The sequence below is a fragment of the Rothia santali genome (genome assembly GCF_024199905.1).
Lineage (GTDB): Bacteria > Actinomycetota > Actinomycetes > Actinomycetales > Micrococcaceae > Rothia > Rothia santali.
The window spans coordinates 115,344-220,631 of record NZ_JANAFB010000001.1; the positions used below are offsets into that span (position 1 = coordinate 115,344).

General features: G+C 72.2%; 95 protein-coding genes and 1 pseudogene. 50 read left to right on the forward strand and 46 right to left on the reverse strand.

Annotated elements, in window-relative coordinates:
* Positions 1 to 406: 406 nt before the first annotated feature.
* From NBM05_RS00495 to NBM05_RS00565, 15 genes are all read left to right on the forward strand, one after another.
* Entirely contained in the window at positions 407 to 3,052 is a 2,646-nt protein-coding gene (locus NBM05_RS00495; RefSeq protein ID WP_302183570.1) for an amino acid adenylation domain-containing protein, read from the forward strand.
* Positions 3,033 to 3,350, forward strand: coding sequence for an isochorismatase family protein (locus NBM05_RS00500; RefSeq protein ID WP_309248081.1), 318 nt, complete (start codon positions 3,033 to 3,035; stop codon positions 3,348 to 3,350). Before NBM05_RS00495 ends, NBM05_RS00500 begins: the two co-directional genes overlap by 20 nt.
* Positions 3,351 to 3,563: 213 nt before the next feature.
* A complete protein-coding gene (locus NBM05_RS00505; protein WP_254164198.1) occupies positions 3,564 to 4,529 on the forward strand; it encodes an L-lactate dehydrogenase in 966 nt (321 codons plus the stop codon).
* Positions 4,530 to 4,645: 116 nt separating this feature from the next.
* A complete protein-coding gene (locus NBM05_RS00510) occupies positions 4,646 to 4,987 on the forward strand; it encodes a hypothetical protein (RefSeq protein ID WP_254164200.1) in 342 nt (113 codons plus the stop codon).
* A gap of 68 nt (positions 4,988 to 5,055) precedes the next feature.
* On the forward strand, positions 5,056 to 5,886 hold the full coding sequence (locus tag NBM05_RS00515) for an undecaprenyl-diphosphate phosphatase (protein WP_254164202.1): 831 nt from the start codon (positions 5,056 to 5,058) through the stop codon (positions 5,884 to 5,886).
* Positions 5,887 to 5,911: 25 nt separating this feature from the next.
* The gene (mshC, locus tag NBM05_RS00520) at positions 5,912 to 7,225 is read left to right on the forward strand and encodes a cysteine--1-D-myo-inosityl 2-amino-2-deoxy-alpha-D-glucopyranoside ligase (RefSeq protein WP_254164204.1); all 1,314 of its coding nucleotides are present in this window, start codon (positions 5,912 to 5,914) and stop codon (positions 7,223 to 7,225) included.
* Between the two features lie 9 nt (positions 7,226 to 7,234).
* Positions 7,235 to 8,335, forward strand: coding sequence for a site-2 protease family protein (locus NBM05_RS00525; protein ID WP_254164205.1), 1,101 nt, complete (start codon positions 7,235 to 7,237; stop codon positions 8,333 to 8,335).
* A gap of 139 nt (positions 8,336 to 8,474) precedes the next feature.
* Entirely contained in the window at positions 8,475 to 9,506 is a 1,032-nt protein-coding gene (locus tag NBM05_RS00530) for a tRNA (adenine-N1)-methyltransferase (RefSeq protein ID WP_254164206.1), read from the forward strand.
* A gap of 37 nt (positions 9,507 to 9,543) precedes the next feature.
* Entirely contained in the window at positions 9,544 to 11,295 is a 1,752-nt protein-coding gene (gene arc / locus NBM05_RS00535) for a proteasome ATPase (protein WP_254164208.1), read from the forward strand.
* Positions 11,292 to 12,896 carry a depupylase/deamidase Dop gene (gene dop, locus NBM05_RS00540; protein WP_254164210.1) on the forward strand — a complete coding sequence of 535 codons (1,605 nt, stop codon included), beginning with the start codon at positions 11,292 to 11,294 and terminating at the stop codon, positions 12,894 to 12,896. The genes arc and dop overlap by 4 nt, the downstream gene beginning before the upstream one ends.
* Positions 12,897 to 12,972: 76 nt before the next feature.
* Complete coding sequence (locus NBM05_RS00545; protein WP_254164212.1) at positions 12,973 to 13,173, forward strand: ubiquitin-like protein Pup; 201 nt, start codon at positions 12,973 to 12,975, stop codon at positions 13,171 to 13,173.
* Positions 13,174 to 13,178: 5 nt separating this feature from the next.
* A complete protein-coding gene (pafA, locus tag NBM05_RS00550; protein ID WP_254164214.1) occupies positions 13,179 to 14,609 on the forward strand; it encodes a Pup--protein ligase in 1,431 nt (476 codons plus the stop codon).
* A gap of 106 nt (positions 14,610 to 14,715) precedes the next feature.
* Complete coding sequence (locus tag NBM05_RS00555; protein ID WP_254164216.1) at positions 14,716 to 15,729, forward strand: FKBP-type peptidyl-prolyl cis-trans isomerase; 1,014 nt, start codon at positions 14,716 to 14,718, stop codon at positions 15,727 to 15,729.
* Between the two features lie 42 nt (positions 15,730 to 15,771).
* Positions 15,772 to 16,167 (forward strand): FKBP-type peptidyl-prolyl cis-trans isomerase, encoded by a 396-nt coding sequence (locus NBM05_RS00560; RefSeq protein WP_254164218.1) that lies wholly within the window; start codon positions 15,772 to 15,774, stop codon positions 16,165 to 16,167.
* A 61-nt stretch (positions 16,168 to 16,228) separates the two neighbouring features.
* Positions 16,229 to 18,301, forward strand: coding sequence for a helix-turn-helix transcriptional regulator (locus NBM05_RS00565; RefSeq protein ID WP_254164220.1), 2,073 nt, complete (start codon positions 16,229 to 16,231; stop codon positions 18,299 to 18,301).
* Positions 18,302 to 18,459: 158 nt separating this feature from the next.
* Here the strand turns inward: NBM05_RS00565 and NBM05_RS00570 are convergent, their stop codons facing one another.
* From NBM05_RS00570 to NBM05_RS00595, 6 genes are all read right to left on the reverse strand, one after another.
* Positions 18,460 to 19,182, reverse strand: coding sequence for a GntR family transcriptional regulator (locus NBM05_RS00570; RefSeq protein WP_254164221.1), 723 nt, complete (start codon positions 19,180 to 19,182; stop codon positions 18,460 to 18,462).
* 92 nt (positions 19,183 to 19,274) lie between these two features.
* A complete protein-coding gene (locus NBM05_RS00575; protein ID WP_254164223.1) occupies positions 19,275 to 20,495 on the reverse strand; it encodes an ABC transporter substrate-binding protein in 1,221 nt (406 codons plus the stop codon).
* Entirely contained in the window at positions 20,492 to 21,310 is an 819-nt protein-coding gene (locus NBM05_RS00580) for an inositol monophosphatase family protein (protein WP_254164225.1), read from the reverse strand. Before NBM05_RS00580 ends, NBM05_RS00575 begins: the two co-directional genes overlap by 4 nt.
* Positions 21,307 to 22,407 (reverse strand): ABC transporter ATP-binding protein, encoded by a 1,101-nt coding sequence (locus tag NBM05_RS00585; protein ID WP_254164228.1) that lies wholly within the window; start codon positions 22,405 to 22,407, stop codon positions 21,307 to 21,309. The genes NBM05_RS00580 and NBM05_RS00585 overlap by 4 nt, the downstream gene beginning before the upstream one ends.
* Position 22,408: 1 nt before the next feature.
* Positions 22,409 to 24,271, reverse strand: a complete 1,863-nt coding sequence (locus NBM05_RS00590; protein WP_254164230.1) for an ABC transporter permease — start codon at positions 24,269 to 24,271, stop codon at positions 22,409 to 22,411.
* A 263-nt stretch (positions 24,272 to 24,534) separates the two neighbouring features.
* Complete coding sequence (locus tag NBM05_RS00595) at positions 24,535 to 24,705, reverse strand: DUF2188 domain-containing protein (RefSeq protein ID WP_254164232.1); 171 nt, start codon at positions 24,703 to 24,705, stop codon at positions 24,535 to 24,537.
* 127 nt (positions 24,706 to 24,832) lie between these two features.
* Between NBM05_RS00595 and NBM05_RS00600 the strand changes: the two genes are divergently transcribed.
* The 6 genes from NBM05_RS00600 to moaA all read left to right on the forward strand — a co-directional run bounded on the left by NBM05_RS00600 (position 24,833) and on the right by moaA (position 28,636).
* Positions 24,833 to 25,201, forward strand: coding sequence for a hypothetical protein (locus tag NBM05_RS00600; RefSeq protein ID WP_254164234.1), 369 nt, complete (start codon positions 24,833 to 24,835; stop codon positions 25,199 to 25,201).
* A gap of 19 nt (positions 25,202 to 25,220) precedes the next feature.
* Positions 25,221 to 25,478, forward strand: a complete 258-nt coding sequence (gene tatA / locus NBM05_RS00605) for a Sec-independent protein translocase subunit TatA (RefSeq protein ID WP_254164236.1) — start codon at positions 25,221 to 25,223, stop codon at positions 25,476 to 25,478.
* A gap of 105 nt (positions 25,479 to 25,583) precedes the next feature.
* Positions 25,584 to 26,435 carry a twin-arginine translocase subunit TatC gene (gene tatC / locus NBM05_RS00610; protein WP_254164238.1) on the forward strand — a complete coding sequence of 284 codons (852 nt, stop codon included), beginning with the start codon at positions 25,584 to 25,586 and terminating at the stop codon, positions 26,433 to 26,435.
* 181 nt (positions 26,436 to 26,616) lie between these two features.
* A complete protein-coding gene (locus tag NBM05_RS00615; RefSeq protein WP_254164240.1) occupies positions 26,617 to 27,102 on the forward strand; it encodes a MogA/MoaB family molybdenum cofactor biosynthesis protein in 486 nt (161 codons plus the stop codon).
* A complete protein-coding gene (locus tag NBM05_RS00620; RefSeq protein ID WP_254164242.1) occupies positions 27,099 to 27,554 on the forward strand; it encodes a molybdenum cofactor biosynthesis protein MoaE in 456 nt (151 codons plus the stop codon). Before NBM05_RS00615 ends, NBM05_RS00620 begins: the two co-directional genes overlap by 4 nt.
* A gap of 20 nt (positions 27,555 to 27,574) precedes the next feature.
* Entirely contained in the window at positions 27,575 to 28,636 is a 1,062-nt protein-coding gene (moaA, locus tag NBM05_RS00625; RefSeq protein WP_302183576.1) for a GTP 3',8-cyclase MoaA, read from the forward strand.
* A 48-nt stretch (positions 28,637 to 28,684) separates the two neighbouring features.
* On the opposite strand, the gene NBM05_RS00630 is transcribed toward moaA, so the two are convergent.
* The 5 genes from NBM05_RS00630 to NBM05_RS15530 all read right to left on the reverse strand — a co-directional run bounded on the left by NBM05_RS00630 (position 28,685) and on the right by NBM05_RS15530 (position 32,853).
* Positions 28,685 to 28,924: a MoaD/ThiS family protein gene (locus NBM05_RS00630; RefSeq protein ID WP_254164246.1), complete on the reverse strand. Its 240-nt coding sequence runs from the start codon at positions 28,922 to 28,924 to the stop codon at positions 28,685 to 28,687.
* Complete coding sequence (locus NBM05_RS00635) at positions 28,921 to 29,274, reverse strand: DUF6457 domain-containing protein (protein ID WP_254164248.1); 354 nt, start codon at positions 29,272 to 29,274, stop codon at positions 28,921 to 28,923. The genes NBM05_RS00630 and NBM05_RS00635 overlap by 4 nt, the downstream gene beginning before the upstream one ends.
* A gap of 62 nt (positions 29,275 to 29,336) precedes the next feature.
* A complete protein-coding gene (gene mobA / locus NBM05_RS00640; protein ID WP_254164250.1) occupies positions 29,337 to 30,014 on the reverse strand; it encodes a molybdenum cofactor guanylyltransferase in 678 nt (225 codons plus the stop codon).
* Positions 30,011 to 30,484, reverse strand: coding sequence for a cyclic pyranopterin monophosphate synthase MoaC (gene moaC / locus NBM05_RS00645; protein WP_254164253.1), 474 nt, complete (start codon positions 30,482 to 30,484; stop codon positions 30,011 to 30,013). Before moaC ends, mobA begins: the two co-directional genes overlap by 4 nt.
* Positions 30,481 to 32,853, reverse strand: coding sequence for a ThiF family adenylyltransferase (locus NBM05_RS15530; protein WP_309248082.1), 2,373 nt, complete (start codon positions 32,851 to 32,853; stop codon positions 30,481 to 30,483). Before NBM05_RS15530 ends, moaC begins: the two co-directional genes overlap by 4 nt.
* Before the next feature lie 78 nt (positions 32,854 to 32,931).
* On the opposite strand from NBM05_RS15530, the gene fdhD reads away from it, so the two are divergent.
* The 5 genes from fdhD to NBM05_RS00680 all read left to right on the forward strand — a co-directional run bounded on the left by fdhD (position 32,932) and on the right by NBM05_RS00680 (position 41,113).
* Positions 32,932 to 33,789 (forward strand): formate dehydrogenase accessory sulfurtransferase FdhD, encoded by an 858-nt coding sequence (fdhD, locus tag NBM05_RS00660; protein ID WP_254164255.1) that lies wholly within the window; start codon positions 32,932 to 32,934, stop codon positions 33,787 to 33,789.
* Between the two features lie 187 nt (positions 33,790 to 33,976).
* Positions 33,977 to 36,334, forward strand: a complete 2,358-nt coding sequence (locus tag NBM05_RS00665) for an FdhF/YdeP family oxidoreductase (RefSeq protein WP_254164257.1) — start codon at positions 33,977 to 33,979, stop codon at positions 36,332 to 36,334.
* A gap of 72 nt (positions 36,335 to 36,406) precedes the next feature.
* Positions 36,407 to 39,343: a DEAD/DEAH box helicase gene (locus tag NBM05_RS00670; protein WP_254164259.1), complete on the forward strand. Its 2,937-nt coding sequence runs from the start codon at positions 36,407 to 36,409 to the stop codon at positions 39,341 to 39,343.
* The gene (locus NBM05_RS15535) at positions 39,340 to 40,254 is read left to right on the forward strand and encodes a hypothetical protein (RefSeq protein WP_309248083.1); all 915 of its coding nucleotides are present in this window, start codon (positions 39,340 to 39,342) and stop codon (positions 40,252 to 40,254) included. Before NBM05_RS00670 ends, NBM05_RS15535 begins: the two co-directional genes overlap by 4 nt.
* A 109-nt stretch (positions 40,255 to 40,363) precedes the next feature.
* Positions 40,364 to 41,113: a polyprenol monophosphomannose synthase gene (locus NBM05_RS00680; RefSeq protein ID WP_254164261.1), complete on the forward strand. Its 750-nt coding sequence runs from the start codon at positions 40,364 to 40,366 to the stop codon at positions 41,111 to 41,113.
* Positions 41,114 to 41,320: 207 nt separating this feature from the next.
* Here NBM05_RS00680 and NBM05_RS00685 read toward each other — a convergent pair whose 3' ends face one another.
* The 4 genes from NBM05_RS00685 to NBM05_RS00700 all read right to left on the reverse strand — a co-directional run bounded on the left by NBM05_RS00685 (position 41,321) and on the right by NBM05_RS00700 (position 45,112).
* On the reverse strand, positions 41,321 to 41,656 hold the full coding sequence (locus tag NBM05_RS00685; RefSeq protein ID WP_254164263.1) for an RNA polymerase-binding protein RbpA: 336 nt from the start codon (positions 41,654 to 41,656) through the stop codon (positions 41,321 to 41,323).
* Between the two features lie 151 nt (positions 41,657 to 41,807).
* Positions 41,808 to 43,082 carry an SPFH domain-containing protein gene (locus tag NBM05_RS00690; RefSeq protein WP_254164265.1) on the reverse strand — a complete coding sequence of 425 codons (1,275 nt, stop codon included), beginning with the start codon at positions 43,080 to 43,082 and terminating at the stop codon, positions 41,808 to 41,810.
* 35 nt (positions 43,083 to 43,117) lie between these two features.
* Positions 43,118 to 43,564 carry an NfeD family protein gene (locus tag NBM05_RS00695; RefSeq protein WP_254164267.1) on the reverse strand — a complete coding sequence of 149 codons (447 nt, stop codon included), beginning with the start codon at positions 43,562 to 43,564 and terminating at the stop codon, positions 43,118 to 43,120.
* Between the two features lie 177 nt (positions 43,565 to 43,741).
* Positions 43,742 to 45,112: a CitMHS family transporter gene (locus tag NBM05_RS00700; protein ID WP_254164269.1), complete on the reverse strand. Its 1,371-nt coding sequence runs from the start codon at positions 45,110 to 45,112 to the stop codon at positions 43,742 to 43,744.
* Between the two features lie 533 nt (positions 45,113 to 45,645).
* Between NBM05_RS00700 and NBM05_RS00705 the strand changes: the two genes are divergently transcribed.
* Both NBM05_RS00705 and NBM05_RS00710 read left to right on the forward strand, forming a co-directional pair.
* Entirely contained in the window at positions 45,646 to 46,851 is a 1,206-nt protein-coding gene (locus tag NBM05_RS00705) for an MFS transporter (protein WP_254164271.1), read from the forward strand.
* A gap of 87 nt (positions 46,852 to 46,938) precedes the next feature.
* On the forward strand, positions 46,939 to 47,580 hold the full coding sequence (locus NBM05_RS00710; RefSeq protein ID WP_254164272.1) for a DUF1345 domain-containing protein: 642 nt from the start codon (positions 46,939 to 46,941) through the stop codon (positions 47,578 to 47,580).
* A 125-nt stretch (positions 47,581 to 47,705) separates the two neighbouring features.
* Here NBM05_RS00710 and NBM05_RS00715 read toward each other — a convergent pair whose 3' ends face one another.
* The gene (locus NBM05_RS00715) at positions 47,706 to 49,067 is read right to left on the reverse strand and encodes an MFS transporter (protein ID WP_254164274.1); all 1,362 of its coding nucleotides are present in this window, start codon (positions 49,065 to 49,067) and stop codon (positions 47,706 to 47,708) included.
* Positions 49,068 to 49,390: 323 nt separating this feature from the next.
* Here NBM05_RS00715 and NBM05_RS00720 point away from each other — a divergent pair, with 323 nt between their 5' ends.
* From NBM05_RS00720 to NBM05_RS00735, 4 genes are all read left to right on the forward strand, one after another.
* Positions 49,391 to 50,068 carry a hypothetical protein gene (locus NBM05_RS00720; protein ID WP_254164276.1) on the forward strand — a complete coding sequence of 226 codons (678 nt, stop codon included), beginning with the start codon at positions 49,391 to 49,393 and terminating at the stop codon, positions 50,066 to 50,068.
* Positions 50,058 to 50,459 carry an RES domain-containing protein gene (locus tag NBM05_RS00725; protein WP_254164277.1) on the forward strand — a complete coding sequence of 134 codons (402 nt, stop codon included), beginning with the start codon at positions 50,058 to 50,060 and terminating at the stop codon, positions 50,457 to 50,459. Before NBM05_RS00720 ends, NBM05_RS00725 begins: the two co-directional genes overlap by 11 nt.
* On the forward strand, positions 50,426 to 50,689 hold the full coding sequence (locus NBM05_RS00730; protein WP_254164279.1) for a hypothetical protein: 264 nt from the start codon (positions 50,426 to 50,428) through the stop codon (positions 50,687 to 50,689). The genes NBM05_RS00725 and NBM05_RS00730 overlap by 34 nt, the downstream gene beginning before the upstream one ends.
* 199 nt (positions 50,690 to 50,888) lie before the next feature.
* The gene (locus NBM05_RS00735) at positions 50,889 to 51,278 is read left to right on the forward strand and encodes a DUF3054 domain-containing protein (RefSeq protein ID WP_254164281.1); all 390 of its coding nucleotides are present in this window, start codon (positions 50,889 to 50,891) and stop codon (positions 51,276 to 51,278) included.
* A 149-nt stretch (positions 51,279 to 51,427) separates the two neighbouring features.
* On the opposite strand, the gene trpD is transcribed toward NBM05_RS00735, so the two are convergent.
* Positions 51,428 to 52,480, reverse strand: a complete 1,053-nt coding sequence (trpD, locus tag NBM05_RS00740; RefSeq protein ID WP_254164283.1) for an anthranilate phosphoribosyltransferase — start codon at positions 52,478 to 52,480, stop codon at positions 51,428 to 51,430.
* Between the two features lie 264 nt (positions 52,481 to 52,744).
* On the opposite strand from trpD, the gene ctaE reads away from it, so the two are divergent.
* The 5 genes from ctaE (at position 52,745) to NBM05_RS00765 (ending at position 57,728) form a co-directional block, all read left to right on the forward strand.
* Entirely contained in the window at positions 52,745 to 53,383 is a 639-nt protein-coding gene (gene ctaE / locus NBM05_RS00745; RefSeq protein WP_254164285.1) for an aa3-type cytochrome oxidase subunit III, read from the forward strand.
* A gap of 51 nt (positions 53,384 to 53,434) precedes the next feature.
* Positions 53,435 to 54,232 (forward strand): cytochrome bc1 complex diheme cytochrome c subunit, encoded by a 798-nt coding sequence (gene qcrC, locus NBM05_RS00750; RefSeq protein WP_254164287.1) that lies wholly within the window; start codon positions 53,435 to 53,437, stop codon positions 54,230 to 54,232.
* A gap of 52 nt (positions 54,233 to 54,284) precedes the next feature.
* Positions 54,285 to 55,376 carry a cytochrome bc1 complex Rieske iron-sulfur subunit gene (qcrA, locus tag NBM05_RS00755; RefSeq protein WP_254164289.1) on the forward strand — a complete coding sequence of 364 codons (1,092 nt, stop codon included), beginning with the start codon at positions 54,285 to 54,287 and terminating at the stop codon, positions 55,374 to 55,376.
* Positions 55,377 to 55,378: 2 nt separating this feature from the next.
* A complete protein-coding gene (gene qcrB, locus NBM05_RS00760; protein WP_254164291.1) occupies positions 55,379 to 57,007 on the forward strand; it encodes a cytochrome bc1 complex cytochrome b subunit in 1,629 nt (542 codons plus the stop codon).
* Between the two features lie 166 nt (positions 57,008 to 57,173).
* Complete coding sequence (locus NBM05_RS00765; protein ID WP_254164293.1) at positions 57,174 to 57,728, forward strand: methylated-DNA--[protein]-cysteine S-methyltransferase; 555 nt, start codon at positions 57,174 to 57,176, stop codon at positions 57,726 to 57,728.
* 793 nt (positions 57,729 to 58,521) lie between these two features.
* Here the strand turns inward: NBM05_RS00765 and NBM05_RS00770 are convergent.
* The 5 genes from NBM05_RS00770 to NBM05_RS00790 form a co-directional block, all read right to left on the reverse strand.
* The gene (locus NBM05_RS00770; protein ID WP_254164295.1) at positions 58,522 to 58,923 is read right to left on the reverse strand and encodes a cytochrome c oxidase subunit 4; all 402 of its coding nucleotides are present in this window, start codon (positions 58,921 to 58,923) and stop codon (positions 58,522 to 58,524) included.
* A 10-nt stretch (positions 58,924 to 58,933) separates the two neighbouring features.
* Complete coding sequence (gene ctaD / locus NBM05_RS00775) at positions 58,934 to 60,640, reverse strand: aa3-type cytochrome oxidase subunit I (RefSeq protein ID WP_254164297.1); 1,707 nt, start codon at positions 60,638 to 60,640, stop codon at positions 58,934 to 58,936.
* Between the two features lie 10 nt (positions 60,641 to 60,650).
* Entirely contained in the window at positions 60,651 to 61,508 is an 858-nt protein-coding gene (gene ctaC / locus NBM05_RS00780; protein ID WP_254164305.1) for an aa3-type cytochrome oxidase subunit II, read from the reverse strand.
* A 286-nt stretch (positions 61,509 to 61,794) separates the two neighbouring features.
* A complete protein-coding gene (locus tag NBM05_RS00785) occupies positions 61,795 to 62,160 on the reverse strand; it encodes a HesB/IscA family protein (RefSeq protein ID WP_254164307.1) in 366 nt (121 codons plus the stop codon).
* A 149-nt stretch (positions 62,161 to 62,309) separates the two neighbouring features.
* Positions 62,310 to 63,740 (reverse strand): dipeptidase, encoded by a 1,431-nt coding sequence (locus tag NBM05_RS00790; RefSeq protein ID WP_254164309.1) that lies wholly within the window; start codon positions 63,738 to 63,740, stop codon positions 62,310 to 62,312.
* A 68-nt stretch (positions 63,741 to 63,808) separates the two neighbouring features.
* Between NBM05_RS00790 and NBM05_RS00795 the strand changes: the two genes are divergently transcribed.
* A complete protein-coding gene (locus NBM05_RS00795; RefSeq protein WP_254164311.1) occupies positions 63,809 to 64,387 on the forward strand; it encodes a DUF3043 domain-containing protein in 579 nt (192 codons plus the stop codon).
* A 115-nt stretch (positions 64,388 to 64,502) separates the two neighbouring features.
* Here NBM05_RS00795 and NBM05_RS00800 read toward each other — a convergent pair whose 3' ends face one another.
* From NBM05_RS00800 to NBM05_RS00840, 9 genes are all read right to left on the reverse strand, one after another.
* The gene (locus tag NBM05_RS00800; RefSeq protein WP_254164393.1) at positions 64,503 to 65,543 is read right to left on the reverse strand and encodes a quinone-dependent dihydroorotate dehydrogenase; all 1,041 of its coding nucleotides are present in this window, start codon (positions 65,541 to 65,543) and stop codon (positions 64,503 to 64,505) included.
* Positions 65,544 to 65,665: 122 nt separating this feature from the next.
* Positions 65,666 to 66,448 (reverse strand): isoprenyl transferase, encoded by a 783-nt coding sequence (locus NBM05_RS00805; RefSeq protein WP_254164313.1) that lies wholly within the window; start codon positions 66,446 to 66,448, stop codon positions 65,666 to 65,668.
* Positions 66,445 to 67,203 carry a DNA repair protein RecO gene (gene recO / locus NBM05_RS00810; RefSeq protein ID WP_254164315.1) on the reverse strand — a complete coding sequence of 253 codons (759 nt, stop codon included), beginning with the start codon at positions 67,201 to 67,203 and terminating at the stop codon, positions 66,445 to 66,447. The genes NBM05_RS00805 and recO overlap by 4 nt, the downstream gene beginning before the upstream one ends.
* Positions 67,204 to 67,276: 73 nt before the next feature.
* The gene (gene leuA, locus NBM05_RS00815; RefSeq protein ID WP_254164317.1) at positions 67,277 to 69,010 is read right to left on the reverse strand and encodes a 2-isopropylmalate synthase; all 1,734 of its coding nucleotides are present in this window, start codon (positions 69,008 to 69,010) and stop codon (positions 67,277 to 67,279) included.
* 308 nt (positions 69,011 to 69,318) lie between these two features.
* A complete protein-coding gene (locus tag NBM05_RS00820; RefSeq protein ID WP_254164319.1) occupies positions 69,319 to 70,833 on the reverse strand; it encodes an LCP family protein in 1,515 nt (504 codons plus the stop codon).
* Positions 70,834 to 70,924: 91 nt separating this feature from the next.
* Complete coding sequence (locus NBM05_RS00825; protein WP_254164321.1) at positions 70,925 to 72,007, reverse strand: GTPase Era; 1,083 nt, start codon at positions 72,005 to 72,007, stop codon at positions 70,925 to 70,927.
* Positions 72,008 to 72,009: 2 nt separating this feature from the next.
* On the reverse strand, positions 72,010 to 73,299 hold the full coding sequence (locus NBM05_RS00830; protein ID WP_254164323.1) for a hemolysin family protein: 1,290 nt from the start codon (positions 73,297 to 73,299) through the stop codon (positions 72,010 to 72,012).
* A 6-nt stretch (positions 73,300 to 73,305) separates the two neighbouring features.
* Positions 73,306 to 73,803, reverse strand: coding sequence for an rRNA maturation RNase YbeY (gene ybeY / locus NBM05_RS00835; protein WP_309248085.1), 498 nt, complete (start codon positions 73,801 to 73,803; stop codon positions 73,306 to 73,308).
* The gene (locus NBM05_RS00840; protein ID WP_254164325.1) at positions 73,800 to 74,894 is read right to left on the reverse strand and encodes a PhoH family protein; all 1,095 of its coding nucleotides are present in this window, start codon (positions 74,892 to 74,894) and stop codon (positions 73,800 to 73,802) included. Before NBM05_RS00840 ends, ybeY begins: the two co-directional genes overlap by 4 nt.
* Before the next feature lie 157 nt (positions 74,895 to 75,051).
* On the opposite strand from NBM05_RS00840, the gene NBM05_RS00845 reads away from it, so the two are divergent.
* Positions 75,052 to 75,972: a GerMN domain-containing protein gene (locus NBM05_RS00845; protein WP_254164327.1), complete on the forward strand. Its 921-nt coding sequence runs from the start codon at positions 75,052 to 75,054 to the stop codon at positions 75,970 to 75,972.
* Between the two features lie 60 nt (positions 75,973 to 76,032).
* Here NBM05_RS00845 and NBM05_RS00850 read toward each other — a convergent pair whose 3' ends face one another.
* The 3 genes from NBM05_RS00850 to hrcA all read right to left on the reverse strand — a co-directional run bounded on the left by NBM05_RS00850 (position 76,033) and on the right by hrcA (position 79,056).
* Positions 76,033 to 76,797, reverse strand: a complete 765-nt coding sequence (locus NBM05_RS00850; RefSeq protein WP_254164329.1) for a 16S rRNA (uracil(1498)-N(3))-methyltransferase — start codon at positions 76,795 to 76,797, stop codon at positions 76,033 to 76,035.
* A 13-nt stretch (positions 76,798 to 76,810) separates the two neighbouring features.
* On the reverse strand, positions 76,811 to 77,941 hold the full coding sequence (dnaJ, locus tag NBM05_RS00855) for a molecular chaperone DnaJ (RefSeq protein ID WP_254164331.1): 1,131 nt from the start codon (positions 77,939 to 77,941) through the stop codon (positions 76,811 to 76,813).
* 101 nt (positions 77,942 to 78,042) lie between these two features.
* Positions 78,043 to 79,056: a heat-inducible transcriptional repressor HrcA gene (gene hrcA / locus NBM05_RS00860; protein ID WP_254164333.1), complete on the reverse strand. Its 1,014-nt coding sequence runs from the start codon at positions 79,054 to 79,056 to the stop codon at positions 78,043 to 78,045.
* A 331-nt stretch (positions 79,057 to 79,387) separates the two neighbouring features.
* Here hrcA and NBM05_RS15745 point away from each other — a divergent pair, with 331 nt between their 5' ends.
* Both NBM05_RS15745 and NBM05_RS00875 read left to right on the forward strand, forming a co-directional pair.
* Positions 79,388 to 80,059 (forward strand): DUF3097 family protein, encoded by a 672-nt coding sequence (locus NBM05_RS15745; protein WP_373689254.1) that lies wholly within the window; start codon positions 79,388 to 79,390, stop codon positions 80,057 to 80,059.
* Positions 80,060 to 80,110: 51 nt separating this feature from the next.
* Entirely contained in the window at positions 80,111 to 80,536 is a 426-nt protein-coding gene (locus NBM05_RS00875) for a DUF805 domain-containing protein (RefSeq protein ID WP_254164335.1), read from the forward strand.
* A gap of 16 nt (positions 80,537 to 80,552) precedes the next feature.
* Here NBM05_RS00875 and NBM05_RS00880 read toward each other — a convergent pair whose 3' ends face one another.
* The 3 genes from NBM05_RS00880 to NBM05_RS00890 all read right to left on the reverse strand — a co-directional run bounded on the left by NBM05_RS00880 (position 80,553) and on the right by NBM05_RS00890 (position 82,131).
* Entirely contained in the window at positions 80,553 to 81,101 is a 549-nt protein-coding gene (locus tag NBM05_RS00880; RefSeq protein ID WP_254164337.1) for a YbaK/EbsC family protein, read from the reverse strand.
* A 122-nt stretch (positions 81,102 to 81,223) separates the two neighbouring features.
* Positions 81,224 to 81,511, reverse strand: coding sequence for a hypothetical protein (locus tag NBM05_RS00885; protein ID WP_254164339.1), 288 nt, complete (start codon positions 81,509 to 81,511; stop codon positions 81,224 to 81,226).
* Positions 81,512 to 81,639: 128 nt separating this feature from the next.
* On the reverse strand, positions 81,640 to 82,131 hold the full coding sequence (locus NBM05_RS00890) for a MarR family winged helix-turn-helix transcriptional regulator (RefSeq protein WP_254164341.1): 492 nt from the start codon (positions 82,129 to 82,131) through the stop codon (positions 81,640 to 81,642).
* Positions 82,132 to 82,170: 39 nt separating this feature from the next.
* Here NBM05_RS00890 and NBM05_RS00895 point away from each other — a divergent pair, with 39 nt between their 5' ends.
* On the forward strand, positions 82,171 to 83,163 hold the full coding sequence (locus NBM05_RS00895) for a DMT family transporter (protein ID WP_254164343.1): 993 nt from the start codon (positions 82,171 to 82,173) through the stop codon (positions 83,161 to 83,163).
* 48 nt (positions 83,164 to 83,211) lie between these two features.
* Positions 83,212 to 83,991 carry a LysE family translocator gene (locus tag NBM05_RS00900; protein ID WP_254164345.1) on the forward strand — a complete coding sequence of 260 codons (780 nt, stop codon included), beginning with the start codon at positions 83,212 to 83,214 and terminating at the stop codon, positions 83,989 to 83,991.
* Here NBM05_RS00900 and NBM05_RS00905 read toward each other — a convergent pair.
* Entirely contained in the window at positions 83,969 to 84,649 is a 681-nt protein-coding gene (locus NBM05_RS00905) for a PTS sugar transporter subunit IIA (protein ID WP_254164346.1), read from the reverse strand. The genes NBM05_RS00900 and NBM05_RS00905 overlap by 23 nt on opposite strands.
* 125 nt (positions 84,650 to 84,774) lie before the next feature.
* On the opposite strand from NBM05_RS00905, the gene NBM05_RS00910 reads away from it, so the two are divergent.
* Positions 84,775 to 85,539, forward strand: a complete 765-nt coding sequence (locus NBM05_RS00910; RefSeq protein ID WP_254164348.1) for a DeoR/GlpR family DNA-binding transcription regulator — start codon at positions 84,775 to 84,777, stop codon at positions 85,537 to 85,539.
* A 191-nt stretch (positions 85,540 to 85,730) separates the two neighbouring features.
* Positions 85,731 to 86,909, forward strand: a complete 1,179-nt coding sequence (locus NBM05_RS00915) for a serine hydrolase domain-containing protein (RefSeq protein ID WP_254164350.1) — start codon at positions 85,731 to 85,733, stop codon at positions 86,907 to 86,909.
* Between the two features lie 12 nt (positions 86,910 to 86,921).
* Here NBM05_RS00915 and NBM05_RS00920 read toward each other — a convergent pair whose 3' ends face one another.
* From NBM05_RS00920 to NBM05_RS00940, 5 genes are all read right to left on the reverse strand, one after another.
* A complete protein-coding gene (locus NBM05_RS00920; protein ID WP_254164352.1) occupies positions 86,922 to 87,737 on the reverse strand; it encodes a CE1759 family FMN reductase in 816 nt (271 codons plus the stop codon).
* Positions 87,734 to 88,891: an LLM class flavin-dependent oxidoreductase gene (locus tag NBM05_RS00925; protein WP_254164354.1), complete on the reverse strand. Its 1,158-nt coding sequence runs from the start codon at positions 88,889 to 88,891 to the stop codon at positions 87,734 to 87,736. Before NBM05_RS00925 ends, NBM05_RS00920 begins: the two co-directional genes overlap by 4 nt.
* Before the next feature lie 99 nt (positions 88,892 to 88,990).
* Entirely contained in the window at positions 88,991 to 89,848 is an 858-nt protein-coding gene (locus NBM05_RS00930) for a glutamine amidotransferase (RefSeq protein WP_254164356.1), read from the reverse strand.
* Positions 89,849 to 90,020: 172 nt separating this feature from the next.
* Positions 90,021 to 90,431 (reverse strand): hypothetical protein, encoded by a 411-nt coding sequence (locus NBM05_RS00935; RefSeq protein WP_254164358.1) that lies wholly within the window; start codon positions 90,429 to 90,431, stop codon positions 90,021 to 90,023.
* 9 nt (positions 90,432 to 90,440) lie between these two features.
* The gene (locus tag NBM05_RS00940) at positions 90,441 to 91,493 is read right to left on the reverse strand and encodes an EamA family transporter (protein ID WP_254164360.1); all 1,053 of its coding nucleotides are present in this window, start codon (positions 91,491 to 91,493) and stop codon (positions 90,441 to 90,443) included.
* Positions 91,494 to 91,649: 156 nt separating this feature from the next.
* Here NBM05_RS00940 and NBM05_RS00945 point away from each other — a divergent pair.
* Positions 91,650 to 92,447: pseudogene (locus NBM05_RS00945) on the forward strand (LysR substrate-binding domain-containing protein); the annotation flags it as partial.
* A 685-nt stretch (positions 92,448 to 93,132) separates the two neighbouring features.
* On the opposite strand, the gene NBM05_RS00950 reads toward NBM05_RS00945, so the two are convergent.
* Positions 93,133 to 94,065, reverse strand: coding sequence for a sulfite exporter TauE/SafE family protein (locus tag NBM05_RS00950; protein WP_254164362.1), 933 nt, complete (start codon positions 94,063 to 94,065; stop codon positions 93,133 to 93,135).
* Positions 94,066 to 94,214: 149 nt separating this feature from the next.
* The gene (locus tag NBM05_RS00955) at positions 94,215 to 95,735 is read right to left on the reverse strand and encodes an MFS transporter (RefSeq protein WP_254164364.1); all 1,521 of its coding nucleotides are present in this window, start codon (positions 95,733 to 95,735) and stop codon (positions 94,215 to 94,217) included.
* A 99-nt stretch (positions 95,736 to 95,834) separates the two neighbouring features.
* On the opposite strand from NBM05_RS00955, the gene NBM05_RS00960 reads away from it, so the two are divergent.
* Positions 95,835 to 96,377, forward strand: a complete 543-nt coding sequence (locus NBM05_RS00960; protein WP_254164366.1) for a TetR/AcrR family transcriptional regulator — start codon at positions 95,835 to 95,837, stop codon at positions 96,375 to 96,377.
* A 105-nt stretch (positions 96,378 to 96,482) separates the two neighbouring features.
* Here NBM05_RS00960 and NBM05_RS00965 read toward each other — a convergent pair whose 3' ends face one another.
* Positions 96,483 to 96,845 (reverse strand): hypothetical protein, encoded by a 363-nt coding sequence (locus NBM05_RS00965; protein ID WP_254164368.1) that lies wholly within the window; start codon positions 96,843 to 96,845, stop codon positions 96,483 to 96,485.
* Positions 96,846 to 96,999: 154 nt separating this feature from the next.
* Between NBM05_RS00965 and NBM05_RS00970 the strand changes: the two genes are divergently transcribed.
* The 3 genes from NBM05_RS00970 to NBM05_RS00980 all read left to right on the forward strand — a co-directional run.
* Complete coding sequence (locus NBM05_RS00970; protein WP_254164370.1) at positions 97,000 to 97,494, forward strand: MarR family winged helix-turn-helix transcriptional regulator; 495 nt, start codon at positions 97,000 to 97,002, stop codon at positions 97,492 to 97,494.
* Positions 97,495 to 97,523: 29 nt separating this feature from the next.
* Entirely contained in the window at positions 97,524 to 98,306 is a 783-nt protein-coding gene (locus tag NBM05_RS00975; protein WP_254164372.1) for a copper chaperone PCu(A)C, read from the forward strand.
* Between the two features lie 273 nt (positions 98,307 to 98,579).
* Positions 98,580 to 105,288 (forward strand): Ig-like domain-containing protein (locus NBM05_RS00980; RefSeq protein WP_254164374.1); only part of this gene is annotated, 6,709 nt, incomplete at its 3' end.

Here is a 105,288-nt window from a genome sequence, read left to right on the forward strand (position 1 = left end):
CCCTTCGACGCCGCGCTACCCTTCGGCGCGCTCTCCGGCCGCGTCCTCAACGTCACGGCCGGCCCCGTCCCCGACCTCACCGTCGGCGTGCGCGGCATGCCGGGCCGCGGCGCCGTCGAGCTCCAGGTGGACGCGAACCCCGCCCTGTACTCGTGCCGCCAGACCGAGCAGCACGCCCGGCGCCTGCGCCGGTGGCTCGGGGAGTGGTCGCGGGCCGCGGACGAGGGGACCGAGACCGCCTCCCTGGACCAGGCGCTGCCCGCCGAGCTCGACGCCGTCCGCGCCTTCACCGCCACCGAGCAGCCCCTGGACGCGGCCACCCTGCTGCGACGCTTCGAGGAGCGGGCCGAGCGGGACCCCGCCCTCGTGGCCCTCCGCGAGGGGCCGGGCTACCGGCCGGCTCGGCCTGGGGCGGCCGCGAGCTCACCTACGGGAGGCTGCGACGGACGGCCCGCGCGGCCGCCCGCCGGCTCCTGGAGGCGGGGCGGCCCCGGGCGGCGTCGTCGCCCTGAGGGTCGAGCGCGGCATCGAGCAGTACCAGCTCCTACACGCCCTGCTCTACGCCGGCGCGGCCTACCTGCCGGTGGACCCGGAGCTTCCCGCCGCGCGCGTGGCCGCCATGCTCGAGGACGCCGGGTGCCGCCTCCTGGTGGACGGGCCGGGGATCGCGCCGCTGGGGGGCGATGGGCCCGTCGTCGAGATCGCGGCCGAGGACGTCCTGGCCCGGCAGGCCGCGACCGGGCAGACCGCGGCCGGCCAGGACCCGGCCGACGACGCGCCGGTCCCGGACGACACGGCGCAGGGCCTGCCGGGCCACCGCACCGGCCTGGCGGACGTGGCCTACGTCCAGTTCACCTCCGGCTCGACCGGCCGCCCCAAGGGCGTGCCCATCACCCACGCCGCGCTGGACAACCGCCTGCGCTGGCAGCAGCACCTCGCCCCGGTCGGGCCCGGGGACCGCGTCGCGCACAAGACCGCCATCTCCTTCGACGTCCACGTCTGGGAGCTGTACTGGCCCCTCCAGGAGGGCGCCACGGTGGTCATCGCCGCACCGGGCGGGCACCGGGACCCGGAGTACCTCGCCCGGCTCCTCGCCGAGGAGCGCGTCACCTGCCTGCACTTCGTCCCCACCATGCTCTCCGCGCTGATCGCCAGCCCCTCGGCGCGCCGCGTCCTCGGCGGTGGGCGCACCGCCCTGCGGCACCTCGTGTGCAGCGGCGAGGCCCTCACCCGGGACCAGGTCCGCGGCGCCCACGACCTGCTCGGCGTGCACCCCCTCAACCTCTACGGCCCCACGGAGGCCGCCATCGACGTCACCTCCTGGCACACCGGCCGCGACCCGGAGGCCGCCCTCGTCCCCATCGGCACGCCGGCCTGGAACACCGGCTGCCACGTCGTCGACCCCTGCGGGCGCCTCTGCCCGCCCGGCGTCCCCGGGGAGCTGCGCCTGTCCGGGGTGCAGGTCATGTCCGGCTACCTCAACCGCCCCGAGGCCGACGCCACCGCGCTCACCCGCCTGGACCTCCCCGGGCGGGAGGAGCCGCTCCCGGCCTACCGGACCGGGGACCTGGCCGTGTGGCGCGAGGACGGCGTGCTTGAGTACCGGGGGCGCCGGGACCACCAGGTCAAGATCGGCGGCCAGCGCCTCGAGCTCGGCGAGGTCGAGGCCGTCCTCGCCGACGCCCCGGGCGTGAACGCCGCGACCGTCATGGTCCGTACCGTCGCCGGACAGGACGTCCTCGCGGCCTTCCTCGAGCTGCGCGCCCAGGTCCCGCACAACTCCCCGGACCCGCAGGACACGCGAGTCCCGCAGAACTCGCAAGACTCCCCGGACCCGCAGAGGCTACAGACCCCCCAGGACCCGCAACCCGCGCTCGACGCCGTCCGCGACCACGCCGCCCGCCGCCTCCCCGCCTACATGGTCCCCACCCTGTGGAAGGCGCTGGACTCGATGCCCGCGACCGTCAACGGCAAGGCCGACCGGCGCGCCCTCGAGTCCCTCGACCTGTCCGCCGCGGGCGGGGAAGAGCTGCCCCGCGGCCTGCGCGAGCAGCTCATGTGCGAGCTGTTCGGCGACGTCCTGGGCGAGCCCGCCGGCCCCGAGACCGACTTCTTCGCCGCCGGCGGCGCCTCCCTGAGCGCGCTCGAGCTCGGCAGCCGCGTCGAGACCCGCTTCGGCCGCCCGTGCAGCCTCGCCGCGATCTTCGCCCACCCCACCCCGCGGGGCCTGGCCGAGGCGCTCGACGACGGCGCCGCCGGAGACCTCGAGCCCGCCCTGCTCCTGCGCCGCGGCACCGACCCGAGCGCGACCCCGATCGCCTTCCTCCCTCCCGCCGGCGGCCTCGGCTGGTGCTACGCCGCCCTGCTCCGGCACCTCGACCCCCGCCGCACCGTCTGGGCCCTCCAGGCCCCGCAGTTCACCGACCCCTCGGTCCCGTGGCCCGCCGACCTCGCCGCGCTCGCCGAGGACTACCTCGGCCTCCTGCGCGAGGTCGCCCCGGGGCCGGTCACCCTCGCCGGGTGGTCCGTGGGCGGCATGGCGGCGGCCGAGACCGCGGCCCGGGCACCGGGCTCCGGCGTCGAGGTCGAGCGCGTGGTGCTCCTGGACGCCTACCCGCCCTCCTACTGGCGCTCGCGGCCAGCGCCGGAGGAGTCGGACCTGTGGGTCGCGCTGCTGAGGATGGGCGGCGTCGAGCCCGACGGCGTCCCGGACGGGCTGGAGGAGACCGTGGCGGCCCTGCGGGAGCGCGGCTCGGCGCTCGCGACCCTCGACGACGACGCCCTGCGCACCTCCGTCACCTCGGTGTGGCACGCGATGGGATACACCCGGGGGGCGGCGCCCCGACCCCTGGACGGGCACCTGGTGCACTGCGGCGCGGAGAAGACGCTCGCGGACGGGGCCGACGCCGCCCTGTGGGAGGCCCACTGCGGCTCGGTCGACTACGTGCGGCTGGAGGGGGACCACGTGGCGGTGCTCGCACCGGCCAACGGGCCGCGGGTCGCCGAGGCCCTCCAATCGGCCCGAGGGGAGGGTGAGATCGGCGCACCGTGAGGCATCTCGCTGCTACCTTGGGTCGCGTGACGGCCGCCTGCGGGGAAGCACGGAGCACCGCATCCGCCAGATCGTGCTCGCGGGCATCCAGACCAACATGTGCGTGGAGACCACGGCGAGGGTGGGCGGGAACCTCGGGTACGACGTCGTGGTCCCCCTCGACGCCACGCGCACCTTCGAGTTGCGATCGGGTGGACGAACGTTCAGCGCGGACGAGCTGTCCGCCGTGACGGCGGCCAACCTGTCGGAAGGAGGCTTCGCGCGGGTGACGGACACCGAGTCGGTCTTGAAGGCCTGATGCGGGGTGGGCCGGAGGCGCGGCGCGGGCGTGGATGCGTAGGGTGGCGGACCCCTGACCCGAAGTGCGCGGAGTGGTCCGCAGCGCACCGCCCCACCGTCATCTTCGCGAATAAAACAACATAAACCCACACAAAGCCTCATGGATGTGCGATGATGGAGCCATCGATCGGCCCCGACAGCGTGGCCGGCACCGATGAGAGGGGCAGTCTCCATGACCACCGCAGCGGATCGTCCATCCACCAAACTCGGCATCGTCGGCGCGGGCGGCGTCGGAAGCGCCATGGCCTACGCCGCCCTGATCAGGGGATCCGCGCGGGAGGTCGTGCTCTACGACATCGCGGCCCAGCGGGCCGAGGCCGAGGCCCTCGACATCGCCCACGGGTCGATGTTCGCCAGCGGGACGCGCGTGACCGGCGGGGGAGACCTCGAGATGCTCCGCGGCTCCGACATGATCGTCATCACCGCCGGCGCCAAACAGCGCCCCGGCCAGCCGCGTCTCGAGCTCGCGGAGGCCAACGTCAGGATCCTCGAGGCCATGCTCCCGGGACTGATGGAGCAGGCGCCCGACGCCGTCTACATGCTCGTCACCAACCCCTGCGACGTCCTGACCGTGGTGGCCCAGAAGATCTCCGGCCTCCCGTCCTCCAGGATCCTGTCCTCCGGCACGGTGCTGGACAGCTCGCGCCTGCGCTGGCTGATCTCGCGCGAGGCCGACGTCGCACCCTCCAGCGTGCACTCGATGATCATCGGCGAGCACGGCGACTCGGAGTTCCCCCTGTGGTCCCAGGCCAACATCGGGCAGGTGCCCGTGGACCGCTGGACCGGCCCCGGGGGAGAGGCGCTGTTCACCGAGGAGCGCAAGGCCGAGCTGGCCGAGCGGGCCATGCGCGCGGCCTACCAGGTCATCGAGGGCAAGGGCTCGACCAACTACGCGATCGGCCTCTCCGGCGCCAGGATCGCCGAGGCGGTCCTGCACGGCCAGGACGCGGTCCTGCCGGTCTCGACCGTGCTGGACGGGTACCACGGGATCTCCGGCATCGCCCTCTCGGTCCCCTCCGTGGTCGGCTTCGGCGGCATCCGCACCGTCCTGGAGGTGCCCATGGACGAGCGCGAGGAGCGGCTGCTGCACGCCTCGGCCGAGGCCCTGAGCGCCTCGCTGAGCACCCTAGGCCACTGATCCCGACGCCGCCCGGCCCCGCGCCCGCGGGCCGGGACCGGGCGGCGTCGTGCGTCCGCCACCGCGCGCGGCGCGGGCTATTCCCACCCCACCGAAAGTTGGATAGCTTTAACACCATGACTACCGATCCGCGCGTGGCCCTGAACATGCTGGTCCAGACCCTCGAAGAGCACCTCAATGCGGTCGCCTCGAAGAGAGGCGAGGAGGACAGCACCGTCGAGGCTGCCTACTACGGCATCGCGGACGCCTTCGAGGCCTACGAGGACGCCCTCTACGCCACCTACGACGAGGTGACCCCCCTGGAGGTGTTCGTCGAGGACGACGGCGAGGAGGACGAGGACCTGCTCGAGGCGGACGAGCCCGAGGAGGACCGCGCGGACGAGGACTACGACGAGGATTTCGAGGACGAGTCCGAGCAGGGCGCCGACGCCGCGAGCGAGGGCCGCCGCGGCCGCTGAGCTGTTAGCTCACCCACACGCTCACCCGCTTGCACCGGCCCGGGCCGGGCTTTATGTAGAGTCATCGTGTGGCATGGTTTCAAGCATTCATCCTCGGGCTCGTCCAGGGTCTGACGGAGTTCCTCCCGATCTCCTCGTCGGGGCACGTCAGCATCGTCGGGCAGCTGCTCCCCAACACGAGCGACCCCGGGGCCGCCTTCACGGCCATCACGCAGCTGGGCACCGAGACCGCCGTCCTGCTGTTCTTCTGGCGGGACATCGTGCGGATCATCACCCGCTGGTTCGGCTCGCTGCGCGGCACCGTGGACCGGAGGGACCCGGACGCCCGCATGGGCTGGTTCATCATCCTCGGGTCCATCCCCATCGGCGTTTTGGGCCTGCTGCTGCAGGACTACATCGACGCCGAGTTCCGCAGCCTGTGGATCACGGCGACCATGCTGATCGTCTTCGGCGTCTTCCTGGGCATCGCCGACCGCATCGGCCGGGAGCAGCTCGAGCTGAAGGACCTGACGCTCAAGCACGGCATCCTCTACGGCTTCGCCCAGGCGCTGGCCCTGATCCCCGGCGTCTCCCGCTCCGGCGGCACCATCACGGCCGGCCTGCTCATGGGGTACTCCCGCCAGGCGGCGGCCCGGTACTCCTTCCTGCTGGCCATCCCCGCCGTCTTCCTGTCCGGGCTGTACAAGCTCGCGACCTCCATCTCCGACGGCTTCGACCCCTACTACTCGGTGGGCCCCACGATCCTCGCGACGATCGTCGCCTTCGTGGTCGGCTACCTGATGATCGGGTGGTTCCTGAAGTTCGTCTCGACCCACAGCTACGGCCTGTTCGTCTGGTACCGCATCGGGCTGGGCGCCCTCGTGTTCGTCCTGCTCGGCACCGGCGTCCTCGTCCCGTAGCCTCCCGCCGTCCCGAAAGGCTCCCATGCGCACCTGGTCCTCACCGGCCCTGAACCGCCTCGGCTCCCTCGCCCCGGTCCCGTCCGTCTTCGACTCCCGCCTGGGCGAGATCGCCCAGCTGCCCGAGGCCGAGGAGACGGCCGGGCTCTACGTCTGCGGCATCACCCCCTACGACGCGACGCACATGGGCCACGCCGCCACCTACATCACCTTCGACCTGCTGGTCCGCGCGTGGGTCGACGCCGGCAAGTCCGTGACCTACGTCCAGAACGTCACCGACGTGGACGACCCGCTGCTGGACCGGGCCCGGGACACCGACGTCGACTGGCGCGACCTCGCCCAGGACCAGACCGACCTGTTCCGCGCGGACATGGAGGCCCTCTCGGTCGTCCCGCCGGACCACTACATCCCCGCGACGGAGGCGATCGACTGGCTCGTGCCCTGGGTCGAGCGGATGATCGAGGACGGCCTCGCCTACCGGGTCCCGGCGGGGACGGACGACGCCGGCGTCGAGCACCCCGAGGGGGACGTCTACTTCGACGTCCGCGCGGCGGCGGACACCCGCAACGACCCCGCCCGCTGGTACCTCGGCTACGTCTCCGCCTACTCCGAGGAGCACATGGCCGAGCTGTTCCCCGAGCGCGGCGGCGACCCGGGGCGCCCCGGCAAGCGGGACCCCTTCGACGCCCTGCTGTGGCGGGCCCGCCGCGACGGCGAGCCGCACTGGGACGGCGGGAGCCTCGGCGAGGGCCGGCCCGGCTGGCACATCGAGTGCACCGTGATCGCCCAGCGCTTCCTCGGCATGCCGTACACCGTGCAGGGCGGCGGCTCCGACCTGCGCTTCCCGCACCACGAGATGGGCGCGGGCCACGCCTTCGCCATGACCGGCGAGCGGATGGCCGAGCACTACGTCCACGCCGGCATGGTGGGCCTCGACGGCGAGAAGATGAGCAAGTCCCGCGGCAACCTCGTGCTCGTCTCCGCGCTGCGGCGGCAGGGGTGGGACCCGCGGGCCATCCGGCTGGCGGTCCTGGCCAACCACTACCGGAGCGACTGGTTCTGGACCGAGGACCTGCTGACCCGCGCCGAGGAGCGCCTGGCCACGTGGCGACGGGCCCTCGCGGCGGTGGCCGGGGACACCGGGGCGGGCACGTCCTCCGAGGCCGGCGACCGCCTCGTCGAGGAGGTCCGGGCCGCCCTGGGCCGGGACCTCGACTCCCCGCTGGCGCTCGAGGCCGTCGACGCCTGGGCCGCCGGCGCCCTCGCCGAGCCCTCCCGGGCCGGGAGCGCGGACGACGTCGCCGCGCTGATCTCGCTGCGCCTGGGCGTCGAGCTCTAGGAGGCCGTGATGCTGAGGCGAGGTCTCTACTGCGGCAGGATCGCCGGCGTGCCGATCTACCTGGCCCGCTCGTGGTTCGTGCTGACGCTGCTGATCGTGGTGCTCTACGGCGGGTTCCTCTCCCGCCGGTTCGCGGAGCTGGCGGTCAACGGATACGTCCTCGCGCTGATCTTCGCCCTCTTCATGGCCCTGTCGGTGTTCGTCCACGAGCTGTGCCACGCCCTGACGGCGCGATCTTTCGGGTGGCGCGTGGGCAGCATCAACCTCACCCTGTGGGGCGGGCACACGAGCTTCACCGCGGGCCGCGACGCCCCCGGCCGCTCGGCGCTGGTCTCGCTCGCGGGGCCTGCCGCCAACCTGGTGATCGCGGGCCTCGGCTGGGCGCTGACCGGCGTCGTCGAGCCCGGGACCGTCGGCTCGGTGCTGCTGTACCTGGTGACGATCACCAACGGGCTGGTGGGCGTCTTCAACCTCCTGCCCGGGATCCCGCTGGACGGCGGGCACGCCGTGGCGGCGCTGGTGTGGAAGGCCACCGGCTCGCGCGACGCCGGGCTGCGGACGGCCGCGTGGCTCGGGCTGGTCCTCTCCCTCGGGGTCGTGGCATGGGTCGCCGCGACGGGGATCTGGCGGTCGCCGCTCACGCTGGTCGTGACCCTGCTGGTGGTGTTCTTCCTCGCCTCGGGGGCGGTGCAGACGCTGCGCGCCGTCACGTTCCGGAAGGCGGTCGGCGGGCTCACCGTCGGCGCGCTGGCCCGGCCCACCGTCCCGGTGCGCGCCCACCAGCGCCTGGCGGACCTCCCGCCGCTCGGGGACGCCCGGGGCGTCTACCTCGTGACCGACGAGCGGGACCGGGGGATCGGCGTCGTGGACCGCGCCGCCCTGGCCGCGGCGGGGCTGGCCGGCGACGACGAGGCCCCGGCCGAGTCGCTCATGGTCCAGGTGACCTGGGACCGGCCGCTCTCGCCCGCCCTCGGCGGGGACGCGCTGGCCGCCCGGATCGCGCAGCTGCCCGGCCGCATCTGGCCCGTCTACGGGCCGAGCGGCACGCCCGGGCTGTTGTTCGAGGCGGACGTGATCGAGGAGATCCGGCGCCGCCAGTCGGGTCGCTGAGCCACCGGTCCCGCCCCGCGCCGGGACGGGCGGGCCGGCCCGGCGGGAGCTCCCGCCGTCCCGTGCGACAATGGACCCGGCCCGGGGCGCTCCCGGGCCCGTCCGCAGCACACCGCGCACCGATCAGGAGTACCCCCACATGCCCACAGATTCCTCCGCGACCCCCGAGCAGACCGCCACGGGAGCTCAGAATCGCCGAGGACCGTTCCGCGAGGGGGAACGGGTCCAGCTCACCGACGAGCGCCGCCGGATGAACACCATCACCCTGGCCGCGGACGGCGAGTTCCACACCCACCGCGGGGTGCTGCAGCACAACGACCTGATCGGCCACCCGGAGGGCACGGTCGTCGCCAACTCGGTCGGGTACCAGTACCAGGCCCTGCGCCCGCTGCTCAAGGACTTCGTCCTCTCGATGCCCCGCGGCGCGGCCGTGGTCTACCCGAAGGACGCCGGGCAGATCATCACGATGGCCGACGTCTTCCCCGGCGCCCGCGTCATCGAGGCCGGCGTCGGCTCCGGGGCGCTCAGCATCTCCCTGCTGCGCGCGATCGGCGACACCGGGCACCTGCGCTCCTTCGAGCGCCGCGAGGAGTTCGCGCAGATCGCCCAGGGCAACGTGGAGACCATGTTCGGCGGACCGCACCCCGCCTGGGAGCTGACCCTCGGCGACCTCGCCGAGCAGCTCGGCGAGTACGAGCGCCCCGGCACCGTGGACCGGGCCGTGCTGGACATGCTCGCGCCCTGGGAGTGCGTCGACGCCGTCGGCACCGCGCTGGTCCCGGGCGGCGTCGTGATGTGCTACGTGGCGACCGTGACCCAGCTGTCCCGGACCGCCGAGGCCCTGCGCGCCGACGGTCGCTTCACCGAGCCCGAGTCCTTCGAGACGATGGTCCGCGGCTGGCACGTCGAGGGCCTGGCCGTGCGCCCGGACCACCGCATGGTCGCCCACACCGGGTTCCTGATCTCCGCGCGCCGGCTGGCCGACGGCGCCGAGCGGCTCGCCCCCAAGCGCCGCGCGTCCAAGACCGACTTCTCGGAAGAGGACATGAACGCCTGGACCCCCAACGCGCTGGGGGAGCGGAACGTCTCCGACCGCAAGCTGCGCCGGGCCGCCCGCGACGCCCAGTCCCTGGCCGACCGCGCGGCGCGCCAGGGTCAGGATGCGGAATAGGTTGGTCGCGCGGCGCCGCGGGTGACAAGCTGGGGGCATGGCAGAGTCCCAGACACCCATCGACCCTCGTGAGCACCAGACCGCCCTGCGGCAGCTGAGCCTGCTGCGGGACCAGCGCGTCAACCTCGACAAGCAGCTCAAGGTCGCGGCCACGCGCAACGACAAGCTCGTCCAGGCGCTCGAGTCGGCCCGGGGGGACATCCTCCGGCTCAAGCAGGCGATCTCGCAGGACCTCGAGGCGCCGATGAACCAGGCGCAGGTGCTGCGCGTGAACCGCCCGGTGCGCTCCGGCGCGTCGCTGACCGGCGACGCCCGGGCCGTCGCGGAGACCCAGGCGAGCCTCGACGTCGCGATGGGCGGGCGCACGGTGCGCGTGCCCGTGAGCCCGGTGCTGGACATCGACGACGTCCGGATCGGCATGTCGGTGCTGCTGACCGAGACCATGGGCGCCTGCGCGGTGGTCGGCTACCGGCCCACCGGGGAGATCGCCACCGTGCGCGAGCTGCTCGACGGGGACCGCGTGGTCCTGGGCACCGGCTCCACCACGCAGACCGTGGCCCTGCGCTCGGGCCTGCTGGACGACGTCGAGCTCAGCGTGGGCGACGCCGTGGCCTACGACTCCGCGAGCGGGGTCGCCCTGGAGGTCGTGCCCAAGACCGAGGCCGAGGAGCTGGTCCTGGAGGAGATCCCCACGACCTCCTACGCCGACGTCGGCGGCCTGGGCGAGCAGATCGAGCAGATCCGCGACGCCGTGGAGCTGCCGTTCCTGCACCCGGACCTGTACCGCGAGCACGAGCTCTCCGCGCCCAAGGGCATCCTGCTCTACGGCCCTCCCGGCAACGGCAAGACCCTGATCGCCAAGGCCGTGGCCAAGTCGCTGGCCGACCGCGTCGAGGAGGCCTCCGGCTCGGCGCAGAACCTGCGCGGCTACTTCCTGAACATCAAGGGCCCGGAGCTGCTGGACAAGTTCGTCGGCGAGACCGAGCGGCAGATCCGCGCGATCTTCTCCCGCGCCCGCGAGAAGGCCAGCGCCGGCAACCCCGTGGTCATCTTCTTCGACGAGATGGAGTCGCTGTTCCGCACCCGCGGGGCGGGGAAGTCCTCCGACGTCGAGACCACGATCGTCCCGCAGCTGCTGGCGGAGATCGACGGCGTCGAGTCGCTGAACAACGTGATCGTGATCGGCGCGACCAACCGCGAGGACATGATCGACCCGGCCGTCCTGCGCCCCGGACGCCTCGACGTCAAGGTGCGCATCGACCGCCCCGACCGCGCCGGCACCGCCCAGATCTTCGGCCTCTACATCCGCGAGGACCTGCCGCTGGACGCCGCGAGCGTGGCCGGGCACGACGGCGACCGCGCGGCCACCGTCGCGGCCATGATCGACGCCGTGGTCGAGGACATCTTCCGCCGCGACGACCAGCGCCGCTACCTCGACGCGGTGCTGGCCGACGGCCGCCGCATCCCCACCTACTGGAACGACTTCCTCTCCGGCGCGCTGATCCGCAACATCGTGGACCGGGCCAAGAAGCTCGCGATCAAGTCCTTCCTGCAGACCGGCGTCAAGGGCATCGCCGGCGAGCACCTGATCCGCAGCGCCCGGGACGAGTTCGACCAGCAGCGCGACGCCGCCTCCCGGGCCGACGTCGAGGACTGGCTGAAGTTCCTCGGCTACTCGGTGGCCCTGGCCTCGCTCGAACGGCCCCTGACCGGGGACGGGGCGCCGCAGGGCCTGGCCGTGGAGCCGACGCGGCGGGGTGCCGCCGCGGGCCGGGGGACGGCGTCGTGATCTTCGACCGCATCATCGGCGCCGAGACCGAGTTCGGTGTCACCTGCCCCGCGCGCCCGGGCGCCAACGACACGGTCCTGTCCACCCTGGTCGTGGACAGCTTCGCCGCGGCCGGCGGGCCGGGCGGCGGCGGCGAGTCGGGGTGGGACTACGAAACGGAGACCCCGCTGCGCGACGCCCGCGGCTTCGAGATGCCGGAGCGCGAGGCGCACGCGAGCCAGATGACCCACCGCGGCCACGTGCTGACCAGCGAGGACATCGCCCGGGAGCTCATCGAGGAGACGCCGGACACCGTCAACCCGGCCTTCTGGGAGACCGCGGTCATGAACCGGGTGCTGCCCAACGGCGCCCGGCTGTACGTGGACCACGCGCATCCCGAGTACTCGGCCCCCGAGGCGACCAACCCGTGGGACGCGGCGGCCTGGGACCTCGCCGGGGACCGGATCGCCGCGGCCGCCGCCGCCGCGATCCCGCGGCGCTACGCCTCGACGTGGCCGGAGCCGGTCCTGCTGTACAAGAACAACACGGACAACAAGTCCGTCTCCTACGGCGCCCACGAGAACTACCTCGTCCCGCGGGGCCTGGACTTCCAGCGGCTGGCCGCCGGGCTGCTCCCGTTCCTCGCGACCCGCCAGGTCGTCACCGGCGCGGGCCGCGCGGGCATCGGCGCGAGCGAGGTCCGCCCCGGCTTTCAGATCAGCCAGCGCGCCGACTTCTTCGAGCGCCTGATCGGGCTCGAGACTACCGTGCGGCGGCCCATCGTCAACACCCGCGACGAGCCCCACGCGGACCCGGACCGGTACCGCCGGCTGCACGTCATCACGGGCGACTCCAACCTCGCCCACACCTCGGCCGTGCTGAAGTACGCGACGGCCGCCGCCGTGCTGACCCTGATCGAGCACGACGCCGCCCCGCGCCTGGACCTGGCCGACCCGGTCGCGGCCATGCGCGCCACGAGCCACGACCCGACCCTGCGCGTCCGCCTCGAGCTGACCGACGGCCGCCGCCTCACGGCCCTGGAGATCCAGCGCGAGTACGCCGAGGCCGCCCGCGCGTGGGCCGAGGAGCACGACGCCGCCCCCTCGCCCACGGACGCCCGCCTCTTCGACCTCTGGTTCGAGGTCCTGGACGACCTCGCGGAGGACCCGCTGCTGCTGGCCGACCGGCTCGACTGGGCCGCCAAGTACGCGCTGGTGAAGGGATACGAGCAGCGGGGCATCGGGCCGGCGGACCCCAAGATCCAGGCCCTGGACCTGCAGTACGCCGACCTGCGCCCCGAGCGCAGCCTGTATTCTAAGCTCGTGTCGCTCGGCCGGATGAGGACCCTCCTCGAGGAGGATCGGATCCGGGCGGCGGTCGCCGAGCCGCCGGGGGACACCCGGGCCTATCTGCGCGGCCGCATGATCGCGCGCTGGCCCGAGCAGATCCACAGCGCGGGCTGGGAGGTGCTCGCGGTGCGGGACCTCGCGACCGACCGGGTGCACCGGTGGCTCATGGACGACCCGCGCCGGCTGACCCGCGCCGAGGTGGAGGACGTGCTCGCGGGCGCGGCGTCGGCCCACGCGGCGGCGACGGCGCTGGGGCTCGAGACGGTCGCGTAGCGCGAGGGGCGGCGTCGTCCGCCCGTACGGTGAACGATCCGGCGCCAGGCGCCGGCACGAAAGGAAGGTGGAGACCATGGCCCAGTTCCGGGACTCTTCGCAGGAGTCGGAGCGCGCGAGGGAGCGCGAGCAGGAGCAGGAGTTGGTCGGCGAGGCGCGGCCCGTGGACCAGTCCCTGGTCTCGGAGACCGACGACATCCTCGACGAGATCGACAGCATCCTCGAGGAGAACGCCGAGGAGTACGTCCGCGGCTTCGTGCAGAAGGGCGGCCAGTAGGCCTCATGCAGCGCAGGATCTTCGGGATCGAGACCGAGTTCGGCATCCGCTTCGCGCCCCGCGGGCTGGGGCAGCTCTCCCCTGAGGAGGCGGCGCGGGTGCTGTTCCGCCCCGTCGTGGCGTGGGGGCGGTCCTCCAACGTGTTCCTGAACAACGGGGCGCGGCTCTACCTCGACGTCGGCTCGCACCCCGAGTACGCGACCGCCGAGTGCGCGAGCCTGACCGACCTGGTGCGCCAGGACAAGGCCGGGGAGCGCCTGTTCGAGGACCTGGCCGAGCAGGCCGAGGACCACCTCGCGCTGCGGGGCACCGAGGGCCGGATGCACCTGTTCAAGAACAACGTCGACTCCGCGGGGCACTCCTTCGGCTCGCACGAGAACTACCTGCTCTCGCGCCGGGCGGAGTTCTCCCGCCTGGTGCGCTTCCTCGTGCCGTTCCTGGTCAGCCGCCAGCTGGTCGTGGGCGCCGGGCGCGTCCACCCGGCCGGCTGCCCGACCGCCGAGGCCATGACGCTCGAGGGCGGCTCCTACTCCTTCTCGCAGCGGGCCGACTACGTGTGGGAGGCCGCCTCCGCCGCCACGACCCGCTCGCGCCCGCTGATCAACACGCGCGACGAGCCGCACGCCGACGCCTCGCAGTACCGCCGGCTGCACGTCATCGTCGGGGACTCGAACATGTCGGAGACGACGCTGCTGGCGCGGGCCGGGATGACCGACGTCGTGCTGCGGATGATCGAGGACCGGGTGCGGCTGCCCGACCTGGAGCTGAAGAACCCGGGCATGGCGCTGCGCGCGATCTCCCACGATTCCTCCGGCCGCGGCGCCGTGGAGCTGGCGGACGGACGCAGCATCGGCGCGCTGGACCTGCAGCGGGAGTTCCTCGCCTCGGCCCGGGCCCACCTGGAGAAGGAGGGCTCCCCGCGGCCGGAGATGCCCTACGTGATGGACCTGTGGGAGCGGACCCTGGACGCGGTCGAGTCCGGGGACGCCTCCGGGATCGACACCGAGATCGACTGGGCGATCAAGAAGAAGCTGCTGGACGGGGCCATCGCCCGCGGCCGCACCGACTTCTCGGACCCCAAGATCGCGCAGCTGGACCTCGCCTACCACGACATCAACCAGCACCGCGGGCTGTTCTACCTGCTGCAGCGCAAGGGCCGGGCGCGGCAGTGGGTCCAGGAGTCGGAGATCCGGACGGCCACCGAGCAGGCGCCGCCGACCCGGGCCGCGCTGCGCGGCGGGTTCGTCGACGCCGCGCGCCGGGCCGGTCTCGACCACACGGTGGACTGGGTGCATCTGAAGGTCAACCAGCACCCGGGCCTGTCCCACACCTGCCAGGATCCGTTCGCGGCGCAGGACCCGGCGGTCGAGGAGAGCATCCGGCAGATGCTGGCCTCCGCGCCCTCGGTGCCCGGTTCGGCGATGCCCCCCGTCTGACGCCCCGCCCGGCCCCGGCGTGAAGCGGGCGTCCAGCCGGGTGTACTACAGTCGACTCCGTGCGCCCGGCGAGGGCGCACGGGACTCCAACCTCAAGGACATGACAGTGCGCAATTCCCTCAAGCTCTCCGCCGCGGCCGTGGCGCTGACCCTGCTCCTCGCCGGATGCGGTGGGGGAGGGGACCTCGACTCGATCGACTACGAGGACCAGGGCGAGGGCCGCGCGCCCTCGATCTCCTTCGAGACCCCGCTGACCGTCGACGAGCCGCAGACGCGCGTCCTGAAGGAGGGCGACGGCGCGGACATCGAGGAGGGCGACACGGTCGAGGTCAACGCCTCGCTGTTCAACGCCGAGGACCAGTCGAGCCTGGGGGACAGCTACTCCCAGCAGCCCATCACCATCACGGTCGACGACACCCTGAAGGACCAGCTCCCGGAGATCCACGACCTCCTCCTGGACAACAAGGTGGGCGTCACGTTCGCCTACGCCCAGCCCGCGAGCGACGACGCGGCCTCGCAAGGCGCGGACGGCGCGGGCCAGGACGGGGGAGCCGGCGGCGCCGTCGAGGTCTACTCGGTCGACGGCAAGATCCTCTCCGAGGCCGAGGGCACCGAGGTCACCCCGCCGGAGGACCTGCCGAAGGTCTCCCTGACCGACGGCGACCCCGAGATCACCATCCCCGAGGGGCAGGACGAGCCGACCGAACTCGTGGCCCAGGACCTCATCGAGGGCGACGGCGAGGAGGTCGGCCCGCAGGACGGCGTCTTCGTCCACTACGCCGGCGTGCGCTGGGAGGACGGCGAGCAGTTCGACGCCCAGTGGACCGGTCAGCCCGCGAGCCTCTCGCTCGACCAGGTCATCCCCGGCTGGAGCGAGGGCCTGGCCGGCAAGAAGGTCGGCTCGCGCGTGCTGCTCGAGATCCCGGCCGAGAAGGCCTACGGCACGGCCGAGGAGCTCGGCGAGGACGCGCAGCAGCCCGCCGGCGCGCTCGTGTTCGTGGTCGACATCCTTGGCCGCACCGATCCCGTCGAGACGCCCGCGCCGAACGCCTCGGGCCAGGCCCCGCAGGACGAGAACCACCAGTCAGCCACCCCGGAGGAGTCCGGCGCCGACCAGTAGCGGCGTCGTCCCCTCCACCCCCACCACTTCAGGAAGGCCACCATGTCATTCGGACAGCGCAACCTCGACCGCACCAAGCCCGAGATCGACTTCCCCGCCGACGCCGCACCCCAGGACCTCGTGGTCGTGGACCTCATCGAGGGCGCAGGCCGCGAGGTCGCCCCCGGCGACACGATCTCCTGCCACTACGTGGGCGTGACCTACGAGGGCGGCGAGGAGTTCGACGCCTCGTGGAACCGCGGGGAGCCGCTGAGCTTCCGCGCCGGCGTCGGCCAGGTCATCCAGGGCTGGGACCAGGGCCTGATCGGCATGAAGGTCGGCGGCCGCCGCCGCCTGGAGATCCCCGCCGAGCTGGCCTACGGCTCGCGCGGCGCCGGCGCCGTCATCGGCCCGGACCAGGCCCTGATCTTCGTGGTCGACCTGCTCGACGTGCGCTGATCCCCGGCCCCTCCGCCGTGCCGACGACGCCGCCCGCCGCCGCGCCGGGACGGGCCCGCTGATGCCCGCCAAGGTCCCGGAGCGCCTCCTCGCCCTCTACAGCCTGCTCGTGGCCCGTGAGCGCCCGCTCTCCCGCGCGCAGATCCGGGAGGGCATCGAGGCCTACCGCGAGCTCGGCTCGCACGCGGCCTTCGAGCGGACCTTCGAGCGGGACAAGGCCGCGCTGCGGCAGCTCGGCCTGGAGCTCGGCGTCGAGCACCGCTACGGGGAGCCCGTGTACTCGCTGGACCGGTTCGGCCTCTGGCTTCCGGAGGTGCGGTTCGACGCCGGGGAGCGGCTCGTCCTCGGCATGGCCTCCCGCCTGTGGGAGGACCCGCGCTACGGCGAGGAGATGGACCGCGCGGTCTGGCGGCTCGGGCTGCCGGCGTCCGAGGCCGCCCATCGCAGCCGGATCGCCGTGCCGGGGCTGGACCCCGGCGGCCACGGCTTCGAGGTGGTCCTCTCCGCCCTGCCGCGCGGCGAGGAGCTGAGCTTCGACTACCGCCCCGGGGACGGCCTGACGCGCAGGCGGCGTCGTCTCCGCCCGTGGGGGGTCGGCCAGCGGTTCAACCACTGGTACGTGAGCGGCTGGGACCCCGAGCGCGGCGAGCCCCGCACCATGAGGCTGTCCCGCATGTCCGGCATCGTGTCCGGGCCCAGCGACGCCCCCGAGCCGCCGCCCGGCTTCTCGATGACCCGGACGCTGGAGGACCTGGCCGACTCGGGGGGAGCGCGCCTGCGGCTGCGCTTCGCCCCCGGGCTGCTCCCCGTGGTCGCCGACTGGCTCGAGGCGGGCACCGGCCTGCGCCGGGACCCGGCGGCGGGGGAGCCGGAGCGGCGCGAGGGCGTCGTCGTCCTGCGGGCCGAGGTCACCGACCTGGAGGAGTGCTGCCGGTGCCTCGCGGAGGTGCCCGGCGAGGTCGAGGTGGAGTCCGAGGACCTGGGCCCGAAGGCGCTGGGCGAGGTGTGGGGCCGGGTCGCCGAGCTGACCGAGGCCGCCGCCCGGCTGACCCGCCTGCTGGAGTCCGCGCCCGCCCAGGACGCGGGCGCGCCGCACGATCCCGAGGCACCGCGCACGCGCCGCCGGGAGTCCAACCCGCGCCGCTTCCTCCGGCTGCTGGACATCCTGGCCTACCTCGGCTCGCGCCCGGGCACCACGGTGGGCGAGCTCGCCGAGCGCTTCGGCGCCACGCGGCGCCAGATCGGCCGGGACATCGACGCGATCGCCGCGGCCGGGGACTACCTGATCGGCGGCGGGGACCTGCGGATCGAGTCGCTGGACGGCGAGCTCTACGTGCACCTGACGCAGCACCTGGACCGCCCGCTGCGCCTGCCGCCCGAGCAGGTCCTGCGGCTGCTGCTGGCCATGCGCCTGCTGGCGGAGGTCGCCCCGGAGCTGGACCCCACGATCGCGGCGGTCACCGAGAAGCTCGCGCGCGTGGCCCCGGAGGACAGCCTGGACGCCGAGCAGGTCTCGATCCGGGTCGAGCCGCGCACCAGCGGCATCGTCGACCGGCTGCGGTCCGCGATGGAGGGCGGGCGCAGCGTCGTCCTCGCCTACCGCTCCCGCGGCCGCGAGGCGGCGACGCCGCGCCGCGTGCTGCCCCGCGACCTCTACACGACCAACGGCAGCTGGTACCTGAGCGCGCTCAGCCTCGAGCACGGGGACGAGCGGACGTACCGGATCGAGGCCATCGAGCGGGTCGAAGAGGACGCGTCCGACGCCGTCGCGACCCCGGCGGAGGGACGCCGGCGCGACGCCGCGGCGGCCTCGAGGCCGGGACGGGAGTCCGACGCCGTCGCGCCCGACCTCGCGCGGCCAGGCCCGGGCGTCACGCCGTCCGCGCCCGACGCCGCGCGGCCCGAGCGGCTCCTCGTGTGGATCTCCCGCGGCGCACCCCGCATCGCGGAGCAGCTCGACGGTGAGACGCTGCGCCCGCTGCGGCTCGCCGAGGACCCGGCCCCCGGCGTCCCGCGGGAGGGCGACGTCGTCGACATCGAGCTGCGCGACCGCTCCGGGCTGCGTCGCTACATGCTGCACCACGCCGGCTGCGTCGCGCCGCTGGGCGCGCCCGGGTGGTGGACGCGGGCGTAGGCGTCGCCGGGCGGTCGCACCACTCACCTGCCGAGGCGCGGCCCGGTGGCCTCACGCCCGCTTCGCGGTTACGCCACGCGGTCCTGCGGGCCATTCCCCCGCCTGCGCCCTTCGGCTCAGGACCGCACCCCACTGCCTCAGGAGCGACCCCGGCCGCCTCAGGACCGCTCGGAGTCGAGCACCCCGCGGATGCGGTGGTTCAGCGGGTGGTAGGTGTTGCGGCTGTAGCAGTACTGGCGATCGCCGTCGTAGGCCTTCCGCAGTTCCACGAGGACGGGGGCGCTCTCCGGCAGCTCGAAGAACGCCGCGGCCTCGCCGGCGAGCTCCGCCGAGAACTCGTACTCGGCGTGGCGCTGGCGGATGCCCTGGGCGCCGAATAGGTCCTCCAGGCCGCGCCGCTCCAGCTCGCGGGGGTCGAAGCGGGCGAGCTCCGCGGGCAGCCAGTTCTCCAGGACCGCCACGGGGAGGTTTGTCGCGCTCCTCTCGCGCTTGAGGTAGGTCGCCGCCATGCCGACCGGGAAGCCCGACGCCGCGGAGAGCTCCTCGCCGACCACCAGCTCCCCGACGTCCAGGAGCCTGGTCACCGGGGTGCGCATCGACGCGCCGATCAGCTCGAAGATGGTGCCCGGCGCGTCCGGGCGGTAGGACAGGGGGACGGTCTTCTCGACCGTTGTGCCCAGCCCGCGGCGTCGGGAGATGGTGCCCAGGGACTCGAGGTGCCCCATCGCCCGGCGCAGCGTCGAGCGGCCGACGTCGAAGACGCGGCACAGCTCGGGCTCGGCCGGCAGGAGCGCGCCCTCCTTGAGCGCCCGACGGCGGATCGCCTCGTTGACCTGGGCGACGATCTGCAGGTACAGCGGCATCGAATTCGCATGGTCCACCGGCGCGAACATCTGCTCCTCTTCCCTCGGCCGCCCGCCGCCGGGCGACCCCGAGGGGCCGCCCGGCGAAGGGTCTGGCTCTTGCTGAGAGTCTATCGACTGGATCTCCACAGGTCCTGCCAGTAGACGGTGTCCCGGTAGTCGGCCAGCGGCGAGTCGGTGTCGAAGGGCTGGAACTCCTCCGCGTGCTCCTGCAGGCCGTACCGGTCGTCCGGGGGGAGGACGTCCGGGTCGTAGGAGACCTTCCCGTCCGGCATGATGTACTCCATCCCCTCCTGGCTCGTGGCGAAGTGGATGTAGAGCTTGGCGGCGTTGGGGCTGTCCGTGCCGGTGGCGTAGCCCATGGTCTGCGGCATGCCGCCGGCCGAGAACGGCTGGAGGCCGTAGCAGGGCGCCAGGCTGTACCCCTTGGACTCGTTGTTGCGGTACTTCGCCGCCGCCATCTGGCCGATGGGGGGCCGGCTCTGCCCCGGCGGCCCGACGGCGTTGGAGACCTCCTCGTCGCCCTTGAAGATGGACGGCTCGTTGGCCGCCAGCCGCACGAGCCACTCGTGGTACGCGGTGGGCTGGTCCGTCTCGAGTTCCTCGCCGTACCGGTCCTCGTAGGCCTGCGCCCACTCGTCGGAGTAGTTCCTGGCCGCCTGGCTCCAGATGTTGGTGTAGACCGCTCGCGACTCCGGGTCCGGCAGCGCGACCTGCCCGGCCCACTCGGGCTCGGTCAGCTGCCAGATGTTCGAGACCGGGCACTGCTCCCCGTAGGTGTCCGAGTTGTAGGTCCACACCAGGTAGTTGTTGCTGGTCAGGTAGGGGTAGCGCGCCTCCTCCGGCAGCCGGTCCCGCACGTCGCCGGGCACCCAGTTGGTCAGGATGTCGTCCTCGTAGAGGTCCGAGTACACGGCCGGGGCGTCGGAGACGGCGAAGACGTCGGCGATGATGTTCCCCGACTCGCCCTCCCGGCGCACCTTGTCGATGCCGTTGGCCTCGATCTTGACCCCGTGCGCCTCGATCCCGTACTTCTCGCTGAAGGCCTCGGCGATCTGCGTGACCTTGCCGGTCTCGTCGTAGATCGTGATGGGGCCCTCCTGCCGGGCGGCGGCCACGAGCGCGTCGAGTTCGAAGCCCTCGGCGGTCTCGTCGTCCTGCAGGGGCTTGACCGTCTTCTCCGGCAGCGGCGCCTGGTTCTCCGCGTTGAACCCCGGCGGGGCGCAGGAGCTCAGCCCGAGCACGGCCGCGGCCGCGAGCGCCCCGACGCCGGTGGCCGTCCGGGCACGCCGGCGCGGGGTCCGCGCGCCGCCCCGGTGCCGCGCGCTCACGGCCGCCTGCTCTGCTCGCGCATGATGTCGTGCAGCAGGTCGTACCGTGCCCCCGGGATGAGCGCCAGGTAGTGCGGGTTCTCGTAGTCGCGCTCGGCCGGCTGCGGCTCGCCCCCGGCGTAGGTGACGTAGGTGCCGCCCGCCCGCCGGACGATGAAGGCCGCCGCGGCCACGTCCCAGGAGTTCGCCCCGAAGGAGAAGGTCGCGTCCGCCCACCCGGCCGCGACCCAGCACAGGGAGACGGCGCTGCTGCCGATCGCCCGGTAGTGCGAGTAGTCCTCGCTGAGCCGCGCGAACTGGGACAGCGCCAGCTCGGGGAAGTGCACCAGGTCGCGGGGCAGGGGGAAGTTGGCGATCACGGTCGCCTGCCGCGGGTCCTCGGAGCCGCGGCTGACGAGCGGCTCGTCGCCGAGGAACGCACCCCGGTCGTCGGCCCAGAACAGCTGGTCGTTGGCGGGGTCGTACACGACGCCGGAGACCATCTCGCCGTCGAGCGCGACGCCGATGCACACGGCCCACAGCGCCATCCCCCGGGCGAAGTTGGCGGTCCCGTCGATGGGGTCGATGTGCCAGGTCAGCGACCCCTCGCCCGAGGCGCCGCCCTCCTCGCCGACGATCGCCGAGCCGGGGAACCGCTCCTCGATGCGCTCCCGGATGTGCTCCTCGCACCGGCGGTCGTAGACGGTGACCAGGTCGTGGAAGTCCTGCTTGAGGTCGACCCGCAGGCCGTCCCGGCGGAACCCCTCCATCGCGATCTCCCCGGCGCCGCGCGCCGCATCGATCGCCAGGTCCGTGATCTCGCGGATGTCCGTCATGCTCCCTGTACCTCTGTTCTGTTCTCGTGGATGTCGAAGACGTGGACCTTCTCCGGGGGGACGACGACGCGGACGTCGTCGGCATCGGTGAAGGGCGGCCGATGCAGGCTGGTCAGATAGAAGTGGCGCCCGCCCGAGCGGACGTCGACCGTCCAGCTGCCCCCGGTGGGCATGACCGCGTCGAAGCGGACCGGCAGCACCAGGCCCGGCGAGCTCGCCGCCTCGGCCGCGGGCAGCAGGACCGCCGACTCGGGGCGGAAGGCCACGGAGCCGATGCGCCCGACGTCGTCGACCCGGCCCGCCAGGAAGTCCCGGGCGGCGCGCACGGGCTCGGCGTCGCCCTCCAGGTCGATGAAGTTGATGGGCGGGACCCCGAGGAACCCGGCGACGAAGCGGTTGATCGGCCGGTCGTAGATGTCGAGGGGAGTGCCGACCTGCTGCAGCACCCCCTCGTACATCACCGCGACGCGGGTGGCCAGCGTCATCGCCTCCCACTGGTCGTGGGTCACGAAGACGACCGTGGTCTGGTTCTCCCCGTGGATCCGCTTCAGCTCGGCGCGCATCTCGAGCCGCAGGCGCGAGTCGAGGTTGGACAGCGGCTCGTCCAGCAGCATCAGCTGCGGGTCCACCGCGAGCATCCTGGCCAGGGCCACGCGCTGCTGCTGCCCGCCGGAGAGCTGGGAGGGGTAGCGGTCCCGGTACCGTCCGATGCCCAGCTTCTCGGTGACCTCGTCGATGCGGCGGCGGCGCTGCTCGCGCGAGCGGCTGCGCAGCTTGAGCCCGTAGTCGACGTTCTGGGCCACGTTCAGGTGCGGCCAGAGGGCGTAGCTCTGGAAGACCAGGCCGATGTCCCGCTTCTCGGGCGGGACGAAGACGCTGCGCTCGGGGGAGTCCACCGCCTGGTCGCCGATGGTCAGGTGCCCCGCGGTCACGCTCTCCAGCCCCGCGATCATGCGCACCGTGGTGCTCTTGCCGCAGCCCGAGGGGCCGAGGAGGCACATGAAGTCGCCGTCCTCCACGGTGAGGTTCAGGCGGTCGACGGCGTTGGTCTCCGTCCCGTAGTTCTTGACGATGTTCTCGAGTCCGATGCTCGGCATCTCAGCCTCCAAGTCCCTGGGCGAGGTCGGTTTTCATGATCTTCTGCACGCTGTAGGTGCCGACGAAGCAGATGGCGGCGATCACCAGCACCACGCCGTTGCCGGCCTGGAGGAACCCGTAGTCGAGGAGCCGGATGGACAGCGTCGTGAGCACGTCCATGCCGGGCACGGCCAGGATGATGACCAGGCTCAGGCTCTTGAACCCGGAGATGAACGCCATCAACACGCTCGTGGCCAGCGCCCCCTTCTGGATCGGCAGCACCACGGTGAAGAACCGCCGCCACCAGCGCGCCCCGGACATCTGGGCCGCCTCCTCGGGCTCCGCGCCGAGCTGCATCATCGAGGAGATGCCCGCCCGGGAGGCGAAGGGCATCTGCTCGGTGAAGTAGATCAGCACCAGGATCGCGGCGGTCCCGTACAGGGCCGGCAGCGGGCCGCGCTGCTCCGAGAACAGTGAGAGGTAGGCGGCGGCGAAGGCGATGCCGGGCACCAGGTAGGGCAAGAAGAGCATCTGCCGCAGCCCGGTGGACAGCCACCGGTAGGGGGTGCGGACGATCACGTAGCCGATCAGGAGGCCGACGATGCCGGCCATGACCGCCGCGGAGCCCACGATCCAGAAGCTGTTCCAGGCCGCCTGGCGCACCTCGGCGTTGAGCAGCAGCCCGTCCTCGAAGCCCACGGTCGTCAGCCCGGTGCCGATCCAGAAGTCGAGGGTGAAGTTGCCGGGGCTGAAGTCGCCGGGCCGCCGCATGACCGTGGAGAGCGCCAGCACCAGGACGGGGATGACGACGCTGACGGCGAAGAGCAGCAGGCACGCGCCCGTCGCGAGGGGCCGGAAGCGCCGCAGCCTCGCCACGGCGTTCCCCGACCCGCTCTTGCCGGAGATGGTCACGAAGCGCTTGGCCTCCTTGAGGAAGTGCGTGTCCACCCAGAGGGAGATCGCGCCGATCAGCACGATGACGGCGGCCAGGATCGCGGCGGACCCCGCCTGGTCGCTGTAGATGTTCCGGTAGAGGCTGGTGGCCAGGACGTTCATGTTCACGGGCAGCCCGAGGATGTAGGCCACGCCGAACTCGCCGATCACCTTGGCGAGGATGAGCGTGACGGCCGAGATCAGCGAGGGCCGCAGGATCGGCAGGACGATCGAGAAGGTCGTGCGCAGCCTGGAGGCGCCGAGCAGCCGGGAGGACTCCTCCAGGGTCGAGTCGAAGCGCTTCAGGGCGTTGCCGACCAGCAGGATGACGAAGGGCGAGAAGTGGCAGGCGAAGATCAGGACGATGGGCACCTGGCCGTAGGCGAGCCAGTCGGGCACGCTGATCCCCATGACCTCGAGCCAACCGGGTTCCCCGCCGCTGCGCCGGTTCTTGAAGATCGTCAGCCAGGCCAGGGCGAAGGTCCAGGAGGGGAACATGTAGGGGACGATGAGCGCCGTCGCCATCCACTTCCGCCCCCACATGTCGGTGCGGACCAGCAGCCAGGCGGCGGCCACGCCGACGATCAGCACCAGCACGATGCTGCCGAGGGCGATGCCGAGCGTGTTGAGCAGGGGCTGCCAGAAGATCGACCAGGCGAAGGGCGAGACGAACACCCGCCACAGGTAGTAGCTGGTCGGCGTCCCCTCGTCCTCCATCGTGATCGCCGTGTCCCGGCGCTGCACCACGAAGCCGTCGAGCAGCAGCGAGACGATGGGCGCCACGATGAGGTAGAGGAACAGGATCAGACCCAGGACGCCGATCGCGGTCACCGGGTTGCGCATCGCCAGCCGGACCCGCTGCCAGAAGGGTCGCCGCGGGCCCTTGCCGCGCGGCGCCGTCAGGGCGATCTGGCGAGTGCTGGGCTGCGGCCTCGACTCGGTGATGCTCACGATAGACTTCCTCGTCCTCGTCCTGCCAAACATCCCCTTCTAGGGATGTAAAACAGAACACCATGAGGCCGAGCGAATGTCAATACATTTTCAAAAGGGTACGTTTGCCCGATGCGGGGCGGGGCTCGGTCGACGGTCGGGCCGGCATGGGCCGAAGCGCCCGGGCGATGCGATTGGCCACGGACCGGTCCTTAGGGCGGGCCAGCCCTGGCTGCGAGTCGACTCCGGCCGCGCGTCGACGCGGGCGGCCGGGTCCGGGCCGCCTACCCGCGGCCGTCCCGGACCACCAGGTCCGTGTGCTCCATGGAGGCCAGCGCCTTGCCTGCCTCCACCGCCGCCGACTTGTTCTCGTAGGACCCCTGGGGGCGGGCGCGGCCCACCTCCCGCACGTACCAGGTGCGGCCCTCCTCGTAGACCTCGATCGGATTCTGCATCACCGGCCCCTTTCGCGCGCCTGTGTCGGTGTCTGTGATGCTACCCACGTCCTGAGGGCCCCGCCACCGCGGAACCATGATGAAACGTACAGGGGGGCCAAAGGCTCGGAAGCGTATGATGGGATCCATGCCTTGGTGGTTTTGGGTGCTCCTCTGGACGTGCCTCGTCGCGGTGTCCGCCGCGATCCTGCTCCTGCTCGCGTGGCGGACCGGGTCGCGGTTCTTTGCGACGCTGCGCGAAGTTGGAATACTGGGGGAGGACATGGGGGATCGTTGGGAGAAGGGCTCCCAGGAGATCGCTCAGACCATCCGCAGGGCCCCCGTGCCCGGAGTGCTCGTCCCGGTCCGCCAGGCCAGCGAGGAGTACGTCCGCGGTCGTTCGACTCGGCAGAAACGCAAGGTCGCCCAGCGCATCGCGCGCCGCGACCGCCTAGGACAACCCCAGCGAATCGGGGATCTGCGCTACGGCGCACGGAAAGGAAATGATGTTTGGTAGGCTCTTCGACAATCCGGTGATGCTGCTGATCCTCCTGGTGCTCATCCTGCTGCTCTTCGGGGCCCCCAAGCTGCCCGGCATGGCGCGCAGCCTGGGCCAGTCGATGCGCATCTTCAAGAGCGAGGTCAAGGAGATGAAGGACGAGAAGAAGCCCGCTCAGGGCTCCTCCACGGTGGTCGACGGCGAGGTCATCCAGAACGACGTACCGGATCAGGAAACGCGCGGCACCGACTCGGGCTCGAGCTCGGCCGGCCAGGGCACCGCCAACGACCGGTAGCCTTCACCGCGCCCAGGGGAGCGGAACCACGCCGGCCCACCACGGGCCGGCCCGGTTCCGCTTCCCTTTCTCCGTCCCGTCCGCCTCCACCAGAACGTAGGATCCATGGCACCCATGAAGGGCCGGAAGGCCAATCCCCAGGCGCAGATGGCGCTCAAGGAGCATCTGCGGGAGTTCCGGAACCGGCTGCTGAAGTCGGCCATCGCCACGATCCTGTGCGCCGTCGCGGGATTCTTCCTGTACTACCCGATCATGGAGGCCATCACCGACCCGATCCACCAGATCGCGCAGGAGCAGAACCGCAACGCCACCATCAATTTCTCCGGCGTCGCCTCCTCCTTCGACATCATGGTGCAGGTCTCGCTGTGCACCGGGCTCGTCATCGCCTCGCCCATCTGGCTCTACCAGCTCGGGGCGTTCATCATGCCGGCCCTGCACAAGAAGGAGCGGATGTACGCCTTCGGGTTCGTCGGGGCCGCCGTGCCGCTGTTCCTGCTCGGGCTGTGGATCGCCTGGATCTGCATGCCGACGGCCGTGTACACCCTCACGATGTTCACCCCGGCGGACCAGGCCAACTTCATCGAGGCCAAGACGTACATCAACTTCGTGGTCAGGCTCCTGCTGTCCTTCGCGATCGCGTTCGTGATCCCCGTGGCGCTGGTGGCGCTGAACATGCTGGGGATCCTGCCGGGCCGGACCATCCTGAAGTCGTGGCGGTGGGTCGTGGTGCTCGTGGCCCTGCTGGCCGCGATCACGGCCCCGGGCACCGACGTGCTCACGATGTTCTACCTCATGGCCCCGCTGCTGCTGCTGTTCTTCATTGCGATCGCCATCTGCCTGTGGAACGACAAGCGCCGGGAGAAGCGCAACGCCAAGCTCGCCGAGGGGGAGGGCGCCGGGGCCGACCAGGCGACGTCGGACTCCGAGCTCGAGAACCTGGGCCGGGACAAGTCCTAGCGCGGACGCTGGCGCCGGCGCGGTCGCGAGGGTCCGTGGCGTGGGCGGGGCCGGGACGGCGGGGCCGTTCGGGGCGCGGGCGGGGCCGCGGCGGCGGTGTGGGCGGAAGCGCCCGCACCACTCCGCGACCCACCGGCGAACCCCGCTTCACCTGGCCCGTCGCGCCCCGTACAGTGGATGCATGACTTCTGACCGCCGCGTCGCGACCGTCGTGACCGTCTCGGACCGCTCGGCCGTGGGAGAGCGCCCGGACCGCTCGGGCCCGCTGGCGGCCTCGCTGCTGCACGAGGCCGGGTGGGCGGCCGACGTCGTCGTCGTGCCGGACGAGCGCGAGTCGATCGCCGAGGCCATCCGCACCGCCGCGCAGCGCGGGGACGGCCTGGTCGTGACCACGGGCGGCACCGGGCTCTCGCCCCGGGACGTCACCCCCGAGGCGACCGCGCCCCTGCTGACGCGCGAGCTGCCCGGGGTGGCCGAGCGCATCCGCGCCGTCGGCGTGGAGCAGCTGCCCCAGGCGATGCTCTCGCGGGGCCTGGCCGGAGTCGTGGGCCGGACCCTGGTGGTGAACCTCGCCGGATCCCCGGGCGCCGTGTCCGACGGCGTGCCGGTCCTCCTCGCGGTCGCGTCCCACGTGATCGACCAGCTCGACGGAGGTGACCACTCGTGATCGTCCTGACGCGGCTGACCCGCGATCCCCTGGACGTCGCCGCCCACCTGGAGGCCGTCGCCTCGCCTCGGGCGGGCGCCAGCGCGGTGTTCGTCGGCACGGTGCGGGACCACGACCCGGACGCCGCGGGCGCCGTCGTCACGCTCGAGTACTCGGCCCATCCCGACGCGGAGCGCATCCTGTCCGAGATCGCCGCGCGGGCCGAGTCCGCCCACGAGCAGGACGCCGCGGGGTTGCGCGTCGCGGTCTCGCACCGCCTCGGCGCCCTCGGCGTGGGCGAGGCCGCGATCGTCTGCGCGGTCTCCTCGGCCCACCGCGCCGATGCCTTCGAGGTGGCGCGCGACGTCGTCGAGCGGGTCAAGGCGGAGCTGCCGGTGTGGAAGCGCCAGCTGGAGGCCGACGGCACGGCCGGCTGGGTGGGCCTGGGCGACCTGGCGGAGGCGGGCCCGTGAACGCCCCCGTCTCCCTCGGCATGCCCACGATCGCCAGGCCCCCCGCGGACCCCCTGGCGGGCCGGCCCGCGGGCGAGGACGTCTGGGACGGCCCCCTCGTCGACCGCTTCGGCCGAGTGCACCGCGACCTGCGGATCTCCCTGACGGACAAGTGCAATCTGCGCTGCACCTACTGCATGCCCGCCGAGGGCGTGCAGTGGCTGGACAAGGAGAGCCTGCTGACCACGGATGAGATCGAGCGCGTGGCCTCCGTCCTGGCGCGCCTCGGCATCCGCGAGGTGCGCCTCACCGGCGGCGAGCCGCTGCTGCGCCGCGACCTCGTGGACGTCGTGGCCCGGCTGACGCGGCTGCGGGGGCCCGACGGTCCGCTCGAGGTCTCCATGACCACCAACGCGATCCGGCTCGAGCGGGTCATGGGACCGCTGGTCGAGGCCGGGCTGGCGCGCCTGAACATCAGCCTGGACACCGCGGACCCGGAGCGCTTCGGGAGGCTGACGCGCCGCGAGCGCTTCGAGGACGTCGTGCGCGGCGTCGAGGCCGCCCGCGACTCGGGGCTGCGCCCGCTCAAGCTCAACGCCGTGGCCATGCGGGGCGTGAACGACGACGAGTTCTGCGACCTGCTGCGCTTCGCCGCCCGCCACGAGGCCGAGCTGCGCTTCATCGAGCAGATGCCCCTGGACGCGGGGCACACGTGGTCGCGGCACACCATGGTCCCGGGCGAGGAGATCCTGGAGAAGCTGGGGGCGGAGTTCGCCCTGGAGCCGACCGGCGAGCGCGGGGCCAGTCCCGCCGAGGTCTTCACGGTCGACGGCGGCCCGACCACGGTGGGCGTCATCGCCTCCGTCACCGCGCCGTTCTGCGGGGCGTGCGACCGCGTGCGCCTGACCGCCGACGGCCAGCTGCGGAACTGCCTCTTCGCCCGGGAGGAGTCGGACCTGCTGAGCCTGCTGCGGGCGGGCTGCACGGACGAGGCGATCGCCGCGATGCTGCGCACGTGCATCGAGGGCAAGCGCGCGGGCCACGGGATCGACGAGCCGGGCTTCCTCCAGCCGGACCGGCCGATGTCCGCGATCGGCGGCTGAACCGGAGCTCGTCGCCGCGCCACGGGGCGTGCCGGGTGACCCGGCCGCCTACCCGCCGGCGAAGGGCGGGAGCACGTCCACCGTCGCGGCGTCGGGGACCCGCGCGTCGTCGGCGTCCAGGCGCACGCCGTCGGCCAGCAGGGAGCAGCGGCCGAGCACGCGCGCGAACTCCGGCCCGTGCTGCGAGATCAGGGCCTCCCGAAGCTCGGCCACGTCCAGCGGGCCGCTCAGGACGGACTCGTCGTGGCCGGCGGCGTCCGCCGCGCCGGCGAAGTAGCGGATCCTCATCGGGCGGCCTCCCCGTCGTGGCCGTCCCCGTCGGCCGAGGATGCGTCCGTCGTGACGTTCCGGGCCGGGGTGCCCTCGGCCGCGGCGTCGTCGGCCTCGGGGTGGGCCGCGCGCCACGCCTCGACCCGCGCGGTCACGGTGGCCGCGGCGGTCTCGGGGTCGGCCCCGGCCTGCACGGCCAGCCCGATGAGGTAGGTGGTCACCGGCCCCGCCGGACGGGTGACGGTGTGGGCGACGTCGCGGGTCAGGTCGAGGAGCATCCGCGTGGGCACGTCCGCGGGGTCGACGCCGAGTACGGGGGCGACGTCGGCGACCCATTCGGGCAGCTCTGGGGGCGGGGTGCGGGACATGGGCTGCTCCTCCTTCGCTCCGGGGGACGACGCGGGCGCGCCGGCGACCCCGAGGTAGTCCCTCACATCCTCCCAGGTATCCAGGTCCGCCGCATCCCCGTGCGCGTCGCGGACCCGGCGCAGCCGCAGCGGCCCGACGACGCGGCGCAGCGGGGCCCCGTGGGCGTCGCCGAGGTCCGCGAGCGCCTCCCGGAGGGGCCGGACCCGGTACAGGCCGGCCAGCCACTGGTCCCGCCCGCCGGCGTCGCGGACGATCGCACCGTCCTCGCCGTCCCCAGCGGGCGGGCCGCGAGCTCGGCGCGCACGGTCGCGACCAGCCCCGCCGCCCGGGGCAGGTCGCACGCGAGGAGCCAGACCAGCTCGGCCCCGTCCACCGCGCGCAGCCCGGCCGCCAGCGCGGCGGCGGGTCCACCGAACGGGGGGTCCTCGCGCGTGAGCTCCACGCCGGGGCGGCGCAGGTGCTCTGGACCCACCAGCACCAGCGGGGAGACCCCGCGCAGCGCGGCCAGGGCGTGGTCGACGAGGGGCGTGCCGTCCACGCTCAGCGAGGCCTTCTCCGCCCCGCCCAGCCGGGAGGACCGGCCGCCCGCGACGACGATGCCCGCCACCGCGCGCCGCCCCCCACCGGCGTCGTCGGCCGGGTCATGAGAGGCCGCGCCGACCGGGCCGATCCCAGCGCACGGAACGCCGGCCGGGGCGTCGTCGCCCGGCGAGCCGGCGCCGGGAGCGCCGGGCCTCACGGGCGGTGCCAGTCGCCGCTCTTGCCGCCCGTCTTGGCGATCAGCTCGATGCGCTCGACGGCGACGGACTTGTCGAGCCCCTTGAGCATGTCCACGACCGTGAGGGCCGCGACGGACACCGCGGTGAACGCCTCCATCTCCACGCCCGTGCGGTCGGCGGTGCGGACGGTGGCCGAGATCTCGACGCCGTCGTCCTCCACGGCGAGGTCCACCACGGCCCCGTGCACGCCGATGACGTGGGCCAGGGGCAGCAGCTCCGGGGTCTTCTTGGCGGCCTGGATGCCGGCGATGCGCGCCACGGCGAGCACGTCGCCCTTGGGGACGGAGCCGTCGCGCAGGGCGGCGACCACCGCGGGGGCGCAGGCCACCCGGCCGCGCACGGTCGCGGAGCGGACGGTGGGGACCTTCTCGGTCACGTCCACCATCCGGGCGTGCCCGGAGGCGTCGAGGTGGGTGAACGGCTGACTCATGCGAGCATCATGACGAGGATCTCGTCTCCTTCCATGACCCGCTCTACGGAGGCGGGGACGATTGCGAGGGCCTCGGCGGCGGCCAGCGAGGCGACCAGGTGCGAGCCGGAGCCGCCGGCGGTCGCCGGGGCCACGCCGTCGGGCCCGTCGAGGACGACCGGGAGCACCTGGGCCCGGCCCGCCGGGCAGCGCCACGGGGCGGTGGCCCGGCGGAGCTCCTCCCGGCGGAAGGGGTCGGCGCGCCCGGCCAGCCGGAGCAGCGCGGGCCGCACGAAGACCTCGAAGGACGTGGCCACCGCCACCGGGTTGCCGGGCAGGGCGAAGATCGGCGCGCCGTCGGCCCGCGTCCCGAACCCCTGCGGCTTGCCGGGCTGGATGCCGATGCGGTCGAAGGCGACGCCGCGCGGGGCCAGGGCCTCCTTGACGACGTCGTAGGCGCCCACGCTGGCGCCCCCGGTCAGGATGACCGCGTCGGCCTCGGCCGCGTCGACCAGGCGGGCCAGGCGCTCACCCTCGTCGTCGCGCACCCGGTCCACGGAGGCGAGGTCCAGGCCGGAGGCCCGCAGGGCGGCGGCGAGCAGCACCGAGTTCGACTCGGGGATCTGGCCGCGCCGCGGCGTGCCGGCCGGGTCGATGAGCTCCGTGCCGGTGGAGATCACGGCCACGCGCGGGCGCCGGTGCACCGTCACCTCCGCGTGCCCGGCGGCGGCCGCGGCGGCCAGCTGCCAGGGTCCCAGCACGACGCCGGCGCTCAGGCTCACGGACCCCGCGGCGAGGTCCTCGCCCCGGCGTCGCACGTGCGCGCCGGGGGCCGGGGCGGCGGTCACCTCGATCCAGCCGGGGACGCCGCGCGCGTCGGCGGGCCCGGCCACCGTGGCCTCCAGGGGCACGACGGCGTCCGCGGCGGTGGGCACGGGCGCTCCCGTCATGATGCGGGCCGCCTCCCCGGCGCCGAGCTCGGGGTCCTCCGCGCTGCCGGCCGCCACGTCGGCCACCACCGCGAGACGCGCGCCCTCGGGGGCCTCGGCCCGGCGCACGGCGTAGCCGTCCATCGCCGAGTTGTCGAAGAGGGGCACCGGCCAGCGGGTGACGACGTCGGAGGCGAGCACGCAGCCGCCGGCCAGTGACAGCGGCACCGTCGCGGCCGGCAGGGGGCGTGCCGCGGTGAGGAGCCGCTCGCGGTGCTCCTCCCAGGGGATCACGCCGTCCCTCCCGCGCCGTGGGCCGCCGCGTCGCGGGTCCCCGTACTGTGGGCTCCCGCGCCGTGGGCCCCCGTGTCGTGGGTCGTAGTGTCGCGGGCCGCCGGACCGTGGTCGGCGTAGCCGCCGGTGAGGACCCGGACGTCGGCGCCCGGGCGGGCGGCGGCCAGCGCGTGGGCCGCGGCGCGGCCCGGGGCCCTGGTGGCAGTACACGACGACCGGGCCGTCCGCGCCCAGGCCGTCCAGCACCGCGGCCGGATCCGCCAGCAGCTCGGGCAGGGGCCGCAGCACCGCCTGCGGGAGGGCGCCCCGGGCCGTCTCGGCGGGGGATCGGACGTCCAGGAGCGTCGCGCCGAGCGCGAGCGCCTCGGCGAGCGGCACGGTCGGCACGCGGCCGGGGCCGGCGTCGGGCGCCAGAGGGACCTCGCGCGTCGTGGCGGCGAGCGCGTCGATCACCAGCATGCGTCCCAGCAGGGGGCGCCCGACGCCGCAGATCAGCTTGACGGCCTCCATGGCCAGGATCGATCCCAGCTGGCCGCAGGCCGCGCCCACCACGCCGGCCTCGGCGCAGGAGGGCACCTCCCCGGGGGCGGGCGGCTCCGGGAAGACGTCGCGCAGGGTCACGCCCACACCGGCGGTGGGACGGGACCAGAAGACGGTGGCCTGGGCGTCGAAGCGCAGCACGGACCCCCACACCAGCGGAACCCCGAGGGCCGCGCACGCGTCGGCGGCCGCGTAGCGCGTCTCGAAGGTGTCCGTGCCGTCCACGACCAGGTCGTAGCCGGACAGCACCTCGGCCGCGTCGGCACCGGTGAGCCGTTCCCGGTGCTGCACCACGCGGGTGCGCGGCGAGAGCGCGGCGATCCGCTCCGCGGCCACCTCGGCCTTGGACCGGCCCACGTCCCCGACGCCGAAGAGCACCTGGCGCTGCAGGTTGCTGGCCTCGACCGTGTCGAAGTCGATGACCCCCAGGGTGCCCACCCCCGCCGAGGCCAGGTACTGCAGCACCGGCGAGCCGAGCCCGCCGGCGCCGAGCACGGCGACGCGCGCGTTGAGGAGCCGGCGCTGGCCCACCTCGCCCACCTCGGGCAGGCGCAGCTGCCGGCGGGCGCGCTCCGCCTCGTCGTGCGGCAGGCGCGCCACGGGGGCCACGAGCGGGGGGAAGGGCATGGTCGCCATGGTATCCGGCCGCACGGGGCGGGAGGAAGACCACGCCGATCCCGCCGCACCCGCGTAGTGTGGGGACCCATGGGACGCATCACGCACAGCCGCCCGATCACCAGGATCCGCCTCGGGCAGAGCGTCAGCCGCCGCCCCGACGCCCTCGCGGTGGAGGAGCCCCTCGAGATCCGGGTCTCCGGCACGCCGCTGGCCGTGACCATGCGCACCCCGGGGCACGACGTGGAGCTGGCGATCGGGTTCCTCCTCTCCGAGGGCCTGATCCGCCACGGCGACGACGTCGTCTCCGCGATCCACTGCGGTGGCCCCGGCACCGGCGGCGAGCAGAACACCTACAACGTGCTCGACGTCGCCACCGCCCCGCACGTCCCGGCGCCGTCCCCGTCCGCGGAGCGCAACTTCTACACCACGAGCTCCTGCGGCGTGTGCGGCAAGGCCAGCATCGACGCCGTGCGCACCGTCTCCCACTTCGGCGTGGCCGACCCCGAGCTGCGCATCCCGCCCGAGCTCATCGCCTCCCTCCCGGAGACGCTGCGGGAGCATCAGGCCGTGTTCGAGAAGACGGGCGGCCTGCACGCCGCGGGCCTCTTCGACGCCGCCACGGGCGAGCTGCTGGTCCTGCGCGAGGACGTGGGCCGGCACAACGCCGTGGACAAGGTCCTCGGCTGGGCCGCCGCGCACGGCAGGCTGCCGCTGCGCGGCACCGTCCTGCAGGTCTCGGGGCGCGCCAGCTTCGAGCTGGTGCAGAAGGCCGTCATGGCCGGCGTCCCCGTGCTCTCGGCCGTCTCCGCGCCGTCCTCGCTGGCCGTGGAGCTCGCGCAGGAGACGGGGCTGACGCTGCTCGGCTTCGTCCGCGGCATCACCCTCAACGTCTACGCCCACCCGCAGCGCGTGCTGCCCCCGCGGCTGGAGGACGCCGCCGGCTGAGGCCGCCGCCCGCCCCAGAGGCCGCCCGCCGCGGCCGGGACCCACCGGGACCGGTGTCGGCGGAAGACCGGCGTCGAGACGGGACCGGCGCCGACACGGCACCGGGGGCGGGATTGCGCCGGTGGGGCCCGGGTGCTTTCCTTGAGGTAGGAAACCCCTGGTCCTCGCCTCTGAAACGGAGTTCACCGTGGAACCCACCCAAACGGACCCGAACTCGGAGTCCTTCACCGCCGTCGGGCTGCTCAGCAAGATGCCGCGCCAGGGAGGCTACGGACCCGCCGCCACCGGGCCCATCACCTCCGACCCCTACCACCACCCGGCCGCCGGCTGGGGCGCCACCCTGAGCGTGGGACGCATCATCGCCACCCAGCGCGCGCCCCTGGCCGGCACCAAGGCCATGTTCACCATGAACCAGTCGCCCCGCGGCTTCGACTGCCCCGGCTGCGCGTGGCCCGACGACCAGAAGGGCCTCAAGCTCGACATCTGCGAGAACGGCATCAAGCACGTCACGTGGGAGATGACCCGCAAGCGCACGACGCCGGAGTTCATGGCCGCGCACACCGTCACCGAACTGTCCACCTGGACCGACTTCGACCTCGAGAACGAGGGCCGCCTGACCCACCCCATGGTCTACAACCCGCGGACCGACCACTACGACCCCATCTCCTGGGAGTCCGCGTTCGCGATGATCGGCGAGGAGCTCCGGGCCCTCGAGAGCCCCGACCAGGCCTCCTTCTACACCTCCGGGCGGCTCAGCAACGAGGGCACGTTCCTCTACCAGCTCTTCGCCCGGGAGTACGGCACCAACAACCTGCCCGACTGCTCCAACATGTGCCACGAGGCCTCGGGTCGCGCGCTGACCGCCTCCATCGGCACCGGCAAGGGCACCGTGGACATGCACGACTGGGAGAACGCCGACGCCCTCTTCCTCCTGGGGGTCAACGCGGCGTCGAACGCGCCCCGCATGCTGACCGCGCTCGCCGAGGCCCACGACCGCGGCGCGCAGGTGGTCCACATCAACCCGCTGCGGGAGGCCGCCTCGACGCGGACCATCGTCCCCCACGACCTCAAGGACATGGCGCGCTTCAAGACGCACCAGACCTCGACCATGAACCTGCAGGTGCGCCCCTCCGGGGACTTCGCCCTGATGCGCGGCATCGCCAAGGTCGTCTTCGAGGCGGCGGCCGCGGACCCGTCCGTCCTGGCCACGCAGTTCCTGGAGGAGAAGACGCAGGGGCTCGAGGAGTACCGCGCCGTCGTCGAGGCGACGCCCTGGGAGCAGCTGGTGCGCCAGTCGGGCCTGAGCGAGGCGGAGATCCGCGCCGCCGCGAAGGTGTACCTCGAGTCCGAGCGCACCATCATCGCCTGGTGCCTGGGCATCTCCCAGCAGCGCCAGGCCGTGGACACGATCCGGGAGATCGCCAACGTGCTGCTGCTGCGCGGGAACATCGCCCGGGAGGGCGCGGGCCCGTCCCCGGTGCGCGGCCACTCCAACGTGCAGGGCAACCGCACCTGCGGCGTCAACCACCACCCCGCGCCCGCCCTGCTGGACGCGCTGGACCGCGAGTGCGGGATCGTCTCCCCGCGCGAGCACGGCCTGGACACGGTGCAGACCATCAAAGCCATGAACCGCGGGGACGTGAAGGTCTTCGTCGGCATGGGCGGGAACTTCGTGCTGGCCGCCCCGGACACCGAGCACACCGCCGCGGGGCTGGCCCGGTGCGAGCTCACCGTCCAGGTGAGCACCAAGCTCAACCGGTCCCACCTCGTGCACGGCAAGAAGGCCCTGATCCTGCCGTGCCTGGGCCGCACGGAGAAGGACCTGCAGGAGTCGGGTCCGCAGGGGGTCACCGTCGAGGACGCGTTCTCCATGGTCCACGTCTCCCACGGGACCCGCCGCCCGGCCTCCCCGCACCTGCTCTCGGAGCCCGCCATCATCGGCGGCATCGCCCGGGCGACGCTGCCGGACTCGGCCACCCCGTGGGAGCGGTACGTGGGCGACTACGCGAGCATCCGCGACGTCATGGCCCGCGTGCTGCCCGGCTTCGAGGGATTCAACGAGCTGATCCAGAACCGCGGCGGATTCCGCATTCCGCAGCCGGCGCGCGAGGGGGAGTTCGTCACCGCCTCGGGGTTCGCGGAGTTCTCCGCGGCCGAGCTGCCCGAGGCGATCCCGGAGGGCGCGGAGACGCTGGTGCTGCAGACGATGCGCTCCCACGACCAGTGGAACACCACCATCTACAGCAACAACGACCGCTACCGGGGCGTGAAGAACGGCCGCGAGGTCGTCCTCATGAACGAGGAGGACATGCGCGAGCGCGGCATCGCCGAGGGGACCGCGGTGGACATCGTCTCCACCTCCCTGGACGGCAGCACCCGCGAGCTGCGCTCCTACACGGCCCTGCGCTACGACACGCCCCGGGGCAGCGCGGCGGGCTACATGCCGGAGATGAACGCCCTGATCGGCATCGAGGACTACTCGCGGCAGTCCGACCAGCCGATCATGAAGAGCGTGCACGTGGTGATCGCCCCCGCGGCCGGCTGACGGGCCCGCGCCCGGCGGGGGACCGCCCCGCCGGGTGCGACGCCGGGCCCTTCCAGTCGATAGGATGGACCCATGCCAGGATTCGCCGATCAGTACCTCGCGGCCAAGGCCCGTCAAGAGCACCTCAAGACGCCCCTCGGCCGCTTCGAGTCCTCGCTGGACTTCCGGCTGGACGACTTCCAGCAGGAGGCGTGCCAGGCCCTCCAGGACGGCCACGGCGTGCTCGTGGCCGCGCCCACCGGGGCGGGCAAGACCGTGGTGGGGGAGTTCGCGGTCTTCCTGGCCCGCACCCAGGGCACCAAGGCCTTCTACACGACGCCGATCAAGGCGCTCAGCAACCAGAAGTACCGCGACCTCGCCGCCCTCCACGGCGCCGAGAACGTGGGCCTGCTGACCGGGGACATCTCGATCAACCCCGAGGCGCCGATCACCGTCATGACCACCGAGGTCCTGCGCAACATGCTCTACGCGCAGTCGGACACCCTGGACCGCCTGGGCTACGTGGTGATGGACGAGGTGCACTACCTCGCCGACCGCTTCCGCGGCGCGGTCTGGGAGGAGGTCATCATCCACCTCCCCGACTCGGTGAGCATCGTCTCGCTCTCGGCGACCATCTCCAACGCCGAGGAGTTCGGCCAGTGGCTCGACACCGTGCGCGGCTCCACCCGCGTCGTGGTCTCGGAGCACCGGCCCGTGCCGCTGTGGCAGCACGTCCTGGTGGGCTCGCACCTCTACGACCTGTTCTCGGACGACACGACGATCAGCCGCGCGGCCGACATCGTGCGCCGCGAGGGCGCCGACAGCCTCGCGGTGAACCCGGACCTGCTGAGGGCGACCTCCCGCCGCGGTTACGGCCGCGGCAAGCGCGGCCCGCGGGGGAGCCACCGCCCGGGCCCCTCCCGGATCCGCCGCGCGCCGCGCCCGGTGGTCCTGCGGGAGATGGACGGCGCCGGGCTGCTGCCGGCCATCTACTTCATCTTCTCGCGCGCCGCGTGCGACGACGCCGTGAGCCAGTGCATCGACTACGACCTGCGGCTGACCGACCAGCGGCAGGCGCAGCTCATCCGGGCCTACATCGCGGAGGCGACGGCCGGCGTCGAGCTCAAGGACCTGCGGGTGCTGGGCTTCGACGAGTGGCGCGAGGGCCTGACCCGCGGCATCGCCTCGCACCACGCGGGCATGCTGCCGCTGTTCAAGGAGATCGTGGAGCACCTGTTCTCCGAGGGGCTGGTGAAGGTCGTCTTCGCGACCGAGACGCTCTCGCTGGGCATCAACATGCCCGCCCGCTCCGTGGTGCTGGAGAAGCTCGCCAAGTTCAACGGTGAGCAGCACGTGGACATCTCGCCGGGCGAGTACACGCAGCTGACCGGGCGGGCCGGGCGGCGGGGGATCGACGTCGAGGGCCACGCCGTCGTGCTGTGGAACGAGGGGATGGACGCGAAGTCCATCGCGGGCCTCGCCTCGCGGCGCACCTACCCGCTCTACTCGAGCTTCAAGCCCACCTACAACATGTCGGTGAACCTGCTGAGCCAGTTCGGGGCCGAGCGGACCCGGAGCATCCTCGAGTCGTCCTTCGCCCAGTTCCAGGCCGACCGCTCCGTGGTGAGCCTGGCCGGTAAGATCCGCCGCCAGGAGAAGGCCCTGGCCGGGTACGAGCGGTCGATGACCTGTCACCTCGGCGACTACGTCGAGTACGCGGAGCTGAAGTACGCGCTGAACCAGCTCGAGAAGAAGACCTCGCGGGACCGGAAGCTCGCCAACCGCTCGGCGGCCGAGGAGTCGCTGCAGCTGCTCCTGCCCGGGGACGTCGTGGACGTGCCGTGGGGGAAGAGCCCCGGGCCGGCCGTGGTCGTCGCCAAGCCGGAGCTCGGCGTGAGCGTGCGGGTCAGCGTCGTGACCATGTCCGCGCACCTGCGCCACGTGACCGCGCGCGACTTCTCCGGGGAGGTGGAGCCGGTCTCCCGCGCGCGGGTGCCCAAGCACTTCACCGGGCGCACGCCGCAGGAGCGGCGGGACATGTCCTCGCGGGTCCGGGACGCGCTGGCCGAGCAGCGCCCGCCCCGGGAGGTCTCGACGCCGCGGCAGCGCACCTTCGGGACGGTCGACCGGGACCGGGACGAGATCCAGCGCCTGCGCGGGCTGGTCGAGTCCCACCCGTGCCACGGGTGCTCCGAGCGCGAGGACCACGCGCGGTGGTTCCACCGCTGGACCAAGCTGCGCCGCGAGACCGACGCGCTCCGGCGCCAGGTGGACTCCCGGACCAACACGATCGCCCAGCGCTTCGAGCAGATCCTGCGGCTGCTGGAGGAGTACGGCTACATCCGGCGCACGACCGCCGGCGCGCCCGAGCTCGCCCCGATCGGCGAGCCGCTGCGCAAGCTCTACGGGGAACGGGACCTGCTGATCGCCCAGGCGCTGAACGCCGGCTACTTCCAGGGCCTCGACTCCGCGGCGCTGTGCGCGGCCATGACGCCGCTGATCTACACGGGCAAGCGCGACGAGACCCCCTTCCTGCGCACCTACCCGGCCGACCTCGGGGGGCGCGTGGGCGAGCTGCACGGCCTCTGGAGCGACCTCACCTCCGCGGAGCGGCGCCACCGCCTGCCGGAGACGCCGGTGCCCGACGTCGGGCTCATGTGGCCGCTGTACCGGTGGGCCCGGGGGGACAGCCTGGCCCGCAGCCTCGAGGGGTCAGGCCTCGTGGCCGGCGACTTCGTCCGGGCCACGAAGCAGGCCATCGACGCCCTGGACCAGCTGGGGCACGCGACCGGTGATCCGCACCTGCGGGCCGGGGCGGAGGCCGCGATCCGGCTGATCAAGCGCGGGGTGGTCGTGCACGAGCTGGACTCGGCCGACCCGGCGGCCTACGCGGACGAGTCCGGCGCCGCCGACGCGTGGGGCGGCGGGCCGTGGGCGCGCGACGGCGCGCCCCCCGCCGCGGAAGAGACCGACGACGACGATCGACCGGCCGGCGAGGACCCGGTGGAGGAGGACGAGGACGCACGATGAGCCAGCACAGCGCGGGGGAGCCCGCACCGCGGACGGTGATGTACCGCAACGGATCGGTCTACAGCCCGGTGGACCCGTTCGCCACCGCGGTCCTCGTCCAGGGCGGGCGGATCGCGTGGGTGGGCCAGGAGGCCGGGGCCGACTCGCTGACGGACCACCGCGTGGAGACCGTCGACCTGGACGGCCTGCTGGTCGCGCCCGGGTTCGCGGGGGTCCTCGCCGCGGCGCCCGGGCCCGCGGAGCGCCGCCGGCTCGTGGAGGCGGGCTACACCGGCGTCGTCCTGCGCGGCGGCGTCCACCCCGGGGACGGGAGCACCGGCGGCGCGAACACCGGTGCCACCCGCCCCGATGCCGCTCACTCCGGCGACGCGTACCTGGGGCTCGCGGAGGGGGAACAGGCCGTGCCGGCCCCGGGCTCCCTCGCCTGGGCGGACGATCTGCCCGCGCGGGCCGACCCCCGGACGCCGCTGATGGTCGAGGCGACGGGGGAGGGCGGCGCCTGGATCGACGTCGTGCGCGAGGCGCTGCGGGACGGCGTGCCGGTGGGCCTGGCCCGCGCCGTGGACCCCGAGGCCCCGCAGAACCCGTGGCTGGTGGCGCAGGAGGCGCTGCGGCTGGACTCGGAGGAGACCGGGGTGCCGTCGCGCGCCGCCGTCACGGCCCAGACCAGGGGCGTCCTCCGCGCGTTCGCCGCGGGCGCCCCGTTCGCGGGTCAGATCGTGCCCGACGCCCCCGCCCGCTTCGTCGCCTGGCGCGCCGCCTCGCTCATGGTCCAGACCGCCGACTCGCGCATCGCCGCGTGGAGCACCGACCCGCGGGCGCGCACCCCGCTGCTGCCCGAGCTCGGCTCCGGCCCGGCGCCGCGCGCCGAGCTGGCCGTCCTGGGGGAGGCCGACCACCCGATCGGGTGATCCCGGCGCGCGCGGTCGGCCCCCGAAGGGTCGCGCCGCTATACTGATTCGCGACCCAACGAACGAGGCGCGCGGGCCGCGGGTCCGGCGCGCTCAGGAGACTTAAACTGTGGACTCTAGAACTCTGATTGTCATCCCCACGTACAACGAGCGTGAGGCGCTGCCCGTCGTCGTGCAGCGCCTGCGTGCGGCCCAGCCGGACGTGCACGTGCTCGTGGTGGACGACAACAGCCCCGACGGCACCGGCGAACTCGCCGACCGGATGGCCGCCGAGGACGCGAACATCCGCGTCCTGCACCGCGAGGGCAAGGGCGGGCTCGGCGGCGCCTACATCGCCGGCTTCAAGTGGGGGATCGCGCACGGCTACGAGGTCCTCGTGGAGATGGACGCCGACTGCTCCCACCAGCCGGAGGAGCTCGGGCGCCTGCTGACGGCGGTCGAGGACGGCGCGGACCTCGCGATCGGCTCCCGCTACGTGCCCGGGGGCAAGACCGTGAACTGGCCGTGGCACCGGCAGTTCCTCTCCCGCGGCGGCAACACCTACACCCGGGCCGTGCTGGGCACCCGCATCCACGACATCACCGCCGGCTACCGAGCCTTCCGCCGCAGCGCGATCGAGCGCATCGACCTGGACAGCATCGAGTCGGTGGGCTACTGCTTCCAGGTGGACATGGGCTGGCGCGCGGAGCTCGCGGGCCTGAAGGTCGTGGAGGTCCCGATCACCTTCGTCGAGCGCGAGATCGGCGACTCGAAGATGGACCGATCCATCATCGTCGAGTCGATGAGCCGCATCACCCGCTGGGGCCTCACCGCCCGCGCCAAGACCCTTTCGCGGAAGCTGGCCGCGCTGGGACGCTGATGCGCCGGGACGTTGATGCGCGGGGGCGCTGTGGCACCTGGACGTCGGCGCCCTCCGTACGCGGCCCCGGGACGCTGACGTCCTCGGGGCATTGACACCCCCGAGCGTTGACGCCTCCGGACACGGAAGGGCCCGGACACCTGAGAGAGGTGTCCGGGCCCTTCGACGTTGTGCCTCCCGGTCCGCCGGGACCGGGTGCCGCGAGACCTACAGCGCGTGCCGCTCCCGGTAGAACTCCAGGCGCTTCTGGAGGGTCTCCTCGAGCTCCTCCATGCTGCGGCGCTCCAGGAGCATGTCCCAGTGCGTGCGAATGGGCTTCTCGTTGCTCTCCTGCGGCCCGGAGCCGTCGACCAGGAGGGCCTCCTTGCCGGACTTCGCGGTCCACGACGCCGGAATCTCGGCCTCGGCGGCGAAGGTCACGAAGACCCGCTCGCCGTCGGAGGTGCGGTACTCGACCCGCTGGCGGGCGGCGGGCTCGACGCCGGCCTCGGTCTCCATGGACTGCGAACCCAGGCGCATGCCGCGCAGGCTGCGATCACTCATCTATGCTGTCATCCCTTCCAATGGACGCGGTCTATCTGCGGATTCAACGCCCGCTCGCGCCCGGTTATTCCCGATTCTCCCACACCCCCGCCCGCGGCCGGGGCCCGGGCGGGGGAGCGGAAGGCGGGTCGATCAGCGGGAGGCGGGTCGATCAGCGGGAGGCCTCCGGCCCGGCGTCGGGCTGGTTCCCGTCGGCCGGCGGGGCGGCGTCGTCGGGGGACTGGCTGCGCTTCATCGTCTCGGACTTCTCCGCGATCTTGTCCTCCACAGCGGCTTTCCGCTCGTCGCGCCGCTCGGAGCGGGCGTCGGCGACGGGCTCCTCGCGGGGCTCGACCTCCAGCGGCGCGTCCGGGTCGATGCTCGAGGCCGGCATCTCGAAGTCGTCGGGGTCCACCATGGTCCGGTTGGGATCGGCCTTGAGGTCCTCCTCGGTGATCCGCAGCTCGGGGGAGTCCACGATGGAGTCCTCCGGAGTGGCCGATTCCTCGGCCGCCTCCTCCTCGTCCGCGCCGCCTGCGAAGGGGTTGAGCGGGTCGATGGACGAGGAGCCGCCGTCGCCGAAGACCTTGCCGATGCCGCGCAGCGCGTCGCCCAGCTCGGTCGGGACGAACCACAGCTTGTTGGCGCTGCCCTCCGCGAGCTTGGGCAGGGTCTGCAGGTACTGGTAGCTCAGCAGCTTCTGCGAGGGGTTGGCGCGGTGGATCGCGGTGAACACCTTGTGCACGGCCTGGGCCTCGCCGTCGGCGCGCAGGATCGCGGCCTTCGCGTCGCCCTCGGCGGAGAGGATGGCGGCCTGGCGCTCACCCTCGGCGGTGAGGATCTGCGACTGCTTCTGGCCCTCGGCGGTCAGGATCGCCGCGCGGCGGTCCCGCTCGGCGCGCATCTGCTTCTCCATCGAGTCCTGGATGGACATCGGCGGCTTGATCTCCTTGATGTCCACGCGGGACACGCGCAGGCCCCAGCGGCCGGTCGTGCTGTCCAGCACCCCGCGCAGCTCGGCGTTGATCTGATCGCGCGAGGTCAGCGTCTCCTCGAGGTTCAGGCCGCCGACGACGTTGCGCAGCGTCGCGCTGGTCAGCTCGTCCACCGCGTGGATGTAGTTGGTGATCTCGTAGGTCGCGGCCTGCGAGTTGGTGACCTGGAAGTAGACGACGGTGTCGATCCCGACCACCAGGTTGTCCTCGGTGATGACCGACTGCGAGGGGAACGAGACGACCTGCTCGCGCAGGTCGATCAGCGGCAGCACCCGGTCGATGAAGGGCACCGTGAAGTGGAGCCCGGGGTTGAGCGTCGCGTGGTACTTGCCGAGGCGCTCCACGATGCCCGCGCGCGCCTGCGGGATGATGCGCACGGCCTTGAACAGCACGATCGCGACGAAGATGATCAGCAGGGCCAACAGCACGATCAGTGCGATGGATCCTCCCATGGGTTCCTCCTAGGGTGGCGGTGAGTGGGGCAGGTTCAGGGGGTGGCCGGGGCGACGACGGCGGTCGCGCCGTCGATCCGCACCACGCGGGCGAGCGAGCCCGCGGGCAGGACGACGTCGCCGTCGAGCCGCGCGGACCAGGTGTCGCCCTCGAGGCGCACCAAGCCCTGGCGGGCGGTCACGGTCTCCAGGACCTCGACGCGGGCGCCGATCAGCGCCTCCACGTTGTTGCGGGTGAGCGGGTCATCGGGTGTCAGCCGCCGCATGAGCGAGGGCCGCACGAGGATGATGAGCAGCAGCGACGCCACCGCGAACGCCAGCACCTGGATGACCCAGTTGCCGGTGAAGAACGAGGCGACCCCGGCGACGACCGCGCCGCCGGCCATCATGAGGCAGAAGAACTGCAGCGAGAACATCTCGATCAGCCCCAGCACCAGGACGGCGATCAGCCAGATCGCCCACGGGTTTGCGAGGAACCACACGGTTCGTCCACGTCCTTTCAGGTTGTGCTTCCTTCCATGGTGCCCGCCCGGGACCCCGGTTGCCAGCACCGTGTCTCGCGACGACGCCGCCCGGGCGGGCGAACCCTCCCGGACGGCGTCGTGCCTCGTGGGCCCGAGGATGCGGACGACGCCGTGCGCGCGCCGCCCGAGCGGGCCTCACACCTGGATGATGCCCATCAGCACCGCGCAGAGCAGCAGCACGATGCTGAAACCCCACATGATGAGGAAGGAGTACCGGATGTGCTGGCCGATGTTGGCCTCGGCCAGGCCCAGCGCGAGCCACATCGCGGGCGCGAACGGGCTGACGAAGGTCCCGATGATGTTGCCGACGATCAGCGCGTAGGCGGTCGAGGCGGTGTCCACCCCGAACCCTCCGGCCGTGGCGTCCACGAGCGGCAGCACCGAGAAGTAGTAGGCGTCGGTGCTGGTCAGCATGTCCATGGGCACGCCCAGGAAGCCCACCACGAGGTGCAGGTACTGGCCGAGCCCCTCCGGGATGACCTCCAGCAGCGACAGCGCGACCGACTCCAGCATGCCCGAGTCGTTGAGCACGCCGAGGAACACCGCGGCGGCGATGATCACTGCGGCCATCATGAGCGCGTTGGGCGCGTGCGCCTTGACCCGCTCCATCTGCTTCTTGGCGTTGCCAAAGTTCAGCGGCAGCGCGATGGCGACGCCGATGACGAACGCGAGCTCCGGGGGCAGGATGTCGGCCAGCATCGTGGCCACCACGGCCAGTGCCAGCACCACGTTGAGCCAGTAGACGACCCGGCCGCCATTGAGGTCGCGCTTGAGGTGGGCCCGGTCCTCGACCTGGCGCTGGCTGAAGTCGTCGGCGATGGTGCGGATGTCGACGTCGCCCACCGGCTGCAGGCGACCGGCGGCGACCCCCACGCGGATCCGGCGCGTCTCCCGCACCCCGAGGGCCGCGGCGAGCAGGATCAGCAGCCCCAGGCCGATGCCCTGCAGCGGGATGAGCGGCTGGTACAGCTGGATGGGCTCGGTGCCGGTCGCGGCGGCCGCGCGGATCAGCGGGCCGCCCCACGGGACCATGTTCATGATCGAGGCGCTCAGGCAGATCAGCAGGAGCAGCAGGTAGCGGCTCATGTTCAGCGCCCGGTACAGGGGGAGCAGCGCGGGCACGGTCAGCAGGAACGTGGTGGCGCCGGCGCCGTCCAGGTGGGCGATCGCGCCGATCAGGACGGTGCCCACCGTGACGAGGATCACCCGGCCGCGGGTCAGCAGGATCAGGCCCCGGATGACCGGGTCGAACAGTCCGGCGTCGGAGAGGATCCCGAAGAAGATGATGGCGAAGATGAACATCACCACCACGCTTATGACGGACGCGAGGCCCGAGGAGAAGAAGTCGCCGACGTCGCCCGGCCCGAAGCCGACGACGAGGGCGCCCGTGATGGGGATCAGGACCATGGCGACGACCGGGGACACGCGGCCCCAGATCAGCAGCCCGACCGTGACGACGATGATCCCGAGGCCGGCTATCGTCAGCATCGTTGATGGTTCGCTCATGTGCTCGGTGGAGACCTTTCTGGGGTGCGAGGCGAAGGTCCGCCGAACCCGTCGGTTCTCCGTCGAGGCGCGATCGTCCGGCGGATCGCAGCCGGGCCCACGGCTGCGACGAGAGGTTGGCCGGGCGGGTTCGACGTCGAGCCCGCCCGCGGGCCCCCCAAAGGTTCCCAGCGCGGTGTGGCGTGTGTCAAAGTGAGCGCCCGCGTGAGGCGACATGGAGCCTCCGCTACGGCCCGTCCCAATAAGCCGATAATCTACATTATGTAAAGTAGACCGTCCGCGCGATCCCCCGCGCGGCATGCGCCACGTCCTCGGACCCGTGCCATGTGCTCCTGCCGCGCGACCCCCGTCCTCCGAGGCCGCTCACCCGGCCGGCGTCGTGCGCGAGAGTTATCCACAGGCCGCGCGAGATCCCACGGGTGCGCCCGCGCGCCGGCCCGTCCGGCTCCGCCGCGTGCAGGAATGCGCCCCGAACCCGTTCCGACCTGCGCCGATGAGCTTTCCACGGGACGCGGCGTGCCACGATGGTCACCGTGCCGTCATCCCGTGATCCGCGTTACCTCGACGCGCTGAGGCTTCCCGGCGCGGCGCCGACCCTGGGCGCCGCGCTGACGGGGCGCGCCGCCTACGCGATGGACGTGCTGCCGATGCTCTACGCCGTCTCGGCCGCCACGGGGTCGATCGGCTCGGCCGGCCTCGCGGTGGCGGCCTACGGCGCGACGGCCGGCGTCCTGGCGCCGGTGAGGGCCCGGCTGATCGACCGGCACGGCGCCCGTCCCGTGCTGGCGGTGCTCACGGTGCTGTTCGGCCTGTCCATCGCGGGGCTCGCGGCGGGCAGCGCGTGGGGGGCCTCCGGCGTCGTGCTGATCCTGCTGGCGGCGGTGATCGGGGCCTGCGCGCCGCCGCTGGGACCGACGATGCGGGTGGCCTGGGGCCGCCTGGCCCCCGACCGGGAGCTGCTGCGGCGCGGGCTGAGCCTCGACGCCGTGTGCGAGGAGCTGCTGTTCCTCGCCGGGCCCGCGCTCGGCGGCCTCGCGCTGGCGGTCCTCCCGCCCGAGGCGGTGCTGCTGGGGCTCGCGGGCCTCGCGATGCTCGGCGGACTGGGGTTCGCGGCGACGCCGGTGGTCGGGCGCCTGGGTCCCGCCGCGGCCGGCGCCTCGGCCGTCGCGAGGCCCCGATCGGTCCTGCGCGAGCCGGGCTTCGTCCGCCTCCTGGTGCCGGTCCTGGTCGCCGGCGGGGTCTCCGGGGCGCTGACCGTCATGGTGCCGCTCCAGCTGGCCGACTCCGGGGGTGCGGGCGCGGCCGGCGTCGTGCTCGCGCTGTTCGGGGTCGGCAGCGCGCTGGGCGGCCTGGCCTACGGCGCGATCCGGCTCCCCGGGGGGCCGTTCCGCCAGCTGACGGTCTCCGCGGCGCTGCTCGTGGCGCTGAGCGCGCCGATGGGGCTGGTCGCGGGTCCGGTGGCCGCGGGCGCCCTCTTGGCGGCGGCCGGGCTGTTCTTCGCCCCGGTGCTGGTGGCCGCGTACCTGGCGGCGCACGACGCCGGTGGGGCGGGCCGGGAGAACTCGGCCTCGACCTGGGTCAACACCGCCCACAACCTCGGCTCCTCGGCGGCGACGGCGGCGGCCGGGGTGCTCGCGGAGTCCCTCGGCGGACCGGCCGCGATGGCCTGCGTGACCGGGGTGGCGCTGGCGCTGCTGGTGGCCGCGGCGGCACGGAGCGGGCGCGCCCGCTCTGAGTGACCCGGGATCAGCCGCGCCCGTCCGCGCCGTGAGGTAGCGTGAGCGAAACGCCGCCCGGGCGGCCCGGCCGATGCGAGGTGCACCCGAATGCCCGTCAGCTTCCTCTCCCGCGCCGTCGTCAGGGGCCTCGGCTCGCTCGTCGCCGGGCTGACGGCCGGGGCCGCGCTCCTGGCCGTGACCCTGCTCCCCCACATCGCGCTGCTCACGGCGATCTCGGTCGCGGCCGCGCTGTTCGCGGTGACCGGGCTCGCCGTGCTGTGGCCCATGGACGCCGACCGCACCCGCGACTTCGCCTACCGCGAGGACTTCAAGCCCTTCGTGGACGAGGTCATCGTCGTCGTCGCGACCCTGGGCGGGCTGGCCGGCATCCTGGTGGTGCTGGTGCTCGGGAACCAGGGGTCGGACGACGGCGCGGCCATCCTGGCGCTGCTGGCCGCCTTCGGCACGTGGGCCTGCCTCCACACGATGTATGCCGCGCGGTACGCCTACATCTACTACCGGGACCCGTCGCGGAAGGTCATCGACTTCAACACCGACGAGCCGCCCACCTACCAGGACTTCTTCTACTTCAGCTTCGCCGTGGGAATGACCTACGGGATCACGGACACCGCCGTGTCGGACCGTGAGGTCAGGGTGATCGTGCTGCGGCACAGCATCATCTCGTACGTGTTCGGGGCGGCGATCATCGCCACGGCGATCAACCTCGTGGTGGACGCCATCTCGATCTAGGCCCCCGGCCGGGCCGCTCCCCGTGGGCCGACGCCGCGAGTCCGCCGCGTCGGCTCACGATCCTCCCGGCGCCGCCTCGTCCGGCGCGGCCCCGTCCGGCGCGGCCCCGCTCGCACCGGATCCGCTCACGGCCGCCGCGTATGCCGGTCGAGGTCCCGCTGCGCCTTGGGCCGCTCGATCAGGATCATGACCATGCCCAGCAGCCACAGCGGGAACTGCAGCGCCATGGCGACCTTGAAGGAGCCCAGGTCGTAGGTCTCGGGCGTCCCGCTGCCCTGGAGGTCCAGCGCGACGCCGATCAGCAGGATCGCCACCAGCGCGGCCGTGAAGCCGCCCATGTTGGCCAGGCCCGTCGCGATGCCCAGCTGCCGCGCCGGCGCGTGGGAGCGCACGACGTCGAACGCGATCATCGACAGCGGGATCCCGGCCCCCATCACGACCGCGACCACGCCCGCGACCCACACCGGCGCCGCACCCGGCCACGCCAGCAGCACCGCCCAGGACCCGAGCATCACGACGACGCCGTAGAAGGCCATCCGCACCCGGTGGCGGGCGAAGCGCGAGAGGATCGGCCCGAACAGCACGGCCGTGACCATCGAGGAGATGACCGCGGCGTTGAGCACCCCGGCCGCCGCGGCGAACGGGTAGCCGAGCCCGCCGGTGAGGAACGGCGTCCCCCACAGCAGGAGGAAGCTGTCCGCGGAGAACATCGTGGCGAAGTGGATCCAGAAGGCCAGCCGGATCCCCGGCCGCCGGGCCAGGGACCGTAGGGCCGGCAGCACGCCGCTCGAGCCGGGCCCGACGACGGGCAGCACCTCGGTGATGATCAGCATCCCGGTCTCCACCGACTCGGGCGCCGCGGCCGGCCGCGCGACCCGGTTCCGGCCGGTGAGACGCTCGAGCAGGGTCCCGACGCCGGGCCCGTCGCGCAGCAGCAGCGCCACCAGCACCATGACGACGGCGCCGAAGCCGGCCAGCGCCGCGAACCCGGCGAACCAGCCGGCGGCCCCGACCAGCGCGGCGAGCGGCGCGATGGCCAGCAGCTGCCCGACCTGCCCCACCAGCCCGGTCGCCTGGTTGACCACCGGCGTCTGGCGCCGGGTGAACCACTCGGCCACGAGCCTAACGAGCGAGGTGAAGATGCACGCGTCGCCCGCGCCCATGACCACGCGCGCGGCGATCGCGACCGGGATGGACTCGGTCGCGCCCAGGGCGAGCTGCCCCAGCGACATCGCGGCCAGCCCCGTGGCCACGACCCACGAGACCCCGAAGCGGTCGAGGCCGATGCCGACGGGGATCTGGCACCCGGCGTACACCACGAGCTGCAGCACCACGAAGGTGGACAGCGTCGTGGCCTCGGCCGAGAAGTGCTCCTGGGCCACGGGCCCCAGCGCGGAGAACGAGCTGCGGTTCACGACCGCGATCAGGTAGGCGCACAGGCCGACGGACCAGATGATCCACTTGAGCTTCGAATTTCGTGTCGTCACCGTCCGACTCTATCCGCCGCCGCAACTCGGCGCTCGCGCCGGCGTCGCACCCGGTACGGCATCGCACCAGATGCGGCGTCGCACCCGGTACGGCGCCCGACGTCGCGCTCCCCCGCCGGTGCGACCTCACCGTCTGCGGCACCCACCTCCCGCGCGTTCGCCGGTCTGGCCCGCACTCTGGCGCGGCACGAACGTTCACCCGCCCATCCGACGTCCCGAAACCCACCGCCGAGTCCCAAACGTTGACGGGCATTGACGCCCGGTGCGAAGATGGAGGCATCACCGCACGACCCACGACCCACGACCATTGGACGGGAGCAGCGATGTCACCCACCGCGCACCAGAACGCCGCCGCCTCGCGCATCCGCCGCCAGCGGGTGCGCGCGCGCCGCCTCGCCGCGGGGGACGTCCGCTTCGGCGCGGAGGGCAAGGGCATCGGCGACCCGGCGTCGTCGCCCCCGCGGCCCGGCTCGCCGACGCGGCGGATCGCGGAGGACCTCGCGGCGATGGTCCGCGACCTGGACCGCCGCGGCGAGCTGGAGGGCCTGACCCTGCAGCAGCGGCGCGAGGTCGTCGACGCCGCCCGGGACGCGATGCGCACCCAGCTGCGCCAGCGCGAGGTCAACGACCGCATCGGCCCGCTCCTCACCCTGGACCGGACGCGCGCCTACCTGGGAGTCGGCTCGCGCCAGGCGGTGGACGGCCGGGTCAAGCGGCACACGCTGCTGCGCGTGGTCACCGCCGACGGCGTCTCGCTCTTCCCCGAGTTCCAGTTCGCCCGCGGCCGGGTCAAGCCCGCGCTCCCCCGCCTCTACGACGTCCTGCTCGGCTCGGGCGCGGACCCGTGGACCGTGGTCTACTGGCTGACCGCCCCGGTGGGGGTCGACGGAGGGACGCGCGCGCTCGACGTCGTGGACTCCGGCGACGAGGACGCGATCGCCGATCTCCTGGACCAGGCGCGCCGCGACGCCGCCGGCTGGAGCGACGCCGTTGCCCGCTGAGCGCCACGAGAGCACCGTCCCTCGGCCCGGCGCGCCCGAGCTCTACGCCGACTTCCCGGCGCACCTCACCGCGGACGGGGACCGCTGGTACCGCGTCCACCGCCGCGAGCACTCGCCGTGGTGGTACTCCTGCTCCCCCGGCCGGTTCAACCTGCGCGCGCCGCGCGGGACGCTGAACACCGCCTCGGACCCCTCCTGCGCGGCGCGCGAGATGCTCGGGCCGCGCCTGGTCGGGGGCCACCGCGTGCCGGGGGCGCACGTGGCGGGCCTCGTCATCACGGCGCTGAGCCTCCGCCGCTGCGCGCCGCCGACCTGCTCTCCGGCCGCGCGCCCCGCTACGGCCTCGTCGCCGGGGACATGTCCGCCCCGCGCGAGGACGCCTACGCCCTGACCCGCGACTGGGCCGGCGCCTTCGACGAGGCGGGGTTCGACGCCGTGCGCTCCCGCTCGCGCTTCGGCGCCGGCGAGACCCCGCTCTGCCTCTACGTCTTCGGCCCCGCGGGCGAGCACGAGGGCGGTCCCGCCGAGGAGCACGCGCGCCTCGGCGCATTCCTCGAGGACGAGCTGGGGCTGGCCGTGGACCCGGTGCCGCACTCCGTGGACCTCGTCGTGAAGGACTGAGCGCCGGAGGCGCGGCCTCGGTGCCGGCCGTGGGACCGGTGCCGCATCTCGGATGCCGGCCACGCGGGCCAGACGCTGCAACTCTGGCCCCGGCTGCCCGGGCTGGTCGCCGCTTCCCCTGCCCCGCCCGCACGGGCCGACCGCCACTTCTCATGCCCTGGCCGCACGGGCCGGTAGCCGCATCGGATATGTTCGAGGGATGCAGAGCACGGAAATCGGATCCCGACCGTCCACCGCCGTCGTCAGCTTGGCCCTCGCCGCCGACGTCGTCCTGGTCGTCGTCTTCGCCGCCTTCGGGCGCAGCGCCCACGGAGAGAGCCTCGCCGGCCTCCCCCTCACCGCCTGGCCCTTCCTCGTGGGGCTGCTGGTCGGGTGGGCGGCATCGCGCGCCTGGCGGCGCCCCCTGTCCGTCCTGCCCACCGGGCTTCTCCTGTGGCTCAGCACCGTGGCCATCGGCGTGGGGCTCCGGGCCGTGACGGGGCAGGGCACGCACTGGTCCTTCGTGATCGTCGCGCTGATCGTCACGGCCGTCTTCCTCATGGGCTACCGGTTGATCGCGAGTGGCATCGCACGATTCAGAAAACGCTGACCGAGAACCACCTCGAACATAAACCTGAACTTTAGGCTTACTCCCTCAAGCTTCAGTTGAAGCTGAGCCAAAGCGTGGATCTCGACTGGCCTGCTCCGCAGCGCCACCGACCCGGACAGGAGCCCAGCTCCGGCCGCCGGGGCGGCGCGTCAGCCCTTCAGGAACTCGATCCAGCGGTCGAGCACGCCCTGGGCCGCGCCGGTGTCGATCGACACGGCGGCACGGGCGATCGCGCCGTTGATGCGATCGGCCAGCGGCGCGGCGGAGTCGGCCTCCTTCACGACCAGGCCGGCCGCGGCGTTGAGCAGCACGGTGTTGCGGATGGGCCCCTGCTCCCCGGCCAGCACCCGCCGGATGACCTCGGCGTTGTACTCCGCCCCCTGGCCGGTGATGTCGGCGATCGTGTTGGGCGGCAGCTCGATGTCCGCGACGTCGAGCACGGTGTGGGAGACCTCCCCGCCGTGGGTCTCCCAGACCAGGTTGGGGCCGACGAGGCTGAGCTCGTCCAGGTTCATCGGGCCGGTGAACACCAGGGCGTGGTCGCCGCGCTCGGCGAAGACGTCCGCCATGAGGGGCGCCATGTTGGCCCGGGCGACGCCGATGACCGAGGAGCGCACGCGCGCGGGGTTGGACAGCGGCCCGAGGTAATTGATGACCGTGGGCACGTTGAGGCGCCGGCGGATGGGGCTCAGGTGCCGCATCGCGGGGTGGTAGGTGTTGGCGAACAGGAAGCCGATGCCGATCTCCGCCGCCGCGGCCTCGACCCGGTCGGCCGGGGCGTCGAGCGGGACCCCGAGGCGCTCCAGGGCGTCGGCCGAGCCCGTGGTCGAGGAGGAGGCGCGGTTGCCGTGCTTGACGACCGTCGCCCCCGCGCCGGCCATCACGAGCGAGGCCATGGTCGAGATGTTCACCGTGTTGAGCTGGTCCCCGCCCGTGCCGACGATGTCCACGGCGTCGCGGGGTCCGTTGTAGGGGCGCGCGAGCTCCAGCATGACCTCCGAGAAGCCGGCGAGCTCGGCCGCCGTCTCCCCCTTGGTGTGCAGGCCGACCAGGAACCCGGCGACCTGCACCGGGTCGGAGTCCTCGCTCAGCATCTGGTGCATGGCCCACGAGGCCTGGGCCGAGGTGAGGTCGCCCCGGCGCTCCACGAGGGTGATGAGGCTCTTCCAGCTCGTGTCCTGGGTCGCTTCCGCAGTAGTCATGGACCCCACCCTAGGGGACGTTCGCGCAGTATCCGGCGCGCACCCGCCGGTGTCCTGCACGCCCCCTGGGAGGGGGCTGTGAGGGACCGCTCACAGTGAGGTCTCCGGCGCCCCTGCGGGAGGTCCGGACGCGGGGAGAGTGTCGTCACCCCGCCGCCCCCCGAGCCCCGGAATCCCGGGCTCGGACACCGGGGGTGACACGCCGGGGCCCGGGAATGCCTCCTCCTGTTGGTGCCCCGGGACTTTTACAGACATAATGTCTATGTGACAACTGCAACCCAGACTCCCAGTACGTCGGCGGCACCGACTCTCAATCGGCCCAACATCGTGTCCGTGGGGACCGTTGTGTGGCTCGCAAGCGAGTTGATGTTCTTCGCCGGCCTTTTCGCCATGTACTTCACCATGCGCGCGACCTCCCCCGAGGCGTGGGCAGAAGGTGCGGACCTCCTCGACATCCCCCTCGCCCTGGGCAACACCATCGTGCTGGTGCTCAGCTCGGTGACCTGCCAGTTCGGCGTGTTCAAGGCCGAACAGCTCAAGGCCCGGCGCTCCGGCGCCATCTGGCAGGTCGGCCAGTGGGGCATGATCGAGTGGTTCTTCCTCACGTTCGTGATGGGCGCCTTCTTCGTCAGCGTCCAGGCCCTGGAGTACGCGACCCTCGTCTCCGAGGGCGTGACCATCGCCAGCGGCCCCTACGGCTCCGCGTTCTACATCACGACCGGGTTCCACGCCCTGCACGTGACCGGCGGCCTCATCGCGTTCCTGTTCATCATCGGGCGCGCGTACCTGGCCAAGCGGTTCGGTCACTACGAGGCGACCTCGTCCATCGTGGTCTCCTACTACTGGCACTTCGTCGACGTCGTGTGGATCGTGCTGTTCCTCGTCGTCTACTTCCTGAAGTAACAGACCGGCACCGCACCCGCACACGCACCCACACACAAAGGATCTATCGACGTGAAGGCTCTTTCCCAGAAGCGACGTCACCCGTTCGCGGCCATCGTCCTGCTGGCCATCGCCCTCCTGCTCACTGGTGGCCTCTACGCAGTTGCCACTGCCACCAATGAAGCAAAGGCCGAGACCGGCGGCGCCGCCTACTCCGCAGACGACATCGCGGAAGGCGAGAAGCTGTTCAACTCGAACTGCGCCACCTGCCACGGCACCACCGCCGAGGGCACCGGTGCGGGTCCGTCGCTGATCGGCGTCGGCGCTGCCGCCGTCGACTTCCAGGTGGGCACGGGCCGCATGCCCATGCAGATGCAGGGCGTCCAGGCCCAGATCAAGCCGGGCCAGTTCAACGAGGAGCAGGTCCAGCAGCTGGCCGCCTACGTCGCCTCGCTCGGTGCGGGCCCCGCCATCCCCGAGGACGAGTACCTCGACGTCGCGCAGGGCGACGCCGCCAACGGCGCCAAGGTCTTCCTGGCCAACTGCGCCATGTGCCACAACGCCGCCGGCGCCGGCGGCGCGCTGACCCGCGGCAAGTTCGCCCCCACCCTGATGGGCGTCTCCGAGCAGCACATCTACGAGGCGATGGACACCGGCCCCCAGAACATGCCGGTCTTCAACGACACGAACATCACCCCCGAGGAGAAGCGGGACGTCATCACCTACCTGAAGACGCTCGAGAGCAACACCCACCCGGGCGGCTTCGGCCTCGGCTCGCTGGGACCGGTCTCCGAGGGCCTGTTCATCTGGACCGTCGGCCTCGCCATCGTGCTGGGCTTCACCGTCTGGCTGACCTCCCGCTCGGCGTAGCGAACGCCGCACCCCACGACAAGATCTCGCACCAAGGAAGTTAGAGGAACACATGGCTAGCCATCGTGACGGGGCACCGGAGCCTTCCGACGCCGTTGCTACCTCCCAGCAGGAGCACCAGGAGCGTTTCCCGGACCCGGGCCTGCCCCACCACCCCCCGCGTCTGACCGACGTGGACCCCCACCGCGCCAAGAAGGCCGAGCGCCAGGTGGCGTGGCTCTTCGGGCTGTCGATCCTCGGATCGCTCCTGTTCTTCGTGGGCTTCTTCGCCGTCAGGGTGGACGGCGACATCTACGACGTGCTCAACCCGGACCCCACCTCGCAGCTGCGACTGCAGAACTTCCTGCTGGGCCTGGGCGTGACCTTCGCGATGTTCGGCATCGGCATCGGCATCGTCCACTGGGCCCGTACGCTCATGCCCGACCACGAGATGGTCGAGATGCGCCACGAGGTCAGCTCCGAGGCCGACCGCGCGGATGCGCAGGAGATCGTCGAGACCGTCCTGGACGAGTCCGGCATCAAGCGCCGCCCCCTGATCCGCAACACGCTGATCGGTGCGATCATCCTCGCCCCGCTGTCCTTCATCACCCTGTTCCGCGAACTGGGTCCGATCGACACCCGCGTCCTCTCCCACACCATGTGGGACGAGGGCATCCGGCTGGTCCGGGATCCCTCCGGCACGCCCATCCGCGCGGCGGACGTGACCCTGGGCTCGACCTACCACGTGCTGCCTGAGAATCTTCTCGGCATCTCCCACCAGGACGGCTACCTCGAGGAGAAGGCGAAGGCCGTCGTCCTGCTCATGCGCCTCAAGCCCGAGGAGCTCAACGTCTCCCCCGACCGGGCGGACTGGAACTACGACGGAATCATCGCGTACTCGAAGGTGTGCACCCACGTGGGTTGCCCCATCGCCCTCTACGAGCAGCGGACGCATCACCTGCTGTGCCCCTGCCACCAGTCGACCTTCGACGCCGCCAACGAGTGCGCCGTCATCTTCGGCCCCGCAGCGCACCCGCTGCCCCAGCTGCCGATCACGGTCGACTCGGAGGGCTACCTTATTGCCCGCAGCGACTTCCACGAGCCGGTCGGACCGGCCTACTGGGAGCGTGGCCGCCAGAAAGAAGAAATGGCGAGTGAGGCCTGATCATGTCTAATGCAGTCAACGAATACAAGCCGGCGACCCGCACCGGTCACATCGCGAACTTCGTGGACTCCCGCGTGGGGATGTCCGGCATCGTCAAGGAGTTCGGCCGCAAGATCTTCCCGGACCACTGGTCCTTCATGTTCGGTGAGGTGGCGCTCTACTGCCTCATCATCCTGATCCTGTCCGGCACGTACCTGACGTTCTTCTTCAACCCCACCATGGACACCGTCATCTACGACGGCTCCTACGTACCCATGCGGGGCGTGGAGATGTCTGGGGCCTACGCCTCGTCGCTGAACATCTCGTTCGACGTCCGCGGCGGCCTGTTCATGCGCCAGGTCCACCACTGGGCCGCGCTGCTGTTCGTCGTCGCGATCGCCGTGCACATGATGCGCGTGTTCTTCACCGGCGCGTTCCGCCGTCCGCGTGAGCTCAACTGGGTCGTCGGCGGCACGCTCTTCGTGCTCGCCATGGGCGCCGGGTTCACCGGCTACTCCCTCCCCGACGACGTGCTCTCCGGCAACGGCCTGCGCATCATCGACGGCGTCATGAAGGCGATCCCGCTGGTCGGCACGTACCTCTCGCTGTTCTTCTTCGGCGGGGAGTTCCCGGGCCACATGGTCATCGGGCGCCTCTACACGCTGCACATCATGATCGTCCCGGCGCTGCTGCTGCTGACGGTCGCGATCCACCTGTTCATGGTGGTCGTGCACAAGCACACCCAGTACCCCGGTCCGGGGCGCACCGAGAAGAACGTGGTCGGCTTCCCCGTCGGCCCCGTGTACGCGGCCAAGGCCGGCGGCTTCTTCTTCATCGTGTTCGGCATCCTGGCCCTGCTGGCCTCGACCACCACGATCAACGCGATCTGGAATTACGGTCCCTACGATCCCTCCCCCGTCCAGGCCGGCACGCAGCCCGACTGGTACATCGGCTGGGTCGACGGCGCGCTGCGCCTCATGCCCGGCTCCTGGCCGTGGCACTGGCAGCTGGAGCTCGGCGGCACCTGGGTCTTCGCGGTCCTGCTGCCGATGGTTCCGGCGGCGATCCTGCTGGGGATCTTCTTCACCTGGCCGTGGATCGAGCGCTGGGTGACCAAGGACCACCGCGAGCACCACATCCTCGACCGGCCGCGCAACGCCCCGTTCCGCACCGGCGCCGGCGTCGCGGGCATCACCTGGTACGGGGTCATGATGGCGGCGGCCAGCTCCGACCTCATCGCGACCCACTTCCACGTGGCGTTCAACGACGTGCTGTACGTGCTGCGGTTCCTGTTCATCTTCGGTCCGTTCATCGCTTTCGAGGTCACCCGGCGCATCTGCCTGGCCCTGCAGCGCAAGGACCGTGAGGTGGTCCTCCACGGCGTGGAGACCGGCCGCGTGGTCCAGCTCCCCCACGGCGAGTTCATCGAGGTGCACGAGCCCCTCGACGAGTACGACCGCTACCAGCTGGTGTCCTTCAACTCGCCCGTATACGAGCCCGCCCAGGCCAACGCCAAGGGCAAGGTCACGCAGAGCGAGAAGGTCCGAGGCCGCATCTCGAAGCTGTTCTTCGAGGACCGCGTGGCTCCGGTGACGCCGGCCGAGCTCGAGGCGGCTCACCAACACCACGAGCTCGAGAGCAGCAACCGCTAACCCGGTTCCCCGCCCTCCGGTTCGACGCCGGGCCCTCCCCATCGCGGGGAGGGCCCGGCTTTTCGCCGTCCGGGCCCCGATCCGCACGAGTCGGGATCTCACGTTGAGCGGTGCCGCGGCGTCTGCATCATGACCGGAGGATCCGCACCGACCCGAGGAGAGCCCCATGAGCCCCGCACACGCCCAGAGCACGCGCCATGCGTCGGTTCCGACGCCGCTCGGCCCGCTCCTCTGCGTCGCCCGGGGCGACGCCCTGGACGACGCCGGAGGTGACGCCCTGAGCGGCGTCTACTTCCCGGGGCACCGGCCCGCGCCGGCCGCATCTGAGCTCGGCCCGAGGGTCCGCCTGGAGACGGATCCGCTCCTCTCCGAGACGGCTCGTCAGCTGCGCGACTACCTGGAGGGACGCCGCGACGGCTTCCAGCTTCCCCTGGCGGCCCCGCGGGACGACGTCGCGCGGCGGGTGCGCGAGCTGCTCCGGGAGATCCCCTACGGGACGACCACCACGTACGGGCAGATCGCGGAGCGCCTGGGGAATCGGCACCTGGCGCAGCGGGTCGGCCAGGCCGTGGGACGCAACCCCCTCAGCATCGTGGTGCCCTGCCATCGTGTCGTGGGTGCGGACGGCTCGCTCACGGGGTACGCGGGTGGCCTGGAGCGCAAGCGGTTCCTGTTGGAGCTGGAGGAGCCCGCGCATCGCGCCGAGGAGCGGCTGTTCTGATGCCGGCGGACCCGTGCTGCGCGCGAGCAGGCCGCAGAGAGGAGCGCCCGGATCACCCCGCGAGCCTGAGCGATGGCAAACGTGAGCCTGTCCGTCCCTGGAAGCCTCGCTGACGGTCAGCCACGTCGATCACGTCTTCCCCGTCCGCGCACCGCGTGGCGCCTCCGCCCCGTCCAGGGCCCTCCCGCCCGCACAAGGGGCAGGAGAAGGCATCTGGTGGCGGGCATCGCCCGGGGGCGACTCGACGACATTCCGCCAGCACCCGGTCTCCGGCCCGGCGTCCTCCGATTTTTCACGGTTCCCGGCAGGCACGACGGCACCCGCCCCGCGGGTCCCGTCCATCGCTCTAAGTGCGACACCGGTTCACCGCGCTGGCCCCGTGAGGGGGGGGGTAAGCGGGCCCGTTCGAGACTGTGACCCGCGACGGGGCCGGCCTCGAGTCCAGCCGGACTCGCATAGGAGCCGCACCCGCACCATCTGGGACGCCGAGGGGTCGCCAGGCCCTCCCCGGGTCCTGCCTCTCCCCTCCACATCCCTTTGAGAGCCCCTGTGCACCTCCTAGAGGCGCTGAGAGAGGGAAAAGGCGTAAGGGGTCGTTCGGTACCTCCCTCGCGCCGCACGCGTCCTCCCAGCGCCTCGAATACCTCGGATCACCGCCTCCTGCAGGCCGTTCCCCGCGACGCGGGATGTCAGGCGCACGAGGAGACGCTCGAAACGCCGAAGGCCCCGGACCCTCCCTGAGGAGGTTCCGGGGCCTTCGGCGGGCCTCGTGACCGAGGCGCGTGCGGAGTCCCTAGTGGGCGTGGTTGCCGCGGCTGTACTCGTAGACCCAGCCGGCCAGTGCCACGATCGCCACGGGGACGATCACCATGAGGATCCACCAGTCGATCGCCAGCGCCATGAACGCGATGGCGCAGGAGATGCCCAGCAGCAGCGGCCACCAGCTCCACGGGGAGTAGAAGCCGTAGTCGCCGGCCGCGTCCACGACCTCACCGTCCAGGTTGTCGGACGGCTGGTCCGGGTGCCTGCGATCGGTGTAGATGAAGAAGAACGCCAGGAAGGCCGACATCAGGGACGTCAGGATCAGGGCCGGGAAGCCGACGAGTTCCTCGAAGTTGGTCATGATGCCGTAGACCAGCGTCACGGGGATGAGGAAGACGAACAGCAGCCCGAAGATGATTCCGTTTTCGCGCATTCGTTGACTCCTAGGAATTCACCGTGGCTGCCGCCTTGCGGGCGGCGGCTGCGACGTCGTGGTTGGTGGACAGCTCCGGGTGGTGCAGGTCCAGCGCCGGGCGCTCGGACCGGATGCGGGGCAGAGCCGAGAAGTTCTGCCGCGGGGGCGGGCACGAGGTGGCCCACTCCAGCGAACCGCCGAAGCCCCAGGGGTCGTCCACCTCGACCTTGCGGCCGTTGCGCATCGTGACGTACACGTTCCACAGGAACGGGATCATGGACGTCGCGAGGATCATCGCGCCGATGGTCGAGAGCTGGTTCATCCACTCGAAGCCGTCCTCCACGAGGTAGTCGGCGTAGCGACGCGGCATGCCGTCCACACCCAGCCAGTGCTGGACGAGGAAGGTGGTGTGGAAGCCGATGAACAGCAGCCAGAAGTGGATCTTGCCGAGGCGCTCGTTGAGCATGCGCCCGGTGAACTTGGGCCACCAGAAGTAGCACGCCGCGAACGCGGAGAACACGACCGTGCCGAACACCGTGTAGTGGAAGTGCGCCACCACGAAGTAGGTGTCGGAGAGGTGGAAGTCCAGCGGCGGGGTCGCCAGGATGATGCCGGTGATGCCGCCGAAGAGGAAGGTGATCAGGAAGCCGAAGACCCACAGCATGGGCGTCTCGAACGTCAGCGATCCCTGCCAGAGCGTTCCGATCCAGTTGAAGAACTTCACGCCGGTCGGCACCGCGATCATCATGGTCATGAACGCGAAGAACGGGAGCATGACCGCGCCGGTCACGTACATGTGGTGCGCCCAGACGGTCACGGACAGCGCGGCGATCGCGATGGTCGCGTACACCAGGCCCTTGTAGCCGAAGATGGGCTTGCGACTGAACACCGGGATGATCTCCGAGACGATGCCGAAGAAGGGCAGCGCCAGGATGTACACCTCGGGGTGTCCGAAGAACCAGAACAGGTGTTGCCAGAGCATGGCTCCACCGTTCTCCGGGTCGAAGATGTGGCCGCCCAGCCTCCGGTCCATGCCGAGGGCGAAGAGCGCCGCCGCGAAGGGCGGGAAGACCATGATGACCAGGATCGCGGTGATCAGGCTGGTCCAGGTGAAGATCGGCATGCGCCACATGGTCATGCCCGGGGCGCGCATGCACAGGATCGTGGTGATGAAGTTGACGCCGCCCATGATGGTGCCGAAGCCCTGCAGGGCCAGGCCGAAGACCCATAGGTCACCGCCCACCGCCGGACTGTACGTGGTGGAGTTCAGGGGCGCGTAGGCGAACCACCCGAAGGACGCGGCGCCCTGCGGGGTGACGAAGCCGGCGATCGCGATGATCGAGCCGAACAGGAAGAACCAGAAGGCCAGCGCGTTGAGTCGCGGGAAGGCGACGTCGGGGGCGCCGATCTGCAGGGGCACGATCACGTTGGCGAAGCCGATGAACACCGGCGTGCCGAACATCAGCAGCATCAGGGTGCCGTGCATCGTGAACAGCTGGTTGAACTGCTCCTTGGTCTCCAGGATCTGCATGCCCGGGGCGAAGAGCTCGAGGCGCATGACCAGGGCCATGACGCCGGCGAGGCAGAAGAACACGAAGGACGTGATCAGGTACATGTAGCCGATCACCTTGTGATCGGTGGACGTGATCCAGTTGACCACGACCCGCCCCTTGGTGCGAGGGACGGTGCGCGGGGCGACCCTGGCTTCGTCCGTTGAATACTCGAATGTAGACACCGGTACTCCCCTAGCTGGTTTCGTTCATGTTGGGGTTGCGGTTGTACTCGTCGCCGAGTCGACCGTTGTTGCCCTCGTTGCTGAGCTGCTGCATGTAGGCGTCGTACTCGGCCTGCGGGACCACGCGGACGTTGAACAGCATCTCGGAGTGGTACTCGCCGCAGAGCTCGGCGCACTTGCCCTGGTACTCGCCGGCGCCGCCGGTCTCGAAGCTCATGTAGTTGGTCTGACCCGGGATGGTGTCGATCTTCTGCAGGAAGGCCGGGATCCAGAACGAGTGGTTCACGTCGCGGGACTTCAGGACGAGCTCGACCTCGGAGTTCTCCGGCAGGTACATCTCGGGAAGGGTCTCCTCGACGCCGTCCTCACCGGTCAGGTGGGCCTGCACACCGGAGGAGTAGACGTCCGAGTCGAGGTAGTTGAAGTCCCACGCCCACTGCTTGCCGTAGACCTCGACGGTGACGTCCGGGTCGTCCCAGCGGGCGTCGATCTCGCGCTCGACGCGGTCGGAGAAGGAGAAGAGGCTGACGATCAGCACGATCGGGATCAGCGTGTAGAGGATCTCGAGGGGCAGGTGGTACCCCATCTGACGGGGATACCCCGTGTCCTCCTTGCGGCGACGGTAGGCGATGATGCACCAGAGGATGAGCCCCCAGGTGATCAGGCCGACGACCAGCGCGGCGATCCATGAACCGATCCAGAGATCCATGATCGTGTCGACGTGGTTGGTGGTGCCCCGCTCCGTGGGCAGGAACCCGCGCTGGGCGATGTCACCGCACCCCGTCATCAGCAGAGCTACGGCCGCGGATGAGCCAATGGCTGCAGTGCCCTTGACCCACCTGGAGCCGGTCCGATTCTGCGAACTCACAGACTGACCTTCCTCTTCTTTCCATGCGTGTGATTGAACTGCCGCCGCGCGGGTCCTCAGGCACCGGAAGCCGCAGTCGCAATGTCTGTGCCTCATCTTACCCGCACCCGGGAGTTCGCACTGACAACGTGTCACCAGGGTAACCCCTCCGCGGCGGGTTTGCGGGCTCCGACATCTCGCCCCGGCTCGTCCTGCCGCGGTCCGCGGCGGGACCTGTGAGTCCTGACACGAAGCGGCCCCTCCCCGCGAGGCGGGAAGGGGCCGCTGACCAGCAGGCCGGACGGGCCTAGCTGAAGGAGTCGCCGCACGCGCAGGAGCCCTGCGCGTTGGGGTTGTCGATCGAGAATCCCTGCTTCTGGATGGTGTCCTCGAAGTCGATGGTCGAGCCCCCCAGGTACGGGACGCTCATGCGGTCGACGATGACCTCGACGCCGTCGAAGTCCCGCACGGCGTCGCCGTCCAGGAACCGCTCGTCGAAGTAGAGCTGGTAGATCAGGCCCGAGCAGCCGCCGGGCTGCACGGCGACGCGCAGCCGCAGGTCGGTCCGGCCCTCCTGCTCCAGGAGCGAGCGGACCTTCTGGGCCGCCACCTCGGTCAGGACGACGCCGTGGGTGGGCAGCTCGGTCTCGGTGTTCTCAGTCGCTACGGTCATGGATGCTCCTTAGCCTCTCGTGCATTGTCCAGAGTACGCGCCGGTCTCCTGCCAGCGTTAACGCCCGCCTCGGGTCGGCTATTCCCCGCGGTTCGGGTCCGCTCTCGGCCGCGGTCCGGGGCAGCCGTTCCCCCTGCGGTCCAGGTCGGCTAGTCCCCCGCGGTCCGGGTCCGCGCCATCCCCAGCAGGAAGGTCGCCTCGGACTCGATGGCCTTGAAGAAGTCCGGCAGGTACAGCGACTCGTTGGCGCTGTGGGCCCGCGTGTCCGGATCCTCGACGCCGGTGATGAGGATCGCGGCGTCGGGGAACGTCTCGGTCAGGGAGGCGACGAAGGGGATCGAGCCGCCGAGCCCGGTGAGGGCCGGCTCCACGCCCCAGGTGCTGCGCATGGCCTCCAGGACCGCGCGGGCCGCGGGCGAGGAGGTGTCGGCCTCAAATGGGCTCCCGGCCTCCCCCGCCTCGTACTCGACCTCCGCGCCCCACGGGGCGTGGGCCCGCAGGTGCTCCTCCAGGAGCCGGTGCGCCTCGTGCGGGTCCTGCCCCGGGGCGAGTCGCAGGCTGATCCGGGCGCGCGAAGACGCCGCGAGCGTGTTCGAGGACCGGTCCACCGGGGTGATGTCCATGCCGATGACGGAGAGGGCGGGCTGGCTCCACAGGCGCGAGGCGATCGAGCCGCGACCGGTCAGGCGCAGGCGGTCGGGGACGCCGGCGTCGCGGCGGAAGTCCTCCTCCGGGTAGTCCAGCTCCGGCTCCGGGGCGCGGACCAGGCCGGAGACGGCGACGGCGCCGTCGTCGTCGTGCAGGCTGGCCAGCAGGCGCACCATGGCCGTGTTCGCGTCCACCAGCGGACCGCCGAAGACGCCCGAGTGCAGCGCGTGGCCCAGCGCCCGCAGCCGCACCGTGCCCGAGACCACGCCCCGCAGGCTCGTGGTGAGGGCCGGCACGCCCTGCTTCCAGTTGGCGGAGTCGGCGACGACGATCGCGTCCGCCGCGAGCCGGTCCCGGTGCTCCGCCAGGAAGCTCTCGAAGCTCGGCGAGCCGGCCTCCTCCTCCCCCTCCACGAACAGGGTGATGCCGATGCCGGGGTCCTCCTCGCCCCGCTCGAGCAGCGCGCGGACGGCGGCGATGTGGACCATGACGCCGGCCTTGTCGTCGGCGGCGCCGCGGCCGTAGAGCCGGTCGCCCACCGGCGTGGCCCGGAAGGGCTCCGTGTCCCACTCGTCCGGGTCGGAGACCGGCTGGACGTCGTGGTGGGCGTAGAGCATGACCGTGGGCTGGCCGGGAGCGGCGCGACGGCGGGCGACGACTGCGGGCATCCCCTGCTCGCCGTCGGGCCGGGCGGAGGTGAGGATCTCGACCTCGGGCAGGCCGGCCTCCTCGGCCAGCTGCGCGACCGCGCGGGCGCTGCGCCACACCTCCCCGGCGTCGCGGACGTCCCAGGCCACCGAGGGGATCTCCACGACCGCTGCGAGCTCGGCGAGGATCCGCTCGTGCTGCCCCTCCAGGCTCTCGCGCAGCTCGGCGGCTCCGCGGTCACCGGGGTGTTCGTCAGGGTTCTGGTGCTGCTCGTCGTTCGTCATGGGGACACCCTATGCCCGCGGCTGGTGAGGCGACAGGCGGACACGGGTACCATGGAGGGGTGTTCGGTATGAAGAAGAGAAACTCGACGGCCGAGGCGGCTCCCCCGGCCCCGCAGGAGAAGACCGCCGCCCAGCCGGTGGGCAAGGGCCGGCCCACCCCCACCCGCAGGGAGCAGGAGGCCGCCCGCCGGCGTCCCCTGGTCCCCGACGACCGCAAGGCGGCCAAGCAGGCGAGCCGGGAAGCGGCCCGCGAGGCCCGCGTCCGGCAGAACCAAGCGATGCAGACCGGCGACGACCGCTACCTCCCCATCCGGGACCGCGGACCGCAGCGCCGCTTCCTCCGCGACTCCGTGGACTCCCGGTACAACGTGGGCGACTTCTTCCTCATCATGCTCATCATCGTCTTCGTGCTGGGGCTGTTCCTGCCCCCGCAGATCCAGCAGTACTCGATGATCTTCATGTGGGCCATCATCATCGTCTGGGCCGTGGACACCTTCACCAAGTGGCGCGGCATCAAGAGGCGCATCACGGAGAAGTTCGGCAGCGTCGAGCCCGGCTCGGCCTGGTACACCGTCAACCGCATGATGATGATCCGGCGCCTGCGCCTTCCCAAGCCCCAGGTGAGCCGGGGCGAGCGGCCCGCCTAGGTCCCTCACCCAGGCGCGCGAACGCCCGGGCCCGACGCCGCATCCACGCGGCGCCCGGCCCGGGCGTCGTCGTTCCCGGGATCCGTCCCGGCTGATTCCGGGGCGAGCCCGTTCGTCAGCCGGCCAGGAGCTTCTTCAGGCCCCGGTTGATACGCGCCGCCCAGAAGGGGCCCTCGTAGAGGAACGCCGTGTAGCCCTGCACCAGGGTCGCGCCGCTGCGGAGGCGCTCGTGCACGTCCTCCGCCGTGGTGACCCCGCCCACCGAGATGAGGGTGAGGTCCGGGCCCACGATCTCGCGCAGCCGCCGCAGCACCTCGAGCGACCGCGGGGCCAGCGGCTCGCCGGAGAGCCCTCCCTCCCCGCACGCGTAGACGGCCGAGGGGTCGCTGACCAGGCCGAGGCTCTCCCGTTCGATCGTGGTGTTGGTGGCGATGATGCCGTCGAGGCCGAGCTCCACCGCGAGCTCGGCGATCTCGGTCAGCTGCCCGTCGGTGAGGTCCGGGGCGATCTTGACCAGCAGGGGCACGTGCCGGTCCGTCACGCGGTCTGCCTCGCGGCGCACGGCCTCCAGGAGGGGCGCCAGGCTCTCCCGGGCCTGCAGGGTGCGCAGCCCCGGGGTGTTCGGGGAGCTGACGTTGACCACCAGGTAGTCCGCCTGGGGCGCCAGCGTGCGCGTGCTCTCGAGGTAGTCCTCGACCGCGTCCTCCAGCGGCACCGCCTTCGTCTTGCCGATGTTCACGCCCACGATCGGCCGGGTCCCGGCGTCGCCGTACTGCTCGTCGTAGTCCGCGTGCGCCGCGGCCAGGCGGGGGCCCACGGCCGCGGCGCCGTCGTTGTTGAAGCCCATCCGGTTGACCACGGCGCGGTCCTCGACCAGCCGGAAGAGCCGCGGGGCGGGGTTGCCGGGCTGGGCCCGCCCGGTCACGGTCCCCACCTCGACGTGGCCGAACCCCAGGTCCGTCAGGGCGACGACGCCGGTGGCCCCCTTGTCGAAGCCGGCTGCAAGGCCGAATGGGGACGGGAACCGCAGCCCCATCGCCACCGTCTCGAGCGAGCGGTCCGGGCGCGCGATCGCCCGGATCGCCCGGGAGGCCCCGCTGTGCTTGCTCGCCTTGATCCCCGAGAAGCCGAGGTGGTGGGCTCGCTCGGCGTCCATGCCGGAGAACGCGATCTTGAAGAAGGCCGGATAGATACGGGGCACGATGTCTCCTGATCTGGGCCGGCCCGGGGACCGGCGTGTATGAGGTTAAAGTCGAACTTTAATGAATAACGTTTAACTCAAGCTTGAGGTTTAGCCGCGTCGATGGCGGCGCCGTAGCGCCGGTCGCGCCGCGCGTACTCCTCCACCGCCCGCCAGAGGACCAGCCGGTCCACATCCGGCCAGAGCACGTCCATGAACACCATCTCCGCGTAGGCGCTCTGCCACAGCAGGAAGTTGGAGAAGCGCTGCTCTCCGGAGGTGCGCAGGAAGAGGTCGACGTCGGGCACGTCCGGCTCGTCCAGGTAACGGGCGAAGGACTTCTCGGTGACCTGCGAGCCCTTGATGCGCCCGGCCGCGGCGTCCTCGGCGATCCGCGCCGCGGCGTCGGCGATCTCCGCTCGCCCCCCGTAGTTGACGCACATGACCAGGGTGCAGACGGTGTTGCCCGCGGTCTCCCGCTCGCACTGCTCCAGTTGCCGGATGACCGACTTCCAGAGCCGTGGCCGCCGCCCCGCCCAGCGGATGCGCACGCCCCACGAGTTGAGGGTGTCCAGCTGGCGCACCAGGACGTCGGTGCAGAAGCGCATCAGGAAGGTCACCTCGTCGACCGAGCGCTTCCAGTTCTCCGTGGAGAAGGCGTAGGCGCTGACGTAGCCGATGCCCATCTCGATGGCGCCGGCGACGACGTCGAGCAGCGCCTGCTCCCCCGCCTTGTGCCCCTCGTTGCGCGGCAGCCCGCGCTCGTTGGCCCAGCGGCCGTTGCCGTCCATGACCACGGCCACGTGCCGCGGCACGAAGCGGGCCGGGATGGCGGGAGGCCTGCTCCCCGAGGGGTGGGCGGAGGGGGTCACGACGGTCATGAGGGCCTTTCCAGCAGGGAGAACGAACGGAATTCTCGCTCCACGTGCCACTGTACATAACGCCGCACGAGCTTCCCCGCGCGGTCGCGCACCCCCGGCTCGGGGTCGGCGTCGAGCAGGTCCCAGCGCCCGCCCGCGGCGGCCCTCAGGTACGCCAGGGTCTCCTCGGCCAGCGGCCGGTCCCCGGCGGTCCTGCAGGCGTCGCAGATCGCGCCGCCGTCGGCCTGGGACCAGGAGTGCAGCGGCCCCTCGCTCCCGCAGCGGGCGCAGGAGTCGAGCTCCACGTGCCACCCGGAGACGGCCATGGCGCGCAGGAGGTAGGAGGTCAGGACGTCGTCGGGGAGGTGCTCGCCCCGGGCCAGGACGCCGACGGCCCCCACGGTCAGGTTGAACAGGCGCGGGTCCCCGGCCTCGACCGCCAGGCCCAGCTGCTCCGCGACCTCGCAGATCGAGCAGGCGCTGGTGTAGCGGTCCCAGTCCGCGACCACGGGCGCCGAGTAGGCGCGGCGTGTGACCGCCTGGGTCACGGTCTCCAGGTTCCGGCCGTGGGCCAGGGAGACGTCGGTGAACATGAACGGCTCGAGCCGCGCCCCCAGCTTGGAGGAGCTCTTGCGCACGCCCTTGGCGACGGCGCGCACCACGCCCTGCCGGGGGCTGATGCCGATCACGATGCGGTCGGCCTCGCCGAGCTGCTGCGTCCTCAGGATGAGCAGGGTGTCCCGGTAGGCGTGGGGGTGGGAGGGTGAGGTGGACACGGACCCATTATCCCATCCGGACGCGCGAAGGGCGCGCCGGAGCGCGCCCTTCGCCTCGTGCCGCGTCCGCGGATCAGCGCAGCGCGCGGTTGACCGCGGAGACGACCGCCTTCAGCCCGGCGCGGGTCGTGTTGGCGTCGATGCCCACGCCCCACAGGACCCGGTCCCCCACGGCTGCCTCGATGTAGCTGGCCGCCTGGGCGTACTGCCCGGCCGAGAGCGCGTGCTCGGAGTAGTCCAGGATCCGCACGTCCACGCCCTCGCGGGACAGGATCTGGGTCAGCGCGTCGATGGGGCCGTTGCCCACCGCGGAGCGCTCGTACTCGTGCTCGCCGACCTGCAGCGTGATGCGCAGGGTCGTGTCACCGGCGTCGCGCGCCTCGGTGTTCATCGACACGATGCGGAACCGGCCCCACCGGCGCTTCGCGTCGTCCTCGGCCGGCAGGTACTCGTCCTTGAAGATGTCCCAGAGCGCGACGCTGGTGACCTCCCCGCCCTCCGAGTCGGTGCGGTGCTGCACGACCGAGGAGAACTCGACCTGCGCCCGCTTGGGCATGTCCAGTCCCTTCTGCTGCTTGAGCAGGTAGGCGACGCCGCCCTTGCCCGACTGCGAGTTCACGCGGATGACCGCCTCGTAGTTGCGGCCCAGGTCGTGCGGGTCGATGGGCAGGTAGGGAACCTCCCAGACCATGTCCTCGATGTCGGTGCCGGTCGCCTCGCTCTGGCGGGCCATCGCGTCGAAGCCCTTCTTGATCGCGTCCTGGTGCGAGCCGGAGAAGGCTGTGAACACCAGCTCGCCGCCGTAGGGGGCGCGCTCGTGGACCTTCAGCTGGTTGCAGTACTCGACCGTCTGGCGGATGTCGTCGATGTCCGAGAAGTCGATCTGCGGGTCGATCCCCTGGGTCAGCAGGTTCAGGCCCAGCGTCACCAGGTCGACGTTGCCGGTCCGCTCGCCGTTGCCGAACAGGCAGCCCTCGATGCGGTCGGCGCCGGCCAGGTAGCCCAGCTCGGCGGCGGCCACGCCGGTCCCCCGGTCGTTGTGCGGGTGCAGGGACAGCACCACGTTCTCGCGGTGGTCCAGGTGGCGGCTCATCCACTCGATCGAGTCGGCGTAGACGTTCGGCGTCGCCATCTCGACCGTGGCGGGCAGGTTGATGATGACCTGACGGTCGTCCCCGATGCCCAGCTCGGCGGTCACGGCGTTGGCCACGCGCACCGCGTACTCGACCTCGGTGCCGGTGAACGACTCCGGGGAGTACTGGTAGGTGATCGGGACCGAGGTGCGCATCTGCTCCTCGTACTTCGCGCACAGGCGCGCGCCGGTCAGCGCGATGTCCAGGATGGCGTCCTGGTCGGCCTGGAAGACGACCTTGCGCTGGACCACCGAGGTGGAGTTGTAGAAGTGGACGATGGCCGAGGGCGCGCCCTCGATGGCCTCGTAGGTGCGCTCGATCAGGTGCTCGCGGCACTGGACCAGCACCTGGATGGTGACGTCGTCCGGGATGTAGCCGTCCTCGATGAGGGTGCGGACGAAGTTGAAGTCCGTCTGCGAGGCGGAGGGGAAGCCGACCTCGATCTCCTTGTACCCCATGCGCACCAGCAGCTTGAACATCGCGAGCTTGCGGTCGATGTCCATGGGGTCGACAAGCGCCTGGTTGCCGTCGCGCAGGTCCACGGCGCACCAGCGCGGGGCCTGCGTCATGACCTTGTCGGGCCAGGTGCGGTCCGGCAGCTCGACCGTGATCTGGTCCTGGAAGGGACGGTACTTGTGGGAGGGCATCGGCGATGCCTGCTGAACGTTTCGCACGGTGGGGTTCCTTCGTGAATCCTCGAGATGGTTGCGGCCGGCGCAACGAGTAACCCGCAGCGAGATGGCGGCCTGACTGACGTTACGAGGCCTCGCTGCGGCAGCTAAGGAGTAGTGCCCATCCGGTGACGTTCATCTGCTCAACGTACCACCGGTGCTCGCGGCGGCGCGCCGCGCCCCCGCCGGGGTCTCACATCCTGGACCGCCCTGGCGGGCCGCGATCGGCGCATCAGGCGGGTCGCGGCCGGCGGGTCAGGCGGGTTGGGCGGGCCGCGGTCCGCCGGTTCAGGCGGGCCGCAGCCGGCGGGTCAGTAGGAGAAGGCCTGCTGGCAGGTCTCCTGGTCGGCCGTCTGGCCCGAGGCCCCGCCGACGATCCCCTGGTCCTCCCCGGACTCCTGCTGCTCGATCCGCTCGCCCTCCGTGAAGTCCTGCCCCACGTACAGCGCGACGCCGAGGTAGCCCTCGTCCGGCTGCACCTGCGCCGCCGGGATGCCGAACTTGTCCGCGACCTCCTGGGCCTCCGCCTCGTAGCCGGTGCTGTAGTACACGGTGCTGCCCGGGTACTCGACCCCGGCCTCCTGAGCGGCGACGGTCAGGTAGCCCATCGACTCCACGAGGTCCGCGACGTTGTCCGCCCGGCCGGTCTCGCCGGAGGCGTTCAGGACCGAGACCGGGGTCGAGCGGTCCGGCTGCTCCTCCGGGGCCTGCGCGGAGGGCTCGGGCGCGGCGGACTCCTCCTGCTCCTGCCCGCCGTCGGCCAGGGAGCCGCCGGAGCGCATGGTCGCGAAGACCTGGTCGGCGTCGGCCGCGAGCTGCAGCTTGTTGGCGTCGTAGAGGTAGGGCTCGGTGGGCGCCGTGGCGAAGACCACCCGGTTGAGGTCGATGCCGGCCAGCTCGCGGCCGATCCCCACGAACGTGCCGGGATCGGCGAAGCCCTCGTCGACCGTGACGTTCTGCGTGATCGCCTCGGCGATGTCGTAGAGCTTGCCCGGGTTGCTGAGCGTCCCCTCCGCCTTGACCTTGCGCATGAGCGAGGCCATGAAGCCCTGCTGGGCCTGGATGCGCCCGATGTCGGACCCGTCGCCGAACCCGTGGCGGGAGCGCAGGAAGGCCAGCGCCTGCTCGCCCTCGACCGTCGAGGAGCCGGCGGGGATGTCCAGGCCGGAGTACTCGTCGTCGATCGCCTCGGTCACGCAGACCTGGACGCCGCCCACCACCGAGCTCAGCTCCTTGACGGCGTTGAAGTCCACCAGCATGAAGTGGTCGATGTCGACGCCGGTCAGCTCGTTGATCGTCGCAACGGTGCAGCCCGGGCCGCCGTGGTCGAGGGACTCGTTGATCTGGACGTCGTCGGCCGCGGGGAACACCGTCCCCGACTCGGGGTTGGTGCACTCCGGGATCGAGACCATGAGGTCGCGCGGGAAGGAGACCACGTTGACGTTCTGCCGGTCCTCGCTGATCTGCATCAGCATCATGACGTCGGAGCGCGCGCCGGACTCCTGGTCCAGCGCGTCGCCGTAGTCGGAGTTCTGCCCGCCGCGGGTGTCCGACCCGATGACCAGGATGTTCAGGGGCCCGTCCACGGTGTCCCCCGCGTCGTCCGAGGAGGAGCCGCCGAGGTTAAGCGCCTCGGTCGAGACGTTCTGCTGCAGCCTCAGCGCGGCGACGCCGCCGGCGCCCACCACGACCAGGAGCAGCGAGACGCAGCACAGCGCGATCCACAGCCCGTGACGGGACCTGGCCACGCCGTTGCTGAAGTGGCGTCCCCGCGCGGTGAGGCGCGGCGCCGTCCGCTCGTCCGGGCCGTGGTGCGTCTGCGTCACGAGAGAAACTCCTGGTCGATGGACTGTTCTAGCGAACATTGTAGGCATCGACGCTGAACGTTCGCGCCAAGCCCGCCGCGCGGGGCCCGGCTCAGAAGCCCAGGCGCCCCAGCGCGCGGGGATCCCGCTGCCAGTCCTTGGCCACCTTCACGTGGATGCTCAGGTAGACCCTGGTGCCCAGCAGGGCCTCGATGCCGCCCCGGGCGGTGGTGCCGATCTCCCGCAGGCGGGCGCCGCGCTTGCCGATGATGATGGCCTTCTGGGACTCGCGCTCGACGTAGAGGTTCACGTGCACGTCGATCATCGGGTCGTCCTCGGGGCGGTCCTCGCGCTCGATCATCTCCTCCACGGTCACCGCCACCGAGTGGGGCAGCTCGTCGCGGACGCCCTCGAGAGCGGCCTCGCGAACCAGCTCGGCGACCATCACGGCCTCCGGCTCGTCGGTCAGGTCGCCCTCCGGGTACAGCGGGGGCGAGTCGGGCAGGTACGTGCTCAGGAGGTCGGCGACCGCCTCGACCTGGTAGCCCTGCACCGCGGAGACGGGGATGATGTCCGCCCAGCCGCCCTGTCCGTCGTCGTGCGCCGGGGTTTCGGAGGGGCGGGGACCGGCGTCGCGGGAGAACGGGCCCGGGGCCTTCTTCTTCTTGCCGCCGCGGCGCTGGGGGTCGGCCTGGCGCCGGCGGCGCTCCTCGCGGGCCGCGCGCTCGGCGGTCATGGTCTCGTTGCCGAGCCGGGAGACCTCGAGCAGCTGCTCGGCCAGGCGCTCCGGGCTGACGGCGTCGGACTTGGTGACGATCGCGACGACCGGCTTGCTGCCCGAGGCGGCCAGCTGGGAGGCGATGAAGCGGTCGCCGGGGCCGATCCGTTCGTCGGCGGGGATGCAGAAGCCGATGACGTCGACCTCGGCCAGGGTCTCCCCGACCAGGTCGTTCAGCCGCTCGCCGAGGAGGGTCCGCGGGCGGTGCAGCCCGGGGGTGTCGATGAGGATCAGCTGGGAGTGCTCCCGGTGAACGATGCCGCGGACGGTGTGCCGGGTGGTCTGCGGGCGGTTCGAGGTGATCGCGACCTTCTGCCCGACCAGCGCGTTGGTCAGCGTCGACTTGCCCGCGTTGGGGCGTCCGACGAGCACGGCGAACCCGGCGACGTAGTCCTCGGGCACGGCTGCGAATTCCATGGTCACTCCTCGGGCCCTCGGGCCTGCTCGTCGTCGTTCTCGCCCGGCTCCTGCCAGGCCAGCACCGTCCCCACCCGGTTGCGGCGCCCCTCGAGCCTAACCGCTGTGAGGTGGATGCCGTATATCTCGGCGCTCGAGCCCGCGATGGGGACCCGGCCGATGGCCTTGGCGAGCAGGCCGCCCACGGTGTCGACGTCGTCGTCGTCCAGGTCGACGTCGAACAGCTCGCCCAGGTCCCCCACGCTCATCCGAGCGCTGACCCGGTACTCGCCCTCGGCGATGCGCTCGACCTCCGGGATCGCGGCGTCGTACTCGTCGACGATCTCGCCGACCAGCTCCTCGATGAGGTCCTCCAGGGTCACCAGGCCCGCGGTGCCGCCGTACTCGTCGACGACGACGGCGATGTGCGTGCCCTCCCGCTGCATCTGCGGCAGCAGCTCGGAGACCTTCTGCGACTCGGGCACGAAGCGGGCGGGACGCAGCAGGTGGTGGACCCCGCGCCGCTGCGCCTCCCCACGCTCCTGCAGGATCTCCTCGGCGACGTCCTTGAGGTAGAGGAAGCCGCGGACGTCGTCGATGTCCTCGCCCAGGACGGGGATGCGCGAGTATCCGGAGCGCAGGAACAGGCTCAGGGCCTCCTCGAGGGAGTCCTGGGCGTCCGCGGTCACGGTGTCGGTGCGCGGGACCATGACGGCCCGGATGCGGGTGTCGTCGAGCTCGAAGATCGAGTGCAGCATGGCCGCCTCGCTGTCCTCGATGATGTCCCGGGTCGAGGCGCGGTCCACGAACTCCCGCAGCTCCTCCTCGGTGAAGAAGCCCGCGGAGTCGTCCGTGGCCGGCGCGAGGCGGGCGCCGCCGCGCATCAGGCCGCGGGCCACGGGGCCCACGACCACGGTCAGCGCGCGCAGCAGGCCCGCCGTGGCCGAGGCGACGCGCAGCGGGTGCGAGCGGCCCACGTGCCGCGGGGAGACGCCGATGACCACGAAGCCGACCAGCGTGGCCACCAGGACCGCGACGAGTCCGGCCAGCCACGGCTCGCGGAAGAGGTCGAGCATCAGCAGGACCAGCAGCACCGTGAACAGGCTCTCGCACAGGATCCGCACGAGCCGCAGCGTGTGCATGTGGTCGCGGGGCTCGGCCAGGATCCGGCGCAGCGCACCGCGGCCGGGCTCCTCCGCGACCTTCTCCGCCTCGTGGCGCGGCAGGTAGGTGAAGGCGGACTCGGTGGCCGTGAGCAGGAAGGCCACGCCGATGAGCACCATGATCGCGATGATCAGCAGGGTGGGGAGCATGGGCGGTTAGTGCCTCGTCTCGACGGGCGCGGGGCGGCCGAGGAACTCCTCGAGGATGCGCCGCTGGATGCCGAACATCTCGCGCTCCTCCTCGGCCGTGCGGTGGTCGTAGCCGAGGCAGTGGAGGATGCCGTGGACGGTGAGCAGGCACAGCTCGTCGGAGGTGCTGTGGCCCGCGGCGCTCGCCTGCTCGGCGGCGACCTGGGGGCACAGCACGATGTCGCCGAGCGTGCCCTCGCTGGGCTCCTCCGGGGTGCCCGGGAGCATCTCGTCCATCGGGAAGGACATGACGTCGGTCGGGCCGGGCAGGTCCATCCAGCGCACGTGCAGCTCGGCCATCTCCTCCGCCGGGACGGCCGCGATCGACAGCTCGGTCGCCGGGTCCAGGTGGAGGCGCTCGAAGGCGAGGGCCGTCAGCGCGGTCAGCCGCGCGGCGTCGAGCTCGGCGAAGGCGGGGCGCTGCTCCTCCGGGACGTCCTCCCGGATCTCGACGTCGACGTTCACGCGCCGGCCTCCGCGTCCTGGGAGGCGCCGGGCCCGCGGCCCTCCGACGCGGCGGGACCGGTCCCCCGGGGCCCGCGGCGTCGCCGGGACGGCCCGCCGGCCTGCTCGGCCTCCTCCCAGCGGCTGTAGGCGGTCACGATGTCGCTCACGAGCTGGTGGCGCACGACGTCGACCGCCTCGAGCTCGGTGAAGTGGATGTCCTCCACGCCGTCCAGGATGCGGCGCACCTGGCGCAGGCCCGACGCCGCGCCGTTGGGCAGGTCGACCTGCGTCACGTCGCCGGTGATCACCATCTTGGAGCCGAAGCCCAGGCGGGTCAGGAACATCTTCATCTGCTCGATGGTGGTGTTCTGCGCCTCGTCGAGCACGATGAAGGCGTCGTTGAGGGTCCGCCCGCGCATGTACGCCAGCGGGGCCACCTCGATCGTGCCCGCCTCCATGAGCCGCGGGATGGACTCGGGCTCCATCATGTCGTGCAGCGCGTCGAAGAGCGGGCGCAGGTACGGGTCGATCTTCTCGTTGAGGCTGCCGGGCAGGAAGCCCAGCCGCTCCCCCGCCTCGACCGCCGGCCGGGTCAGGATGATGCGGTTGACCTCCTTGGCCTGCAGGGCCTGCACGGCCTTGGCCATCGCGAGGTAGGTCTTGCCGGTGCCCGCCGGCCCGATCCCGAAGGTCACGGTGTGCGCGTCGATCGCGTCCACGTAGCTGGACTGGTTCACGGTCTTGGGCCGGATCTTGCGGCCGCGGCTCGAGAGGATGTTCTGGGTCATCGTCGGCGTCGCGGTGCTCATGTTGCGGATCAGCAGGTCAACGATCCGCTTGACGACCTGCGCGGTGATGACGGTCTCCTGCCGGGCCAGGGCCTCGAGCTCCTCGAGCAGCCGGATGACGACGTCGACCTGGGCCGAGGGCCCGGTGACGGAGATCTCCAGCTCGCGCACGCGCAGTGAGATCCCGGGGAAGGCCTGCTCGATGACGAGGACCGAGGAGTCCTGCGGCCCCAAGGACTGGACCATGGAGTCGCGGGACGCGAAGTCGAAGGTGCGGGAGACGGACAGCGGCCGGGTCACGCCGGCGGGCGTAGATGACATGGACGGTGACGGAACCTCTCGGATCATGGATCTGCTGTGTCGTGGTGTTCCCAGCCTACTAGGCGCGGTGCCGGGGATGACGGGTTGTCCGCCGATAGGATGAAAGGACGACGACCTTCGTCAGCCGCCGGAGAGCACGCAGGAGGAACGCCCGCCCATGGCACCACGCTTCGCCCGCCCCGCGGCGATCGCCTGCGTCGCGCTGCTGGCGGTCTCCGGGTGCTCGCTCCTGGACGGGCCGGAGGAGGACCCGAGCGGGTCGCTGCGGGACTCCTCCTCGAGCCTCTCGGTGCCGCTGTACTGGATCGGGCAGCCCGGGCCGAGCCCGCACCTGTTCCGCGAGTACGTGCCCCTCGCCCCCGACGAGACGACCGCGCCGGGCGACGTCGTGGCCATCGCCGTGTCGATGATGTCCCGCATGCGCCCCGCCGACCCCGACTACGAGAACCCGTGGTCGCCGGCGAGCTCCGTGGGCAGCTCCGTCTCCTCCGACGGCACCCTGACCCTGGACGTCTCCTCGGACATGTTCCCGGAGGACCTCGACGCCGACGCCGCGCGCATGGCCCTCCAGCAGCTGATCTACACCGCGACCGCCACCGCCTCCAGCGCCAACGTGCTCGGCCCGGACGGGACCGGCTCCGTGGTCGTGCTCGTGGACGGGCGGGCCGGGCACTCGTTCGCCGGCAAGACGCTCGGCTCGCCCATGGGGCGTGACGACGGCGCCCGCGCGCCCCTGTGGGTGATCGACCCGGCCTTCGGGCAGGTGCACTCGCGCGAGGTCGGCTTCAAGCTGGTGGCCGAACGCGTCGCGGCGACCGTCCACTGGCGCCTGAGCGATGCCGACGGGACCATCGAGGAGCAGGTGGTGGACCTGCACGATGACGGCTCGGGCCCCCACGAGATCCAGTTCGACCGCGTGCTGGAGCCCGGCGACTACACCATCGAGGCGTTCGTGCCCAACGAGGACGTCTACGAGGAGCGGCTCGTGGACCCCTCGGAGCCGGTCAGCATCTGGGACGACCACGACTTCACCGTGAGTGACGGGGACGTCGACGTCCCCACGCCGCAGGACGCCTAGGCGGCGCCCCGGGGCACACCGGCGACCCGGCCGAAGTACCAGATCTTCGGGCCTGGGTCCTCAGGCCCAGTAGCCCGAGGCGGCGTTGATCACCGCCAGCGCGGCGGCGCCGGCCGTGGAGCTGCGCAGCACGTCCCGGCCCAGCCGGACCGCGACGCCGCCCGCCCCCTCCAGCAGCGCGAGCTCGCCCGGCGCGATCCCGCCCTCGGGGCCGACCACGAGGTAGACGGTCCCGGCCCGGTCGGCCGCCCCGAGGGGCTGCGCGCGCAGGGCCTCCCCGAGCGGCAGCTCCGCGTCCTCGTGCAGTACCAGGATCCGGTCCCCGGCGTCGAAGGCCTCCGGCAGCTCGGCCGAGGAGTGCAGGTCGTAGACCTCGGGGACGGCCGCCCGGCGCGCCTGCTTGGCCGCCGCCGACGCCGTCCGCTCCCACTTGGCGTGCGCCTTCGCCGCGCGCTCGCCCTTCCACCGGACGATGCTCCGCTCGGCCTGCCACGGCACCACGCCGTCGACCCCGAGCTCGGTGGCCATCTCGACCGCCATGAGGTCCCGGTCCCCCTTGGCCAGCGCCTGCACCAGGACGACGCCGCTGCCCGCCTCGCGCACCGGCCGGCCGACGACGCTGACCTCCAGCCCGCCCTCGACGGCCGCCACGGCCGTGGCCGCGACCCGCAGGCCGCGCCCGTCGACCAGGTCCAGGCCCTCGCCCGCCGCGATCCGCTTGACGGTCGCGGCGTGGTGCCCCTCGGCCCCGCCCAGCAGGTACGAGTCGCCGGGGGCCAGACCCGCGAGCTCCTCGGGGTCGACGTAGAAGATCGGGTGGGTCATCGCGGCCTCGCCCCTAGTCCTGGAACCGGTCCCGGAGGCGGGAGAAGAAGCCCTGGCCCTGGTTGGCAACGGGCTCGCCGGTGCTGTGGTCCTCGCCGCGGGAGGTCGCGAACTGCTCCAGCATCTCCCGCTGCTCGTGGGTCAGGCGCGTGGGCGTCTCGACCGCGAAGCGCACGATCAGGCTGCCGCGGCCGTTGCCGCGCAGGCGGGTCACGCCCAGGTCCTTCAGGACGGTCGAGTCGCCCGTCTGGGTGCCGGCCTTGACCGAGACCTCGCGCGGGCCGTCGAAGGTGTCCAGCGTGATGGTGGTCCCCAGCGCGGCCGCGGCCATCGGGATGGTCACGGTGGCCTGGAGGTCGTCGCCCTCGCGGGTGAAGGTCTCGTGCTGGGTCACGCGCAGCTCGACGTAGAGGTCGCCGTTGGGGCCGCCGCCGGTCCCCGCCTCGCCCTGGCCGTTGAGGCGGATCCGGGTCCCGGTCGCGACGCCGGCCGGGATGCGTAGCGTCAGCGGCTTGCGCTGGCGCACGCGCCCCTCGCCGTAGCACTCCTGGCAGGGGTTCTTGATGACCGTGCCGAAGCCGCGGCAGTTGGGGCACTCGGCGGTCGTGACGACGTTGCCGAGGATCGACTGCACCTGGCGCTGGACGTGGCCCTGGCCGTGGCACACGCCACAGGTCTCGGGCTTGGTGCCCTCCTGGGTGCCCTCGCCGTGGCAGAGCTGGCAGGACACGGCCGTGTCGACGGTGACCTCTTTCTCGGTGCCGAAGACGGCGTCGCGCAGGTCCACGCGGACGTTGATCAGGGCGTCCTGGCCCTGGCGGACGCGGCTGGCGGGCCCGCGGGAGGCGCCGGCGCCTTGGAAGAAGGTCTCGAAGATGTCGGAGAACCCGAAGCCCGAGCCGGGGAAGCCGCCGCCGAAGCCGGTGTTGCTGCCGTTCTCGTTGCCCGTCGTGTCGTAGACCCGGCGCTTCTCCGGGTCGGAGAGGACGTCGTGGGCGTGGGAGACGCGCTTGAACTCCTCGGCCGCGTCCGAGGACGGGTTGACGTCGGGGTGCAGCTTGCGGGCCTTCTTGCGGTAGGCCTTCTTGATCTCCTCCGGGCTGGCGTCCCGCGCCACCCCGAGCGTTTCGTAATGCGTGCTCACTGATTCTTCCTCACTCCGCGGCCGAGCGGCCGCGCGAATCTTCGATGTCTCTTCTGGTCCCCCGACGTCAACGGCGTCGGGCCGCGATCTATTCGCGCACGCTACTCGTGCAGGATCCGGGACAGGTACCGGGCGACGGCCCGGACCGCGGACATGGTCGTCGGATAGTCCATGCGCGTGGGCCCCACGACGCCGAGCTTGGAGGCCAGGCTGGGCCCGTAACCGGTGGCGACGACGGACGCGTCGGCCAGCGGCGACTCGGCGTTCTCCCGGCCGATCCGCACCGAGACGCCCCGGGAATCCTCCCCGATCTCCGACAGCAGGCGCAACATGACCACCTGCTCCTCGAGCGCGTCGAGGATGGGCGCGATGCTGCGGGTGAAGTCGCCCGTGGACTGCGCGAGGTAGGAGGTCCCGGCCATGAGCAGGCGCTCCTCGCGCTGCCCGGCGCCGAGGTCCGCGACCGCCGCCGCGAGCGTGAGCGCCGCCGGGCGCAGGGCCGGCTCGACGGCGTCGACCGCCCGGGCCGCGACGGCCGTCAGCTCGGTCAGCGGCTGCCCGCGGGCCTCGTCCAGGACTCCCGCCCTGACCGCCGCGAGGCCGATCTCGTCCGGCGCCCGCTCGACGTCGACCACCCGCTGCAGGACCCGCCCGCGGCTGGTGATCAGCACGACCAGCACCAGGCCGGGCGCCATCCCGACGAGATCCACGTGGCGCACGGTCTCGCCGGTGCTGACCGGGTACTGGACCACCGCGACCTGGTGGGTCAGCTGCGAGAGCAGGCGCACCGTCCGGGCCATCACCTGGTCCAGGTCCTCCGCGGAGTCGAGCAGGCCCGTGATGGCGCGGCGCTCGGCCGCGGAGAGGGGCTTGATCGAGGCGATCCGGTCCACGAACGCGCGGTAGCCCTTGTCGGTGGGGATGCGGCCGGCGCTGGCATGCGGGGCGGCGATCATCCCCTCCTCCTCGAGCGCGGCCATGTCGTTGCGCACGGTCGCGCTGGAGACCCCGAGGTTGTGCCGCTCCACCAGCGCCTTGGACCCCACGGGTTCGCGGGAGTGGACGTAGTCCTCCACGATGGCGCTGAGCACCTCGAGCCGACGCGGCTGGTTCACGGGTCTGGGACTCCTCCAGGATCGTGGCACGGGCGCGACGTCCGTGCCGGGGGCATGGCCTGTCCATTCTGGCACTCTCTGTGCCTGGCTGCTAATTCTACCCCCCTCGCCGGGGCGCGGGAACGGTCCCGGGCCCGTACGCTCTAGGCTGAGGGGCGGGCGGGCACGCCCGGCAGGACAGCAGGGCCGCGGCGGGCCCGGGACGGACCCCGCCGCCGCGAGGCCACGAGCGAGGAGGAGACGCATGGATCGATACGCGTGGGGGCCGCAGGACCTCTCGGCCGCGGCCGCGCCGACGCCGCGCGCCCGGGACCTGGAGGTCAGGGCCGGGATGGTGATCGAGGAGGTCCAGACCGGGTGGGTCGGCGCCGCCGTGTCGCTGGAGAGCATCGGCGGGCAGCGCGTAGTCGGGCTCGAGGACCGGCACGGGGCGGGGCGCGGCGTGCGGGCTGCCCGGCGCGAAGTTCCCGGGCGCCGGCTGGGTCGCGGCGATCATGGCGGCCCCGGCCAGCAGCTTCGGCGCGTCGTGGATCAGCCGGACCACCAGGTGGCCGCCGTTGGAGTAGCCGGCGGCGTACACGCGCCCGCGGTCGACGCCGTGGGTCCGCTCGAGGCGCCGGACGATCGCGGCGGCGAAGCCGACGTCGTCCACCCCCAGCCGGCGGCACTCGAAGTCGGCACCGCGCCGGGCGTCGTTGAAGTGGCGCCCGACGCCGTCCGGGTACGCCAGGACGGTGCCGGTGCGGGCCGCCAGCTCGTCGAAGGTCCCGGCGGTGAACTTCCGGAACACCCGCGAGGACTGCTGCGAGCCGTGGAAGAGCAGGAGCAGGGGAGGGTGCGGCCCCGTGCTCTCGGGGACCACGAGCGTGTAGGTGCGCTCGCGGCCCTGGAGCTCCAGGGTCTCGCGGGTCGCCGTCCAGGGGGTGGTCACGGGGACATCCTACTGATCTCGTCCCCCTCGGGCCCGGCGCGTCGCACGGCTGCGCGAGGGGGGTGCATGTGATGTGGTGGAAGGGTACGCAGCATCGCAGGTCTGACGAGAGAGGCGAGTCGCATGTCCGAGTTCCCCAGGGCCAACGTCTACGAGACGCCGATCAGGAGCGCCCACCGGCGCGCGACCTTCGGACTCGCCTGGAGGAACTTCTTCCGGCGCTACTTCGAGTTCAAGGGCTTCGCCTCGCGCAGCGAGTTCTGGTGGGTCCAGGGCCCGCTCGCCGGGCTGTCCCTGCTCCTCAACCTCCCGGAGGAGGGCGCCGGCGCGGGGCTCTTGGACAGTCCTTTCGTGGCGATCCCCGTGCTGCTGGTCAGCCTGTTCCTCCTGATCCCCACCCTCTCCCTGCACTGGCGACGCCTGCACGACGCCGGCCTGGCCGGGCCGTGGTGGTTCCTCAGTCTCATCCCGGGGCCCGGGACGATCGCCGTGCTGATCATGACGCTCCTGCCGCCCCGCCCGGAGCGGCAGAAGCGCGAGTGGGCCTGACCGCTTTCGGCCCGCGTCACAGCGCGATGTCGAGCACCTCGACACCGGGCAGCTCCCTCATGAGCCCGCCGGGCAGGGCCAGTTTGCTCCCCCGGATCCCGCTGCCCACCACGACCCATGGGCTCTGGCCGACGGCCTCGTCCACGTAGACGGGCCAGCCCCCGGGCAGCCCGAGCGGCCCGATCCCGCCGTGCTCCATCCGGGTGCTCGCGACCGCCTCCTCGTGGGGCATGAAGCTGAGCTTCCGGACGTCGAGGAGCTTCCGCACGCGCTTGTTCAGGTCCGCGCGGTCGGTCGAGAGGACGATGCACGCGGCCGTCCTGATCTCCTCTCCGCGTCGGCCTTTGACGACGACGCAGTTCGCGGAGCGCTCCAGGGGCCACGAGTACGCCGCGCAGAAGGCCTCGGTGTCCGCGAGCGAGGGGTCGATCCGCGCGACGTGGACCTCGTCCGCCAGCTCGGCGTTGCGCTCCAGCGCGGCGGCGACGGGCTCGCCCAGCAGCTCGCGGGCCTCGAGCGCGGGGCTCCAGTCCAGGGGGCCGTGGGGTTCCGGTGCGGGAGTCATGCTGGGTCCTCTCGGGGTGGCGGGTGGCGGGGCGACGTCGTGCCGCGGGTGGGGCCGTGCCGTGGGGCGAGGTCGTGCCGCGGCGACTCTCCGCTCCGTCGCGGCGTCGTCCCTCGGTGGGCTCAGCGTAGCGCGATGGGCCGGGAGGCCGGCTCCTCCCGGCGGGGCGTCGCGGCGTCGGGGCCGGTGCGGAACCACAGCGCGGCCCCCAGGCCGGGCAGGGCCGCGATGGCCAGGATCCACCGCGCCCGCAGACCGGGGGAGCAGTGCGGCGAGAGGACCGCGGCGACCAGCGCCGCGACCGTGATCAGCAGCAGGACGACGGCGCCCGCCAGCGCCAGCAGGGTCAGGGCCAGGTCCGGTCGCCGGCCCAGCAGCTCCAGGAGGGTCATCAACTTGCTGAACATCATGGGTCCAGTGTGGCGCGGCGGCGGGGCGGGCGCAGTGGAGGTGCCGCTACGGATCCTTACAGCCAGCTGTACCCCGCCGGTGGGGACGCCCCGCGCTCCGGGGGCGGTGTCGTGCTCCTTCCGGCGCGTCAGATCCGCGCGATCCAGTCCCGCAGGAGGCCCTCGAGCTGCCGCGCCTCCCCGGGGCTGAGCGCGTCCAGGAGGCGGCGCTCGTTGCGCATGTGCTCCTCGAAGGCCCGGTCGATCCTCTCCCGCCCGTCGGCGGTGAGCCCGACGACGCGGCCCCGCCCGTCCCCCTCCGCCGCGCGCCGCGAGACCAGGCCCATCCCCTCGAGGCGGTCGATCCGCTTGGACATCGCCCCGGTGGTGACCATGGTGAACCGGGCCAGCTCGCCCGGGGCGCGCTCGAAGGGCTCCCCGGCGCGCCGGAGGGCGGCCAGGACGTCGAACTCGCCCTCGCTCAGCCCGTGCCGGCGGTAGACCTCGCAGAGCTCCTCGGTGAGGCGCGCCGCGAGGCGGTGCAGCCGCCCGATCACCCCCTGCGGTGCGACGTTCAGGTCCGGCCGCTCGCGGGCCCACTCGGCCTGGATGCGGTCCACGTGGTCTTCGGGGGTGCTCATGCCTTCACTATATCTTCTGAGGAAGCTAAAGTGGCTTCCATGGAAGCTACATGGCGCTGGGTGCTCGTCACCGCGATCGCCCCGGTCTGCTGGGGCGCGACCTACTACGTGACCCGGGAGTTCCTGCCGCCCGGGTACCCGCTGTACGGCGGCGTCCTCCGGGCCCTGCCCGCCGGGCTCGTGCTGCTGGCGGTGGTCAGGGCGAGGCCGCGCGGCGCTTGGTGGTGGAGGTCCGCGGTCCTGGGGGCGCTCAACATGAGCGGCTTCTTCGTGCTCGTCTACGTCGCGGCGCAGCTGCTGCCCACCAGCGTCGCCTCGGTGGTGATGGCCACCGGCTCCGTGGTGCTGATGCTGATCGCGTGGGCCGTGCTGCGGGAGCGCCCGCGGCTGCTCTCCCTGGCCGGTGCCGTCGCGGGCATCGCGGGGGTCGCGTGCATGCTGCTCAGCGGCGGCGAGCGGGTCGAGGGGTGGGGCGTCCTCGCCTCCGTCGGCGCGATGCTCATGTCCTCGGTCGGCTACGTCCTGGCCAAGAAGTGGAACGACGACGCCCCCGTCCTGGCGACCACCGCGTGGCAGCTGCTCGCGGGCGGCCTGATCCTGCTCCCGTTCGCCGTCGCGTTCGAGGGGAACCCGCCCGAGCCGACCCCCGGCCGAATCCTCGGGTTCGCCTTCGTCAGCCTCATCGCCACGGCGATCTCCTTCGCGGCCTGGTTTGGCGGCCTGAAGCGCCTGCCGGCCGGCAGCGTCGGGCTGATCGGCCTGCTCAACCCCGTGACCGGGCTGGCGCTGGGGACGCTCATCGCCGGGGAGGCGCTCGCCGCGCAGCAGGTCGCGGGCGTGGGGCTCGTGTTCGCGGGCATCCTGATGGGCCAGGTGGCGCGCGGGGCACGGCGCCGCGGGGCGGGGGCTCCGGGCACGGCGGGCGGATCCCGACGCCGTGGCGCGAGGGTCCCGGGACCGGTGCCTCGAGAAGATGCTGGGAACCCCGAGATGGTTGACGTTTCACGTGAAACGTCGGCGCGCGTGAGGTAGCGTGAAGAGGTTCGCGGCCGAGGGTGCCGCAGGGAGAGGGGCGTTCTCATGACGCTGCAGGTCGTCCTGCCGCTGCTCGCGGCCTGGATCGTGGCCATCGTCTCCCCGGGTCCCGACCTGCTGATGATCCTCCAGCAGGCGGCGCCGCGGGGCGGTGGCGAGGCTCGGGTGACGCGGGGCGCTGGCGCTCCCGGGCCGCAGGGTGACGACGTCGGCCGAGGCGGCGCGCGGGCGGTGCGGGCCGGTGAGGCGCGGGGCGGCGAGGGGCCGGACGCCCCGGCGTCGGGACCCAGTCCGCGGGTGCTCGGGCTGGCCGCCGCTCAGGGCGTCATGACGGGCAACCTGCTGTGGATGACGGCCGCGGCCCTCGGCCTGGGCGCCGTGGTGGCGCTGGCGCCCGCCGTCCTGCCCGCCCTGAAGATCCTCGGCGGGGCCTTCCTGCTCTGGATGGGGGTCTCCGGCCTCTGGAGCCTGCGGGGCTCGATCGGCCACGGCGGCCCGCGCGTCACCGGGCACCGCTCGACGCTCGGCCGCTCCTACCTGCGCGGGCTGGCGACCAACCTCGCCAATCCCAAGGCGCTGATCTTCTTCACCGCGCTCTTCGCGCCGTTCTTCAGCCGGGGCTATCCGGTCTGGCAGACCGTGGTCCTGCTCGCGGTGATCCTCGTCGTGGGGGTCCTCTGGTTCTCGACGTTCGCCTGGCTGGCCTCCAGTGGCCCGGTGATCCGGGCGGTGAGGCGGTACTGGGTCGTCGTCGAGGGCGTGACCTCCGGGCTGTTCGCGCTGATCGGGATCGCGTTCGTGGTCAACGGGGTCTTGAGCCTCTGACGTTCGGGGCGCCCGCGGGCGGTCCGGGCGCGGCGTCGTCGCCCCGGCCGGCGTCCGCGCGGCCGCGCCCCGCCCGCTCCCGGTCCCGCCAAGCCCACTCCCGCCCGGCCCGCTCGCGATTCCGGCCCACCCGTTCCCAATCCCGGCCCGTCCGTCCCCGGCCTCGGCCCGCCCGCTCGCGGATCCGCCCCAGTGCCGTCCGCGCCCCCACGGCCGGGCCGCCCGGGGCGGTGAACTCCGCCCGGTCCCCGTTGCGCGTCACCGTCACGGTGCAGACCGTGGGCAGCCCCGCGATGCGGAGGTACTCGAGGTCCACCAGGCACAGCGCCTGGGTCGCGTGGACCGACTGCCCCTCCTCCACGAGCGGGAGGAACCCCAGGCCCCGCAGCACGTGGGCGTCGACGCCGACGTGCACCAGGATCTGGGTCCCGTCCCCCGCCTCGAGGTAGAAGGCGTGGTGGCTTCCCGGGCAGGTCCGCACCGTACCCGCGATCGGCGCGGTGATCAGGCCGTCCCGGGGCTCGATCGCGATGCCGGGTCCCAGGAGCCGTTCCGAGTACAGGAGGTCCGGGACCTCGGAGAGGTCCACGAGCGGCCCGGACACCGGGGAGATCAGCTCCGTGACGGCGAGGGGGGCGGCGGCGGGTGGCTCGAACATCGACGTTTCCTTTCGATTGCCTTCGTAAGCATGCTATTCCGACATGAAACGAAGAACAAGACAAGCTTTCGAAAGACGTACCGAAAGAGCCCGGACGGCGTCGGCGTTGGATATCCTGGATACCGATGAGCAACCACCAGGACTTCGCCGAGCAGCGCCGCCACAAGATCGCCGAACTCGTCCGCCGCGAGGGCAGCGTCCGGCTGGCGGACCTCGCCGAGCCCTTCGGCGTCAGCGAGCCGACCCTGCGCAAGGACCTCTCCGCCCTGGAGCGCGACGGCGTGCTGCGGCGCACGCACGGCGGGGCGATCGCCGTCGAGTCCCGGCCCGTCTCGACCCTGGCCGCGCGCAAGGCTCACAACATCGAGGCCAAGCGGGCCATCGCGCGGATCTGCGCCGACCTGGTCGAGGAGGGGCAGTCGGTCTACCTCGACTCCGGGACGACCATCGAGGTCATGGCCGGCCTGCTGCGTCGGTCGACGCTCAACGTCCTGACCAACTCGCCCGGCGTCGCGATGGCCGTGGCCGAGAAGCCGGGGGTGCGGCACACGCTGCTCGGCGGCGAGTACAACCCCGTCGGGGGGTCGGTGACCGGCGCGCTCACGGTCGAGACGCTCGAACGCTTCCACGTCGACACGGCCTTCATCGGCGTCAGCGGCATCTCCCCCCAGGGCATCTTCACGGTCGACGTGGCCGAGAGCCACGTCAAGCGGGCCGCCATCGGCTCCGCGCGGCGCGTCGTCGTGCCGCTGGACACCTCCAAGGTCGGGTACCGGGACTACTACCAGCTCACGGACCTGGCGCACGTGGACGACGTCGTCTCGGAGCGGCGCGACGCCGACCTCGCGCGCTGGTGCGAGGAGCACGGGGTGCGCCTGCATACGCCCTAGAATGCGGGGCGCCCCGAGGCCGGGACGCCCCGCGGGCGAGACGTCTCGCGGGTGGACCCAACCCGGGCGGGGCACTCCCTCGTGGCCGAGGAACCCGCCCGGCGGCCCGGCGGCTTCGACATCATCGCGCGCACCGACGTGCGCCACCAACTTCCCGGCGCGAACGGTCGCGTCAGACTCAGGAGAGCTTCATGCCGATCGACCCCCTTCCGGCCACCGCGGCTCCCGGCGACGCCGCCGCCTTCCGGGCGGCCGACCGTCGAGACGGGACGGGCCCGACGGACGCGCCGGACGCCTTCCAGCGGCGCCTCGACGAGCTCGTGGAGATCGGCTTCCCCGCCGCCCTCGGCACGCGCACCACGACGCCGGGGGATCACGAGTCGCGGGCGTCCGGGGTCGCCGACCTCGCGACCGGCCGCCCGGCCCGGCCCGACGAGACGGTCCGCATCGCGAGCAACACGAAGATGTTCACGGCCGTCGTCGTCCTGCAGCTCGTCGACGAGGGCCGCGTGCGCCTCGACGAGCCGGTCGAAGAGCACCTGCCCGGCCTGCTACGCGGCGAGGGGATCGACGGCGCGCGGATCACCGTCCGGAACCTGCTGCAGCAGACCTCCGGGCTGCCCGACTACGTGGGAGACCTCCTCGCCGAGAGCTCCGGGTTCTGGCGGGACATCCCGCCGCGGGACCTCCTGGACCTCGCGCTGGGACACCCCGCCGCGTTCGCCCCGGGGGAGCGGTGGGGGTACAGCAACACCAACTACGTGGTGCTGGGCCTGCTAGTCGAGCGGGTGACGGGCGGGCGCCTCGAGGACGAGGTGACCCGTCGCGTCGTCGAGCGACTGGGCCTCGAGCGCACCCGCATGCCGCGCGGCGGGGAGCGCGGCATTCCCGAGCCGCGCCCCTCGGGCTACCACGTGGGTGCGGACGGGGGCCTGGAGGACTGGACGGGGGCGGATCCGTCCTCGTCCTGGGCGGCCGGGTCCGTCCTCTCGACCCCCGCCGAGCTGAACCTCTTCATGCAGGCCCTGCTGCGGGGAGAGCTCACCAGCGCGGCGTCGTTGGAGGAGATGATGACGACGGTGCCCGCCGACGAGACCTTCTGGCCGGGGGTCCGCTACGGGCTGGGCCTGCAGGAGTACCCGCTCAGCGACGGGGGCGTGGCCTGGGGGCACGGCGGCGACTTCCCCGGATACCAGAGCCGCAACGCGGTGCGCGAGGACGGCCGTGCGGTCACGATCGTCGTCACGGCGCTCCCGCCGGCCGTCATCGACCCCACCGACGTGGAGGCGCTGATGGGAGGGTACCGGGCCGTGACCGCGGCGCTCGACGAGGCCCTCTGCGCGGGGCCTGCCGCGCCTCTCGCGGGGTGAGGTCGCGGGGGCCTATCCCTGCAGAAGCCGCTCGAAGGGCGTCACCCGCAGGGGAGGCAGGCCCTCCGGCCGACTAGGGCGACGCGGTGGCTTCGGGGCGGCGTCATGGTCCGGGGCGTTGCCGTGTGACGACTCGTCGTGTCGGCTTCGTGACGAGTCGTCATGTTCGCGCCAGGGCGATTCGTCGTGCCTGCCCCGTGACGACTCGTCCACGGCTAAGGCCGACCCGCGTGCGGTGACGCCGGCGGGCGACGTCGTGGGCGAGCCGACCGCCCGCCAGAGGACCCGGGCCGCGAGCTCGCCGGCCGCCCGGTCGATGCGCCGCTGCAGCGAGTCGTCGCCGTCGGGGTCTGCGCCGCCGAAGTCGTCCGTCGCGGCGAAGACGCCGGTGGGGACGGCGTCGGCCTTGAGGTAGGCGAAGAGCGGGCGCAACGCCGTGTCGATCATCAGCGAGTGGCGGGCCGTGCCGCCGGTCGCGGCCAAGAGCGCGGGGACGCCGTCGAACTCCCCGTCCGGCACCAGGTCCCAGAAGGACTTGAACAGGCCGGAGTAGCCCGCCTTGAAGGTGGGCGTCACCGCGACGATCGCGTCCGCCTCCCGGAGGGCGTCCAGCGACCGGGCCAGCTCCCCGGACGGGAAGCCCATCGTGAGGTGGTCGGCGATGCCGTGGGCGAGGCCGCGCAGGTCGATCCGGACCACGCGGGGCTCGGCGCCCGCCGCGCGGAGGGCCGCCCGCGCCGCCTCGACCAGCCGGTCCGCGAGCAGGGCGGTCGAGGACGGCTGGGAGAGGCCGGCGGTGACGACGGCGATCGTGGGCGCGGCGGTCATGCGTCCGCCCCGGTCCGCGCGGCCGTGCGCTCCCGGCCGGCCGGCGAGTCGTCGCGGCCGCCGGGCACCGGGTCGGCGCCCGCGCGGCGCCGCTCGACGAGCGAGGCGTGCGTGGGAGCCTCGGGCACGTGGGCCGGGCGGGCGGCGTCGTACTCCCTGCGCAGCACGGGCAGCACCTCCTCGCCGAACAGGTCCAGCTGCTCCAGCACGGTCTTCAGCGGCAGGCCCGCGTGGTCCACCAGGAACAGCTGGCGCTGGTAATCGCCGGCGTACTCGCGGAAGGACAGCGTCTTCTCGATGACCTCCTGCGGCGACCCGACCGTCAGCGGCGTCTGGTCCATGAAGTCCTCCATGGTGGGGCCGTGGCCGTAGACCGGGGCGTTGTCGAAGTACGGGTGGAACTCCCGGCGGGCCTCCTGCGCGTTCCGGCGCATGAAGAACTGGCCGCCCAGGCCCACGATCGCCTGGTCGGCGGCGCCGTGGCCGTAGTGCTCGTAGCGCTCGCGGTACAGGTCGATCATCTGGCCCGTGAACTCCTTGTTCCAGAAGATGTTGTTGTGGAAGAAGCCGTCGCCGTAGTACGCGGCCTGCTCGGCGATCTCCGGGGTGCGGATGGAGCCGTGCCAGACGAAGGGCGCGACGTCGTCCAGCGGCTGCGGGGACAGCGTGAAGGACTGCAGCGGCGTGCGGAACCGCCCGCTCCAGTTCACGACCTCCTCGTGCCAGAGCCGGTGCAGCAGGTGGTAGTTCTCGATCGCCAGCGGGACGCCCTGGCGGATGTCCTTGCCGAACCAGGGGTAGACCGGGCCGGTGTTGCCGCGGCCGAGCATGAGGTCCACGCGCCCGTCCGCCAGGTGCTGGAGCATCCCGTAGTCCTCGGCGATGCGCACCGGGTCGGTGGTGGTGATCAGCGTGGTCGCGGTCGAGAGCAGGAGGTTCTCGGTCTGCGCGGCGATGTAGGCGAGCGTGGTGGTGGGCGAGGACGTCGCGAACGGCGGGTTGTGGTGCTGGCCGATCGCGAAGACGTCCAGCCCGATCTCCTCGGCCTTCCGCGCGATGGCCACCGAGGCCTTGATGCGCTCGTGCTCGGTGGGGGTGGTGCCGTCGGTCGGGTCCTGGGTCACGTCGCCGACGCTGAAGATGCCGATCTGCATGGGGTCCTCCTCGATTCATTCAAAACTGAACTATCTAGGGAACGACGGCTTGGAGCGGCTTATTCCCGGTGATTTTTTGTTGCTTTGTAAAGTTGTGACTCAGGAGTCGTACAGCGCGCGGAAGTTCCGCAGGACCCGGGAGGGCTGGTCCACGACGGCGGCCCGGGCGGCGTCGAACGTCTCCTCGGCGCGCTCGGGGTCGAAGTAGCCCTGGTCCGAGTAGATCCGCAGGCGATAGAGGAGGCTGTCCAGGTCGAGCTCGGGGTGGAACTGGGTCGCGTACATGTTCCGCCCGACCCGGAACATCTGCACCGGGCACGCGGCGCCGCTGGCCAGCACGACGGCGTGGTCCGGCAGCCGGTGGATCGCCTCCTTGTGGCCCACGAAGGCCTGGAAGGAGCGCGGCATCCCGCGGAGCAGGGGGTCCCGCGCGCCGTCGTCGGTCAGGGTGATCTCCACGGGGCCGGCCTGCTCGGCGTAGACGTCGTCGACGACGGCGCCCTGGTGCAGCCCCAGCGTCCCGACCCCGTAGCACGCGCCGAGGAAGGGGTGGTCGCGGACCGTGACCTCGTCGAGCATGCGCCGCAGCTCCTCCTCGACGCGGAGCTGCAGCGGCGTCTTGGAATCCTCCGGGTCCGTGGAGTTGAACGGGCTGCCGCCGAGGATCACGCCCGCGTGCCGGTCGAGGACGGCGGACCAGTCGAGGGGGCGGCGCTCGAGCGCGGCGTCGCAGCGGGCGTCGTCGCCGTCGAGCCTAGCGGCGCCGGCACCGGCGCCGGCGCTGGCACCGGCGGCGCAGCGGGCCGTGCCGGCGTCGCGGTGGCCGTCCAGCAGCCGGTCCAGGCGCAGCGAGACCAGCTGATCCGCGGCGAATCCCCCCAGGCGGGCGGTGGAGGACAGCTCGTCGGCCACGACGTCGTCGTGGGAACGGGTCTGGATCAGCAGGAACGGCCGCATAGGGCTCAGCGTAGTCCCCGCGGGGGTCCGCGATGCGCGCGGCCGGCCTTCCGGGCGGCGATCCGCGCGCGGGCGATCCTCGGGCGGGTGATCCTCCGGCGGGCGACTCTCGAACCGGCGATCCGCGCGTGGGCGATCCCTCGGCCGGATGGTCCGCACGCCGCCGGTCCCGTCAGCCCTTCAGCCTCATGACCAGCGGGTTGCCCGAGATGGCCAGGTAGGCCCGCGAGGCCGCCGGGGAGACCAGCGGGTGGAGGAGGAACCCCCCCACGGCCCGGTCGGGCCGGCGGGCGGAGGCCAGCAGCGCCCGCGCCACCGCGGCGTGGCCCCAGGACTCGCGCTCCGGGTCGCCGAGGCCCTCGGGGAGGTGCGCGCCGTCGTCGGGCGTGGGTGCGGGGCCCTCCACGTAGAGGGCCTCCCGGGGGAAGCGGGCGCGCGAGCCCTCGTCCAGCTGCCATTCGATGCGGGAGTAGGGCACGACGTCGAGCCCCGCCGTCCCGTCCCGCCGCACCGACCGCCGGGCCATGATCCGCGCCAGCCGCGTGCAGGGGCCGCAGGCGTCCTCGTAGACGAAAGCTCTCATGGTCCGAGCCTAGCGGCGCGGGGTGCCGGCGTCACCGGCGTCGTCCTCCTCGGAGCGGACCACGGGGAGCGCGCCGGTCCTGATGCCCAGGACGGACTCCTCCCCGTCCTCGGGCTCGATGACCGGCAGCACGCCGGTCCCCAGCTCGACCACCGGCGGCTCCTGCCCGGCGGCCCCGGCGTCCCGGGGCTTCCGTGGGCGGGAGCTGGACGCCGTGATGCCCACGCTCGCGACGATGACCAGCGCGATCGCGACCCATCGCAGGAGCCCGGTGGTCTGGGAGAGCAGGAGCCAGCCCGCGAGGGCCGCGATGGCCGGCTCGAGGCTGAGCAGGATGCTGAAGACGTTGCGCGGCAGCTTCCGCAGGGCCGCGAGCTCGAGGGTGTAGGGGATGACCGACGCCAGCAGGCCGGTGACGGCCGCGAGCAGCAGGATCCGCCAGTCGGCGAAGGCCTGGACGGCGCTGGAGGCCCCGATGGGCAGCACCATCACGGTGGCCACGCCCATGGCCGCCGCCAACCCGCCCGTGCCGGGGACCGCCTGCCCCACGTGCGCGCTCGAGAGCACGTAGCCGGCCCAGAAGGCGCCCGCGATCAGGGCGAACAGGACCCCGAGGGGGTCCAGGGAGTCGGCGGTCAGGAAGCTCTCCAGCCCCAGGATGCACATGCCGGCCAGCGCAACGCCGACCATCGCGTAGTCGACGGCGCGCCGCGAGAGCACCGCGGCCAGCACGAGGGGCCCGAGGAACTCGACCGCGACCGCCGCGCCCAGCGGGATCCGGTCGATCGAGGCGTAGAAGAAGCCGTTCATGCCCGCCAGCGCCGCGCCGAACAGGATGACGGCGCGCCACTGCGGCCACGACCACCCGAGCATGCGGGGGCGCACCGCGATCAGCAGGATCGCCGCGCCCATGAGCATGCGTAGGGAGGTCACCCCCCACGCGCCGAGGAGGGGGAACAGGTGGGTGGCGATCGCGGCGCCGAACTGCAGGGAGAAGCAGGAGCCGACGACGAGCGCGACGCCGCCGCCGAGGCGGGGCGAGGCATCGGTGCGGGTGGTCATGCGGCGGCTCCCGGGCAGGCGGGGGTGCGAGAGGTGATGGGCATGCCTTCAGCATGGGCCGGGGGACAATGAATAGTCCAGCGAATGCTTCTAACGCACAATGGTGAGCAGAACTTAACGACGGGAGCCGGGATGCTGAACATCCACCGCCTGCGGATGCTGCGCGAGCTGCACCGCCTCGGCACGCTGGCCGAGGTGGCCAGGACGCTGTCCTACACGCCGTCGGCGGTCTCGCAGCAGCTGGGGCTGCTCGAGCGGGAGACCGGGACCACGCTGCTCCAGCACGTGGGGCGCGGGGTGCGGCTGACCGACGAGGCGGTGAACCTGGTCGGGCACACCGAGGCCCTCCTGGCGCGGCTCGAGCTGGCCGAGGCCGAGCTCGCGACGTCGCAGGAGCGGGTCGCCGGGACCCTGCGCATGGCCTCCTTCCAGAGCGCGCTGCTGACCATCGCGCCCACGGCCCTGAGCCTGCTGCGGGAGCGACACCCCGAGCTGGAGGTGCAGATCGCCGAGCGGGAGGTGGGGCCGGCGTACGAGGGCCTGCTCTCCCACGAGTTCGACGTCATCCTCGGCGAGGAGTACCCCGGCCTGCCGGACCCGGTCCACCCCGGGGTGGATCGGGTGGACCTGCTGACCGACCCCCTGCACCTGGTGCTGCCCCTGGACGGGCCCCTGGCCGAGCGGCCCCGGCACCTCTCCGACCTGGCCGGCGCGCCCTGGGCGGTGGATCCGCCCGAGGCCGCGAGCGGGCGGTGGGCGCGGGCGACGTGCCGCGGCGTCGGCTTCGAGCCCCGCGCGCACTTCGACACCCTCAACCCGCTGCTGCAGGCGCAGCTGGTGCGGACGGGGCACGCCGTGGCGTTCATCCCGGCGCTGATCGCGGTCCAGCACCTCGAGGGCACGCGGCTGGTGGGGCTGCCCGGAGACCCGCGGCGCACGCTGTACACCGCGGTGCGCAGCGGCCGGGCCCAGCATCCGGCGGTCCTGGCCTGCCGCGCGGCCTTCGCCGAGTCCGCCGCGCGGGAGCGGGCGCCGCGGCCGGCCTGGGCGCTCGAGGGGCGCGCGGCGGGCGGTGACGGTGGCTGGACCCGGGCGGTGGGCTCCGGGCCGGTGCTGGTGCCGGGGTCGGATGCGGTCGCGTCGGCGTGGCTCGGGTGGCGACGGCGTGGGTGCGGTTGGCGGCGACGCGGGCCCTGGTGGCGGCGGCGCCGGTCCAGGCGCGCCGAGCGGCATGACGTCCGTAGCTCGCGGGGAAACACCATGGGGTGTCGCCAACTAGCGCTTTTCGGAGCTTTGCTTCCGTGGACCTCCGCCATCCCGTCGGGGACGTCTGCCACCCCGTCGGGGACCGCCGATGACCGGAGGCGCTCACGGAACCCGGGCGCTGGTCTCCGGAACGATACCTCCGAAAAAGCCGAGCTCAGAGCAGCACATGTATCCGCCCGACGCGATCTCTGCTCGACATCCTCGGCCTCCTCGCCGCGGACTCCGCGCCATGCCGGCCGGCACAGCGTCGCGCTCACCGCCTCAGTGTCGCGCCGGCCGCTTCAGCGTCGTGCTCTCACCGCGCGCGTGCGCCTCGGCGCTCGGTGTCCCAGCACCCGCCGCCTCAGCGCTCGACGCCCCGGCGCCCACCGCCTCAGCGCTCGACGTCGCTGCCCACGGCGTCGCGCGCCGCCGCGCCCGCCGCGGACCGCTCGGCCCGCCGGCCCGCGACCTCCTTGCGGATCACCCACACGATCCCGGCGGCCCAGGCGAGCGCCACGATCAGGAGGATCGCAGGGCCGACGCCGGCCGGGACCACCTCGCCCGCGGCGTCGGTGCGCAGCAGGGTCCGGGTGTTGGTCAGGATGATCAGCCCGCCGGCGCCCACGGCGAGGATCCGCGGGGCGAGCCAGCGCACCAGGTAGGCGGCGATCGGTGCCGCGATGACCCCGCCCACCAGCAGGGCGAGCACGAACGGCAGGTTGATGCCCTGGTGGCCGAGCGCCAGCAGGAAGCCCACCGAGGCGCCCACGCTCACCACGAACTCCGAGGCGTCGATCGAACCGATGACCTTGCGCGGGTGGATCTTCCCCGAGGCCAGCAGGGTCGGCGTCCCGACCGGGCCCCAGCCGCCCCCGCCGATCGCGTCCATGAACCCGGCGACGCCGGCCAGGGGGACCAGCAGGAAGCCCGGCACCTTGCCCGTGAAGCTCGGCCGCCGGTCCGGCAGCCGCAGGAAGCGCCAGACGACGTAGACCCCCAGGCCCAGCAGGATGACCGACATGATCGGGGCGGCGGCGTCGCCCGAGGCCGTCAGCACGTTGGCGCCGAAGAACGCGGCGACGCCGCCGGGCACGGCCATGAACCCGACGATCCGCCAGTCGATGTTCCCGAACTTCCAGTGCGAGGCGCCGGAGGCCAGCGTCGTGCCGATCTCGGCCAGGTGCACGGTCGCGGAGACGGCGGCCGGGGCGAGGCCCACGGTCAGCAGCAGGGTCGAGGAGGTGACGCCGTAGGCCATGCCCAGCGACCCGTCCACGAGCTGCGCGGCCAGCCCGATCAGGGCCAGGATGATGAGTTTGCGCATGAGGGGGCTCCGCTTCCGAGGGTGATCAGTGGGATCACTCTAGGAAGCCGGGGCGCCCGGTCCCAACGATGAGTCACACGACGTCGCGGGATGAATCCACGTTGCGCAACGCGACGTCAGATGGCCGGGTGATCCGGCGTCGTCGGCCCCTAGCTCCGCGCCGAGCGCAGGGTGCGCAGCGCGATCACGGTCGCCGCGAGCATCAGCACCACGCCGATCCCCGAGGTGATCGCGACGCCGGAGTCGAAGGCGTGCCGCGCCGAGTCCATGAGCGGTCCCGCCAGCTCGGCGGGCAGGCCGCCGGAGACCTGGGCCGCGCCGCCGAGGGTCTCGCGCGCGGACTCGGCCGCGTCGCCCGGCACGCCGGCCGGGATCTCCACGTGGGCCCGGTAGGCGGCGTTCAGGATCGAGCCGAGCACGGCCGTGCCGAGCACCGCGCCCGTCTCGTACGCGGTCTCCGAGATCGCCGAGGCGGCGCCCGCCTTGTGGGCGGGGACGGCGCTCAGGATCAGGTCGTTGGAGATCGTCTCCGCGGCGCCGATGCCGGCGCCCAGCACCATGAACGCGATGATCAGGCCCAGGTCCGAGCCCAGCGGCCCCGCGAACCCGATCACGGCGAACCCGGCGACGTTGAGCAGCAGCCCGCTCGCGACGACGTACGCGGGCCGGACCCGCCGCACGATCGGCACCACCGCGAGCCCCGCCATGATCGTCAGCGCCAGCCCCGGCACCAGGAAGAACCCGGCCTCCATGGGGGAGCGCCCGCTGACCAGCTGCAGGTGCTGGGACACGAAGTACAGGAAGCCCACCAGCGAGAACACGCTGAGCAGGTTGGCCGAGACCGCCCCGGAGAACACGGGGTTGGCGAACAGCCGCACGTCCAGCATCGGCTCCCTGCCGCGCAGCTGGCGCCGCACGAACGCGATGCCGGCCGCGAGGCTGACCAGCACCGCCAGGATCGACTCGAGTCCGACGCCGTGGGTCGAGAAGGTCTTGATCCCGTAGACCAGCGGCGTCATGGTCAGCATGACCAGCAGGATGCTCAGGGGGTCGATGGGGCCCGGCCGGGGGTCGCGGGACTCGGGCACCAGGAGCGGGCCCAGCACCAGCAGCGGCACCATGACGGGCACGGCCAGCAGGAACACGGAGCCCCAGAAGAAGTGCTCGAGGAGGAACCCGCCCACGATCGGCCCGAGGGCCGCGCCCCCGGAGAAGCCCGCGGCCCAGATCGCGATCGCGGTCCGGCGCTCGGTGGGGTCCGTGAAGATGTTGCGGATCAGCGAGAGGGTCGAGGGCATCAGCATCGCGCCGAACAGGCCCATGCCCGCGCGCGCGGCGATCAGCCACGCGGCGTCGGGCGCGAAGGCCGCGGCGGCCGAGACGACGGTGAAGCCCGTCCCGCCGACCAGCAGGAGCCGACGCCGCCCGATCCGGTCCCCGAGGCTGCCCATCGGCACCAGCAGGCCCGCGAGGACGAGCGGATACACGTCCACGATCCACAGCAGCTGGTTGCCGGAGGGGCGCAGCGCCTCGGAGATCGGCGGCAGCGCGAAGGACAGCACCGTGTTGTCCACGGCGACCAGCAGGACGGGCAGCATGAGCACGACGAGGGCGGCCCAGCGTCGGGTGTGTCCGACGCCGCGGCGGGTGCGTGCGGTGGCGGTGAGCAAGATTTCTCCCCAGGACGGAACGGAAAGCGGGCCGGGATGTGGCCCGCTGACTACTGTACCGTCTGGACGGTTGGGCGCAAGGGGGATATGGTCGGGATCATGAGTGCCCGCAGCAAGATCCTTGACGCGTACGAGTCGATCCTCATCGAGGAGGGCGAGCGCGCCGCGACCCTGGACGCCGTGGCCGCTCGGGCCGAGGTGTCCAAGGGCGGCCTGCTCTACCACTTCCGGGACAAGAACGCCCTCGCCGAGGGCATCCTGGGGCGCCTGCAGGAGATGGCCGAGGAGGACGTGGCCGCGATGAGGGCGGCGCCCGACGGCTGCTCCGCCTACTACGTGCGCACCTCCGTCTACGAGGAGTCGGGGCTCGACCGCGCGCTCGTGGCCACGCTGCAGCTCGGGCAGGAGGCGCACCCCCGCGCCCGGCAGGTCATCGAGGAGATCCACGAGCGGTGGCTGGAGCTGATCGTCGAGGAGGTCGGGAACCGGGCGATCGCGCGGGCGATCCTGCTGATCGGGGACGGGCTGTACTACACGGCCGCGCTGACCTCGGGGTTGGGCCCGGCGGAGTCGGTCGAGGACCGGCGGGCGGAGATCGAGCAGCTGCTGGGCGTCGTCGAGCGGCTCAAGAGCGGGGTCTGACGGGGCGCTGCGGGTCGCGGCCGCGCTCCGATCCGGCTGGCGCGCGCTCTCCGCGCCCCGGGTCGCCGTCGCGCTCTCCGGGCCGCTGCGGGGATGCTGGGGGCCTCAGGCGGCCTTGGTGAGCTCGTCCTTCGCGTCGATGACCAGCGGCTTCTCGATGACCTGGAGGTTCAGGTCCCGCTGGGCGAACTCGTGGCCGACGATCTTCTCCAGGCCGGGGATGACCTCGCCGTCGACCTCGCGCAGGATGCGCGACGAGTCGCCGCCGGCCAGGACCACGAGGTCCACCGAGACGCTGAGCTCGCCGGGCGCGCCGGTGATGCTGAAGTCGGCCCGCGCGACCGAGGGGTAGACGCGGATCCCGCAGCTCGCCGCGTCGGCCAGGGTGCCCAGCATCGCGTCCCAGCTGACCGAGGGGGCGGTCTTCTCGGAGGTGATCGGGCGGTGCGGCTCGGCGGTGATGCTCACGGGTAGCCCCTTTCCGGGCTCGGGTCGTCTCGCCAGACGCTCGTCGGCGGGCGTCGGTGCTGGGCTCGTTTGTAGCCCTTCTAACTATTAGATAGACTAACGATTGTTGTCAACAAGGGCCGCGAGGCCGCGTCGCGAGGAAGATGGGAAGGCAATGGTCGAGCAGCGCCGAGACGATGGGCACTTCTGGTACTCCGACGGGGAGGAGAGCGCCACCGCCATCGAGGTCCTCAACCTGCTCCGGGCCTATCGGGAGACCGAGACCAGGATGCGCTCGCAGATCCGCGAGGACATGAGCATGGGTGAGAAGGACATCCTCGCCCTGCGCTACATCCTGGCGGCGCGCTCCGCCGGGGAGGTACTTCGGCAGAAGGACCTCGCCACGATGCTCTCGATCACGGGGGCCTCGGCCAGCGCCCTCGTGGACCGGTTGTGCCGGGACGGCTACGCCGAACGGATCGCCCACCCCAGGGACCGGAGGTCGGTGGCCGTCAACCCCACCGAGTTCGGCGAGAAAGAGGTGCGGGAGACCCTCCGGAACATGCACCAGAAGATGTTCGAGGTCGTCGAGCGGATGACCGGCCCCGAGCGGGCCACGGTCGCCCGCTTCCTGCGCCAGATGACGGAGAGCATCACGCAATCCTCCTGAGGCACCCGCGCCGGGGGTAGCCTGTGTGCATGAGATCACAGGCGCTGCCGGAGCCGGCCATGCCCCGGGGCGGATCCCCGAGGCGCGATCGGCGTGACGAGGCCCCGCGGTGGGACCGGGCCCTCGCGAAGCCGCGGCGGTCCCTGACCGCCGGATCGCTCGCCCTGATCGCCGCCTTGCTCCTCTCCGCCTGCGGGGAGCGGGGGCCGGACGACGCCGGCGCGGAGGGCGACCCCGCCGCCGCGGACCCGGCGCCCTCCGCCGCGGCCGGGGACGGGTCCGGCCTGACGGTCTCCGGGCAGTGGGTCGAGGCCGCGGAGTCCGGCGACAGCGAGGCCTTCGGCGTCGTCGTCAACGCCTCCGATCGCGAGATCACCCTCGTTGCGGCCACCTCGACCGCCGCGGAGTCCGTGGAATTACACGAATCTTCCAGAAGCGAGGCCGGCACGCCCTCCATGGCGGCCGTGGAGGGCGGGTTCACTCTCCGTCCCGGCGAGGAGCTCCTCCTGCAGCCGGGCGGGGATCACCTGATGCTCCGGGGCCTGACCTGCTCCCTGCGCGCGGGAGGGGAGGTCGACGTCGCCCTCCGCACCGAGGACGGCCTGGTCCTGAGCGTTCCCCTGCCGGTCCGGGACTACACGGAGGACGAGATCGACGACTCGTCACCGGGCGAGCCCGACGGCATCTCCGTCGAGTCGCTCGGCGAGCCGGCGCCCGCGGGGTCCGCCGAGGGGGCCGGGGCCGATGCCGCGGGCTCCGGGCCGGGGGGCGAGCCTTCCGGGGGCGCTGCGCTTGCCCCGTGTTCCGGGTAGCATTCCCGGCCGTCGCCGTACCGAGGGTCGATCGCGAAGTCAACTCAAAGGACCGGCGCGTCGGTGAATCGAATACCATCGTCGCCTGAAACAGGTACCCTCGTCTTTTCCTCATGGTCCACCCGTCGCTTCGCGCGAGCGAACCTTGGTGTTGCCTGAATGCCATGATAATTTTTTCACGGTGCGGTCTGACAAGGCATGATGTCTATCGGCCGCATTTTTGTGAGAAATAAATCCTGGTATTTTGTCGATGATTTTATTGGTGCGTGACGGGTGAATCCTCTTTTCAATGTCGAAGGGAAGACCAACAAGAGGGCCTCGGCCAAAAGGTGGCTGGCCATCTCCACGGCGTCGTTCCTGCTGTGGTCCGGACTGGCGGTCTCGACGGCTCCCGCGGCGTACGCGGCGCGCGTCGCGGGCGCGGTTGCCTCCGGCGGTGGATACACCCAGCAGTTCACACAGACCGACGCGCAGACGGTGAACGCCACGACGTCCGTGAGCGGCCCCACCGTGCGAGCCTCGCAGACCACCGCGACCTTCCCCGCAAAGAGCGGGAGCCAGTCGATGTACTCGGAGACCATTCCCGCGGGCACCTCGATGCCGCAGCTGCTCACCCCGTCGGTCAACTGCAGGTTCGCCGCGAACACGACGACGGTCTGCCCCAACCTGGGCACCATCACCCTCACCTTCGACAAGCCCGTCGACAACCCCGTGATCCACGTGGCGGGCATGGGCGCCGGCGAGGGCAGCGCCACCGCCAGCGTGTCCTACGCCGTGGCCGCCGAGCTCACGACCGCCGGACTCTCCCTCACCTCCCTCAGCGGCACCAACCTCGCGGTCGAGAACGGGCGCACGATCCGCCCGCAGTCCTCCCGTCCCACGCCGGCGTGCAACTCGGCGAGCGGACAGTTCCAGAACAACGGCACCGCCGGCTGCGGCAGCGTCCGAGTCAACGGCCAGGGCATCACCACCCTGACCTTCAACCTCTCCATCCGGGGCAACAACAACTCCTCGCAGGCCATCACGCCGACGGCTCAGGGCAACGGCGACGAGTGGACCATGTTCGCGACCCTGCCGGACGTTCCCCTCCCCACCGCGGTCCCGGACCGGACCACCACCGGCCGGAACACCCCGGTGACTCAGGACGTTCAGGGCAACGACTCGGCCCCCACCGGGTACAGCGTGGACCGCGCGCGGCTGCGCCTGCAGGCGCCCGCGGGCGGCTCCGCGGAGAGCGACGGGCGGCGGGCCGACCTGCCCGGCGTCGGCTCCTGGCGCGTCAACAGCGCCAACAACGTGGTCTTCACGCCGGTCTCCTCCTTCGTGGGAACGACGCCGGCCCTGCCGTACCAGATCACCGACACCAACGGCAGCACCGCGCGCTCGACCCTCACGGTCACCGTCGAGAACACCCCCTCCCCGGTGGCGCGCCCCGACACGGCGACCACCGAACGCGGCGACGCCGTGGACATCAACGTCCTCGGCAACGACTCTCCCGGCCAGGGTGGGCCCGCGCTGGACCCCACAAGCGTCCAGCTGACGCCGGGCCGCAGCAGCGGCACGGTCTCCAACGGGGGCAAGCGGCTCTCCGTCCCGGGCGAGGGCACCTACGACGTCCAGGACAACGGCCGGGTGCGCTTCACCCCCAACAGCTACTTCGTCGGACAGGCGGCGCAGATCGGGTACAGCGTCGCGGACCAGTTCGGCAACCGCGGCGAGTCGACGCTCGACGTGACGGTCGAGGCCGTCGACCCGATCCTGGAGGCCGACACCGCCAGGACGCGGCAGAACCAGGACGTGAACATCGACGTGCTGGCCAACGACTCGCCCGCCGAGACCGGCATCCCGCTGAACCCCTCGAGCGTCCAGCTCTCGCCGGGGGAGTCGGACGGCATCGTGTCCGGCGACGGCAACAAGCGACTGACGGTCGAGGGCGAGGGCATCTACGAGGTCCTCGCCGACGGCCGGGTGCACTTCACCCCCGCCCGCGACTTCAGCGGGACGACGACGCCGGTGGGCTACAGCGTCGCGGACCGGTCCGGGAACCGCAGCGAGTCGCGGATCACCGTGGTGGTGGATCCGTTCTCCCCCGTGGTGGAGCCGGACGCCGCGAGCACCGACCAGGGCGAGGCGGTCGACGTCGACGTGCTGGGCAACGACTCGCCGGAGCAGGGCGGACCCGCCCTCGACGCCGGCAGCGTGCAGCTGAGCCCGGGCACCTCGGGCGGCACGGTCTCTGAAGACGGCAAGCGGCTCGTCGTGCCGGGCCAGGGCGCCTACGAGGTGCTCGCCGACGGACGGGTGCGCTTCACCCCGGAGGGGAGCTTCAGCGGTCAGGCCTCCCCGGTCGGGTACAGCGTCGCCGACGGCTTCGGGAATCGCTCCGAGTCGTCGATCACCGTGACGGTCAACCCGTTCAGCCCCGCGGCGGCGGACGACTCCGCGACGACCGAGCAGGGTGAGCCCGTCGACCTCGAGGTGCTCGGCAACGACGCGCCCGGCGAGGGCGGCCCGGCGCTCGACCCCGCGAGCGTCCGCCTGCTCGCCCGGGACTCGGGCGGCACGGTCTCCGGGGACGGCCGGCGCCTGGCCCTCTCCGGCCAGGGCGTCTACGAGGTGCTCGACGGCGGCCGGATCCGCTTCACCCCCGAGGGCAGCTTCAGCGGCGACGTCGCTCCGGTGGGATACAGCGTGGCCGACGGCTTCGGCAACCGCGCCGAGGCGACCGTCTCGGTGACGGTCAACGTCTTCACCCCCTCGGCGGAGCCCGACCGCGGGACGACCCGCCAGGGCGAGGCCACCGAGGTGGACGTGCTGGGCAACGACTCGCCGGGCGAGGGCGGCCCCGCGCTGGATCCCGCCAGCGTGCAGCTGCAGCCGGGCGAGTCCGGGGGCACGGTCTCGGAGGGCGGCAAGCGGCTCGTCGTGCCCGGTCAGGGCGTCTACGAAGTGCTCGAGAGCGGCCGGGTCCGGTTCACGCCGGAGGGCAGCTTCAGCGGCGAGGCGGCGCCGGTCGGATACAGCGTCGCGGACCGCTTCGGCAACCGCGGCCAGTCGACGCTCACCGTGACGGTGGAGACCTTCTCCCCGAGCATCGAGGCCGACGAGGCCACGACCCGCCAGGGCGAGGCCACCGAGATCGACGTGCTGGGCAACGACTCGCCCGGCGAGGGCGGCCCCGCGCTGGATCCCGCCAGCGTGCGCCTGCTCGCCGGGGAGTCCGGCGGCGAGCTGTCCGAGGACGGCCGGCGCCTGACGGTGCCCGGTCAGGGCGTCTACGAGGTGCTCGAGAGCGGCCGGGTCCGGTTCACCCCGGAGGGAAGCTTCAGCGGCGAGGCGGCGCCGGTCCGGTACAGCGTGGCCGATGAGTTCGGAAACCGCGGCGAGTCGTCGATCAGCGTGACGGTCGCGGCGTTCGCTCCCGAGATCAACCCCGACACCGCGCTCACGGACCAGGGCGAGGCGACGGAGATCGACGTGCTCGGCAACGACTCGCCGGCCGACGGCGGCCCCGCGCTCGTCCCGTCCAGCGTCGAGCTGCGGCCGGCCGGGTCCGGCGGCACGGTCTCCGAGAGCGGTAAGCGCCTGACGGTCGAGGGCGAGGGCGTCTACGAGGTGCTCGACGACGGCCGGATCCGCTTCACCCCGGAGGGGAACTTCAGCGGGCCGACCACGCCGGTCGGGTACAGCGTCGCGGACGAGTTCGGAAACCGCGGCGAGTCGTCGATCTCCGTGAACGTCAACGTCTTCTCCCCGGCGGCCGCGGACGACGCGGCCACCACCCGCCAGGGCGAGCCCGTCGACGTCGAGGTCCTGGAGAACGACTCTCCCGCCGAGGGCGGCCCCGGACTGAACCCCGCTTCGGTGCGGCTCGTCGTGGGCCAGTCGGGCGGCGAGCTGTCCGAGGACGGCCGGCGCCTGACCGTGCAGGGCGAGGGCTCCTACGAGGTGCTCGACGACGGCCGGATCCGCTTCACCCCGGAGGGGAGCTTCAGCGGCGAGGCTGCCCCGGTGCGGTACAGCGTGGCCGATCGCTTCGGCAATCGCGCCGAGGCGGCGCTCGCGGTGACCGTCGACAGCTTCAGCCCGACGGCGGAAGCCGACACGGCGTCGACCCGTCAGGGTGAGGCCGTGGAGATCGGCGTCCTCGACAACGACGACCCCGCGGAGGACGGCCCCGCGCTCGATCCCTCCAGCGTCGAGCTGCTGGCCGGGGAATCCGGCGGTACGGTCTCCGAGGGCGGCAAGCGCCTGACGGTCGAGGGCGAGGGCGTCTACGAGGTGCTCGACGACGGCCAGGTGCGGTTCACCCCGGAGGGCGGCTTCAGCGGCGAGGCGGCCCCGGTGCGCTACAGCGTGGCCGATAGTTTCGGGAACCGCGCCGAGTCGTCGATCACCGTGACGGTCGAGGCGTTCGCCCCGAGCGCGCAGGCCGACCTGGCCGTCACCGATCAGGGTGAGCCGGTGGAGATCGACGTGCTGGGCAACGACTCTCCCGGCGAGGGTGGCCCCGCACTGGACCTCTCCAGCGTGCGGCTGCTCGCCGGTGATTCCGATGGTGAGCTGTCCGAGGACGGGCGGCGCCTGACGGTGCCCGGCCAGGGCGTCTTCGAGGTGCTCGACGACGGCCGCATCCGCTTCACCCCGGAGGGGAGCTTCAGCGGCGACGTCGCCCCGGTGCGCTACAGCGTGGCGGACGGCTTCGGGAACCGCGCCGAGTCGTCGATCTCCGTCACCGTCAACACCTTCAGCCCCTCGATCAACCCCGACACCGCGATCACCGACCAGGGTGAGCCGGTGGAGATCGACGTGCTGGGCAACGACTCTCCCGGTGAGGGTGGCCCCGCGCTGGATCCCGCCAGCGTGCGGCTGCTGGCGGGCGGCTCCGGCGGTGAGCTGTCCGAGGACGGCCGGCGCCTGACCGTGGCGGGCGAGGGCGGCTACGAGGTGCTCGACGACGGCCGCATCCGCTTCACCCCGGAGGGTAACTTCAGCGGCGAGGCGGCTCCCATCCGGTACACGGTGGCGGATGAGTTCGGAAATCGTGGCGAGTCGTCGGTGTCCGTCACGGTCAACACCTTCACCCCCGAGATCGCGGACGACTCGGCGTCGACCCCGCAGGGCGAGGCCGTGGAGATCGACGTCCTCGGCAACGACTCCGGGGCCGCGGACGGACCTGATCTGGACCCCTCGACCGTGCGTCTGGTCGTGGGGGGCTCCGGTGGCGAGCTGTCCGAGGACGGGCGGCGCCTGACGGTGCCCGGTCAGGGTTCCTACGAGGTGCTCGACGACGGCCGGATCCGCTTCACCCCGGAGGATGGCTTCAGCGGCGAGGCGGCTCCGGTGCGGTACAGCGTGGCCGATGAGTTCGGCAACCGCGGCGAGGCGGCCCTGTCCGTGACGGTGACGGCCTTCTCGCCGGTAGCGAGGGTCGATACCGCGATCATCCAGCAGGGTGAGACGGCGACGGTCGACGTCCTGCTCAACGACTCACCCGGTGATGGCGGGCCCGCGCTGGATCCCGCCACGATCCGGCTGCAGCCCCGTGAGTCCGGGGGGACGGTCTCGGAGGACGGCAGGCGCCTGACGGTCGAAGGACAGGGAGTCTACGAAGTCCTCGACAATGGCCAGGTGCGCTTCGTCCCCGAGAGCGGATTCAGCGGCAGTGCCAGCCCCATCGGGTACAGCGTCGCCGATGGTTTCGGCAACAGTGCCCAGTCGGTCATTTCGGTGACCGTCAACGTCCTCCAGCCGGACGTGGTGGCCGACGACGCCACGACCCCGCAGGGTGAGCCCGTGCAGATCGTGGTGCTCGACAACGATTCGCCGGCCGAAGGCGGGCCGGACCTGGACCCGAGCAGCGTGGTGCTGCTTCCGGGCGAGTCTGCGGGCGTCATCAGCGATCGAGGCAAGACCCTGACGGTCGATGGCGAAGGAACTTTCGAGGTTCCCAGCAACAACGGTAGGGTCCTGTTCACCCCGAGAGCCTCCTTCAGTGGGACGACGACTCCGATCGCCTACAGCGTCGCCGATGAGTTCGGGAACCGGGGCGAGGCTGCGATTTTGGTTGACATCGAACCTTCTGACGAACCGGGGGATCCGGAGCCGACGGAATCTGGTGATCCGGAGCCGACGGAATCTGGCGATCCCGAGCCGACCGAATCCGGTGACCCCGAGCCGACCGAATCTGGCGATCCGGAGCCCACGGAATCCGGTGACCCGGAGCCGACCGAATCCGGTGATCCGGAACCGACGGAGTCTGGTGATCCGGAGCCCACGGAATCTGGCGACCCCGAGCCGACGGAATCCGGTGACCCGGAGCCGACCGAGCCTGGCGATCCTGAGCCCACGGAATCTGGTGACCCGGAGCCGACCGAGCCTGGCGATCCCGAGCCGACAGAATCTGGTGATCCTGAGCCGACCGAGTCCGGTGATCCTGAGCCGACCGAATCTGGCGACCCTGAGCCGACCGAGCCTGGCGATCCGGAGCCCACGGAATCTGGTGACCCTGAGCCGACCGAGCCTGGCGATCCGGAGCCGACCGAATCCGGTGACCCCGAGCCGACCGAGCCTGGCGATCCGGAGCCCACGGAATCCGGTGACCCGGAGCCGACCGAATCCGGTGATCCGGAACCGACGGAGTCTGGTGATCCGGAGCCCACGGAATCTGGCGATCCCGAGCCGACCGAATCCGGTGATCCGGAACCGACGGAGTCTGGTGATCCGGAGCCCACGGAATCTGGCGACCCCGAGCCGACGGAATCCGGTGACCCGGAGCCGACCGAGCCTGGCGATCCGGAGCCCACGGAATCTGGTGACCCTGAGCCGACCGAGCCTGGCGATCCCGAGCCGACGGAATCTGGTGATCCTGAGCCGACCGAGTCCGGTGATCCTGAGCCGACCGAATCTGGCGACCCTGAGCCGACCGAGCCTGGCGATCCGGAGCCCACGGAATCTGGTGACCCTGAGCCGACCGAGCCTG

What these genes read in the sequence shown, in the direction of transcription:
- NBM05_RS00505 (WP_254164198.1), top strand. Translation starts at nt 3,564, where the DNA reads ATGACCACCGCAGCGGATCGTCCATCCACCAAACTCGGCATCGTCGGC.
- NBM05_RS00510 (WP_254164200.1), top strand. Translation starts at nt 4,646, where the DNA reads ATGACTACCGATCCGCGCGTGGCCCTGAACATGCTGGTCCAGACCCTC.
- mshC (WP_254164204.1), top strand. Translation starts at nt 5,912, where the DNA reads ATGCGCACCTGGTCCTCACCGGCCCTGAACCGCCTCGGCTCCCTCGCC.
- NBM05_RS00525 (WP_254164205.1), top strand. Translation starts at nt 7,235, where the DNA reads ATGCTGAGGCGAGGTCTCTACTGCGGCAGGATCGCCGGCGTGCCGATC.
- NBM05_RS00530 (WP_254164206.1), top strand. Translation starts at nt 8,475, where the DNA reads ATGCCCACAGATTCCTCCGCGACCCCCGAGCAGACCGCCACGGGAGCT.
- arc (WP_254164208.1), top strand. Translation starts at nt 9,544, where the DNA reads ATGGCAGAGTCCCAGACACCCATCGACCCTCGTGAGCACCAGACCGCC.
- NBM05_RS00545 (WP_254164212.1), top strand. Translation starts at nt 12,973, where the DNA reads ATGGCCCAGTTCCGGGACTCTTCGCAGGAGTCGGAGCGCGCGAGGGAG.
- pafA (WP_254164214.1), top strand. Translation starts at nt 13,179, where the DNA reads ATGCAGCGCAGGATCTTCGGGATCGAGACCGAGTTCGGCATCCGCTTC.
- NBM05_RS00560 (WP_254164218.1), top strand. Translation starts at nt 15,772, where the DNA reads ATGTCATTCGGACAGCGCAACCTCGACCGCACCAAGCCCGAGATCGAC.
- NBM05_RS00565 (WP_254164220.1), top strand. Translation starts at nt 16,229, where the DNA reads ATGCCCGCCAAGGTCCCGGAGCGCCTCCTCGCCCTCTACAGCCTGCTC.
- NBM05_RS00580 (WP_254164225.1), bottom strand. Translation starts at nt 21,310, where the DNA reads ATGACGGACATCCGCGAGATCACGGACCTGGCGATCGATGCGGCGCGC.
- NBM05_RS00585 (WP_254164228.1), bottom strand. Translation starts at nt 22,407, where the DNA reads ATGCCGAGCATCGGACTCGAGAACATCGTCAAGAACTACGGGACGGAG.
- NBM05_RS00595 (WP_254164232.1), bottom strand. Translation starts at nt 24,705, where the DNA reads ATGCAGAATCCGATCGAGGTCTACGAGGAGGGCCGCACCTGGTACGTG.
- NBM05_RS00600 (WP_254164234.1), top strand. Translation starts at nt 24,833, where the DNA reads ATGCCTTGGTGGTTTTGGGTGCTCCTCTGGACGTGCCTCGTCGCGGTG.
- tatA (WP_254164236.1), top strand. Translation starts at nt 25,221, where the DNA reads ATGCTGCTGATCCTCCTGGTGCTCATCCTGCTGCTCTTCGGGGCCCCC.
- tatC (WP_254164238.1), top strand. Translation starts at nt 25,584, where the DNA reads ATGGCACCCATGAAGGGCCGGAAGGCCAATCCCCAGGCGCAGATGGCG.
- NBM05_RS00615 (WP_254164240.1), top strand. Translation starts at nt 26,617, where the DNA reads ATGACTTCTGACCGCCGCGTCGCGACCGTCGTGACCGTCTCGGACCGC.
- moaA (WP_302183576.1), top strand. Translation starts at nt 27,575, where the DNA reads ATGCCCACGATCGCCAGGCCCCCCGCGGACCCCCTGGCGGGCCGGCCC.
- NBM05_RS00630 (WP_254164246.1), bottom strand. Translation starts at nt 28,924, where the DNA reads ATGAGGATCCGCTACTTCGCCGGCGCGGCGGACGCCGCCGGCCACGAC.
- NBM05_RS00635 (WP_254164248.1), bottom strand. Translation starts at nt 29,274, where the DNA reads ATGTCCCGCACCCCGCCCCCAGAGCTGCCCGAATGGGTCGCCGACGTC.
- moaC (WP_254164253.1), bottom strand. Translation starts at nt 30,484, where the DNA reads ATGAGTCAGCCGTTCACCCACCTCGACGCCTCCGGGCACGCCCGGATG.
- NBM05_RS15530 (WP_309248082.1), bottom strand. Translation starts at nt 32,853, where the DNA reads ATGCCCTTCCCCCCGCTCGTGGCCCCCGTGGCGCGCCTGCCGCACGAC.
- fdhD (WP_254164255.1), top strand. Translation starts at nt 32,932, where the DNA reads ATGGGACGCATCACGCACAGCCGCCCGATCACCAGGATCCGCCTCGGG.
- NBM05_RS00670 (WP_254164259.1), top strand. Translation starts at nt 36,407, where the DNA reads ATGCCAGGATTCGCCGATCAGTACCTCGCGGCCAAGGCCCGTCAAGAG.
- NBM05_RS15535 (WP_309248083.1), top strand. Translation starts at nt 39,340, where the DNA reads ATGAGCCAGCACAGCGCGGGGGAGCCCGCACCGCGGACGGTGATGTAC.
- NBM05_RS00685 (WP_254164263.1), bottom strand. Translation starts at nt 41,656, where the DNA reads ATGAGTGATCGCAGCCTGCGCGGCATGCGCCTGGGTTCGCAGTCCATG.
- NBM05_RS00690 (WP_254164265.1), bottom strand. Translation starts at nt 43,082, where the DNA reads ATGGGAGGATCCATCGCACTGATCGTGCTGTTGGCCCTGCTGATCATC.
- NBM05_RS00700 (WP_254164269.1), bottom strand. Translation starts at nt 45,112, where the DNA reads ATGAGCGAACCATCAACGATGCTGACGATAGCCGGCCTCGGGATCATC.
- NBM05_RS00710 (WP_254164272.1), top strand. Translation starts at nt 46,939, where the DNA reads ATGCCCGTCAGCTTCCTCTCCCGCGCCGTCGTCAGGGGCCTCGGCTCG.
- NBM05_RS00720 (WP_254164276.1), top strand. Translation starts at nt 49,391, where the DNA reads ATGTCACCCACCGCGCACCAGAACGCCGCCGCCTCGCGCATCCGCCGC.
- NBM05_RS00730 (WP_254164279.1), top strand. Translation starts at nt 50,426, where the DNA reads ATGTCCGCCCCGCGCGAGGACGCCTACGCCCTGACCCGCGACTGGGCC.
- NBM05_RS00735 (WP_254164281.1), top strand. Translation starts at nt 50,889, where the DNA reads ATGCAGAGCACGGAAATCGGATCCCGACCGTCCACCGCCGTCGTCAGC.
- trpD (WP_254164283.1), bottom strand. Translation starts at nt 52,480, where the DNA reads ATGACTACTGCGGAAGCGACCCAGGACACGAGCTGGAAGAGCCTCATC.
- qcrA (WP_254164289.1), top strand. Translation starts at nt 54,285, where the DNA reads ATGGCTAGCCATCGTGACGGGGCACCGGAGCCTTCCGACGCCGTTGCT.
- qcrB (WP_254164291.1), top strand. Translation starts at nt 55,379, where the DNA reads ATGTCTAATGCAGTCAACGAATACAAGCCGGCGACCCGCACCGGTCAC.
- NBM05_RS00765 (WP_254164293.1), top strand. Translation starts at nt 57,174, where the DNA reads ATGAGCCCCGCACACGCCCAGAGCACGCGCCATGCGTCGGTTCCGACG.
- NBM05_RS00770 (WP_254164295.1), bottom strand. Translation starts at nt 58,923, where the DNA reads ATGCGCGAAAACGGAATCATCTTCGGGCTGCTGTTCGTCTTCCTCATC.
- NBM05_RS00785 (WP_254164307.1), bottom strand. Translation starts at nt 62,160, where the DNA reads ATGACCGTAGCGACTGAGAACACCGAGACCGAGCTGCCCACCCACGGC.
- NBM05_RS00790 (WP_254164309.1), bottom strand. Translation starts at nt 63,740, where the DNA reads ATGACGAACGACGAGCAGCACCAGAACCCTGACGAACACCCCGGTGAC.
- NBM05_RS00795 (WP_254164311.1), top strand. Translation starts at nt 63,809, where the DNA reads ATGAAGAAGAGAAACTCGACGGCCGAGGCGGCTCCCCCGGCCCCGCAG.
- NBM05_RS00800 (WP_254164393.1), bottom strand. Translation starts at nt 65,543, where the DNA reads ATGGACGCCGAGCGAGCCCACCACCTCGGCTTCTCGGGGATCAAGGCG.
- NBM05_RS00805 (WP_254164313.1), bottom strand. Translation starts at nt 66,448, where the DNA reads ATGACCGTCGTGACCCCCTCCGCCCACCCCTCGGGGAGCAGGCCTCCC.
- NBM05_RS00825 (WP_254164321.1), bottom strand. Translation starts at nt 72,007, where the DNA reads ATGGAATTCGCAGCCGTGCCCGAGGACTACGTCGCCGGGTTCGCCGTG.
- NBM05_RS00830 (WP_254164323.1), bottom strand. Translation starts at nt 73,299, where the DNA reads ATGCTCCCCACCCTGCTGATCATCGCGATCATGGTGCTCATCGGCGTG.
- NBM05_RS00840 (WP_254164325.1), bottom strand. Translation starts at nt 74,894, where the DNA reads ATGTCATCTACGCCCGCCGGCGTGACCCGGCCGCTGTCCGTCTCCCGC.
- NBM05_RS00845 (WP_254164327.1), top strand. Translation starts at nt 75,052, where the DNA reads ATGGCACCACGCTTCGCCCGCCCCGCGGCGATCGCCTGCGTCGCGCTG.
- NBM05_RS00850 (WP_254164329.1), bottom strand. Translation starts at nt 76,797, where the DNA reads ATGACCCACCCGATCTTCTACGTCGACCCCGAGGAGCTCGCGGGTCTG.
- NBM05_RS15745 (WP_373689254.1), top strand. Translation starts at nt 79,388, where the DNA reads ATGGTGATCGAGGAGGTCCAGACCGGGTGGGTCGGCGCCGCCGTGTCG.
- NBM05_RS00875 (WP_254164335.1), top strand. Translation starts at nt 80,111, where the DNA reads ATGTCCGAGTTCCCCAGGGCCAACGTCTACGAGACGCCGATCAGGAGC.
- NBM05_RS00880 (WP_254164337.1), bottom strand. Translation starts at nt 81,101, where the DNA reads ATGACTCCCGCACCGGAACCCCACGGCCCCCTGGACTGGAGCCCCGCG.
- NBM05_RS00885 (WP_254164339.1), bottom strand. Translation starts at nt 81,511, where the DNA reads ATGATGTTCAGCAAGTTGATGACCCTCCTGGAGCTGCTGGGCCGGCGA.
- NBM05_RS00890 (WP_254164341.1), bottom strand. Translation starts at nt 82,131, where the DNA reads ATGAGCACCCCCGAAGACCACGTGGACCGCATCCAGGCCGAGTGGGCC.
- NBM05_RS00895 (WP_254164343.1), top strand. Translation starts at nt 82,171, where the DNA reads ATGGAAGCTACATGGCGCTGGGTGCTCGTCACCGCGATCGCCCCGGTC.
- NBM05_RS00900 (WP_254164345.1), top strand. Translation starts at nt 83,212, where the DNA reads ATGACGCTGCAGGTCGTCCTGCCGCTGCTCGCGGCCTGGATCGTGGCC.
- NBM05_RS00905 (WP_254164346.1), bottom strand. Translation starts at nt 84,649, where the DNA reads ATGTTCGAGCCACCCGCCGCCGCCCCCCTCGCCGTCACGGAGCTGATC.
- NBM05_RS00910 (WP_254164348.1), top strand. Translation starts at nt 84,775, where the DNA reads ATGAGCAACCACCAGGACTTCGCCGAGCAGCGCCGCCACAAGATCGCC.
- NBM05_RS00915 (WP_254164350.1), top strand. Translation starts at nt 85,731, where the DNA reads ATGCCGATCGACCCCCTTCCGGCCACCGCGGCTCCCGGCGACGCCGCC.
- NBM05_RS00920 (WP_254164352.1), bottom strand. Translation starts at nt 87,737, where the DNA reads ATGACCGCCGCGCCCACGATCGCCGTCGTCACCGCCGGCCTCTCCCAG.
- NBM05_RS00925 (WP_254164354.1), bottom strand. Translation starts at nt 88,891, where the DNA reads ATGCAGATCGGCATCTTCAGCGTCGGCGACGTGACCCAGGACCCGACC.
- NBM05_RS00930 (WP_254164356.1), bottom strand. Translation starts at nt 89,848, where the DNA reads ATGCGGCCGTTCCTGCTGATCCAGACCCGTTCCCACGACGACGTCGTG.
- NBM05_RS00935 (WP_254164358.1), bottom strand. Translation starts at nt 90,431, where the DNA reads ATGAGAGCTTTCGTCTACGAGGACGCCTGCGGCCCCTGCACGCGGCTG.
- NBM05_RS00940 (WP_254164360.1), bottom strand. Translation starts at nt 91,493, where the DNA reads ATGACCACCCGCACCGATGCCTCGCCCCGCCTCGGCGGCGGCGTCGCG.
- NBM05_RS00950 (WP_254164362.1), bottom strand. Translation starts at nt 94,065, where the DNA reads ATGCGCAAACTCATCATCCTGGCCCTGATCGGGCTGGCCGCGCAGCTC.
- NBM05_RS00960 (WP_254164366.1), top strand. Translation starts at nt 95,835, where the DNA reads ATGAGTGCCCGCAGCAAGATCCTTGACGCGTACGAGTCGATCCTCATC.
- NBM05_RS00970 (WP_254164370.1), top strand. Translation starts at nt 97,000, where the DNA reads ATGGTCGAGCAGCGCCGAGACGATGGGCACTTCTGGTACTCCGACGGG.
- NBM05_RS00975 (WP_254164372.1), top strand. Translation starts at nt 97,524, where the DNA reads ATGAGATCACAGGCGCTGCCGGAGCCGGCCATGCCCCGGGGCGGATCC.